This is a genomic window from Pseudidiomarina sp. WS423, assembly GCF_050750165.1.
Classification (GTDB): Bacteria; Pseudomonadota; Gammaproteobacteria; order Enterobacterales; family Alteromonadaceae; genus Pseudidiomarina; species Pseudidiomarina fusca.
This window is the reverse complement of sequence record NZ_JBOJLN010000003.1, coordinates 1-115,343: the sequence shown is the minus strand read 5'-3', so window position 1 is coordinate 115,343 and position 115,343 is coordinate 1. Positions and strand designations below refer to the sequence as shown.

The 115,343-nt window shown below is 50.1% G+C and carries 103 protein-coding genes, 1 other RNA gene, 2 pseudogenes and 1 riboswitch (1 of these 107 running past the window's edge); of the genes and pseudogenes, 37 read left to right on the top strand and 69 right to left on the bottom strand.

What is annotated here, in order from left to right; genetic code table 11:
• Positions 1-617, bottom strand: partial view of a malate dehydrogenase gene (gene mdh / locus ACQ661_RS04805; protein ID WP_153826392.1) — the 5' portion only. It extends 316 nt beyond the left edge of the window; 617 of the gene's 933 nt are visible here — the first part of the coding sequence; its start codon is at positions 615-617; the stop codon falls past the left edge of the window.
• Between the two features lie 179 nt (positions 618-796).
• Here mdh and argR point away from each other — a divergent pair, with 179 nt between their 5' ends.
• A complete protein-coding gene (argR, locus tag ACQ661_RS04800; protein ID WP_110076704.1) occupies positions 797-1,264 on the top strand; it encodes a transcriptional regulator ArgR in 468 nt (155 codons plus the stop codon).
• Here argR and ACQ661_RS04795 read toward each other — a convergent pair.
• A complete protein-coding gene (locus ACQ661_RS04795) occupies positions 1,261-2,184 on the bottom strand; it encodes a Dyp-type peroxidase (protein ID WP_431667770.1) in 924 nt (307 codons plus the stop codon). The two genes, argR and ACQ661_RS04795, sit on opposite strands and share 4 nt — an antisense overlap.
• Before the next feature lie 166 nt (positions 2,185-2,350).
• Between ACQ661_RS04795 and ACQ661_RS04790 the strand changes: the two genes are divergently transcribed.
• Positions 2,351-4,156 carry a DUF885 domain-containing protein gene (locus ACQ661_RS04790; RefSeq protein ID WP_431667768.1) on the top strand — a complete coding sequence of 602 codons (1,806 nt, stop codon included), beginning with the start codon at positions 2,351-2,353 and terminating at the stop codon, positions 4,154-4,156.
• Here the strand turns inward: ACQ661_RS04790 and ACQ661_RS04785 are convergent.
• The 6 genes from ACQ661_RS04785 to ACQ661_RS04760 are packed head-to-tail and all read right to left on the bottom strand — an operon-like array spanning position 4,153 to position 9,373.
• Positions 4,153-5,484 (bottom strand): S41 family peptidase, encoded by a 1,332-nt coding sequence (locus ACQ661_RS04785; RefSeq protein WP_431667767.1) that lies wholly within the window; start codon positions 5,482-5,484, stop codon positions 4,153-4,155. The genes ACQ661_RS04790 and ACQ661_RS04785 overlap by 4 nt on opposite strands.
• Positions 5,468-6,403: a hypothetical protein gene (locus tag ACQ661_RS04780; protein WP_431667766.1), complete on the bottom strand. Its 936-nt coding sequence runs from the start codon at positions 6,401-6,403 to the stop codon at positions 5,468-5,470. Before ACQ661_RS04780 ends, ACQ661_RS04785 begins: the two co-directional genes overlap by 17 nt.
• 1 nt (position 6,404) lies before the next feature.
• Positions 6,405-6,881, bottom strand: a complete 477-nt coding sequence (locus tag ACQ661_RS04775; protein WP_153826397.1) for a hypothetical protein — start codon at positions 6,879-6,881, stop codon at positions 6,405-6,407.
• A 50-nt stretch (positions 6,882-6,931) separates the two neighbouring features.
• Positions 6,932-8,197 carry a hypothetical protein gene (locus tag ACQ661_RS04770; RefSeq protein ID WP_431667765.1) on the bottom strand — a complete coding sequence of 422 codons (1,266 nt, stop codon included), beginning with the start codon at positions 8,195-8,197 and terminating at the stop codon, positions 6,932-6,934.
• Positions 8,154-8,789, bottom strand: coding sequence for a hypothetical protein (locus tag ACQ661_RS04765; RefSeq protein WP_431667763.1), 636 nt, complete (start codon positions 8,787-8,789; stop codon positions 8,154-8,156). The genes ACQ661_RS04770 and ACQ661_RS04765 overlap by 44 nt, the downstream gene beginning before the upstream one ends.
• A gap of 50 nt (positions 8,790-8,839) precedes the next feature.
• Entirely contained in the window at positions 8,840-9,373 is a 534-nt protein-coding gene (locus ACQ661_RS04760; protein WP_431667761.1) for a hypothetical protein, read from the bottom strand.
• A 358-nt stretch (positions 9,374-9,731) separates the two neighbouring features.
• On the opposite strand from ACQ661_RS04760, the gene acnB reads away from it, so the two are divergent.
• Positions 9,732-12,320: a bifunctional aconitate hydratase 2/2-methylisocitrate dehydratase gene (acnB, locus tag ACQ661_RS04755; RefSeq protein ID WP_431667760.1), complete on the top strand. Its 2,589-nt coding sequence runs from the start codon at positions 9,732-9,734 to the stop codon at positions 12,318-12,320.
• Positions 12,321-12,447: 127 nt separating this feature from the next.
• A complete protein-coding gene (locus tag ACQ661_RS04750) occupies positions 12,448-13,584 on the top strand; it encodes an energy transducer TonB (protein WP_431667759.1) in 1,137 nt (378 codons plus the stop codon).
• On the opposite strand, the gene ACQ661_RS04745 is transcribed toward ACQ661_RS04750, so the two are convergent.
• On the bottom strand, positions 13,568-14,530 hold the full coding sequence (locus tag ACQ661_RS04745; RefSeq protein WP_431667758.1) for a LysR family transcriptional regulator: 963 nt from the start codon (positions 14,528-14,530) through the stop codon (positions 13,568-13,570). The genes ACQ661_RS04750 and ACQ661_RS04745 overlap by 17 nt on opposite strands.
• Positions 14,531-14,658: 128 nt before the next feature.
• Between ACQ661_RS04745 and ACQ661_RS04740 the strand changes: the two genes are divergently transcribed.
• Genes ACQ661_RS04740 through ACQ661_RS04730 form a run of 3 tightly spaced genes read left to right on the top strand, consistent with a single transcriptional unit; the run spans position 14,659 to position 19,600 of the window.
• The gene (locus ACQ661_RS04740) at positions 14,659-15,756 is read left to right on the top strand and encodes an efflux RND transporter periplasmic adaptor subunit (RefSeq protein ID WP_431667757.1); all 1,098 of its coding nucleotides are present in this window, start codon (positions 14,659-14,661) and stop codon (positions 15,754-15,756) included.
• Complete coding sequence (locus ACQ661_RS04735; protein WP_431667756.1) at positions 15,756-18,851, top strand: efflux RND transporter permease subunit; 3,096 nt, start codon at positions 15,756-15,758, stop codon at positions 18,849-18,851. The genes ACQ661_RS04740 and ACQ661_RS04735 overlap by 1 nt, the downstream gene beginning before the upstream one ends.
• Positions 18,848-19,600, top strand: a complete 753-nt coding sequence (locus ACQ661_RS04730) for a 3',5'-cyclic-nucleotide phosphodiesterase (protein WP_431667755.1) — start codon at positions 18,848-18,850, stop codon at positions 19,598-19,600. Before ACQ661_RS04735 ends, ACQ661_RS04730 begins: the two co-directional genes overlap by 4 nt.
• A gap of 32 nt (positions 19,601-19,632) precedes the next feature.
• Here the strand turns inward: ACQ661_RS04730 and ACQ661_RS04725 are convergent, their stop codons facing one another.
• Together ACQ661_RS04725 and ACQ661_RS04720 are read right to left on the bottom strand one after the other, a co-directional pair.
• Positions 19,633-20,286, bottom strand: coding sequence for a hypothetical protein (locus ACQ661_RS04725; RefSeq protein WP_431667754.1), 654 nt, complete (start codon positions 20,284-20,286; stop codon positions 19,633-19,635).
• A 233-nt stretch (positions 20,287-20,519) separates the two neighbouring features.
• On the bottom strand, positions 20,520-21,221 hold the full coding sequence (locus ACQ661_RS04720) for an efflux RND transporter permease subunit (RefSeq protein WP_431667753.1): 702 nt from the start codon (positions 21,219-21,221) through the stop codon (positions 20,520-20,522).
• A 116-nt stretch (positions 21,222-21,337) separates the two neighbouring features.
• Between ACQ661_RS04720 and ACQ661_RS04715 the strand changes: the two genes are divergently transcribed.
• Positions 21,338-22,108, top strand: a complete 771-nt coding sequence (locus tag ACQ661_RS04715) for a hypothetical protein (protein ID WP_431667752.1) — start codon at positions 21,338-21,340, stop codon at positions 22,106-22,108.
• A gap of 70 nt (positions 22,109-22,178) precedes the next feature.
• On the opposite strand, the gene ACQ661_RS04710 is transcribed toward ACQ661_RS04715, so the two are convergent.
• The 7 genes from ACQ661_RS04710 to ampD form a co-directional block, all read right to left on the bottom strand.
• Positions 22,179-24,236 (bottom strand): M13 family metallopeptidase, encoded by a 2,058-nt coding sequence (locus ACQ661_RS04710; protein ID WP_431667750.1) that lies wholly within the window; start codon positions 24,234-24,236, stop codon positions 22,179-22,181.
• A gap of 198 nt (positions 24,237-24,434) precedes the next feature.
• Positions 24,435-25,862 (bottom strand): dihydrolipoyl dehydrogenase, encoded by a 1,428-nt coding sequence (lpdA, locus tag ACQ661_RS04705; protein WP_431667749.1) that lies wholly within the window; start codon positions 25,860-25,862, stop codon positions 24,435-24,437.
• A 73-nt stretch (positions 25,863-25,935) separates the two neighbouring features.
• Positions 25,936-27,675: a dihydrolipoyllysine-residue acetyltransferase gene (gene aceF, locus ACQ661_RS04700; protein ID WP_431667748.1), complete on the bottom strand. Its 1,740-nt coding sequence runs from the start codon at positions 27,673-27,675 to the stop codon at positions 25,936-25,938.
• 21 nt (positions 27,676-27,696) lie between these two features.
• Complete coding sequence (aceE, locus tag ACQ661_RS04695) at positions 27,697-30,366, bottom strand: pyruvate dehydrogenase (acetyl-transferring), homodimeric type (protein ID WP_431667747.1); 2,670 nt, start codon at positions 30,364-30,366, stop codon at positions 27,697-27,699.
• 9 nt (positions 30,367-30,375) lie between these two features.
• Positions 30,376-31,131 carry a pyruvate dehydrogenase complex transcriptional repressor PdhR gene (gene pdhR, locus ACQ661_RS04690; RefSeq protein WP_431667746.1) on the bottom strand — a complete coding sequence of 252 codons (756 nt, stop codon included), beginning with the start codon at positions 31,129-31,131 and terminating at the stop codon, positions 30,376-30,378.
• Positions 31,132-31,216: 85 nt separating this feature from the next.
• Entirely contained in the window at positions 31,217-31,999 is a 783-nt protein-coding gene (gene ampE / locus ACQ661_RS04685; protein WP_431667744.1) for a regulatory signaling modulator protein AmpE, read from the bottom strand.
• Between the two features lie 74 nt (positions 32,000-32,073).
• Complete coding sequence (gene ampD / locus ACQ661_RS04680; protein ID WP_219968244.1) at positions 32,074-32,625, bottom strand: 1,6-anhydro-N-acetylmuramyl-L-alanine amidase AmpD; 552 nt, start codon at positions 32,623-32,625, stop codon at positions 32,074-32,076.
• A gap of 176 nt (positions 32,626-32,801) precedes the next feature.
• Between ampD and nadC the strand changes: the two genes are divergently transcribed.
• From nadC to zapD, 7 genes and pseudogenes are all read left to right on the top strand, one after another.
• Positions 32,802-33,668, top strand: a complete 867-nt coding sequence (gene nadC / locus ACQ661_RS04675; protein WP_431667743.1) for a carboxylating nicotinate-nucleotide diphosphorylase — start codon at positions 32,802-32,804, stop codon at positions 33,666-33,668.
• 87 nt (positions 33,669-33,755) lie between these two features.
• A riboswitch (cyclic di-GMP riboswitch) is annotated at positions 33,756-33,867 on the top strand.
• A gap of 192 nt (positions 33,868-34,059) precedes the next feature.
• Positions 34,060-34,488: pseudogene (locus ACQ661_RS04670) on the top strand (pilin); the annotation flags it as partial.
• Between the two features lie 198 nt (positions 34,489-34,686).
• On the top strand, positions 34,687-36,384 hold the full coding sequence (gene pilB / locus ACQ661_RS04665; protein ID WP_431667742.1) for a type IV-A pilus assembly ATPase PilB: 1,698 nt from the start codon (positions 34,687-34,689) through the stop codon (positions 36,382-36,384).
• A 50-nt stretch (positions 36,385-36,434) separates the two neighbouring features.
• Complete coding sequence (locus ACQ661_RS04660; protein WP_431667741.1) at positions 36,435-37,661, top strand: type II secretion system F family protein; 1,227 nt, start codon at positions 36,435-36,437, stop codon at positions 37,659-37,661.
• Complete coding sequence (locus tag ACQ661_RS04655) at positions 37,662-38,546, top strand: prepilin peptidase (protein WP_431667740.1); 885 nt, start codon at positions 37,662-37,664, stop codon at positions 38,544-38,546.
• Entirely contained in the window at positions 38,547-39,170 is a 624-nt protein-coding gene (coaE, locus tag ACQ661_RS04650) for a dephospho-CoA kinase (RefSeq protein WP_431667739.1), read from the top strand.
• 31 nt (positions 39,171-39,201) lie between these two features.
• Positions 39,202-39,966 carry a cell division protein ZapD gene (gene zapD / locus ACQ661_RS04645; RefSeq protein ID WP_162014526.1) on the top strand — a complete coding sequence of 255 codons (765 nt, stop codon included), beginning with the start codon at positions 39,202-39,204 and terminating at the stop codon, positions 39,964-39,966.
• 49 nt (positions 39,967-40,015) lie between these two features.
• Here the strand turns inward: zapD and mutT are convergent, their stop codons facing one another.
• Genes mutT through ACQ661_RS04630 form a run of 3 tightly spaced genes read right to left on the bottom strand, consistent with a single transcriptional unit; the run spans position 40,016 to position 44,065 of the window.
• Positions 40,016-40,414, bottom strand: coding sequence for an 8-oxo-dGTP diphosphatase MutT (gene mutT / locus ACQ661_RS04640; protein ID WP_153826422.1), 399 nt, complete (start codon positions 40,412-40,414; stop codon positions 40,016-40,018).
• Positions 40,401-43,097, bottom strand: coding sequence for a preprotein translocase subunit SecA (gene secA, locus ACQ661_RS04635; RefSeq protein ID WP_110075944.1), 2,697 nt, complete (start codon positions 43,095-43,097; stop codon positions 40,401-40,403). The genes mutT and secA overlap by 14 nt, the downstream gene beginning before the upstream one ends.
• A gap of 35 nt (positions 43,098-43,132) precedes the next feature.
• A complete protein-coding gene (locus tag ACQ661_RS04630; RefSeq protein WP_431667738.1) occupies positions 43,133-44,065 on the bottom strand; it encodes a M23 family metallopeptidase in 933 nt (310 codons plus the stop codon).
• A gap of 29 nt (positions 44,066-44,094) precedes the next feature.
• Between ACQ661_RS04630 and ACQ661_RS04625 the strand changes: the two genes are divergently transcribed.
• A complete protein-coding gene (locus ACQ661_RS04625; protein ID WP_431667737.1) occupies positions 44,095-44,628 on the top strand; it encodes a DciA family protein in 534 nt (177 codons plus the stop codon).
• A 108-nt stretch (positions 44,629-44,736) separates the two neighbouring features.
• Here ACQ661_RS04625 and lpxC read toward each other — a convergent pair whose 3' ends face one another.
• From lpxC to mraZ, 16 genes are all read right to left on the bottom strand, one after another.
• Positions 44,737-45,651 carry a UDP-3-O-acyl-N-acetylglucosamine deacetylase gene (gene lpxC, locus ACQ661_RS04620; protein WP_313932885.1) on the bottom strand — a complete coding sequence of 305 codons (915 nt, stop codon included), beginning with the start codon at positions 45,649-45,651 and terminating at the stop codon, positions 44,737-44,739.
• Between the two features lie 88 nt (positions 45,652-45,739).
• Entirely contained in the window at positions 45,740-46,960 is a 1,221-nt protein-coding gene (gene ftsZ / locus ACQ661_RS04615; protein ID WP_110075948.1) for a cell division protein FtsZ, read from the bottom strand.
• A 64-nt stretch (positions 46,961-47,024) separates the two neighbouring features.
• Complete coding sequence (ftsA, locus tag ACQ661_RS04610) at positions 47,025-48,257, bottom strand: cell division protein FtsA (RefSeq protein WP_110075949.1); 1,233 nt, start codon at positions 48,255-48,257, stop codon at positions 47,025-47,027.
• 6 nt (positions 48,258-48,263) lie between these two features.
• On the bottom strand, positions 48,264-49,010 hold the full coding sequence (locus ACQ661_RS04605) for a cell division protein FtsQ/DivIB (protein ID WP_257119922.1): 747 nt from the start codon (positions 49,008-49,010) through the stop codon (positions 48,264-48,266).
• Position 49,011: 1 nt separating this feature from the next.
• Positions 49,012-49,926 carry a D-alanine--D-alanine ligase gene (locus tag ACQ661_RS04600; RefSeq protein WP_162014528.1) on the bottom strand — a complete coding sequence of 305 codons (915 nt, stop codon included), beginning with the start codon at positions 49,924-49,926 and terminating at the stop codon, positions 49,012-49,014.
• 4 nt (positions 49,927-49,930) lie between these two features.
• A complete protein-coding gene (gene murC, locus ACQ661_RS04595; protein WP_431667735.1) occupies positions 49,931-51,436 on the bottom strand; it encodes a UDP-N-acetylmuramate--L-alanine ligase in 1,506 nt (501 codons plus the stop codon).
• Complete coding sequence (gene murG, locus ACQ661_RS04590; protein WP_431667734.1) at positions 51,433-52,542, bottom strand: undecaprenyldiphospho-muramoylpentapeptide beta-N-acetylglucosaminyltransferase; 1,110 nt, start codon at positions 52,540-52,542, stop codon at positions 51,433-51,435. Before murG ends, murC begins: the two co-directional genes overlap by 4 nt.
• On the bottom strand, positions 52,539-53,801 hold the full coding sequence (ftsW, locus tag ACQ661_RS04585; RefSeq protein WP_313932879.1) for a cell division protein FtsW: 1,263 nt from the start codon (positions 53,799-53,801) through the stop codon (positions 52,539-52,541). The genes murG and ftsW overlap by 4 nt, the downstream gene beginning before the upstream one ends.
• Positions 53,794-55,179 carry a UDP-N-acetylmuramoyl-L-alanine--D-glutamate ligase gene (gene murD / locus ACQ661_RS04580; RefSeq protein WP_431667733.1) on the bottom strand — a complete coding sequence of 462 codons (1,386 nt, stop codon included), beginning with the start codon at positions 55,177-55,179 and terminating at the stop codon, positions 53,794-53,796. Before murD ends, ftsW begins: the two co-directional genes overlap by 8 nt.
• A gap of 65 nt (positions 55,180-55,244) precedes the next feature.
• On the bottom strand, positions 55,245-56,327 hold the full coding sequence (mraY, locus tag ACQ661_RS04575) for a phospho-N-acetylmuramoyl-pentapeptide-transferase (protein WP_110075954.1): 1,083 nt from the start codon (positions 56,325-56,327) through the stop codon (positions 55,245-55,247).
• The gene (locus ACQ661_RS04570; RefSeq protein ID WP_153826429.1) at positions 56,321-57,784 is read right to left on the bottom strand and encodes a UDP-N-acetylmuramoyl-tripeptide--D-alanyl-D-alanine ligase; all 1,464 of its coding nucleotides are present in this window, start codon (positions 57,782-57,784) and stop codon (positions 56,321-56,323) included. The genes mraY and ACQ661_RS04570 overlap by 7 nt, the downstream gene beginning before the upstream one ends.
• Entirely contained in the window at positions 57,781-59,250 is a 1,470-nt protein-coding gene (murE, locus tag ACQ661_RS04565; RefSeq protein ID WP_313932876.1) for a UDP-N-acetylmuramoyl-L-alanyl-D-glutamate--2,6-diaminopimelate ligase, read from the bottom strand. The genes ACQ661_RS04570 and murE overlap by 4 nt, the downstream gene beginning before the upstream one ends.
• Entirely contained in the window at positions 59,250-61,019 is a 1,770-nt protein-coding gene (locus ACQ661_RS04560; RefSeq protein ID WP_431667732.1) for a peptidoglycan D,D-transpeptidase FtsI family protein, read from the bottom strand. Before ACQ661_RS04560 ends, murE begins: the two co-directional genes overlap by 1 nt.
• A complete protein-coding gene (gene ftsL / locus ACQ661_RS04555) occupies positions 61,010-61,327 on the bottom strand; it encodes a cell division protein FtsL (protein WP_110075958.1) in 318 nt (105 codons plus the stop codon). The genes ACQ661_RS04560 and ftsL overlap by 10 nt, the downstream gene beginning before the upstream one ends.
• Positions 61,317-62,267, bottom strand: a complete 951-nt coding sequence (gene rsmH / locus ACQ661_RS04550; protein WP_313932874.1) for a 16S rRNA (cytosine(1402)-N(4))-methyltransferase RsmH — start codon at positions 62,265-62,267, stop codon at positions 61,317-61,319. The genes ftsL and rsmH overlap by 11 nt, the downstream gene beginning before the upstream one ends.
• Positions 62,267-62,725, bottom strand: a complete 459-nt coding sequence (mraZ, locus tag ACQ661_RS04545; protein WP_110075960.1) for a division/cell wall cluster transcriptional repressor MraZ — start codon at positions 62,723-62,725, stop codon at positions 62,267-62,269. The genes rsmH and mraZ overlap by 1 nt, the downstream gene beginning before the upstream one ends.
• A gap of 193 nt (positions 62,726-62,918) precedes the next feature.
• On the opposite strand from mraZ, the pseudogene ACQ661_RS04540 reads away from it, so the two are divergent.
• A pseudogene (locus ACQ661_RS04540) lies at positions 62,919-65,081 on the top strand (putative bifunctional diguanylate cyclase/phosphodiesterase); the annotation flags it as partial.
• Positions 65,082-65,182: 101 nt separating this feature from the next.
• Here the strand turns inward: ACQ661_RS04540 and rnpB are convergent.
• Both rnpB and rsmI read right to left on the bottom strand, forming a co-directional pair.
• Positions 65,183-65,544, bottom strand: an RNA gene (rnpB, locus tag ACQ661_RS04535) — RNase P RNA component class A.
• Positions 65,545-65,555: 11 nt separating this feature from the next.
• Positions 65,556-66,404: a 16S rRNA (cytidine(1402)-2'-O)-methyltransferase gene (gene rsmI / locus ACQ661_RS04530; RefSeq protein ID WP_431667731.1), complete on the bottom strand. Its 849-nt coding sequence runs from the start codon at positions 66,402-66,404 to the stop codon at positions 65,556-65,558.
• A gap of 117 nt (positions 66,405-66,521) precedes the next feature.
• Between rsmI and ACQ661_RS04525 the strand changes: the two genes are divergently transcribed.
• From ACQ661_RS04525 to dolP, 4 genes are read left to right on the top strand one after another with little or no spacing between them, the layout of a single operon-like run.
• A complete protein-coding gene (locus ACQ661_RS04525) occupies positions 66,522-68,411 on the top strand; it encodes a penicillin-binding protein activator (protein WP_431667730.1) in 1,890 nt (629 codons plus the stop codon).
• Between the two features lie 26 nt (positions 68,412-68,437).
• The gene (locus tag ACQ661_RS04520; protein ID WP_153826435.1) at positions 68,438-68,788 is read left to right on the top strand and encodes a YraN family protein; all 351 of its coding nucleotides are present in this window, start codon (positions 68,438-68,440) and stop codon (positions 68,786-68,788) included.
• Positions 68,789-68,797: 9 nt separating this feature from the next.
• Positions 68,798-69,379: an SIS domain-containing protein gene (locus ACQ661_RS04515; RefSeq protein ID WP_228759495.1), complete on the top strand. Its 582-nt coding sequence runs from the start codon at positions 68,798-68,800 to the stop codon at positions 69,377-69,379.
• A complete protein-coding gene (gene dolP, locus ACQ661_RS04510) occupies positions 69,376-69,939 on the top strand; it encodes a division/outer membrane stress-associated lipid-binding lipoprotein (RefSeq protein WP_110075965.1) in 564 nt (187 codons plus the stop codon). Before ACQ661_RS04515 ends, dolP begins: the two co-directional genes overlap by 4 nt.
• Positions 69,940-70,052: 113 nt before the next feature.
• On the opposite strand, the gene ACQ661_RS04505 is transcribed toward dolP, so the two are convergent.
• From ACQ661_RS04505 to zapE, 9 genes are all read right to left on the bottom strand, one after another.
• A complete protein-coding gene (locus ACQ661_RS04505; RefSeq protein WP_153826436.1) occupies positions 70,053-70,550 on the bottom strand; it encodes a ClpXP protease specificity-enhancing factor in 498 nt (165 codons plus the stop codon).
• A gap of 11 nt (positions 70,551-70,561) precedes the next feature.
• Positions 70,562-71,191: a stringent starvation protein SspA gene (gene sspA / locus ACQ661_RS04500; protein WP_153826437.1), complete on the bottom strand. Its 630-nt coding sequence runs from the start codon at positions 71,189-71,191 to the stop codon at positions 70,562-70,564.
• A gap of 17 nt (positions 71,192-71,208) precedes the next feature.
• Entirely contained in the window at positions 71,209-71,955 is a 747-nt protein-coding gene (locus tag ACQ661_RS04495) for a cytochrome c1 (protein ID WP_431667728.1), read from the bottom strand.
• Positions 71,955-73,217 (bottom strand): cytochrome b, encoded by a 1,263-nt coding sequence (locus ACQ661_RS04490; RefSeq protein WP_153826439.1) that lies wholly within the window; start codon positions 73,215-73,217, stop codon positions 71,955-71,957. The genes ACQ661_RS04495 and ACQ661_RS04490 overlap by 1 nt, the downstream gene beginning before the upstream one ends.
• Complete coding sequence (gene petA / locus ACQ661_RS04485) at positions 73,217-73,807, bottom strand: ubiquinol-cytochrome c reductase iron-sulfur subunit (protein WP_110075969.1); 591 nt, start codon at positions 73,805-73,807, stop codon at positions 73,217-73,219. Before petA ends, ACQ661_RS04490 begins: the two co-directional genes overlap by 1 nt.
• Positions 73,808-74,019: 212 nt before the next feature.
• On the bottom strand, positions 74,020-74,412 hold the full coding sequence (gene rpsI, locus ACQ661_RS04480) for a 30S ribosomal protein S9 (protein ID WP_110075970.1): 393 nt from the start codon (positions 74,410-74,412) through the stop codon (positions 74,020-74,022).
• A 17-nt stretch (positions 74,413-74,429) separates the two neighbouring features.
• Positions 74,430-74,858, bottom strand: coding sequence for a 50S ribosomal protein L13 (rplM, locus tag ACQ661_RS04475; RefSeq protein ID WP_110075971.1), 429 nt, complete (start codon positions 74,856-74,858; stop codon positions 74,430-74,432).
• A gap of 200 nt (positions 74,859-75,058) precedes the next feature.
• Positions 75,059-76,618, bottom strand: a complete 1,560-nt coding sequence (locus ACQ661_RS04470) for a Na/Pi cotransporter family protein (protein ID WP_431667726.1) — start codon at positions 76,616-76,618, stop codon at positions 75,059-75,061.
• Positions 76,615-77,727: a cell division protein ZapE gene (zapE, locus tag ACQ661_RS04465; protein ID WP_162014532.1), complete on the bottom strand. Its 1,113-nt coding sequence runs from the start codon at positions 77,725-77,727 to the stop codon at positions 76,615-76,617. The genes ACQ661_RS04470 and zapE overlap by 4 nt, the downstream gene beginning before the upstream one ends.
• A 92-nt stretch (positions 77,728-77,819) precedes the next feature.
• Here zapE and ACQ661_RS04460 point away from each other — a divergent pair, with 92 nt between their 5' ends.
• From ACQ661_RS04460 to ACQ661_RS04450, 3 genes are all read left to right on the top strand, one after another.
• Positions 77,820-78,281: a YhcB family protein gene (locus ACQ661_RS04460; protein WP_153826443.1), complete on the top strand. Its 462-nt coding sequence runs from the start codon at positions 77,820-77,822 to the stop codon at positions 78,279-78,281.
• Positions 78,282-78,521: 240 nt separating this feature from the next.
• On the top strand, positions 78,522-79,877 hold the full coding sequence (locus ACQ661_RS04455) for a DegQ family serine endoprotease (protein WP_431667725.1): 1,356 nt from the start codon (positions 78,522-78,524) through the stop codon (positions 79,875-79,877).
• A 129-nt stretch (positions 79,878-80,006) separates the two neighbouring features.
• Positions 80,007-81,059, top strand: coding sequence for a trypsin-like peptidase domain-containing protein (locus tag ACQ661_RS04450; protein ID WP_431667724.1), 1,053 nt, complete (start codon positions 80,007-80,009; stop codon positions 81,057-81,059).
• A gap of 75 nt (positions 81,060-81,134) precedes the next feature.
• Here ACQ661_RS04450 and murA read toward each other — a convergent pair whose 3' ends face one another.
• The 7 genes from murA to ACQ661_RS04415 are packed head-to-tail and all read right to left on the bottom strand — an operon-like array spanning position 81,135 to position 85,837.
• Positions 81,135-82,391, bottom strand: a complete 1,257-nt coding sequence (gene murA, locus ACQ661_RS04445) for a UDP-N-acetylglucosamine 1-carboxyvinyltransferase (RefSeq protein ID WP_110075975.1) — start codon at positions 82,389-82,391, stop codon at positions 81,135-81,137.
• A 12-nt stretch (positions 82,392-82,403) separates the two neighbouring features.
• Positions 82,404-82,661 carry a BolA family protein gene (locus ACQ661_RS04440; protein WP_416380901.1) on the bottom strand — a complete coding sequence of 86 codons (258 nt, stop codon included), beginning with the start codon at positions 82,659-82,661 and terminating at the stop codon, positions 82,404-82,406.
• Positions 82,662-82,668: 7 nt separating this feature from the next.
• Positions 82,669-83,034, bottom strand: a complete 366-nt coding sequence (locus tag ACQ661_RS04435; protein WP_313932867.1) for an STAS domain-containing protein — start codon at positions 83,032-83,034, stop codon at positions 82,669-82,671.
• Positions 83,035-83,082: 48 nt separating this feature from the next.
• Complete coding sequence (locus tag ACQ661_RS04430; RefSeq protein ID WP_153826448.1) at positions 83,083-83,748, bottom strand: MlaC/ttg2D family ABC transporter substrate-binding protein; 666 nt, start codon at positions 83,746-83,748, stop codon at positions 83,083-83,085.
• A 10-nt stretch (positions 83,749-83,758) separates the two neighbouring features.
• A complete protein-coding gene (gene mlaD, locus ACQ661_RS04425; RefSeq protein ID WP_110075979.1) occupies positions 83,759-84,226 on the bottom strand; it encodes an outer membrane lipid asymmetry maintenance protein MlaD in 468 nt (155 codons plus the stop codon).
• Between the two features lie 5 nt (positions 84,227-84,231).
• Positions 84,232-85,008, bottom strand: a complete 777-nt coding sequence (gene mlaE, locus ACQ661_RS04420; protein ID WP_110075980.1) for a lipid asymmetry maintenance ABC transporter permease subunit MlaE — start codon at positions 85,006-85,008, stop codon at positions 84,232-84,234.
• On the bottom strand, positions 84,998-85,837 hold the full coding sequence (locus ACQ661_RS04415; RefSeq protein ID WP_153826449.1) for an ATP-binding cassette domain-containing protein: 840 nt from the start codon (positions 85,835-85,837) through the stop codon (positions 84,998-85,000). Before ACQ661_RS04415 ends, mlaE begins: the two co-directional genes overlap by 11 nt.
• A gap of 205 nt (positions 85,838-86,042) precedes the next feature.
• On the opposite strand from ACQ661_RS04415, the gene ACQ661_RS04410 reads away from it, so the two are divergent.
• The 11 genes from ACQ661_RS04410 to mgtE are packed head-to-tail and all read left to right on the top strand — an operon-like array spanning position 86,043 to position 94,160.
• The gene (locus tag ACQ661_RS04410; RefSeq protein ID WP_110075982.1) at positions 86,043-87,038 is read left to right on the top strand and encodes a KpsF/GutQ family sugar-phosphate isomerase; all 996 of its coding nucleotides are present in this window, start codon (positions 86,043-86,045) and stop codon (positions 87,036-87,038) included.
• Entirely contained in the window at positions 87,038-87,613 is a 576-nt protein-coding gene (gene kdsC, locus ACQ661_RS04405) for a 3-deoxy-manno-octulosonate-8-phosphatase KdsC (RefSeq protein ID WP_418055311.1), read from the top strand. The genes ACQ661_RS04410 and kdsC overlap by 1 nt, the downstream gene beginning before the upstream one ends.
• Entirely contained in the window at positions 87,610-88,185 is a 576-nt protein-coding gene (gene lptC / locus ACQ661_RS04400) for an LPS export ABC transporter periplasmic protein LptC (protein ID WP_153826450.1), read from the top strand. The genes kdsC and lptC overlap by 4 nt, the downstream gene beginning before the upstream one ends.
• Entirely contained in the window at positions 88,142-88,684 is a 543-nt protein-coding gene (gene lptA, locus ACQ661_RS04395; RefSeq protein WP_153826451.1) for a lipopolysaccharide transport periplasmic protein LptA, read from the top strand. Before lptC ends, lptA begins: the two co-directional genes overlap by 44 nt.
• A complete protein-coding gene (gene lptB / locus ACQ661_RS04390) occupies positions 88,681-89,406 on the top strand; it encodes an LPS export ABC transporter ATP-binding protein (RefSeq protein WP_153826452.1) in 726 nt (241 codons plus the stop codon). The genes lptA and lptB overlap by 4 nt, the downstream gene beginning before the upstream one ends.
• Before the next feature lie 8 nt (positions 89,407-89,414).
• The gene (locus tag ACQ661_RS04385) at positions 89,415-90,794 is read left to right on the top strand and encodes an RNA polymerase factor sigma-54 (protein WP_431667852.1); all 1,380 of its coding nucleotides are present in this window, start codon (positions 89,415-89,417) and stop codon (positions 90,792-90,794) included.
• Between the two features lie 27 nt (positions 90,795-90,821).
• Entirely contained in the window at positions 90,822-91,109 is a 288-nt protein-coding gene (gene hpf / locus ACQ661_RS04380; RefSeq protein WP_110075986.1) for a ribosome hibernation promoting factor, read from the top strand.
• Positions 91,110-91,112: 3 nt separating this feature from the next.
• On the top strand, positions 91,113-91,559 hold the full coding sequence (gene ptsN / locus ACQ661_RS04375; RefSeq protein ID WP_110075987.1) for a PTS IIA-like nitrogen regulatory protein PtsN: 447 nt from the start codon (positions 91,113-91,115) through the stop codon (positions 91,557-91,559).
• A 29-nt stretch (positions 91,560-91,588) separates the two neighbouring features.
• Entirely contained in the window at positions 91,589-92,455 is an 867-nt protein-coding gene (rapZ, locus tag ACQ661_RS04370) for an RNase adapter RapZ (protein ID WP_110076029.1), read from the top strand.
• Positions 92,456-92,482: 27 nt separating this feature from the next.
• Positions 92,483-92,761 carry an HPr family phosphocarrier protein gene (locus tag ACQ661_RS04365; protein WP_153826455.1) on the top strand — a complete coding sequence of 93 codons (279 nt, stop codon included), beginning with the start codon at positions 92,483-92,485 and terminating at the stop codon, positions 92,759-92,761.
• A gap of 37 nt (positions 92,762-92,798) precedes the next feature.
• Complete coding sequence (mgtE, locus tag ACQ661_RS04360) at positions 92,799-94,160, top strand: magnesium transporter (protein WP_110075989.1); 1,362 nt, start codon at positions 92,799-92,801, stop codon at positions 94,158-94,160.
• Positions 94,161-94,166: 6 nt separating this feature from the next.
• On the opposite strand, the gene pmbA is transcribed toward mgtE, so the two are convergent.
• Positions 94,167-95,513 (bottom strand): metalloprotease PmbA, encoded by a 1,347-nt coding sequence (gene pmbA / locus ACQ661_RS04355; RefSeq protein WP_418055309.1) that lies wholly within the window; start codon positions 95,511-95,513, stop codon positions 94,167-94,169.
• Positions 95,514-95,642: 129 nt separating this feature from the next.
• Here pmbA and yjgA point away from each other — a divergent pair, with 129 nt between their 5' ends.
• Positions 95,643-96,161: a ribosome biogenesis factor YjgA gene (yjgA, locus tag ACQ661_RS04350; RefSeq protein WP_153826457.1), complete on the top strand. Its 519-nt coding sequence runs from the start codon at positions 95,643-95,645 to the stop codon at positions 96,159-96,161.
• On the opposite strand, the gene tldD is transcribed toward yjgA, so the two are convergent.
• From tldD to ACQ661_RS04285, 13 genes are all read right to left on the bottom strand, one after another.
• Positions 96,158-97,624, bottom strand: a complete 1,467-nt coding sequence (tldD, locus tag ACQ661_RS04345) for a metalloprotease TldD (protein WP_153826458.1) — start codon at positions 97,622-97,624, stop codon at positions 96,158-96,160. The two genes, yjgA and tldD, sit on opposite strands and share 4 nt — an antisense overlap.
• Positions 97,611-98,465: a carbon-nitrogen hydrolase family protein gene (locus ACQ661_RS04340; RefSeq protein WP_110076030.1), complete on the bottom strand. Its 855-nt coding sequence runs from the start codon at positions 98,463-98,465 to the stop codon at positions 97,611-97,613. Before ACQ661_RS04340 ends, tldD begins: the two co-directional genes overlap by 14 nt.
• Positions 98,368-102,423 (bottom strand): YhdP family protein, encoded by a 4,056-nt coding sequence (locus tag ACQ661_RS04335; RefSeq protein WP_313932865.1) that lies wholly within the window; start codon positions 102,421-102,423, stop codon positions 98,368-98,370. Before ACQ661_RS04335 ends, ACQ661_RS04340 begins: the two co-directional genes overlap by 98 nt.
• A 4-nt stretch (positions 102,424-102,427) precedes the next feature.
• Entirely contained in the window at positions 102,428-103,894 is a 1,467-nt protein-coding gene (gene rng / locus ACQ661_RS04330) for a ribonuclease G (protein WP_313932864.1), read from the bottom strand.
• Between the two features lie 11 nt (positions 103,895-103,905).
• A complete protein-coding gene (locus ACQ661_RS04325) occupies positions 103,906-104,631 on the bottom strand; it encodes a Maf family protein (protein WP_313932863.1) in 726 nt (241 codons plus the stop codon).
• Positions 104,618-105,100, bottom strand: coding sequence for a rod shape-determining protein MreD (gene mreD, locus ACQ661_RS04320; RefSeq protein ID WP_313932862.1), 483 nt, complete (start codon positions 105,098-105,100; stop codon positions 104,618-104,620). The genes ACQ661_RS04325 and mreD overlap by 14 nt, the downstream gene beginning before the upstream one ends.
• Positions 105,090-105,971, bottom strand: coding sequence for a rod shape-determining protein MreC (mreC, locus tag ACQ661_RS04315; protein ID WP_313932861.1), 882 nt, complete (start codon positions 105,969-105,971; stop codon positions 105,090-105,092). Before mreC ends, mreD begins: the two co-directional genes overlap by 11 nt.
• An 8-nt stretch (positions 105,972-105,979) precedes the next feature.
• On the bottom strand, positions 105,980-107,023 hold the full coding sequence (locus ACQ661_RS04310) for a rod shape-determining protein (RefSeq protein WP_110075997.1): 1,044 nt from the start codon (positions 107,021-107,023) through the stop codon (positions 105,980-105,982).
• Positions 107,024-107,152: 129 nt separating this feature from the next.
• Positions 107,153-112,297 carry a DUF6701 domain-containing protein gene (locus ACQ661_RS04305; protein ID WP_431667723.1) on the bottom strand — a complete coding sequence of 1,715 codons (5,145 nt, stop codon included), beginning with the start codon at positions 112,295-112,297 and terminating at the stop codon, positions 107,153-107,155.
• Positions 112,284-112,754 carry a pilus assembly PilX family protein gene (locus ACQ661_RS04300; RefSeq protein WP_431667722.1) on the bottom strand — a complete coding sequence of 157 codons (471 nt, stop codon included), beginning with the start codon at positions 112,752-112,754 and terminating at the stop codon, positions 112,284-112,286. Before ACQ661_RS04300 ends, ACQ661_RS04305 begins: the two co-directional genes overlap by 14 nt.
• Entirely contained in the window at positions 112,744-113,559 is an 816-nt protein-coding gene (locus tag ACQ661_RS04295) for a prepilin-type N-terminal cleavage/methylation domain-containing protein (RefSeq protein WP_431667721.1), read from the bottom strand. The genes ACQ661_RS04300 and ACQ661_RS04295 overlap by 11 nt, the downstream gene beginning before the upstream one ends.
• Entirely contained in the window at positions 113,559-114,092 is a 534-nt protein-coding gene (locus ACQ661_RS04290; RefSeq protein ID WP_431667720.1) for a type IV pilus modification PilV family protein, read from the bottom strand. The genes ACQ661_RS04295 and ACQ661_RS04290 overlap by 1 nt, the downstream gene beginning before the upstream one ends.
• Complete coding sequence (locus ACQ661_RS04285) at positions 114,092-114,598, bottom strand: pilus assembly FimT family protein (protein ID WP_431667719.1); 507 nt, start codon at positions 114,596-114,598, stop codon at positions 114,092-114,094. Before ACQ661_RS04285 ends, ACQ661_RS04290 begins: the two co-directional genes overlap by 1 nt.
• Positions 114,599-114,887: 289 nt before the next feature.
• Between ACQ661_RS04285 and ACQ661_RS04280 the strand changes: the two genes are divergently transcribed.
• On the top strand, positions 114,888-115,343 hold a 456-nt coding region (locus tag ACQ661_RS04280), incomplete at its 3' end, for a transposase domain-containing protein (RefSeq protein ID WP_431667717.1).

Sequence of the window (115,343 nt, the reverse complement as noted above, 5' to 3'; positions counted from 1 at the left end):
TGAATACGCTTAGTTAGCGCTTCAATTTGCTCGTCGGTAAAGCTTAGGCCTGTTTGTGACAACAATGGCAGGATGGTGGTGCCGCTGTGGCCACCAATCACAGGAACTGTGACTTCAGCTGGGTTTTTACCGTGAATTTCAGCCACAAACGTTTCTGCACGAATCACGTCTAAGGTAGTCACACCAAACAATTTGTTTTTGTTGTAAACGCCTTTTTTCTCTAACACTTTTTTAGCGATAGCAACAGTAGTATTCACTGGGTTGGTGATAATGCCGATGCAAGCCGTTGGGCAGTTGTCCGCAATAGCTTCGATCAGATTAGCAACGATACCAGCGTTGATGTTGAACAGGTCAGAACGGTCCATACCTGGCTTACGTGGTACACCAGCTGGGATTAATACGATGTCGCTGCCCACTAACGCAGAAGCTAGGTCGTCTTTGCCGTAACCTTTTACGCTAACCGCCGTTGGGATGTGGCTGAGATCGACAGCAACACCAGGAACAACTGGCGCTACATCGTATAAAGCCAACTCTGTACCAACTGGTAATTGGGTTTTCAAAAGTAATGATAGTGCTTGACCGATACCACCGGCTGCACCTAAAACTGCAACTTTCATCTCAGACTCCATCCATTTATGTGGGGAAATTTAGGCCAAAAACTCTACTCTCTTTTAGCGAAAAATACAACGGGCGACCGCCTGACTAGGCGCTTATCTTGTATTGCTGTACACTCAGCAGCTACTCTGTAAATCCATAATAATAACTAGCAACCAGAAAATCATAGAGAGATATACGCATGGCCGACCCTAAAGCTGCTGATTTAATTGAAGCCTTCAAAGCGCTACTCAAAGAGGAGTGTTATGGCTCGCAGGGAGAGATTGTTGAACAGCTAAAAGAGCTTGGTTTTACTAACATTAGCCAGTCTAAAGTGTCGCGTATGTTGAGCAAATACGGCGCCGTGCGCACCCGCAATGCGCGCCAAGAAATGGTCTATTGTTTACCCGCAGAATTAGGCATCCCGAGCACCCATGCGCCATTAACGCAGCTTGTTTTAGATATTCAACACAATGATGTGATGGTGATCATTCGTACCACCCCTGGCGCCGCCCAGTTGATTGCGCGGTTGTTAGATTCGGTGGGCAAGCAAGAAGGCGTGCTCGGCACCATTGCCGGCGACGATACTATTTTTATTGCCCCGGTGAAGGTTGCGCAGATTGAAGAAACCATGCGCAACGTGCAACAGTTGTTCGATAGCGTCAGTTAGAGCTGCCCTTGTTGCTGTAAGAAATCAACGGACGGGGCGAAGTAAGCGCTATTACTGATGGCCTCGAGGTAATCTAGCAGCGGGTCGTAATCACCTTGGCTATCGGCCAGATAACGTTGTTTGAGCCAGGTATGCAGGTGGCTGGGTTGGCCGGTGCAATACAAGCCTAACAAGCCCTGCTCACGCAAATTTCCCCATGGCATGTTTTGCCGCAGCAGCTCTAACGGTTGCTCGTTGGCATCCAGTAACCGCGCGGCGCGACTGTGGCTGACTTGGCTTAGCAAGGCTTCACTGATGCGCTCGCCGGTGACTTTTTTGCGCCCCATCACATGCTCTTGCATATCGGTGCTGAGCTGTTCCCAGCGGCGCAAATCGTGCCGAAATTTCTGCAAATAAATGTAGCTACCGGCGGCAAACACAGGATCGTCCTGCACCAGGGCCACTTGCCGACGACGCAGCCCTCGTGGGTTATCAGGCGCTTCAATAAAGCCCAATAAATCACGGCCATCCATAAATCTGAAGGTGGTGATCTGCTCAACGAGCTCGACGTCATGACCGAGCCATTCAAGTAAGGTGCGAGCTGCTTGAAAGTTAACATCGAACCGATCTGAACGAATGTTGAGTAATAAATCAAAAGACTCCCGCGGCGCTTGTCGGTCGCCATCGCTCACCTCAGGAAAGCCAGTTAATTGTAACGGCCGCACATGACTGTAAAGAATATCCCAATAATCACTCCCGATGGCCACCATGCCATTGAGCATGGCTTCAGAGAAACGTGCATCTAGGCCTTCGAGCAACATGGGAATCCGCGCCAGCTTACGCCGCACGGTATCCACCTCATCAGTCATCACGTTCAACAGTAACGTGATGCCGTGCAAATTAGGTTCTGCGTATACGCCTGATTGTGCTTGTGCCGTCATGGTCGCTTACCTACCTGGTAAATTCCTCGAAAAAAAACGCGTATCGGTCGATTAATGTTTGCAATTATCCGTTGGCCCCGCACAATGTTATGTTTGGTTAGTCTATTCTGCCAAGCTTTGTAGCAAAAAAGTAGTGTAGCAAAATAAATGTCTTTTTGGAGAACCTATGCGTACCCCTTCGTCTTACTTATCAACGGCTTTAGTTGCTGCCTTAGCGGTAACCCTTTCAGGCTGTGCTAGTAGTGGTGCTGATACTGCTAGCGCTGATGCGCCAGCCGCCACTGCGGTTACCCGCGCGGCTAGTGCTGATCAAGCTTTTAGCGAGCTCGCTGATAGCATTTATCAGGCTTATTTGAACCAAGGCCGCGGAGTAGAATTAACGGATATGAGCCCAGTGGCGGTAACCGCACGCGCTGAGCAACAACGGCAATGGTTACAACAGTTGCAGCAAGTACCGGTAGCTGAGCTATCGCGCCAGCAGCAAATTAACCACCGAATGCTGGTTTATCGGCTCCAAAATGCCGTTGATAGCTACGATTACAACGACCATTACCAACCGCTCAATGCCGAGGGTGGCTTTCATAGCAATCTTAGTTTTATGGTCAGTAACACCGCCTTTCGCAGCGCCCAAGATTATCAAGATTACTTAACTCGGCTGCAATCTATTCCGCGTTATTTAGAGCAACAAACTGCATGGTTACAACGCGGGCTGGCGGCGGGCTACAGTCAACCACAAGCGGCTATGAAAGGCTTTGAAGAAAGTATCAGCGCCTACATTGTGCAAGACCCCAGCGAGAGCGTGTTCTTTGCCCCTTTCACCGAAGCCAAACCAACGTTTGTTACCGACCAGCAGTGGCAACAATTTGGCGCTCGCGCGCAAGACATTATTGACGACGAGGTGGTGCCTGCCTATCAGCAATTGTTTAATTACATGGTGATGGAATATTTACCCAATAGTCGCACTAGCATTGGTGCGAGTGAGTTGCCAAACGGCGCTGACTATTACCAAAATCGCATCAAGCATTACACCACCTTAGATTTGACTCCTGCTGAGATCCATCAAATGGGCCTAGCTGAAGTCAAACGTATCCGTAACGAGATGGCGTTAGTGATTGAAAAAACTGGCTTTGAAGGCAGTTTTGCAGAGTTCACTGATTATTTGCGCAGCGATCCGAAGTTTTATCCGCAAAGTGCCGAGGAGCTGCTGCAATACGCGTCCTATATTGCTAAGAAAATGGATGGTGAGCTTCCTAAGTTCTTTAAATTACTGCCGCGCCAGCCCTATGGCATCGCCCCGGTGCCGGCCGAGATTGCGCCTAAGTACACCACCGGCCGCTATGCTGGTACCGGCCGTGATGACCGTGCCAGCTTTTATTGGGTCAATACCTATGCGCTGGATCGCCGCCCGCTGTATCAGATGGAGGCGTTAACCTTGCACGAGGCGGTGCCTGGGCATCACTTGCAGGGAGCGCTAGCGCGTGAAATGGAAGACTTACCGGCTTACCGTCGCCACACGTACATTTCTGCTTTTGGCGAAGGTTGGGGCTTGTATGCCGAGTGGCTAGGTAAAGAAGCTGGATTTTATCAAGACCCTTACAGTGACTTTGGCCGGCTCAGTTACGAAATGTGGCGTGCCGCTCGATTGGTGGTAGATACAGGCATGCACGCCATGGGCTGGAGCCGTGACCAAGCGATGGAGTTTATGGCTTCGAATACGGCACTGAGTATGCACAACGTGCAAACAGAAATCGATCGATACATTACCTGGCCTGGGCAAGCTTTGTCGTACAAACTAGGTGAGATGCTGATCCGTAAGCTACGCATTGAAGCCGAAGATGCCCTAGGTGCTCGTTTTGATATTCGCGAGTTTCACCATCAGGTGCTGAAAAACGGCAGTGTGCCGCTCGATGTCTTGGAACAAGAAGTGCGGGCCTGGATTGATGCTAGCGTGCAAGCGCAAGCCAACAGCTAACGCACCGGAAATACCCAAGTCGCCGGCAATTCCTGATCGGGAACTAAGCCGGCGCCTTCGGGTAACGCCTGACCATGACCGTCAAGCAGGGTGGCTGGGGCGTACATAGAGACCCCGATGATCCAACCATTGGGTAAGCTTTTCACAATGGTTGGCGAGAAGGCCCCGCGAGTGGTTTGGCCATGCAAGCTAAAGCCGCGTAAACGCAGCGCTTGGGCTAGGTGTTCAGCGGCACTGGCGGTTATTTCACTCACTAACACCCGCCCCCCTTGATACAGACGACTCAAATCGGGACGCCGTTGCTCGGTTAGCTGATGTTGATTGATACTCGCAAAAGGTAAGGGTTGCGCTTGCAAACTCAAGGCTAGTTGGCTGGCCAGTAGCAGGCTGCCGCCTTCGTTGAAACGCAAATCTATGAGTAAGCTGGGGGGCTTGCCAAGGCTCTGACTGGCCTTTTTGAGATCGCTGGCGAGCTTATCTAACGCGCGTTGTAAGCAGCGCTGACCAGCCTCGCTATAACTCACTTCAACCTGCTGCAGGCCTTGTTGTACGCTGGTAAAACCATGCAGCCGTTGCACGCCCAGATAATATTCGCCAGAGCTCAGCAGACCCCACCACAAGGCTTGTTCGCAACCGTTATAGAGCGCACTTTGTTGCAACTCCTGCAGCCATTGCTGGCGGGATAATTCGCGTTGCGCCTCGCCTACGCTAAATGGGTTAACGCGATAATAAGCTCCAAGCTCGCGCGCCAGCACAAAGGCGTGGCGATCATCGCTATCTACCAAGACTTCGCGCACCAGTTGATACAAAGCGACGGACTTATCCGTATCGGTAAGGTTATGTTGAACATCCAGCCGTTGCGCCTGATAGCGCCAGCGCAATAATTCCGTTTGGCTTAGGCCATGCTGAAACTGCGTAAGTACCTCGGCTAAGGTATCGATGACGGCGCTGGCGGAGGCCTCGGGTGGTTGCCGACAAGGAGCGGGTAACAAGGGCTCACGGGTAAAAAATACCGGTATGCCATCAGATAAACGGCGTAACACCAAAGTGTTGCGGCCCGCCCCCACCCACTCGTGCTGGCCAGGGTTGTAAGCACTAGAAAACACCCGTGGTAGTAAGCCGGCATCGGCACTCCAGCATTGGCTGGGCGTATATTGATAACGCGTTAACAGGCCGTCGTTGGCTTCAAGGTAGCTGTGGTATTGGGCTGACCAATACACCCCATCGGCAATCTCTAACTGTTGTGGGGCTAAACTCGCCGTGCAACCACTGAGCGCCAGCAACAGCGCGCCCAACGCTAGTCTGCAGCGTTCAGAGATACCTGTCATACAATAACTGCAACGTTGCCTCTGCTGCTCGTTCACCTTGTTCTGCCCAAATTTCTAGCGGTTGCTCGATCACTTGATAACCGCCGCGGCTTGCGCTCACACCGGCCACTTGGCGCTCACGCTCTAAATTGTAGCCACCGGCTCGGCCTCGATAGGACTGCGCTGCCTGTGGAATCTTAATACGCTCGTCCGCCAACAAGGTGGCATCTGTCATGGAGGTCATGCTGATATGGTAACCAATCGGCTCGTAGTTCAACGTTTGCTCGCGGTAGGGCAAGACTTCTATCAACAGCTTAGTATGTTTACGCAGCATGTCCATTTCTAGGCGCTGCTGGTCATCCTGCGGATTACGCTCGGTACTAGAGCGGATTTCGGCGTCTAGTAGCCGCATGGCCACCGCCCGATTTACCAAACGCACCCCGTATTTAAGCAAGGTGCCTTGATAGCCGCGTTGATACTCTTGCCATTGTGCCGACGTGAGCATAGGGTCGCGATAATCACCTTGGCCACGTCGCTGCTCTACCCCAATCTGGATATCTTGCGAGCTGGGTGTAAAGGTGCCTTCGGTACCTGTAGCTTGGCTATTGATACTTACCCGCCGTTGCATCTGCCAATCCGACACCATGGCACTGAAGGGCTCTCCCACTAACATGATCAGTTGCGGGCGTCCGGCTGCTTCATAGGCCGTGTGAAAGGTCGCCTCATCTACCCTGATTAAGGGCTTAGGAGCTGCTCGTTCGGCGCGAGCCCGGTCAAAATAAGGCTCTTTAAGCATAGGTTGGGCGGGGGCATCTTGTTGCTTTAGTGGAGTACTGGCTACGGGCCAGGTCGCCAGGCCTAGCCCCAAGGCCGCCAACAGCAACTTGGTGGGCCCTAAAAACTTACCAGTAACACTCGAACGATCAGCATACCTGTTCATGTTAGCGTCCTTCGCGTAGCTCAACTAAAAAGTAGGCGGCACGGTCGTTCAGTGAGGTTTCTTTATAGATAGCCGTGCCATTGGCTGGTACATACACCCGCCGCCACATGGTTTCATCCATCAAAGGCGCTTGGTTGGCATCAAAAAACAACGCCTTGCCTTCAATTTGTAAGTCGTAGTCGGTACGGTTACGAATCATGGTCCAGACTTCTAATTGCCCAGTTGCGCTGTTACTGATGCCGCTGCGGTCAAGAGTTACTTTTACCGTATCTTGTACCCGCTCACCGAAGATGGTTTTAGTGATATCCGTGCGGTTAAGCTGGTGATCAATAAACACGATGGTGTTCAATTCATTGGTGGTGGTGCGCTGCACTGGGTGCGCGCCTTGGTAGCCGTTTTGGGTGTTACTGCCGCAGCCTGCTGCCAGCAAGGTGACCGCTGCAATAGCTACTAACTTGGTGCCTAAATGACTGTTCATTGTTGTTATCCTTTTGCTGCCGATGCCATCATCTTGTTTAGAATGCTGACTCAGCGCGCGCGTGAGCTATGCCAAATCAGATGATTGCCACGCTGATCTTGATAATGCCGAAACACCCCGGACGGGAGTGAAACCGGCTGTCCGTCTAAATCTGCATAAGTTGCCTGCCAATCACTAATATCAGTGGGCGAGCCGGAAAAGGTGCTGACATGAATGGCATCCGGCAAACTAGCCCAGTAACGCGTGTCTGCGCGCGGTTTAACATTGGTCGATAACGCCATGCTAGCCACCCCAATCAAGGCCAAAGTATTACCCACCTGCCCGCTACTACCGCCAACTGCCGGTGACCAGACTCGTGCTGCTACCCCTAACTTAGCTAAATCCGCACCAATATCCGCGGTGGTATTGGCAAAACTAGCTTTGCCTTCAATAATCGCATCTACTGGCCTACCGCCACGTGAGGTGGCTTGCCAGTAAACACTCTCAATAGGAGCCAACTGTTGCGTTTGGCCCGCCATGGTTAGGGTGACTTGTTTCTCGGTGAAATTTTTACCCGGGCGAAACACCAGCTCGTAATGGCCCATACCGTCGGCTAACTTACGTGGCGCAAAGCCCGTTTCAGCTAACACAAGCACATTATCGTTGGCATCCGGAATGACGATATCTGGCCGCAATTGCTGTAACTCAGCGTACGCCTCAGCGGCTAAGCCGGGGCTGCCCATTTTTTGCGCCGACCAGCCGGCCAGCAACAGTAGCACCGCAAAATCTGCACGATTCTGTTCTTCTTCGGCAAAGGCATCTTGCAACAGCCCGCTGATAAAACTGGCGCGGGCATTGTCGTACTCACCGTCAGCTAGGTAAATCAGGCCACGATAGTAGTAAGCCATAGCACGTTCGTAGGGCTCACCTTTGAAGTCTTTGCGGCCTTCTTCGTGCCACAGGCTGCGCGCTTGAAGTGCGGCTTGGTTATCTGCATACACAGTTTCAATCACCGCTAACGCAGCATCAAAGTTCTCGCGGGCAAGATCGAGATCGCCCCGATAAAAAGCAGCGGTACCTATCTCCATGCGGTTGAGCACTTCGTTACGCTTACCCTCGGCAAATAACTTTTGATATTGTGCTTGGGCATAGCTGGGTTGCTCTGCCACCCTGCTTTGCTCTTGCTGATTAAGCTGCAAGGGTTGGTAAGTAGCTGGCCCCGTGGCTCCACAGGCGGCTACCGCTAAACTGACAACGGCCAGCCCCGCCAGCCGCACCGTCTGCTTTGCCGTATTAGCGGTAGATGATGTCATCTTGCGCGGTTTTCTGGAATTCATACATGCCGCTCCACACATAAGTGCCAAGTTCTAGGTCGATTAACTCAAAGGTAATTTGATGGTAACGCGAGCGCTCTTGGCTGCGGGTATCCATCGCATCAAGGGACATGATTCGTCCCACTAAGCGAAAATCTGCGCCAGCAGTAGCTTGGGTGCTACGAATGGTACCGCCATCCACCACGCCCATCCGCTTCAGTTCACGCTCTTTCTCAACCATATCGGCGAATTCCCGGCCGACGAAGGTGAGTCGACCATTGGCGGCACGATTCAGGTTGATGCGTAAGCGGTCGGTGAGCATGTTTTTGTTGATGCGCGACGAGCTCTCGTTGGTAAAATATTCGCTGTCGATAATGATGCGGGGGGCGATCTCGCGATTCACCAATTGCGGGTTGCTGAGCATATCGCGCATCATTTGGTCGGTGACCGCCATGATGTCTTGAGACTCAACGCCAACCCCTTGGATTTTTCCCGGTGACCGCGCATCTTCATAGACGGTGGCGCGGCCGGCGCTGTTATCAATCTTGGTAGCACCGCAACCGGTAAGCAAGAGCCCACCGATAAGCGTGATGCCGGTTAATGCGAACTGTCTCATGGTAACGTCCTCATTGCAGCTTGTTTAATAGGGTGATGGGTAGGATTAAGTTAGTAACCGACACCCGCCCCAGCTGAGGCGTTATACAGGTACTGCATGTAGTTGGTTTTCATTTCTGGATAAATCGACATCACTGAATTAAGAGCATCTTGATAGTGCGGATGAGAGGAGTGATTCACATACATCCAAACCGCCAGATCTTGCAGCGAGTTAAACGAGATATCTGAGCTACCACGAATCACTTCTTCGCCACCGGCCATCTCGAGCGCCACTTCGCGGCCAATACTTTCACCCACAGCCTGACCGAGCATGCCACCAAAGAAAGGAATATTTTCAGCTAGCTTTTGGCCTGCATAGGCTCCGGCCATACCACCGATAGAACTACCCATTTCGGCATTTCGGGCGTTATTAACCCACTCGGCTAGCACCCCGTCTGAGGTGTAAGGGCTCATGTAACTGCCACTGTTATCTTGAATTGGGGTTGGTGATCTCAATTGATTAGGTTGGGCCAATTGCGGCCCCATAGCACAGGCGGTCAGTAACAAGGATAGGCATAGGGCAAATAGTAATTTAATGTTGTTCATAACAGCTCTCCCTTGAGCTCAAAGTTTTGTCTAATCGTTATGATTTAATAGGAGATTTAATTGAAACAGCCGTAAAACCTAGGATTAATCATAACTTTTGTTATTGGCGCTGCTTGATTTACAGGCAACAAAGTAAAGATTATGCAAAGTTCCTATTTTATCAAGGCGACAGCTATCACAAATGTTTAACCGCTTGTTTTGATATCAATTTTAATTATTAGTTATGCCTTACTTGTTTAGTATTCATCATGTTTATCGCAAAAATATGCGGGAAAACACTTATGCCAATTCAAATATGTAACAAAAGCCCGTATAATTCGTGGCACTTTATTAACCGCAACAGCAAAAGGGGTACCCAGTGCTGCAAGAATATCGTAAGCATGTCGAAGAGCGGGCCGCAGAAGGCATTCCGCCAAAGCCACTGACAGCAGAGCAAGTTGCTGATTTAGTAGAATTATTAAAAAACCCACCGGCGGGCGAAGAAGACTTCCTAGTCGAGCTAGTGTCTGAGCGTGTACCGCCAGGCGTAGACGAAGCTGCTTATGTTAAAGCCGGCTTTTTATCAGCCATCGTTAAAGGCGAAACCAGTAGCCCGATCGTTAGCAGAGAAGCAGCTGTTGCTTTGTTAGGTAACATGCACGGTGGTTATAACATCGTGACCCTAGTAGAGCTGCTAGACGACGCTGAATTAGGCGAGTTAGCCGCAGAAGAATTGAAGCATACCCTACTGATGTTCGATGCCTTCCACGATGTGGAAGAGAAAATGAAAAAGGGTAACCAGCTAGCCAAGCAAGTGATTGAATCATGGGCTGACGCTGAATGGTTTACCAGCCGTGATGAATTGCCTGAAGCGATCAAAACTACCGTCTTTAAAGTCACTGGCGAAACTAACACCGACGACTTGTCACCAGCGCCAGACGCTTGGTCTCGTCCAGATATCCCATTACATGCCAAAGCCATGTACAAAATGCCACGCGAAGGCATTACCGATGCGGCTAAGCAAATTGAAGAACTGAAGCAAAAAGGCCACCCAGTCGCGTTTGTAGGTGACGTGGTTGGTACAGGTTCATCACGTAAATCAGCCACCAACTCAGTGTTGTGGTTTATTGGTGAAGACATGCCTGGTACGCCCAACAAGCGTGCTGGTGGTATCTGTATTGGTAGCAAAGTAGCGCCAATCTTCTTCAACACCATGAAAGACGCCGGTGCGTTAGTGTTTGAAGCAGACGTCGAAAAAATGAACATGGGTGATGTGATTACCATCTACCCTTATGCTGGCAAAATTGAAAACGAAGCTGGCGAAGTGATTGCTGAGTACGACTATGCCTCGCGCGTGATTTTAGACGAAGTACGTGCTGGCGGTCGGATTAACCTGATCATCGGTCGTGGTTTAACTGAAAAAGCTCGCGAAGCTCTAGGTTTAGGTACGTCTGAGCTCTTCTTGAAGCCAGAGCAGCCAGCAGATACAGGTAAAGGCTACACCTTAGCGCAGAAAATGGTCGGTAAGGCTTGTGGTATGGCTGGCGTCCGTCCGGGTACTTATTGCGAGCCGAAAATGACCACCGTGGGCTCACAAGACACCACCGGCCCAATGACACGTGACGAGCTGAAAGACTTAGCTTGTTTAGGCTTTACTGCTGATTTGACCATGCAGTCATTCTGCCATACCGCGGCTTATCCAAAACCGGTTGATATTGAAACCCAGCATACTCTGCCTGATTTCATCATGAACCGTGGCGGCGTAAGCTTGCGTCCAGGTGACGGTATCATCCACAGCTGGTTAAACCGCATGTTGTTACCTGATACCGTAGGTACTGGTGGCGACTCACACACCCGTTTTCCGCTAGGTATTTCATTCCCAGCAGGTTCAGGCTTGGTTGCTTTCGCAGCTGCTACCGGCGTCATGCCACTAGATATGCCTGAATCAGTATTGGTGCGCTTTAAAGGCGAGATGCAGCCTGGTATCACCTTACGTGATTTGGTTCATGCTATTCCTGCCTTTGCTATCAAAGAAGGTTTGTTGACCGTAGAAAAACGCGGCAAGAAAAACATCTTCTCTGGCCGCATCTTAGAAATCGAAGGCCTTGATCACTTAACCGTTGAGCAAGCCTTTGAATTATCTGATGCGTCAGCTGAGCGTTCAGCTGCGGGTTGTACCATCAACTTGTCAGAAGAGTCGGTCGCTGAGTACTTGCGTTCTAACATCACCATGTTGCGTTGGATGATCAACGAAGGCTACGGCGATGCCCGTACCCTTGAGCGTCGTGCACGTAAGATGGAAGAGTGGATTGCTAATCCACAGCTGATGCGTGCTGATGCTGACGCTGAATACACCGCAGTTATCGAGATCGATTTAGCTGACATTAAAGAGCCGATTGTTTGTTGTCCAAACGACCCAGACGACGCTAAGTTCTTAAGCGAAGTTGCTGGCGATAAAGTAGACGAAGTGTTTATTGGTTCTTGTATGACCAACATTGGTCACTTCCGTGCAGCTGGTAAGTTGTTAGAGAAAAACACCGAAGAGCTCAACACGCGTCTGTGGATTGCGCCGCCAACCAAAATGGACGAAGCGCAACTACGTGAAGAAGGTTACTACAACATCTACGCAAACAATGGCGTGCGCACTGAAATGCCAGGCTGTTCATTGTGTATGGGTAACCAAGCACGAGTTGAGCCAGGTGCAACGGTATTATCTACCTCTACACGTAACTTCCCGAACCGTTTAGGCGACGGCGCTAACGTGTACTTAACTTCAGCTGAATTAGCTGCCGTGGGTGCGATTTTAGGTAAATTACCAACGCCTGCAGAGTACATGGAGTACGCTAAAGATATTAACTCAATGGCTGGCGAAGTTTATAAGTACTTAAACTTTGATCAAATGGATGCCTTCCGTGCGGCTGAAGCTGCGGCGAAAGCAAACATCATTCCGACCATTAACCTAGGTTAATGTAAGTAAAAAAAAGAGCTGGCCCCAGGTCAGCTCTTTTTTATTGCGCGATCTGTAAATCATTTGCCTTCGCTATTCTTGTTTGTTATTTTTTAAAAAAATATAACAATAACGACAAGGAATTCTCATGCATCTCATGGTTCGCAATTTGCTATTAAGCGCAGGGTTACTTGGTGCTCCACTCATGGCCCCGCAAGCGTTAGCTGAGACTGCAGCCGAGACAGCCGAGACCAGCGCAGCAAATGCCTTTGAACAGGCCTATGCCGCCTTACAGCAAGCCCACCAGCAACAACTCCCGAGCCACGAGCTAAGAAACTATGCGCAAACCGCCTACCAAGCGGCCAGCGCTTATTTTGGTGACGAGCACATCAATACTGCGAAAATGAAGCTGTCCTTCCTGAATGTGTTAACTCCTAGCCAGCACAGCAGCGGTGATTTTGCTGACCTTGCTACCAGCGTGCTCGATACCTACGAAAGCGAATACGGCGCCGACGCCGATGAACTGATCCCGGCGCTGATGATGGTGTTACGAACGCAACCCGTGCGCGCTCATTTACGCAAAAATCGTGCCCTATTTGAACGCTTAATCGAAGCGGCAGAACGCTCTCCTAGCCTTAGCGTTGAACAACAACTACGACTCAAAATTGACGCCGCCACCTTATTGTTGGCACAAGGCAACCCAGCTAGTCGAGCCCTGCTTGATTTTCCTGAACAAGCGCAGCAACAGCTTGGCGCAAGCCATGACTTAACTTTGTTGGCAGAGTTTTCGGCCGCTCGTTATTTAGAAGTGAACCAACAAACCCGAAGCGCAACTGACTACTTTGAGAAAATCAGCCAACACCCATTTACTGAGCAAGCCTCAGAGACCCAACTGAGTATCAAGTACATGAGCCATGCGCGTTTGGTTGCTACGTATGAAGGCATTGGTGAAAGCGATAAAGCCACCAAGCATTGTTTAGCCATTGCCGCTATGGGCCGCGGTATTGGTGACGAAGAAGAACCCACCCCAATTTATCGAGTGAACCCGGAGTTTCCGCCGAGTATGGCGCGTGACGGCCATAGTGGTTCAACGGTCTTGATGTTTGATATTAATAAGCTAGGCATGGTGGAAAATATTCGAGTCGAAGAAGCCAGCCATAAAGCTTGGGCTCGGGCCGCCACCAAAGCCTTGCAGCAGTGGCGCTATGCACCACGGTATGTGAATGGGGCCAGTGTCGATACCGCCAATCGCAAAGTTGTCTTTGACTTTAATATTCGCCGCTAGTATCACTACTAGTATCACCACGAGCACCAGAAAAATACTGCCAAATCAGCCGTTCAGCTGGGCCTGCTAAGCGCTCCGCTGAACGAACCAGGTGCACCTCTAGGTTCACCTGATTAATAAAACCCGGAATATCAATCGGCCGCAACATCTGTTGTGCGATGGCATCACCGACCAGATCGCCGGGGATGATCCCCCACCCCATCCCAGCTAGCAATAGCTCGCGCTGGGTGATGGAGTCATTCACTCTAATCCGTTGCTGACCGGGCATCCGTAAAATAATATCAAGATCAATACCAACATCTTGATTTTGCGGGATCAACATGGGCAAATCCAGCAAGTCTTGGCGTGATACTTTTATCGCATTTTTTTTTGCTGCAGGATGGGTTGCCGCCGAGTCAACTAAACCGGCTTGCTGCAACAGCGCCGGCGCTACCACAATCAATAATTCAAACGGTCGCACCCTTACCGTCTCAAAATCGCCGTACTGACGAAACACAGGTAGCCAAGGGCACAGCGCCAATTCAGCTTCGCCATCACGAATTTTCCGTAACGAGCGCAACTGGGAATCACCACTTAACAATAACTCCGTTGCCGGAAAGGTCTGCTGTAATTGCTGCAGCGCAGGAAACAACACCGCCGGTGCACAGGTGTAGTCATAAGAAATCCGCAGCTGCGGTTCAGCCCCGGTGCGTAATTGCTGGGTGAGTGATTGCAGTCTTTGATTTTGCCGAATCACCTCACTGGCCTGGCGCAGAAACTGTTGGCCACGCTGTGTCAGCGCTAAGCGATAACCACTACGGTCAAATAATTTAAAACCAGCTTCCTGCTCAAGGTTTTTTAGTGCCATACTGACCGCAGCTTGGGTGCGATGCATGCGTTCAGCAACGGCTTGCACCGAACCGACTTCAGCCAAATGAATGAGCATTTCTAGTTGGTTCAGCTTCATCGTTAACCCTATAAGTTTTTCTTAATATGTTTTTAATTTTTATTCAGTACTACTTTAGCTTTGCTTTGGCTAAAATAACAGCCTAAGTTTTATCAAACGCTTGGAACATTCCACGCTGAGGTTACTCTATGAACTATCCAGCTCGTCTAGTTACTTGGTCTTTGTTCGCGGTTGCTGTTCTCAGCACCAGCGCATGTTCTCCAGCTCCAGAAGCAGCTGCGCCAACGGCTGTCGCCCAACCGGTGAAGTTAATGACGGTAAGCTACGGTCAGGGAGAACGGATTCGTCGCTTCCCAGCTGTGGTTGAAGCTGCGCAAGTGGCGCAACTGGCATTTCGAGTTGCGGGTGAAATTACCGAGTTCCCGGTCAAAGCTGGTCATGATGTGAGTCAGGGGCAGTTAATTGCCAAGCTAGACCCAACTGACTACCAATTGGTGCTCGACCAAGCACAAGCAAGGTTTGAGTTAGCTCAAGCACAATTTACTCGTACTGAGAATTTGGTGGCGCAAGGGGTGATTTCGCCACAGCAGTTTGATGAGGTTAAATCGAACCTCGAGGTGGCCCGCGCTAATCTAGAAACGGCTAAGGCAAATGTGCGTTACACCGAATTACGCGCCCCTTTTGCCGGTACCGTGGCCCATGTTTTTGTTGAGCGTTACGAAACCGTGCAACCCCAGCAAGCTATTGCCACCATTCAGCTCAGTAATGCCGTAGACGTGAGTATTCGGGTGCCTGAGAGTTTATTTGCACGTGTGCAACGACAGGCGGATTATCAACCGGATGTGATCTTTGCAGCAGCCCCAGAGCGTCGCTTTAAAGCCACCTTAAAAGAATGGGACGCCACTGCAGACCCGGCTACCAACACCTATAAAGTGGTGTTCACCTTACCGGTACCGACCGACTTAAACGTACTTCCGGGCATGTCTGCCGCCCTTGAAGTAGACGCGAGCGCCATTGCTCAACAAGCGGCAGCGGCCATTATTGTGCCTAGTTCAGCGGTGTTTTCACCGGCCACCCAGGCTGCCAGCAGCGGTCATGCCGTATGGGTCTATCAGCCCGAGGCCGGCGTGGTGGAGCTGCGTTCGATTACCATAGGTGCGGTAACCAATCACGGCGTTGAGGTGACCGCAGGCCTAGTCGATGGTGAGCACATTGTCGTTGCTGGAGTGCATGCATTAACAGACCAGCAGCAGGTACGGCCATGGACTAAAGAGCGAGGTCTGTAATGAATATCGCTCGTTACAGTATGAAGCGCACCACCACCAGTTGGATGGTGCTGTTCATTCTCTTACTTGGCGGGATTATTGCGCTGCTTAATATTGGCCGCTTAGAAGATCCTGAGTTTACGCTGAAGCAAGCCATGGTCATTACCCAATACCCTGGCGCAACGGCGCAACAAGTTGAAGAAGAAGTCACCTACAAGCTGGAAAATGCCATCCAGCAACTGGCCAATATTGACCACGTTACCTCGGTCTCTAAACCTGGGCTTAGCCAAATCACCGTAGAAATGCAAAGTACCTTGCGCAAACATCAGATGCCGCAGGTGTGGGATGAGTTACGACGCAAGATTAACGATGCCCAGCCTCAACTTCCGCCCGGCAGTGGGGTGCCCATGGTGAAAGATGACTTTGCGGATGTGTACGGCATGACATTTGCGATTTCCGGCCCCGGCTACAGCTATCAAGACATTGCTGATTACACCGATTTTTTACGCCGCGAACTGGTGCTAGTGAAAGGCATAGGTAAGGTGATGGTAGCCGGCAAACAGAACGAGCAAGTGATTGTCGAAGTGTCGCGCGAAAAGCTTGCTAACTTTGGTATTGCTCCACAGCAGTTGGTGAATCTACTGCAAACGCAAAATGCGGTTAGCGATGCCGGCCGCGTGCAAATTGGTGAGGAGCGCATTCGTTTGCAAACCAGTGGCGAATTTCAAGATGTTGCCGCACTGGCCGATTTGATGATCAGCAACCCGGGCGCAGAAGAGCGGATTTTATTACGCGATGTGGCCACTGTAACTCGCGAATACCAAGAAATCCCAACCCATATGGTGCGTTACAACGGGCAAGAATCTTTGTGGCTAGCACTGTCTTTTGCTCCTGGCGTGAACGTGGTGGAAGTAGGTGAACGCGTTACTGCTAAATTGGCTGAGTTAGAATACGCCCAACCGGTCGGCATGCAGATCAGCAACATCTACGATCAACCCAGTGAAGTGGATAAATCCGTCACCAACTTTCTTATCAACCTAGCCGAAGCCGTGGTGATTGTAGTGGTAGCCTTGTTGGTGACCATGGGGCTGAGATCTGGCGTGTTGATTGGTAGTGTGCTGCTAGTGACCGTGCTCGGTAGTTTTATCTTCATGTATTTAATGGATATTCAGCTGCAACGGGTCTCTCTTGGCGCCTTGATTATTGCCTTAGGCATGTTAGTTGATAACGCCATAGTCGTGGCCGAAGGTATGCTGGTTGGGGTGCGACGTGGTTTGTCGCGGATTCAAGCCGCCAGCGACGTGGTGCAACAAAATTTATGGCCACTGCTGGGGGCGACAGCGATTGCCATCATTGCCTTTGCGCCGATTGGGCTATCTAAAGATGCCAGCGGTGAATACGCCAACTCGTTGTTCTGGGTGCTGTTTATATCGCTGCTATTGAGTTGGTTTACTGCCATCACTCTCACACCGTTCTTGGGTAATATTCTGTTTCGCAAAGATGCTCGCGCGCGAAGTGCCATCGAGCAGCCCGAGGATGATGACCATGTTTATCAACACTGGGTATTTCTAGGCTACCGCAAGCTTTTGCTGGGCTTTTTAAGTTGGCGAAAAACCACGGTAGCCGTGATGTTGGCGCTGTTGGTGCTGGCTGGCTATGGTTTTACTAGCGTAAAACAGTCTTTCTTTCCGCCCAGTACCACGCCGATGGCCTTTATTGATTTATGGTACCCGCAAGGAACCGATATTCGCTCGACCTCCCAGCAGGTGAAACAGCTTGAACATTACTTGCAACAAGAGTACTTGCAACAAACAGAAGCAGGCCAAGAGGCTGCTGGCTTAGATTTTGTTGCCACCACCATAGGCCAAGGCGCTCCTAGGTTTACCCTCACCTATATGGTCGAAAAATCCTACGAAAGCTATGCCCAGTTGATTCTGCGTGGTACCGATACTCAGCATTTGCAACGGGTACTCGAGCAATTTGAAGGCTACCTGCAACAGCAGCAGCCCGATGTTGAGTTTAAGATCAAGCCCATTGAAATGGGCCCCTCCCAAACAGCGAAGCTCGAAGCGCGCTTCAGCGGCCCTGACCCGTTGGTGCTGCGTCAACTTGCAGACCAGGCTCGGCAGATTATGGCAGCCGATGCCGGAGTCCATAATCTGCGCGATAACTGGCGCCAACGCACCAAAGTGCTCGAAGTAGACTTTAATGAAGCCGCAGCGCGGCGGTTAGGCATTACCAAACAAGACGTTGATGATGTGCTTAAACGTAATTTCACCGGGCAAACGGTGGGAGTCTATCGCGATGGTACCGAGTTACTGCCGATTTTGGTTCGAGCGCCAGCACCGGAACGTAGCGATCTAGACAACTGGTATGAGTTGCAAGTTTATAGCTCGGCGTTGCAACAGCATATTCCGCTGGGTCAGGTGGTGCATGGCATTCAGCTTGCCGCCGAAGATTACCTGATTGTGCGACGCGACCGGAAAAGAACCATCACAGTGATGGCTGATCATGATATTTTCTCTGACGAAACGCCCGCAATGGTGTTAGCCCGAGTGCGCCCAGATATTGAAGCCATTCCCTTGCCGCTCGGCTATGAGTTAAGCTGGGGTGGTGAGTTTGAGGCATCACAAAAAGCCACTGGCGCAGTGTTTCAAGCCTTGCCATTGGCGTTTCTGGTGATGTTCATTATTACTGTGTTGCTGTTTAGCTCCATCCGTCAAGCTGGGGTGCTATGGACCACAGTCCCCTTGAGCCTGATTGGGGTTACTCTGGGGCTATGGCTCACTGATCAGCCCTTTGGTTTTATGGCGTTATTAGGCTTTTTGAGTTTATCGGGCATGTTAGTTAAAAATGGCGTGGTCTTATTGGAACAAGTGCGCGTAGAATTAAGTGCTGGTAAAGCAGCCATAACAGCACTGGTGGACGCCTCCGTGAGTAGGGTGCGCCCCGTCTCTATGACAGCCGCCACCACGATTGTGGGGATGATTCCGCTGCTGTTTGATGACTTCTTTGTGAGCATGGCAGTGGTGATCATGTTTGGCTTGGGCTTTGCAACCTTACTTACCTTGGTTGTGGTGCCGGTGATGTATGCGTTGGTGATGCGAGTAAAATGAATATAGCAGTGTTAGGAGCAAGTGGTGGCCTCGGTGGCATGACCGGCAGTACCTGTGTGCAAGTTTCAGAACGTATTCTGATTGATGTAGGTACTGGTGTCAGCCAATTGTTGTTAAAGCAGATGCAGCAAGTGCGGCATATTTTTCTAACTCACAGCCACAGCGATCATATCGCTTGTTTACCTATGCTGTTAGGTAACTTATTTAATGTTGCTGATGCTGGTGAACCTGTCACTGTCTATGGCTCGGCCGATACTATCGCGGCTATCCAAGCGCATGTGTTTAATTGGGTCATCTGGCCCGATATGCAAGAACTACCCAGCAAAGCAGCACCGCTGTTGCGCTTACAAACCATCACTGCAGGCCAATCCATTGCTATTGATGGTATTAGCCTCACCCCTTTTGCCACCTATCATACGGTGCCAACCTTCGGTTATTCTATTTGCAAAGAGCAGCAGCATACGGTGTATGTGGCCGATACTGGCTATGCCAGCAGTCTGGTTGAACAGATTAATCAGCTGGGAGTGATTGACGATATTATTTTGGAGTGTAGCTTTCCTAATGAGTTGGCAGCAGTGGCCAAGCAAAGCTGTCATTTGACCCCACAGCTTTGTTTGCAACTCTTAGCTGAGTTGGCGCAGCCGCCAAAACGGGTGTGGATCAATCATTTAAAACCAGATGTGGCGGATGAAGTACATAAACAATTGCGGCAGCAGCACCCACCACAGGGCTGGCAGGTGCTGCTATAACTTACCGCTCAACAATGCGTGTTCAAGCTAGGTTAGTAGGTGCTTACTTTAACGTTTGAATCACCCACACCTAGGTTGATAGAGACTACCGCGGTACCCGCACCACGACCTTTGCTGCTGGCGGTCATCAAGAAGCGGTTGTTCTCGACTTCCGCTACGCCCTTTACCTGGCTGTCGCCGATGCCAATATCGCTGGTGATGATGGCTAGGTCGCCGCGTAACTCAAGGTCCACTTCGCCTACGCCCACATCCAGATTGATATCGGTCGTCCACATCTCACCACCGATGGTGCCTACCCCCAAATCTGCATCTACGGACGCAATCTTGGGCAGCTGAATCACCCAATCAAGCTTAACGTTATCTTGCTCTGGTACGCTTAGCACCAAACGGTCACCGTCTTGTTTTGCAGTTAATTGAACCGCCTCAAGGTCACCGTCGTTCCACATTTTGTCGCTATCAGCTTTGGCTGTTAGGGTAACTGACAGGGTGTCGCCAGTGGTCGCAACAAATTTAATTTCTCCAACACCAGAATCCAAGCTGAGCTTAGTGCTGCTGGTGACTTGATATTCGGCACTCATGGTTTTTTGCTGTTCAGTAGTAGCAGCTGCTTGAAAGGGCATGCTGGCTAACGTTACCAAGGCGATTAATCCAGTCGCAAAGTTCCATACAACCTGTTGCTTTTTCATTGTTTTATTCCCTTTATCCATGTTGGTTATGAGACCGGTTGCAGCGGCTAAATTATGCTGCAACCTTTGGTCTGATTTTTTAATCACTTGCTAAGACTTAAGCAAATGCTGTGCCAACTTTGATAAATCCCTATAAAACAACAAGTTAAGTCGCAACCCTTAGAGATAAGGAATGGTTACTTAAGCTATTTCACTAGTTTTTAGTAAAATTTATACTAACGAAGCGGCGATTTTCACCACCGCTTTAAGTACAACCAATACACTGCTGGTATCACCAACAAACTCAGCAATGGCGCTACAATCATGCCGCCTATCATAGGCGCAGCGATACGCTGCATCACTTCGCTACCGGTACCTTCACTCAGCATAATCGGCAACAACCCAGCGATAATAGTGAGCACCGTCATGGCTTTAGGCCGCACCCGCTGCACGGCGCCCTGCATAATTGCCTGCTGCAGCTCAGCCAAGCTGGGCTTGCTGTTAGCACGGCGAGCTTCAGCTAGGGCCTGATTTAAATACAGCATCATCACGACCCCAAACTCTGCTGCCACCCCGGCCAAAGCAATCATACCCACTCCTACTGCGGTAGATAAATTAAAGCCTAGCGCCCAGACCAACCAAAGACTACCACTGAGTGCCAAAGGTAGCGTGACCATGATCAGTAAGGCTTGTTTGAACGACTTAAAAGTGACGTACAGCAGCATAAAAATAATCACCAAGGTGATTGGCACCACCGTCTTCAGCTTATTTTGTACCCGTTGCATGGATTCATACTGACCCGACCAACTGACGCTGTAGCGTGGCGGCAACTGATAGCTAGCCACCAAAGGTTGGGCGGCCGCTAACACATCACTGACGGCGGTATTAGCATCCACATCAATAAAAAGCCAGCCGTAGGTAAGAGCTAGATTCAACGATTGCAGCAGGTCAGTCATGCTATTTCACCTTGACACCCCCCCCTCTGCTGCTTAAATTAAACTTCAACTTAACATTTTTTAACCAGTTGTACTTTTGACGCCCATTATTTCATCGATACAAAGGATGACTCATCATGACATTGCCCGTTAAATCATTAGTGCTCATGGCTATGCTGTCGTTACTAGGCGCTAGTTCTGTGAATGCCAAATCTGTCGGTAATAAAGAACAGCCAAGACCCGATCCAGGAGCAGAAGTCATCTATCTTGTCGCATCTACCATAGGGCTCTCATTAGATGAACTTAACCGTTCTTTTAATGTGATCGTAGGTTTTCAATCCGGTAAATTTACCCTGCCAGAACTAGATTCACTTGCTGATGATGAGCTGCTGCTCATGATTGATAGGTCTGCAGAACCCTTCGCCAGTCTCGACAACCAACAACTCATGCTGGTGGCGCAACGCTACCTGATTGAAACCGAGCTGTTGGCTGCTCGCGCTGATGTTGACGTTGACAAGTTTCGTCAGTTCTATCGTACCTTTGATAGAACCATTACGCTGGCGCTGCGCGTCAATAAGTATGTTTCAGTAAAGCAGCGTAGCAGTCTCTCCCCTGATGCGTCACTCACTTATATGGATGTGGATACCTTTGATGGCCCTATCATAGATTGCGACCGTTCTTGCCGGGCGGTGCAAGAGCAAGTTTGGGAAAACATGTTTGGGCAACTTACTATCATGGGCGACATGCAGAGCTGGGAGAAGCAGCATGGCTCACAGCCATTAGGAACTGTTGCCCGTATTGTTGATCATGAATCAGGCAAGTTTATTGAAGTAAGAAATCAGTCTAGTTCGCTGGCGTGGGTATCGATCATTGGTGGAAGTGACTGCGGCGCTGCTGCTTGTATTTAACGTATTGATAAAAAAGCTGAAACAGCGGTAAGACTGTTTCAGCTTGGGTTAAACCATTTGAGACTAAGGCTTACCAGATTTTTACGCGTTGCTCTGGTGGCAAGTACAGGTCATCACCTGGTTGCACATCAAAGGCTTCATAAAAGGCTGGTACGTTTACCACAGTACCATTCACACGGTAATCAGCGGTCGAGTGTGGACCACGCACTACTTGGTTACGCACAAACTCATCACGCATTTTGGTTTTCCATACTTGCGCCCAGCCTAAGAACACGCGCTGCTCACCGGTGTAGCCGTCCATCACTGGAGCTTCTTCTCCAGCTAAGGCATTTTTATAAGCACGGTAAGCAATGGTTAAACCGGCTAAGTCACCGATGTTTTCACCTAAGGTGAGTTTACCTTGCAAGAAGGCACCCGGAATAACTTCGTATTGGTCTGTTTGTGCCGCTAACATGTTGGCACGTTCTTCAAACGCTGCGCGGTCTGCTTCAGTCCACCAGCTGCTTAAGTTACCATCGCCATCGTATTTAGAGCCTTGGTCGTCAAAACCATGACCTAGTTCGTGACCAATAACAGCACCAATACCACCGTAGTTCACTGCATCTTCAGCATTCATATCAAAGAATGGCGGTTGCAAGATACCAGCTGGGAACACGATTTCGTTACGCACTGGGCTGTAGTATGCATTGACGGTTTGTGGCGTCATGCCCCACTCTTCTTCTTTAACCGGCGCGCCGATTTTAGCTAACTCTTCGTTGTACTCAAACAACGCCGAACGCTTGTAGTTACCTACCAAGTCATTGTCTGCAATGGTTAATTCAGAATAGTCACGCCACTCGCTTGGATAGCCGATGTAAGGCGTAAACTTGTTCAGTTTTTCCAATGCTTTAGCTTTAGTGTCGGCACTCATCCACTCAAGATCTTGAATAGATTCACCGTAGGCCGTAATCAAGTTAGCTACCAGTTCTTCCATGCGCGCCTTGGCTGCCGGTGGGAAGTATTCAGCGACATATAATTGGCCCAAGACTTCACCTAACACGCCATTGGTAGCGTTAACGCCGCGTTTCCAGCGTGGTTCTTGCGCTGGAGTACCATTAAGCACGGTACCGTAAAAGGCAAAACGACGATCGTTAATTTCTTCAGTTAAGGCACCAGCATAACGCTCAACGGTTTTGATGGTTAAATAATGCTGCCAAGTTGTCACATCAACATCGGCGAACATGTCACCAAAAGCTTCAAAATAACTAGGTTGACGAACAATCACATCAGCCGCTTTTGCGACGCCGGTGGCAGCAGCGTAAGCATCAAAATCAAAGCTACCTAGGGCCTCAGCTAATTCTGCTTTGGTCATTTTGTTGTAGGTTTTATCCGCGTTACGGCTTTCAATACGAGTCCACTGGGCTTCTGCTAGTTTGGTTTCTAACGCCAAAATAGCTTCAGCGGCGGCACTGGCTTCAGCATAATCGACTAACCCTAAGATATCAGCGAGGTAAGTTTGATACTGCTGACGGATCTCAACGTACTTCTCGTCATCGCTCAAGTAATACTCACGATCGGGTAAACCTAAACCTGATTGTGACATGTAAATAGCGTTAACTTCAGGGTCTTTAGCATCTGGATAGACATAAAAACCAAACGGTGAGCTCACCCCATATTTAGCTAGCTCGGCCATCCGTGCGACCACATCCGCATGAGTTTTAACCTCGGCATTAGCTTGTAAATCTGCGGCAATCGGGTTGTAACCAAGGCTATTTAGAGTTTCAACGTCCATAAAGCTGTTGAAGAAATCACCAATTTTTTGCGCATTGGTGCCAGCTTCGGCGCTACTAGCGGCGGCTTCTTCAATAATGCCACGCAGGCGTTCTTGGTTTTGTTCTGCTAAATCTAAGAAGCTACCGATGCGTGATTTATCTTCTGGCATGTCGGTGTTCTTATGCCAAGTACCGTTCACAAACATGAATAAATCATCTTGTGGACGAACACTGGTATCAAAGTTTTCTAACACTAAGCCAGAGGTCAGTTGTTGTTGTGGCTGTTGTTGTTCTTGCTGTTGCGGTTGCTGGGGCGAACACGCTGCCACCCCTAGGGCTAAGGCTACGCTTAGCGCTAACGTGCTTACTTTATTCATAAAATCCTCGTTGCTGGATAGTGTTGCTAAGTTATCCTTGCTACCTTAAGCCAAGGTGCGGCGTGGTACAACAAAAATCCCGACAACTACCCGCATACATCGGCTTATTTGTCGCAAAAACCGGTCGTACAAAAGGCAAAAAAAATCCGCAGCTGCTGAGCAACTGCGGATTCTTGGCTGCGGCATAAAGCCTACTGCTTATTTTTTCTTGGCTTTTTTGTTTGGCAGGTCAGTAATAGAGCCTTCAAACACTTCAGCTGCTAAGCCCACAGACTCATGCAAGGTTGGGTGCGCATGAATAGTTAGCGCGATATCTTCTGCATCACAGCCCATCTCGATGGCTAAACAGATTTCGCCTAACAACTCACCGGCATTAGAACCAACGATAGCACCACCTATAATACGGTTGTTTTTATCAAACAACAGCTTGGTGAAACCGTCTGTAGCACCTTGTGCGATAGCACGACCTGAAGCGGCCCACGGGAATACTGCTGCTTCGTATTCGATGCCTTGCTCTTTCGCTTCTTTTTCAGTTAAACCAGCCCATGCAACTTCAGGATCCGTGTACGCAATAGAAGGAATCACTTTCGGATCAAAGTAATGTTTCTTGCCGGCAATCACTTCTGCTGCAACATGACCTTCGTGCACAGCTTTGTGCGCTAACATGGGCTGACCAACGATATCGCCGATAGCGAAAATATTACTTACGTTAGTGCGTAACTGCTTGTCTACTTCAATAAAGCCACGGTCAGTTACCTGCACGCCAGCATGTTCTGCGCCAACTTTCTTACCGTTAGGAGCACGACCTACAGCGACTAACACAGCATCGTATTTCACTGGTTTTTCAGGGGCTTTGTCGCCTTCGAACGTTACGTGAATACCATCTTTCTTGGCTTCAACTTTCGCTGCTTTGGTGTTCAACATGATGTTATCGAACTTCTTCGCAATCGATTTAGTGAAGGCTTTAATGATGTCTTTGTCCGCTGGCGGAATTAACTGCTCAGTCATTTCCACAACGTCAACTTTGGCACCTAAGGCACTGTATACACAGCCCATTTCTAAACCGATAATACCGCCACCTAAGACCAACATACGCTCTGGTACAAAACGTAATTCTAAGGCTGCAGTTGAGTCCCAAATGCGCTCATCTTCGTGTGGCACAAACGGTAACTTGATCGACTGTGAACCCGCAGCAATGATTGCATGCTCAAAGTTAATGGTGGTTTCTTTGCCATCAGCATCTTTTACTTTCAGTTGCTTATCGCTCGCGAACTCACCGACACCATTGACCACGGTAACTTTACGCATTTTGGACATTTGTCCAAGGCCACCGGTTAATTGACCGATAACTTTTTCTTTGTGCGCACGAATTTTGTCTAAATCAATTTTCGGAGCACCAAACTCAACGCCTTCGGCTCCCATGTGCTTGGCATCTTCAATGTGCTTAGCAATGTGTAACAAGGCTTTAGAAGGAATACAGCCCACGTTCAAACATACCCCACCTAAGGTGTTGTAACGTTCAACAATCACTGTGTCTAAACCTAAATCGGCAGCACGGAATGCTGCTGAATAACCACCTGGGCCGCCACCTAGAACGACGACTTGGGTCTTCACTTCTTTGCTCATAAGAACCTCTTTGAATTCGGCTGTGTTCGGTCTGTGGGGCTGATTATAACAGCCCCACCACAAATTGTTTAATTTATAAGACTAATTTACGAATATCCGACAAGACATTGCTCAGGTACACACTAAAGCGTGCGGCCACGGCGCCGTCAATCACGCGATGGTCGTAGCTTAAGCTTAATGGCAACATTAATCGTGGCTCGAACTCTTTGCCGTTCCACTTAGGTTTCATGTCGCTCTTAGATACCCCTAAGATAGCGACATCAGGCGCATTCACAATCGGCGTGAAGGCGGTTCCACCAATGCCACCTAGGCTAGAAATTGAGAAACATCCGCCTTGCATGTCTTGGGCCTTAAGCTTGCCATCTCGTGCTTTAGCACTGATTTCTAACAGCTCATCCGAAAGCTCGTAAATGCCTTTTTTGTCGACATCACGAATCACAGGAACCACCAAGCCGTTCGGGGTATCGACGGCAATACCAATGTGCACGTATTTTTTCATGATCAAGTGTTCGCCATCGTCTGCTAACGATGAGTTGAACACTGGGTATTCGCGCAGAGCTTTCGCAACTGCCTTCATGATAAACACCAGCGGGGTAATTTTTACGCCGTCTTTCTTCTTCGCCTGCAGTTCATTTTCTTGCTTACGGAAAGCCTCTAACTCAGTAATGTCAGCTTCGTCAAACTGGGTTACATGTGGAATCGTTACCCAATTACGGTGCAGGTTTGGCCCAGAAATTTTCTGGATGCGGGTGAGTGGCACCTGCTCTACTTCGCCAAACTTACTGAAGTCTACTTTAGGTGGTGCAATTACTTGCAACCCACCGGCACCTTGGGCTACGCCGCTAGAGGCAGTGGCCTTAGGCCGTGACAATTCGTATTTCACATACTCTTGCACGTCTTCTTTGAGAATACGGCTCTTACGCCCAGAACCTTTCACTTGAGTCAGGTTCACCCCAAACTCGTGTGCTAAGCGACGCACCGCTGGTGACGCATAGGCTAGGCCTTCGGCTTTACCTTTTTTGTCTAACGGATGGTCAGGCACCGGTGGTTTACGTTCGCTAGTGCTGCTATCTGCTGCGGTGGCGGCGTCGTCTTCTGCGGCATCTGAACTCGCTGCTGGCGGTGCTTGCTCGGCTTGGCTAGCAGCTGGTGCCGCTGAGCTTGCGCTTGCTTCGCGTACTTGCAAACGCACCACCAACGAGCCTTCTTTCACCTTGTCGCCGACTTTCACTTCCACAGATTCAACCACGCCAGCTTGTGGGCTAGGAACATCCATGGTGGCTTTGTCGGTTTCTAGGGTGATCAGACCGTCTTCTGCGGCAATTTCATCGCCAGCGCTTACCAGCACTTCAATCACATCTACTTCACCAGATTCGCCAATATCAGGCACCATCACGTCGATGGTTTTGGTGGCACCGCTGCCTGCCTGCTGCTCTTCTGGACTGGCTTCTGAGCTGTCGTCAGAGCTGTTGTCAGTACTGTCTTTAGCGCTTGCTGCCTCTTGCTCCTCACCCTTGGCAGCTGGCTGATCTGCATCAGCGCTAGCATCTTTGTCAGCATCCGCGCCAGCTTCCGCTGCTGCTTCAAACATTGCCAACAAATCGCCTTCTTTGATTTTGTCGCCAACCTTCACTTTCAGTTCAGCCACAACCCCAGCAAAAGGCGCTGGAATATCCATCGATGCTTTATCGCTTTCAACTGTAATCAACGAGTCTTCCGCTTCTACCTGGTCGCCTTTAGCCACCAGGATCTCGATAACTTCAACTTCATCACCGCCCACGTCTGGGGCTTTTACTTCTTTCAAGTCTGCCATAATAGCCTCCGCTCCCGTTGCTTACGCGTACAGTGGGTTGATTTTGTTGGTATCGATGTTGAAGTCCTTGATGGCTTGCTCCACCACTTTCACCTCAATATCACCCGCTTTGGCTAACTCGGTTAATGCTGCCACCACAATGTACTGTGCGTTCACTTCAAAGTGACGACGCAGATTTTCACGGCTGTCTGAGCGGCCGTAACCGTCTGTGCCTAACACGCGATAAGCAGTAGGAACCCACGCACGGATCTGATCAGCATACTGCTTCATGTAATCCGTTGCGGCGATGGTCGGGCCTTTAGCATCCGCTAACACCTGAGTCACGTAGGCTTGTTTGGCCTTGCCGCCCAAGTTCAGCATATTGTAACGCTCGACATCGTAACCGTTACGCGCCAGCTCGTTGAACGAGGTTGCGCTGTAGACCTTGGCATTCACCCCAAAATCAGCGGCTAAGATGCGGCCAGCCTCACGTACTTGCTGCAAGATGGTACCAGAGCCTAGTAATTGCACTTCAGCTTTGGCGCCTTTGGCTTGATGACTCTCTAGCTCGTACATCCCTTTGATAATGCCTTCTTCAACACCTTCTGGCATTTCTGGCTGCACGTAGTTTTCGTTCATCACGGTGAGGTAATAGAACACGTTTTCTTGCTCACCGTACATGCGACGTAAACCGTCTTGAACAATCACTGCCACTTCGTAACCGAAGGTAGGATCATAAGTGACACAGTTAGGCACTGTGTTAAACAAGATATGGCTGCTGCCGTCTTGGTGTTGTAGACCTTCGCCGTTGAGGGTGGTTCGACCGGCGGTACCGCCGACTAAGAAGCCACGCGCTTGGCTGTCACCAGCGGCCCAGACCAAATCACCCACCCGTTGGAAACCGAACATCGAGTAATAGATGTAGAACGGAATCATCGGCTCGTTATTGGTTGAGTAGCTGGTTGCTGCTGCTACCCACGACGCCATCGCACCAAGCTCGTTGATGCCTTCTTGTAATACTTGGCCTTGTTTATCTTCACGATAATAAGCTACTTGGTCAGCATCTTGCGGCTCGTATTTCTGCCCTTGGCTGGAATAAATACCCACCTGACGGAACAAGCCTTCCATACCAAAAGTACGGGCTTCGTCTGGAATAATAGGTACGATCCGTTTACCAATTTTCTTGTCTTTGAGTAACGCCGTGAGAACCCGCACAAACGCCATGGTGCTTGAAATTTCACGCTCACCAGAACCTTTAGTGACCGCCTCAAAGGCCTTCAACGATGGAATTTCTAACTCAACATCGGTGTTTGGACGGCGCACTGGCATAAAGCCACCCAGTGATTCGCGACGCTCGCGCATGTACTTCATTTCTGCGCTGTCTTCTGGGAACTTGTAGAATGGAATATCTTCAAGCTCGCTATCTTTGATTGGAATGTTGAAGCGATCACGGAAGTGCTTGATCGCATCCATGTCCATTTTCTTCACCTGGTGGGCAATATTTTTACCTTCACCAGCAGCACCCATACCATAACCCTTCACGGTTTTGGCTAAGATCACCTGTGGCCGACCTTTGGTGTTTACGGCCTTATGATAGGCTGCGTAAACTTTCATCGGGTCGTGACCACCCCGGTTTAAGCGCCAGATATCTTCATCTGTTAGGTTAGCGACCATGGCTTTGGTTTCTTCGGTTTTACCAAAGAAGTGTTCACGCGTGTATGCGCCGCCCTTAGCTTTGTAGTTCTGGTACTCGCCATCCACGCTATCTTGCATGATTTGCGCTAATTTACCTTCGGTATCGCGATACAGCAGCGGATCCCAGTAACGACCCCAAATCACTTTAATCACTTCCCAGCCGGCGCCGCGGAAAGTACCCTCGAGTTCTTGGATGATCTTGCCGTTACCACGTACCGGACCATCTAAGCGCTGCAAGTTACAGTTCACAATAAAGGTGAGGTTGTCTAAGCCTTCACGAGTAGCTAGGCCAATGGCACCCAAGCTTTCTGGCTCATCCACCTCGCCATCACCTAAGAAGCAGTACACGCGCTGGTTTGAGCAGTCTTTAATGCCACGGTCCGTGAGGTATTTTAGGTAACGTGCTTGGTAAATCGCCTGCATCGGGCCTAAGCCCATGGACACGGTAGGGAACTGCCAAAAATCAGGCATTAAGTTCGGGTGTGGGTACGACGGGATACCCTTGCCGTCTACTTCTTGACGGAAGTTATTCAGTTGCTCTTCGCTGATACGGCCTTCTAAAAAGGCACGTGCATAAATCCCTGGCGAGGCGTGACCTTGAATAAACAAATAGTCGCCACCGTCTTGATCTGTCGGTGCTTTGAAGAAGTGGTTAAAGCCCACATCGTACAACATGGCTGATGAGGCGAAACTTGAAATGTGACCACCTAGTTCCAGCTCTTTCTTCGAGCCACGCAGAACCATAGCTAAGGCGTTCCAACGAATCGCCGCACGAATACGATGTTCAATGGTGCGGTCGCCAGGCATGGTCGGCTCTTGGCTAGCCGGAATCGTATTCAAGTATGCAGTGGTGGCATTGAATGGCAAATAGGCACCGCTGCGACGTGCCTTTTCAATCAATGACTCCAATAAAAAGTGACCGCGCTCAGCGCCGTCTTGCTCTAACACGACCTCAAGAGCGTCTAGCCACTCTCTGGTTTCTTGCGGGTCGATGTCATCTTTCAAATGGTCAGTCATACTTTATCCTTACCCTTGCTGAGTTCGGCGTAGCGACCGTTGAATGCGTGATTGTTCACGATTCGAGGTAAGCAACGCATGTTCAATATAGGCCAACAACTGATGGCAATGTTCACGTGCCTGTTCTGGTTCGCCAGCCACAATAGCAGCAACAATGTGCTGCCGATGTTCATGTAATTGCTGAACCACACCCGGTTTGTGGGCGAGATCTTGCAAGTTTTGTAAAATATTTCGCTGCAACAATGGCTGCATACTGCGTACTAGGTGCAATAAGATCACATTGTGCGATGCTTCAGCGATTCTGAAGTTAAATTCACCTAGTGCTTGCGCCTGAGTTGCCAACTGCATGCCTGGCTCGCGCTGCAAATTCGCAAACGCCTCCTGGATAGCTTCTAAATCCGCAGGGGTACCGCGCATAGCTGCATAGTACGAGCAAATTCCTTCAAGCGCATGACGGAACTCAAGTAAATCAAATTGTGATTCTGGATGCTTGGTGAGTAGATCAAGTAAGGGTTCGGCCACGCGTTGTTGCATGTTATCGCACACATAGGTGCCACCGCCTTGACGGCGCTCAATTAAGCCGCGCGCCTCTAGCTTTTGGATGGCCTCGCGTAGACTTGGCCGCGATACCGAAAACTTGGCCGCCAAATCACGTTCCGATGGCAGCCGCGCACCAGCTTCTAGCGTGCCATCGACGATCATGGCTTCAATTCTTTCCATGATCACATCTGACAGTTTGGTTTGTTGTATGCGCTGAAACGCCATAATTCATTCCCGCAATATTGCCAGTGGTATTACCAATAGACCAATATTGTAAGCCTTCGGCTGACAAAAGCCAAATAGAAAAAGCTTACAGCCAGCCGGCAATCGTCAATAGTGCTATCAATACTATGTACAACAAGAAGTTACGCTTAACTAGCGCGACAGTGGTCTGAGCAGTTAACTGCTCTGCTGCTTCTGCTATTTTGGTTAAGGCTATGAAGTTATTCTGCGGCTTATTGCCGATGGCGCTTAACCAAACCGCCGCGGCTTGGCGGAAATTACCCACCAGCAGCATGCCTAACCCCATCGCTCGCGTTGGCAACCAGTCCATAATTTGCTGCAACGTCTGCCAACCCTCGCTGCGCTCATGCCGCATGTCGCGCAAGGTCGCGTAGAGCAAGGCTCCCATCACCCCAAACAGGACAAAATACAGCATCACCGCAAAATAATGGCGAAGATGAATCCACAATAGTAAATGCTCAACGGGCGCGGCTTGTTGACGCCCACTGGCCTGGCGTAAACGCCGCAACTGGTAAGCCTGCTCGGCTGCATCCTCTTCCTCTTGAGCGATAACATAAGCTTTATAGGCGGCTCGCGCTTGCGGCGCTTGAATCGCCACTAATAGGCCTAAGCTGCTGATTAAAAAACTAAGCAAAAGGCTATTAAAAATGGCCAGCAAAAATCCCACCAACAGCGCTGGAATTAACGCCCAGAACACCTGCCCTAAATTATTTTGGCGCCATTGCTGCAACTGGGTATTGTTGAATTGCGCATGCTGCCAGCGCAGCACCAACCGCCGCCAATGTAGATTGCGGGTCACCTCAAGGGTGCGTTCTAAACTATAGGCTAACAAAATGGCCAGTAACGACATGGGGTTCCTTTTAACCTCTCACCTGTTTGTTGCAATGAACTGTTGCGGTTAACTGTAACAGTGAAGCATACCTGTTAGCGCACTAAGTGCTGGTCTAACAACTGCCGAAAATAAGCCCAATCAAACGCCGGCCCCGGATCGGTTTTACGCACCGGAGCAATATGCTGATGCCCAACAATGCGTTGTGCTGTTAACGCTGGGTAATACTGCACTAATTGCGCGGCAACCTCGGCCAACACCTGATATTGTTGTTCAGTGTAGGGGGTGTGGTCGGTTCCCTCAAGTTCAATGCCAATACTAAAATCATTGCAGCGCTTACGCCCACAGTAATGCGAACGCCCAGCATGCCATGCGCGGCGGTGAAAAGGAACGTATTGGAGTAACTCGCCATCGCGCCGAATCAAGCAATGAGCCGATACTCTTAACCCTGCCAATGGGGCAAAGTCGGCATGTGCCTGGGGATTAAGCTTACCCATGAATAGGTCATCAATGAACGGACCACCAAATTGCCCAGCCGGTAAACTGATACCATGCACCACCAACAAGCTGATATCCGTGGCATCCGGGCGTTCATCAGCATGCGGCGAGTGGCGCTGCTTGCTGTGCGCCAGCCAACCTTCTGTCATCATCAACAAAATTCCTGCGTTCGCTAATTAGGTTGCTCAAAGTATAATAGCCGCATTAATTAAGCAAAAGCTTCTAGCTAATCCGATATGTGCCTTGTTAGAACCTGGCCGCAGTCCTACAATAGGCGCACTTGATTGATCAACCTATATCGCCACACGGAACAGAGAGATACCCAATGGATACACGAGTTGACCCGCAGTTACTGGCTAACGACCGTGCCGACATGGTGCAACGCGCCTTACATGAAGATTTAAACGGCCTTGATGCCAATTTAGACATCACCGCCCAACTTATTCCAGCTAGCGAAAGTGCGCGCGCTACCCTGATCACTCGCGAGCCAGCGGTGATTTGTGGCGTGGCCTGGGTTAACGAGGTGTTTGCTCAGTTAGGCGGACAAGTGACTATCCAATGGCACGTGCGCGATGGTGACCAGGTTGCCGCCGATACCCTGCTGTGCGAATTAACTGGCCCAGCCCAAGTGATCCTTACCGGCGAACGTACCGCACTGAATTTCTTGCAAACCCTCTCGGGCGTTGCCACCACCACCGCCGCTTACGTGCGTTATTTAGCTGGCAGTAACACCAAATTATTGGATACTCGGAAAACCATTCCGGGCCTCAGAACAGCGCTAAAATATGCCGTGGTTTGTGGCGGCGGTCATAATCACCGCGTAGGCCTCTACGATGCCTACTTGATTAAAGAGAACCACATCATGGCCTGCGGCGGCATCGAACAAGCCATCACCACAGCACGCCAGCTCAACCCGGGTAAACCTGTGGAGGTGGAAGTTGAAAACCTTGAGGAGTACCAAGCAGCGCTCCACGCCGGTGCCGATATCATCATGTTAGATAACTTTTCAATACAAGATATCAACACCGCAGTCAGGCAACGATCAGGGGCAACGCAACTTGAAGTATCGGGCAATATTACCGCCGAACGTCTTACCGAACTTGCAAGTACCGGAGTTGATTTCATTTCTTCTGGCGCTTTAACAAAACATATACAAGCCATCGATCTTTCGATGAGATTTCAACGCTTTTAGCTATTGACGAAATTCATTGATCTGCTATGTTTGAAAAGCAATGCGCAATCATGAAGTGGTCTAGTGCCACTTTATGAGAGCCAGGCAAGCTTTAAAAGGCAAAACCATTGCAAGGTGGTGACGCAAAACCTCCGGTCCTTTTTAAACTATACTCGTGGGTAGCAAACCACTAGATAGTAGGGATAGCGGGGCTGCAAGCTAGGGTCTGGTGAATAAAGTGGCAGTTCGATGCACTCAAGCCGATGCCAGTTAACCACGGTCTTTCGGCTAATGCAGATAGCTTTGTTGTGGTCCGCAAGGATCACTTGATGTGCTACTGTGCTATCGAGTGCCACCTGACTACAACAATAATTACATTCTAATAAGTACAGAAAACTTTCGGGAGATTTTCATGAAAGCGCAATTACAACGTGGTTTTACATTAATCGAATTGATGATCGTAGTAGCGATTATCGGTATTTTGGCTGCCGTTGCTATTCCTATGTATAGCGACTACACGCAGCGGGCTAAGGCGAGCACGGGGCTAGCTGCATTGGCTTCATGGAAAACAGCTGTGGCATCTTGTTACCAAAGAAATGGTAGCCTTTCTCCTTGTAGCGAGGGCACCAACGGTATTCCAGACAATATCACCGATGTTGCCGACCAAGCTACTGCGGCTCCAATCGCTGGCTTAAGGGGCGTTCAGGTAGTTAATAATGCTGGCGCTTCTGGTGACGGTCCTTATTATGTACAAGCTCTGCTGGACGCAAACGATGCTGAGGATGGTGACTTAATCAAAATTCGTTTGACTCCAAATAACAGCGCAAGTCAAGGTTTAATGTCTTGGGCTATTACCTGCTCTGACTATGGCACAGATGGTGCTGATTCACGGGTTGATGGTTGTACTGCTGCACTAACTGCAGCGCCTACTACACCTCCAGAAGGTGAATAAAACCTAGCTAAAAAGTTGTGACAGCCTGCGGTGTATGTGCCGCAGGCTGATTCTTGAAGTTCAATTTCCGCTCCGTTAGGAAGACTCATGCTGCACCACTCCTTAGCGGCTCTGTTGCTGCGTGACAAGCTGATACCAGAAGATAAGCTAACGCGTTGCAGTGAGTATGCGTGGGAGAACAAGCTGTCGTTTACGGCGTGCTTGATAGAGCAGAAACTCCTGTCTGCAAGTGCTCTGGCCAATTTTTGCTATCTAGAAAGCAATGCTCCATGGCTAGACCTTGATGCCTTTGATCCTGACTTTATTCCCCAGAAATTTATCAATGAACGTTTGATTCGCAAAAACCATGCGGTGCCTTTGTATCAGCGTGGCAATGTGCTCTATATCGCCGTGTCGGACCCTACTCGAATTGAGACGTTAGATGAGTTTCAGTTTCGTACGCGGTTGCAAACCGAGGCGGTATTGGTTGAGGAGAACAAGCTCCAGCGTTTAATTGATAAGTTGCTTGAGAACGAGCATTCGGCCCTTGGCGTCACCGAGCAAGATGAGCAAGAGCTGCGCGACATTGATGCCGCTGATGAGCGCCAGGATGATTCGGGCGCTGTCTCTGCTGATGTCAAAAACGATGCTCCGATTGTCATCTACATCAATAAGATGTTGCTAGATGCGATTAAGCGTGGTGCCTCGGATTTGCACTTTGAGCCTTATGAAACCGAGTATCGGGTGCGCTTTCGAATCGATGGCGTGCTGCATGAGATTGCGCGCCCTCCGGTGGCTTTAGCGGGGCGTATCGCGGCACGCTTAAAAGTCATGGCCCAGCTCAATATCGCTGAGCGGCGCTTGCCCCAAGATGGTCGGATTAAGCTGCGCTTATCCAAACATAAGTCCATTGATTTTCGGGTAAGTAGCTTGCCTACCCTGTATGGCGAAAAAATTGTACTGCGGATACTTGATGCCGCCGCCGCCATGATTGGGATTGAATCTCTGGGCTACGAACCAGACCAAAAAGCCTTGTACGAAGAAGCGCTCAGTAAACCGCAAGGGATGATTTTGGTAACCGGCCCCACCGGCTCAGGTAAAACCGTAAGTTTGTACACCGGCTTAAATATTCTCAATACGCCCGAACGCAATATTTCTACCGCCGAAGACCCCGTCGAAATCAACTTAAACGGTATTAATCAGGTTCATATTAACGCCAAAGCGGGCTTAAACTTTGCCGATGCGTTGCGATCCTTCTTACGCCAAGACCCAGACGTGGTGATGGTGGGTGAGATCCGTGACTTAGAAACCGCGGAAATAGCGATTAAAGCAGCACAAACTGGGCACTTAGTTTTGTCCACGTTACATACCAACTCAGCGGCAGAAACCCTGACCCGTTTGATGAACATGGGCGTGCCCTCTTACAACATTGCCGGCTCGGTCACCCTGATTATTGCGCAGCGGCTAGCACGACGCCTGTGTAACTCCTGCAAAGCGGAAGAGCACTTACCCCAAGATGAATTATTACGACAGGGCTTTAAAGCTGAGCAGTTAGCTGATTTGACCATCTATAAAGCCGTGGGCTGCGAGCATTGCACCGGCGGTTACAAAGGTCGGACCGGGGTGTATGAAGTGATGCCCATTACTCCGGCTATTCAAGATTTGATCATGGAAGGCGGTTCGTCTTTAGATATCGCCAAAACCGCGCGTGATGATGGCATTCATTCGCTGCGCGAGTCGGGCTTACTCAAAGTAGCTAAAGGCATTATTAGTTTAGCCGAAGCAAATCGCGTCACTAACTTCTAGGCGCTGGCGTCGGCAGCACCATACTAACGTTAACAGCAAAAGGTACGGGGATGGCAAGCACAACAAAAGCCATGAAAGATATCACCGAGTTTGAATGGACCGGGATTAACCGTCGCGGCAAGCGCATTAAAGGCGTGATGCGTGCTGATAATGACCGTATGGTGCGGGCCAACTTGCGTAGCCAAGGGGTCACCCCCAGAACCATCAAGAAAAAGCGTAAGCCGCTATTTGGCGGTAAAAACATTACCGGCGCCGACGTGGCGATTTTTACTCGACAAATCGCAACCATGTTAGGTGCGCAAGTTCCCCTATTGCAATCCTTAGAGATGGTGGCAAAAGGCTCAGAGAACCCCAAAATTCGTGAGTTGATGCAAGATCTCGCCAACCAAACCGCGGCTGGGGCACCGTTTGCGAGTTCGCTGCGCCAGCATCCACGGGTGTTTGATGATCTTTATTGTGATCTGGTTGAGTCAGGCGAACAGTCAGGTAACCTCGAGAATATTTTTGACCGCATCGCAACTTACCGCGAAAAATCCGAAGCACTCAAGGCTAAAATCAAGAAAGCCTTGGTGTATCCCGCCTCGGTGATTGTAGTGGCCTTGGTGGTTACCGTGATCTTGCTGGTCTATGTAGTGCCACAATTTGAAGCCGTATTTAAAGACTTTGGGGCAGAGCTGCCCGCCATGACCCAGTTTGTAGTCACTTTAAGCGAAATTGTACAAGCCTATTTTTTGTATGTGGCAGCCGCTATTTTTGTCGGTGCTTGGCTGTTTAAGCGCGCCTACAACAACAGTTTGGCGCTACGCGACCGAGTAGATTTGCTGTCACTCAAAATCCCCGTCATCAAAGACATTCTAAATAAAGCTGCGGTGGCTCGATTTGCTCAAACTCTGTCGACCACCTTTGCCGCTGGGGTGCCCTTGATCAGTGCCCTCGACTCTGCCGCTGGAGCCTCAGGTAATGCCCTCTACCGCGATGCTATTTTGCGGATCCGCGATGAGGTGACCTCAGGCATGCAGATGAACACGGCCATGCAAGCTCAAGATGTGTTTCCTACGTTAGCGGTGCAAATGGTGTTTATCGGCGAAGAAGCGGGTAAGTTAGACGATATGTTAAGCAAAGTTGCCTCAATTTATGAGCGCGAAGTCGACGACCTGGTAGATAATCTTACGGCCTTATTAGAGCCGATGATCATGGTGGTTATTGGTGGTTTGGTGGGTGGCTTGATTGTGGCCATGTATCTGCCGATCTTTAGTTTAGGTAAGGTGGTTGGATAAATGGCAGAGTTTCCTGCAGAGTCAGTCTGGTTAACCCTCACAGCCCTGGTGTTTGGTTTAGTGATTGGTAGTTTTTTGAATGTGGTGATTGGCCGCTTTCCACTGATGCTGCAGCGCCAATGGCGACAAGAATGCGCAGCCTTGCAGGCTAGCTCAGCGGAGGCTGCTGCCACGCCAACCAAAGCCGAGCCTTTCAACCTCGCCTACCCGCCCTCACGCTGCCCTAAATGCAATCACAAGATAGCTTGGTATGACAATATCCCGGTGGTCAGTTGGTTGTTGCTGAAAGCCAAGTGCCGCAAGTGCCGTACCGGCATTTCTGCTCGCTACCCGCTAATCGAATTACTAACCGGCGTGGTGTTTGCTCTGTTGGCTTGGTACGGCGGTATCACAATTCCTAGCTTGGTCTACATGGGGTTAGCCTGTTTGCTGATTTGCATGTTCTTTATTGATGCGGACGAAATGATTCTACCCGATCAAATGACCTACCTGATGCTGTGGAGCGGCCTGTTATTCACTTTGTACCATGGCCATATTCCGCTAGCAGATGCCGTGATAGGTGCTGCCGCGGGTTATTTAAGCCTGTGGAGTGTGTATTGGGCGTTTAAGTTGCTAACCGGTAAGGAAGGTATGGGCTATGGTGATTTCAAGCTCCTGGCGGCGTTTGGCGCTTGGGCTGGCTATCAAATGTTGCCGGTGATTGTTATCGCCGCTGCTGCCAGCGGTGCCGTGCTTGGCATCATCTATCAGCAAATCAATAAGCAGCGCCAAGGCCAGCCGATTCCGTTCGGGCCCTTTCTCATTTGTGGTGGCGTGATCGCCATGCTTTGGGGTGAACAAATCCTGCATGGCTATTGGCAATGGTTAATGGGCGGGGGTTATTAGATGTTAGTGGTAGGAGTAACCGGCGGGATTGGCAGCGGTAAAACCACGGTGACCGATCTGTTTGCCGCACAGGGTATTGAGATTGTGGATGCCGATGTGATTGCCCGCAGTATCTTTGATCCAACCTCAGCAACGGGGCAACAGGCCCTCGCCGCAGTTGCCGCAAAGTTTGGCTCACAAGCGCTATTGGCTGACGGAGAGCTGGATCGCGCATGGTTGCGGCAGCACATTTTTGCCCACCCAGAGGCCAAGCAGTGGCTGAATGAACTGACCCATCCACTGATTCGGCAACAGATCCTTCAGCAATTAGCACAGGCCTCGTCACCCTATGTGATGCTGTCAGCCCCCCTGTTGGTCGAAAATCGCTTAACCCAATTATGTGATCGGGTGCTGGTTGTAGATGTTGATGAGCATCATCAGCGCCAACGCACCTTAATTCGTGACCAAGTAGATGCTAGCCAAGTGGACGCCATCATGGCCGCGCAGGCCAGCCGTACGGAACGACTCGCAGCCGCCGATAACGTAATTGATAACAATGGTGAACCGGCCGCTTTAACCAAACAAGTAGAGCGCTTACATGAGCTTTACCTGCGCTTAGCACTTGCTAAGGCAGACAACAATTGAAACTTACTCATAAGCCGCTATGATAGAAGCCATGCATAATAACGATAACCAGCCCATGATCGCTTATGAATACCCGTTACTAGAGCGGGTGAGAACTTATTTGCGCCTTGAACATATCTTGGCCGCATTACAACCGCACACGCCAGTAACGCAACAGAACTATACCCGTTACTTCAGTGCGCTATTTGCTATTTTGGATATTTGCGAGCGCAGCGATGTGCGCACCGATGTGCAAAAGGATTTAGATAAACGCCGCGCCCAATTACAGGTCTGGTCGCAGCATCCCGAAGTGAATCATGACCAATTGCAGCAAACCATGCAGCGCGTGCATGGTGCTTTAAGTGCGATTCAGCCGCTCAACCGGGTCGGCAGTGCGCTTAAACAAGACCGCTTGCTAAGTGTTATCCGCCAGCGCTTTGCGATGCCGGGTGGCACCTGTAACTTTGATGTGCCACAACTGCACTACTGGCTGCATTTACCCCAAGCCACCCGCGATCAAGATACTGCTGCGTGGTGGGCTGAGTTAGAAGTGTTAATGCGCGGTTTGGCGCTAGAGCTAGAACTGTTGCGCGGGCAAGCGCGGTTTAATACGGTAGTTGCCAGTAATGGGCTCCTGCAAGAGAGCACCGAACCCTTGAGCTTACTACGCATCAAAGTTGCCCCTGAGGTTGCTGCCTATCCGGTCATTTCTGGCCATAAACAGCGGTTTAGTATCAGATTTATGCGCTATGAGCCGGTTAATGGCAGAGCCTCGGTCGACCATGATGTGGCGTTTGATTTGGCCTTGTGCCCTTAAGTTCTCGCTTAAGTGCCTGCATGAAAGCCGGCCGTGCTGATCGGCGAGCTTAGCGCCGTTGCAAGATCTCAATAATCGGCTGATTGGCCGGCGGAAACGGATAAGCATCCAATTCGTAGACCGGCACCCAGCGCCATTGCTGCCCTTCTTGCTGGCTTACCGAACCACTAAATGCAGTCACCATCCACACATCCAGTAGTACTTGCTTGTCACTGTAATCGTGGGTGATCACCGTTAGTGGACAGGCTTGCTGCACAGTTAGATTACACTCTTCTTGCAACTCACGACAAAGCGCCTCATAGACGCTCTCGTTTGCCTCTACCTTGCCTCCAGGAAACTCCCATTTACCTCCTTGATGTAAATGTGGGTGGCGACAGCTGATAAAGATATGGCCGTTGTCATCTTCAATAACGCCAACGGCCACATGAACGCGATTAGAGCTTGCCATGGCACTGTTTAAATTTCTTACCAGAGCCACATGGGCATGGATCGTTACGACCAACCGGAGCTGGGCCGGCTGGTGCGCTAGGCTGGTCGGCGCCACTGGTACTGGCACTTTCGTGTTGATACTCTTGGCGCTGAGCAGCAGCCGCAGCAGCACGTTTCGCCTCTACCGCCTCGACGTCTTCTTCGGCTCGTACCCGTACTTTGCTCAAAATAGTAATGACTTCAAGCTTTAACGATTCCAGCATGTCTGAGAACAACTCAAAGGCTTCACGCTTGTATTCTTGCTTCGGATTCTTCTGCGCATAACTGCGCAAATGAATGCCTTGGCGCAAATGGTCCATCGAGGCCAAGTGTTCTTTCCAATGGGTATCTAGGCTCTGCAGCATGATGGTTTTTTCAAACTGGCGCAGTACTTCAGGGCCAACCATCTGCTCTTTTTGCTCATACGCTTGCTCGAGTTCCGTTAGGATGCGCTCGCGCAGCTTCTCTTCGTGTAAACGCTCATCTTCGTCTAACCACTGCTGAATTGGCAACGGCAGGGCGAAATCTGCACGTAAACGCTCTTCTAAACCGGCAATATCCCACATTTCATGCAGTGACTGCGGTGCAATATATTCACTGATAACGCTGTCCATCACATCGGCACGAATCACTTTTATGGTGTCAGAAATATCACCTTCATCAAGTAGTTCGTTGCGCTGCTCGTACACCACTTTACGTTGGTCGTTAGCTACGTCATCGTACTCTAATAGCTGTTTACGCATATCAAAGTTACGGCCTTCAACTTTACGTTGTGCGTTTTCAATGGCTCGGCTAACCCACGGATGCTCTATGGCTTCTCCGCGTTTCATGCCCAAACGCTTCATCATGCCAGCCATACGGTCTGAGGCAAAAATCCGCATCAAGCTATCTTCTAGCGATAAATAGAAGCGCGATGAACCGGCATCACCTTGACGCCCTGCACGACCACGCAGCTGATTATCGATACGACGTGATTCATGACGCTCGGTACCAATAATATGCAAACCACCTGCAGCTAACACGGCATCGTGGCGTTGCTGCCAAGCCGCTTTCACTTGCTCGATTTGCTCTGGGGTTGGCTCTTTCAAGGCTTCAATTTCAGCTTGTAAATTACCACCTAAGACGATGTCGGTACCACGCCCAGCCATGTTGGTAGCTATGGTGACTGCACCTGGTAAACCGGCTTGGGCTACGATATCAGCCTCACGTTCGTGGAATTTGGCGTTCAGCACGTTGTGTGGGATTTTCTTTTTCTTCAGTAGCCGTGATAGTAGTTCGGAAGTTTCAATCGAAATAGTACCCACCAGCACAGGACGCTGGGCTTTGCGGCACTCTTCAATGTCGTTCACAATAGCTTCGTATTTTTCTTCAGCGGTAATAAAAATCAAGTCTGCACGATCGTCACGAACCATCGGCCGGTTGGTTGGGATCACCACAGTTTCTAGGCCATAGATACTTTGAAACTCAAAGGCTTCGGTATCGGCGGTACCTGTCATACCCGCTAACTTGTTGTAGAGACGGAAGTAGTTCTGGAAGGTGATCGAGGCCAAGGTTTGGTTCTCGTTCTGAATACGCACCCCTTCTTTCGCTTCAATTGCTTGGTGTAAGCCTTCAGACCAGCGCCGGCCTTCCATCGTACGACCGGTATGCTCATCAACAATCACGATTTGGTCGTCTTTGACGATGTAATCGACATCTTTTTGGAACAAGTGATTGGCGCGCAATGCGGCGTTCACGTGATGGAGCAAGGTGATATTGGCAGCGTTGTAGAGCGAGTCGTCCTCAGCCAGCATGCCGCGTTCTTTCAAGATCTGCTCAACGTGTTCTTGGCCATGTTCAGTTAAGTGCAACTGCTTAGATTTTTCATCGATGGTGAAATCGCCTTCACCACGCTCTTCTTCGGTATCTTCTTTCTCTTGACGTACCAACATAGGTACCAGCTCGTTCATGCGCGTGTACATGTCTGAACTGTCTTCAGCGGCACCCGAGATGATCAATGGGGTACGGGCTTCATCGATCAAAATCGAGTCAACTTCGTCGACGATGGCGTAGTTGAGCTCGCGTTGTACGCGGTCTTCTGGACGAAACGCCATGTTGTCACGCAGGTAATCAAAGCCAAACTCGTTGTTGGTACCGTAGGTGATGTCAGCGGCGTAAGCGAGGCGCTTGTCGTGCTGCTGCATACCGGGGATGTTAAAGGCTACCGTCATGCCCAAAAATTCAAACAGCGGGCGGTTGGTTTCCGCATCACGACGAGCCAAGTAATCGTTGACCGTAACTATGTGAACACCTTTACCTGCCAAGGCATTCAAGTAAGCGGATAAAGTCGCCGTTAAGGTTTTACCTTCACCGGTACGCATTTCTGCAATACGGTTGTTGTTTAAGATCATGCCGCCTATTAGCTGCACATCAAAGTGGCGCATCTTAAACACTCGCTTGGATGCTTCACGGACCGTGGCAAAAGCTTCTACGAGCAAATTATCCAGCGTTTCGCCAGCAGCAATGCGTTGTTTGAATTCAGCCGTTTTTTGTTTGAGTTCTTCATCGCTGAGGGCTTCGAATTCTGGCTCTATGGCGTTAATTTTTTGAACGTTCTTTTGTAAACCTTTCAGAATACGATCGTTGCGGCTACCAAAAACCTTACGGAATAAACTACCTAACATGAGAATGCGTGTTCCTGTGGTGAAAACCGCTGGGCCTATTCGGCCGAGCGGTATACGTATTTATAGGGGTCGATTTGCTTATTATTGCGCAGCACTTCGTAATGAACATGGGGCCCCGTAGAGCGCCCGGTGCTGCCAATTAAGGCTATGCGCTGGCCGCGGGTGACCACGTCACCTTCTTTAACCAGCAATTCTTTACTGTGGCCGTAACGCGTTTTGAGGCCACCCCCATGATCAATTTCAATTAACTTACCATAGCCAGAGCGGTTCCCTGCCCAGGTTACTACCCCAGCACCGGTGGCAAAAACGCCTGCGCCTTCTTCTAAACTGGCGAAGTCGAGGCCTTTATGCATGGCTGGATTACCGTTAAAAGGATCTTTACGAACCCCGTACTGCGACGACAGCCAACCTTTCTCGATAGGGCGCCCAGCAATATAGCTCTCTGCTGAGATATGGTGACTCATCATCACAGACTCAAGTAGCGCCAATTGTTTTTGTTTGTTGGAAAGCTCACCCATCATGGCTTCGATGCGTTCAATCACATCGCGCGCGTCTACGGCTGGTGCTTCGGTAATAGCTACTTCAGGGCCACCCATAATCAACAGGGGCGGCTCATTGAAGTCAAATTCGCCATTATCCAATTCAGCAACCGATGCTAACCGCTGGCCTAAAGCGTCAAGCCGACGCAGCTGCGATTGCATCTCACCCAAATAGATGGTCATGGCTGTTAATTTTTTCTCGGTATCAGCTTTTAGCGCTTGCACAGCTTGCTCTTGCGCAGCTAAAGCCAATTGCTCTTTGCTGATATTCTGCCGTGCTTGATCGAGATCGAGACTTCCTGCTTGCCACGGCTTAGTTACCGCCAGCACGCCTAATGCGGCCAACCCAGCTAACGACAGCATGCGCCGCCGACTAAGTTTGATACCGAATTTAACTTTGGAGCCTCGATAGAAGACTGTTAAACTCATGCAATCTCTCGTTGCTAATGAATGATTTTATGGCCCGTACCCGCCCACGCAATTTACAACAGCTCATAGATGGTAAGCAGCTACGGCGTTTTACTGACTTTACCGAGCAATACCAACTCTGGCAACAGCTTTTAAACGATTGTTTGATATCGTTACAGCTGGCGCCTCTTAGTGCTTATTGTAAGGTGCTATCAGTGCGAGCCAACACCTTGGTTATTGAAGCTGCCTCAGGCACTATTGCCAGCCGGCTAAAACTTCAACAAGGGCGCATTATAACGCATTTTGCCGCTAATTCTACGACTGCAGTTAACCAGCTAGAAGTGCAGGTGCGTCCCGTGAGCCAAACGCCGGCGATGAGACAGGCTGATAACCACAACCCAACGCCTGCAGCGCCAGTGCCACAGCAACCGACAACAGCACCCGCTGGCAGCGGCTCTGCGCCCAGCAAAAGCTCGGCAGCCAGCCAATTACGCCAACAAGCACAGCTTTGTCCAGAGCCCCTGCGTTCGCAGTTATTGGCCTTAGCGGATAAGTACGAGGCTGACGCGGCCAACGAGAGTTAGCTGGCCTGAATTGGCTCATCTGAGTTCCCCCAACAAAAAAGGCCCTGCAGTGGTACTGTCAGAGCCTTTCGTTATTTATTGCGCTTACTGCTCGTGCTGATTGCTTGCTTAGGCCAAAATCGGATTGGCAAACGCAATAGGTGCTTCAGCAACGTCATCATCGAAGGTGACAAATTCCCACGCTTCTTGATTTTGTAGCACCGCCCGTAACAGCTGATTATTGAGCGCATGGCCCGATTTGAACGCACGCAAGTTGCCCAAAATAGCATACCCGCCCATGTATAAATCGCCCACGGCATCAAGCACCTTGTGCTTCACGAACTCGTCGTCGTAACGCAAGCCATCGCTGTTTAAAATACGGAACTCATCTAACACCACGGCGTTATCAAAGCTGCCGCCGAGGGCTAAGTTGTTAGCACGCAAAAACTCAATATCTTTCATAAAGCCGAAGGTGCGAGCTCGGCTAATTTCTTTGATGAAATTGTTGCTATTGAAGTCAATGCTCACCATTTGCTTGGTGTCAGCAATAGCCGGATGGTCAAAGTCGATGGCAAAATCAATGCGGAAGCCATCATGGGGTAGTAGTTCCGCCCACTTGTCATCTTCTTCAACCCGAACCGGCTGCTTGATCTTGATAAACTTTTTGGCTGCGCCCTGCTCTTCAATTCCTGCGCTCTGTAGCAGGTAAATAAATGGGTGTGAGCTACCATCCATGATCGGAATTTCATGGCTATCGACTTCGATGATCAAGTTATCGATGCCCATCGCAGCGATCGCAGCGAGCAAATGCTCAACCGTTGATACACGCACGTTGTCATCATTGATTAAACAGGTACACATACGCGTATCCCGCACTAACTCAGCGTTAGCAGGAATATCAACAGCTGGGTTCAAATCTACCCGCCGAAACACCAAGCCAGTATTAACTGGCGCTGGACGCAGCGATAAATGAACCTTGTTACCCTTATGCAAACCCACACCTGTGGTTGCAATAGGTTGCTTTATGGTACGTTGTTTAATCATCTATTCTCTCTTCTCATCTAGTCATTGGACCAGCAAAAGGCGCAATAGTTTATCAAAACACCGCTAACATCACAATATTGTGTGATTATTAGTCGACCTGACGACGTAAAAACGCTGGAATATCTAAATAATCCATATCGTTACGTTGCGAGCCTTGTGGCTTAGCTGCAGGCTTAGTTGCTTGCGGCTCTACCAGCTCTTGCTCTTCTTCGTCGAGTTCTTGGTCAAACTTTGGTGCTGTCGCACCGCCATAACCCGCAGTGCGGTTAGGCGTGGTTCGAGAACCGTAAGTAGGACGCTCTTCGGTTTTCGGCTTAGTTACAATCGAGATATCTGGCTTACGCTCACCGCCAATCCCCGTTGCAACTACAGTCACCCGCAACTCATCAGACATATCCATGTCGATTACAGTTCCGACAATCACTGTGGCGTTTTCAGAGACAAAGCCCTTCACGATATTACCCACAGTTTCAAACTCTTCCATGCTCAGATCCATGCCGGCGGTGATGTTCAACAACACGCCACGTGCACCTGACAGGTCGATGTCTTCCAATAACGGACTGTTAATGGCCATTTCTGCGGCTTCAGACGCACGGTCTTCACCACTTGCGATACCGGTACCCATCATAGCGGTACCCATTTCGCGCATCACTGTACGTACGTCAGCAAAGTCCACATTGATCAAACCGTCGCGGGTAATCAAATCAGAGATGCCTTGTACCGCACCTAACAAGACGTTATTGGCTTCTGCAAAAGCGGCCAGCAACGACGTTGATTTACCTAATACTTTCAACAGCTTTTCGTTAGGAATGGTGATGAGCGAGTCAACATGACGGGCTAATTGTGCAATCCCTTCGTTCGCTGCAGCCATCCGTCGATTACCCTCAAACGGAAACGGCTTGGTCACCACGGCAACGGTCAAAATGCCCAGCTCTTTCGCAACTTCTGCGACTACTGGCGCTGCACCCGTACCGGTACCACCGCCCATACCTGCGGCAATAAATACCATGTCGGCGCCTTCGAGCTTAGCGCGAATTTCTTCACGCGCTTCTTCGGCTGCCTGACGGCCAATTTCTGGGTTGGCCCCGGCACCTAGACCTTTGGTAATTTCAGCACCTAACTGAATGGTACCGTAGGTATTATTATTGCGTAATGCTTGCGCATCTGTATTGGCAATTAAAAACTCAACACCCTCAATCGAGTTTTGAATCATGTGTTTAACGGCGTTACCACCGCCACCACCAACGCCAATGACTTTAATCACTGCGTCAGTATCAAAGTTGTCGACTACTTCGAATACATCTGACATGTTTGTTCTCCTGTTACCTGCTTATTGTACTACCCCATAAACTTCATTGAAAACATTGTTTTGATTAAAACTCGCCTTTTAACCAACTTACTAGGCGCTTACCAATGCCAATGACATTGGTGCTACTCTTTTCTTGTTGTTGACGCTGCATATCGGCAGCACCATAGCGCAATAATCCTACCGCTGTTGCATAGGTAGGATCTTGCACGTAATCACTTAATCCTTGCATCCCTAACGGCTCGCCTAAGCGTACCGGCATTTGGAAAATTTCTTCGGCAAATTCGATGGCGCCTTCCATGCGGCCGCAGCCTCCAGTTAAGACAATGCCAGCGGCAATCTGTTCATCTAGCCCGCTTTTGGTGATTTCGTCACGAATCAACTCAAACAGTTCTTGATAGCGTGGCTCCACCACCTCGGCCAAGATATGCCGCTCCATGCTACGCGCTGGACGCCCACCCACTGACGGTACTTCAATGTGCTCGTCTTTGTTCACCATCTGGCGCAGCGCACACGCGTATTTGGTTTTGATTTCTTCGGCGTGATTCAGCGGGGTGCGGAAGATCTTGGCAATATCGCTGGTCACTTGATTACCTGCAGCAGGGATGACCGCCGTGTGACGCAAGACGCCACCGGTATAGATACAGATATCTATGGTGCCCGCGCCCATATCCACTAGCGCTACGCCTAGATCTTTTTCGTCTTCGGTAAGCACTGAGGTACTTGAGGCTAGCGCTGAAAACACCAAGCAATCGACGCTTAAACTACAGCGTTCAACTGCCTTCACGATGTTCTTGGCCATGTCGTTGGCACAGGTAATGATATGCACCCGTGCTTCCATACGTACCCCTGACATGCCAATAGGGCTTTTGATGCTCTCTTGTGAATCGATGATAAATTCTTGCGGTAACACGTGCAGAATGCGGCGCTCTTGCGCTATAGGCACAGATTTAGCCGCATGAATCACCGCATCGACGTCGTCTTGGGTTACTTCGGCTTCGTTAATCGGCACCATGCCCGATTCATTCTGACAGGCGATATGGCGCCCCGAAATATTCAGATATACCGAGGCCACGCGACAGTCCGCCATCAACTCAGCTTCTTCGATGGCTCGCTGCACCGACTGCACCACCAGATTAAGGTCGTTCACGCCCCCTTTATCCATGCCTCGGGCAGCGGCTGCACCAACGCCAATCACACTGATTTCGCCGTCTGGCATCACTTCGCCAATCAGCGTCACCACTTTGCTGGTGCCGATATCTAACCCTACAACCATGTTCCGCTCTGCTGCTTTCGACATGTTATGTCACTCTCTTTCTTGTTTCTCTGTTGGTTGTTTCCAGCCTACGGCCACACCTGTGTCGTAGCGCAAATCTACATATGCTATTGGGGTTGCCCGTTGGCGCACAATCTGCGGAAATAAATCAATAAACCGCTGCACTCGTTCAACGATGGCTTCACGCCCCAGCCGGAGGGTAATACCCGCCAGCAAATCTACTTCTACCGAAAACCTTTCACTGAGCCGTAAGGCTGTTACTTGGTGACCATTAATCTTCAATAATTCATGCACTTGCTGATAATATTCAAGAGTCTCTAAAACAGCGTTCTCGGGCCCCTCAAAGTAAGGCAACAGCACTTCAATGCGGCTTACATCAGCCTCAAATACCCTGCCTTTGGTACTCACTAAGGCATTCGGGCGCTGCTTTGCATTCCAATACCCCAAGGGTTGCCGCTCGACAATAAACACTTGCAACACATCCGGCCATTCTTTGCGCACCGACGCCTGTTCTACCCACGGCATCTGCTCTAAGCGCTGCCGAATCTCGTTCACATCGGCGGAGAAAAAACTCCCCAGCGGTTCGCCCGTTAATAGGGCGCGCACATCGCTACGCTCCAAATACACCAACTCACCCTGCACCACCAGCTTGTTAATAGGTACTTGGTTGGCATCCATGGCCAGATAGTACAACCAAATAGCGCCAGCTAGGGTGGCCATGACTACGCTGGTAAAAAAGCTCAAGCCTAGCCAAAACTGCCAGCGGATTGCCGCCACCTTACACCTCGCTGTGTTGCAAAATGCTCAGCACCAGTTGCTCAAAACTCAGGCCCGTTGCTTTCGCTGCCATCGGCACCAAACTCTTGGTGGTCATGCCGGGCACCATGTTGGCCTCAAGTAGCTTGTAGTGACCTTGTGCGTCGCACATCACATCAATACGGCCCCAACCGCGCCCGCCAACGGCCTGAAACGCACTGTAAGCCAATTGGCCGAGAGCACGCTCTTCTAATTCGCATAACCCCGCGGGACAATGGTACTGGGTATCCGTAGCTTGGTACTTAGCCGCATAATCATAAAATTCGTGGGTGGTCTGGAGCCGAATCGCCGGCAACGCCGTATCACCCAAAATAGCTACGGTGTACTCTGGCCCAGCCAACCAAGCTTCTACCAAGGCTTCGTCATCGTACTGATGAGCTTGGGCTAAGGCGTTCGTGAGCTCTGCCACTGAACTAGCAGAACCCATGCCAATGCTTGACCCTTCTTGGGCTGGTTTCACCATCACTTTGCCGCCCAACTCTTCCAATAACCCGGCGACGTCGACAGCCTGCTCACGACGTACCACGGCGCTTGCTGCTACTGGTAGTCCCGCACCTTGCCAGACGCGCTTGGTGCGTACTTTATCCATGGCTAGGGCGCAGCCCAACACCCCGCTGCCAGTGTAGGGGATATTTAGATACTGCAGTGCACCTTGCACCGCACCATCTTCACCGCCACGCCCATGCAGCGCGATAAAAGCGCGCTGAAAGCCTTGGCTGACCAGTTCGGTGAGCGGCTGCTCAGCCGGATCGAAACCGTGCGCATCCACTCCTTGACTCTGCAACGCGGCTAACACGGCGGCTCCAGAACGCAACGACACCTCGCGCTCGGCTGAATGTCCACCCATTAATACCGCAACTTTACCAAACTGTTTCACCGTTTTAGGCTCCTTTATCCTGTGACTGCTGCTCAGTAGCTGCCCGCTGACGTAACGCGGCCGGCTGTAGTTGCGTCGCAGCCAAATCACGAGCAATAGCGCCGATATTACCGGCACCTTGAGCTAGCATTAAATCGCCCGGCTGCAAAATATCGGCCAACACTTGATAGAGTTGAGTTCGATCGCCAACATAAATAGGTTCCATCTGCCCACGCGTCCGTAAGGCTCGTGCTAAGGCTTTGCTATCGGCGCCGTTGATGGCAGCCTCGCCAGCGCTATAAACGTCCAGTAATAGCAACACATCCACTTGCCCTAACACCTGTACAAAATCATCAAACAAATCCCGAGTACGAGAATAGCGATGGGGCTGAAACGCCATCACAATGCGCCGCTCAGGCCAACCGGCGCGGGCCGCCGCAATGGTGACGGCAACTTCAGATGGGTGGTGGCCGTAATCATCCACCAGCAACACATCGCCTGCGCTTTCTGCCACCTCGAACTGGCCCAAATGCTGGAAGCGGCGGCCAATGCCGCCAAACTTGTTTAACGCGCTCACAATCGCACTGTCGGCAACCCCTTCATCGGTGGCCACGGCAATGGCTGCCAACGCATTCAAGGCGTTGTGCTGGCCTGGTAGATTCAGCCGAATCTGCAACGGCTGACGGCCGGCACGATGTACAGTAAATTCGGTTTGCCCGCCCTGCTGGCGATAATCGCTACCGCGCACATCAGCATCCTGGCTAAAGCCATAGGTAATCATATGGCGGCCTATTCTTGGCAGTAACTCACGTACCACAGGGTCGTCCACGCACATCACCGCGAGACCATAGAACGGCAGGTTGTGCAAAAATTCCACATAGGTATCCAACAGCTTATTAAAATCACCGCCATAGGTATCCATGTGGTCGGCTTCGATGTTGGTTACGACCGAGACCATCGGCTGCAAATGCAAGAACGAGGCATCAGATTCGTCGGCTTCAGCAATTAAGTATTTACTGGTGCCCAGTCGGGCATTGGTGCCAGCGCTGTTAAGCAAACCGCCAATAACAAAGGTTGGATCTAGCTCGGCCTCGGCAAATATACTGGCAATTAAGCTGGTTGTGGTGGTTTTACCGTGGGTGCCAGCAATCGCGACTCCATGGCGAAACCGCATCAGCTCGGCGAGCATCTCGGCCCGTCGCACCTGTGGAATAAACTGCTGTTGCGCTGCCACTAACTCGGGGTTGCTCGCTGCTATGGCAGATGACACCACAATCACATCAGCGCCTTGCACATGTTCGGCGGCATGCCCCAAAAATACTTGCGCACCAAAGTGACGCAAGCGCTGGGTTACCGCATTTTCTGCTAAATCTGAGCCGGTGATCTGATAGCCTTGATGCAATAGCACTTCGGCAATACCGCCCATACCCGCGCCACCGATACCAACAAAGTGGATGCGTTTGACCCGCCGCATGGCCGGCACCTTCACGTGTGCGGACGGGATGCTGTTAGCAGTTACTTGCTCTGTCATAACCTATTGCCTGCTGTTAATTGTTCTGGATTGGCCCAGCGTTCACACTGATTCACAACCGCTTCGGTTGCATCTACGCGGGCTAAGCTAGCTGCCTGTTGGCGCATCTGCTGACGCACCTCCGGTTGGCTAAGCAACTCTTCTAACAGAGCCACTAGCGGACTAACTTGCTGTAATTGGGGTTGCGGTAGCAACCTTGCTGCGCCTATGCTCACCAACTCATTGGCGTTCGCCGTTTGATGATCATCAACGGCATGGGGCAAGGGCACAAAAATCGCGGGTGTTGCTAGTACCGCAAGTTCAGCCACGGTCAAAGCGCCAGCACGACAAATCACCACCGTCGCCTGTTGGTAGGCGCTGTGCATATCTTCAATGAATTCTTGTACTTGCACCTCGGCTAGCGGCAGCGCCTGATAGGCCTGCTGCACCGCCGCCGTTTGCTGCGCGCCGCACTGATGCTGTACCTGCAGTTGCTGCAATAGCGCTACTGGTAACTGCGCTAGCGCTGCCGGCACACTTTGGTTCAGCGCTTGAGCGCCCAGACTGCCGCCCACGATCAGTAATCGCAACGGTTGTTCGGTTGGGTTGGCACTTGCGTGGGGCTGCGCCCACTGGGCCCGCAATGGGTTGCCAGTAACCTCGGCCCCCGGAAGTTGCTGTTTCGCAGCAGCAAAGCCCACCATCACATGTTGTGCCATCCGCGCCAGTAATTTGTTGGTGAGTCCGGCCACCGCATTCTGTTCATGCACCAGTAAAGGAATACCCAAACTGCGTGCAGCCACACCGGCTGGCCCACACACGTACCCACCAAAGGTAAGTAACAACTGGCTTTGATGCTTGCGCAACAGTTTGCGACTTTGCCGTACCGCCTTAAACAAGCGCCATGGCGTCATCAGTTTGCGTAGCAAGCCATGCCCGCGCATGCCTTGCATATCAATTTGCTCTAGGGTGAACCCAGCCGCAGGAACAACTTTGGCCTCAAGCCGCTGTTCCGTGGTGCCCAACCACACCACTTGCCAGCCGTAACTACGCAGCTTTTCTGCAACAGCGAGGGCCGGAAACACGTGACCACCGGTACCGGCAGCAGCAATCATCACTTTGTTCATGCTTGGCCTCCTAGTTTAGTGTTAACTCGCCGTGGTGCCACTTTGATTTGGCTGACCCGATATTCGTAATCAATTCGCATCAACAAGCCCAGCGCTACGCAGCTGATCAATAGACTGGTACCACCGTAACTGACCAAAGGTAAGGTTAAGCCCTTGGTGGGCAACAGACCGGCCGCCGCACCAATGTTAACCATCGCCTGAAAGGCAAACCAGATACCGATGCCGTAAGCGACAAAACCGCCAAACTGCTGATTCACTTGTAATGCGGCGCGACCTAGCTGCAACGCGCGTAACACCAGCGCAAAGGCCAACACCAAAATCACCAGAATACCGATAAAGCCAAGCTCTTCGCCGACCACGGCCATAATAAAATCGGTATGGGCCTCGGGCAGGTATTGTAACTTTTGAATGCTATTGCCCAAGCCTTGGCCAAACCAGTCACCACGGCCAAAGGCCATCAGGGATTGAGTTAACTGATAGCCGCTACCAAAGGGGTCCTGCCACGGATCTAAAAAGCTCACGATGCGCCGCATTCGATACGGCGTTTGAATGATCAGCAAGGTGATCACCACGGCAAAGGTGATCAAGATGGCGAAGAACTGCCACAACCTAGCGCCAGCTAAAAATAGCATGCCCACCACAATCGCAGTCATCACTACCAAGGAACCAAAGTCTGGCTGCATCAGCAACAAGCCTGCAAACAACGCCAGCACGATCAATGGCTTAATAAAACCACGTAAGTTTTCTTGCACCTGGTCCACACGTCGGGTCAGGTAACTTGCGATATAGAGCACAAAAAATAGCTTGGCGATTTCAGCTACCTGCAGGGTTAGCGGACCGATTTTAATCCAGCGTTTGGCGCCATTTACTTCGTGCCCAATCACGCTAACCAACACCAGCAGGGCCATGGCCAACAACAACAGTAAGCCACTGCCGTTATACCACCAGCGCACCGGCACTTGCACACAGATCACCAATAAGGCCAAGCCTAACAGCACGTAAATGGCGTGGCGCGTAACAAAATGAAACGGATTACCAGTAAGCCGTTCGCCAACCGGAAACGACGCTGAGCTCACCATCACTAAGCCGATGGCGATGAGGCAGAACGCCAGCCATAACAGCACTCGGTCGTACAATACCGTCGGCTGTGGCAACCACCATTGCCAGGCTCGTTGCGCCCATTGCCGCCATACCGCTTCAGCGCGGTCGGGCATGGGTAGCTCGAGTTGTTGTTCAGTGCGTGCTGGAGTGTCAGCCATAATAGGCCTCCACGGCGGCACGGAACATATCACCGCGTTGCTGATAATTGTTGAACATATCTAAACTGGCACATGCAGGCGATAACAGCACCATGCTGCCAGGCGTTGCCAAAGAGGCAGCCACGGCCACCGCTTGGGTTAAATCTTTGACCCGCTCCGCATGGTCTACTTGTTGCGCGATGCGCTCGGCATCTTTGCCTAGCACGATTAGGTGATCTACTTGCGCTAAAGCAGGTTTAAAGGCACTAAAATCGGCGCCTTTACCATCGCCGCCAGCAATCAAAATCAACTTGCCACTAACGCTAGCGCGCAGGCCCTGAATAGCCGCCTCGGCAGCCCCAATGTTAGTGGCTTTAGAATCATTCACCCAGCGCACACCCTGCTGGTCAGCTACCAGTTCACAGCGATGGGCGAGGCCACGGAACTGCTTCACCGTCGCTAACGCTGCCGTTGGTTTTACCCCAACCAGCTCGGCCAAGGCCAAAGCCGCTTGCACATTCAGCAAATTATGAATGCCGCTTAAGGCCAATTCATGGGCTGCCACTAACGGTTTGCCTTGATACGCCAGCCACAAGCCATCCGCTTGGCGCAGCAAACCAAACTGCGCATGGGTTAGATCGCCAATGCCATCGGCTAAGCCCGTATCGGCCCCAAAAGTACGCTGACGACTAGGCGGGATATACACGGGCGCCGTAAGTTCTTGCTCACGGTTCCATACCGCTACGTCTGCATTTAAGTAGATGCGTTGTTTAGCATGGGAGTAGTCGTGTAGGCTGTGGTACCTATCCATATGGTCGTCGCTGACATTGAGGATGGTAGCGCCGCGTAACGGCAACTGTTGCATCAACTCTAACTGAAAGCTGGACAGCTCTAGCACATAAATGTTGGCTGGTTGTGCCAGCAAATCCAATACCGGAATACCAATATTACCGCCCATGGCGACGGCCATGCCTTGCTCCGCCAAAATATCATGCAGCAACTGGGTAACGGTCGATTTTCCATTAGAGCCAGTAATGCCTAACATTACCGGGGCAGCGTCTGGTGCGGCAGCCCAATGCAGCGCCAACAAATCCATGTCACCGATGATTGGAATGGCTGCATCTGCGGCTAATTGCAGTACCGGCATACGCAAATCAATACCGGGGCTGACAATCAGTAAATCCATACCCAAGATATGTTCCACCTGCAGCGGCCCAGTATGTAATTCTAAAGGAGCTGGCGTGGGCGGTAACTGGGCCACGCCGGGTGGTTGCTCGCGAGTATCGAACAGCACCGGTTGAACGCCCTGACTTAGCAAGTAACGCACCACCGACAGCCCGGTTTGGCCGAGGCCAACCACTGCGATGTTTTGATACTTATCTAAACTTGCTAAGTGCATGAATATTTCCTAAGTTGTGCGTAATAACTGCTGCTGGCTAGTGGCTCTAAGCCCCCTAAGCCCCATTAGCGGAGCTTTAAGGTCGCCAAGCCAATCAACACAAAAACCAACGATAAAATCCAAAAACGAACAATCACCCGCGGCTCTGGCCAACCTTTGAGCTCATAGTGATGATGAATAGGTGCCATCCGGAATACCCGCTTACCACGCAGCTTGTAGCTACCTACCTGCAACATCACAGAGACGGTTTCCATCACAAACACCCCACCCATGATAAGCAGCACCAACTCTTGGCGTACTAACACGGCAATGACGCCCAAGGCAGCACCTAACGCCAGCGAGCCCACGTCACCCATAAACACCATGGCGGGATAAGTGTTAAACCATAAGAAGCCAAGCCCGGCACCAAAAATGGCGGTACAGACAATCAGTAACTCGCCCGACAGTGGCAAGAAAGGAATATTCAAATAAGCTGCAAAGTTGGCGTTACCTGAGGCGTAAGCGAAAATCCCCAGTGCCCCAGCCACCATAATGGTAGGCACAATAGCAAGACCATCAAGACCATCGGTAAGGTTAACCGCATTGCTCGTACCGACTATCACAAAGTACGCCAACAACACGTACAGCAACCCTAATTGCGGCATGACATCTTTAAAGAAAGGCACCAACAGTTGGGTTTCAGCACCCAATGTAGCATGGGCATAAAGCACCACAGCCGCGACTGTAGCGATGAGCGATTGCCAAAAATACTTCCATTTAGCCGGCAGCCCACGTGAGTTTTTCTGCACCACTTTGCGGTAGTCATCAACAAAGCCAACCAAGCCAAAGCCTAGCACCACCCCCAACACCACTTGCACGTAGCGATTACTGAGGTCTGCCCACAATAACGTTGAAACCACAATAGAGGCGATAATCAGCACCCCGCCCATGGTTGGGGTACCGGTTTTACTCAAATGTGATTGCGGACCATCATCACGTACCGCTTGCCCTACTTGCAGCCGCTGCAACGCGCGAATCAGCGCCGGCCCCATCCACAACGAGATCAGTAACGCGGTAAGCACGCTCAAAATGGCGCGCATGGTTAAATACGAGAACACGTTAAAGAAGGTCGCGTATTGGGTTAGGTATTCAGCAAGCCACACTAGCATGCAGATGATTCCTCTTGATTATCGCTTGAGCTCGGCGCCAGCTGAGTTTGTAGCGCTTGGATAACTTTCTCCATGCGCGCACTGCGCGAGCCTTTAACTAAAATGGTTAGGGGCTGAGTCTGCTCTGCCGCAATCACCTCAAGTAAGGCGTTAATAACCTCGTTATGAGTGGAAAAATGACGACCACCACGGCCATTGAACAGGCTACTGGCACTTTGACTAAGCACGCCCACAGTGAACAATTTGTCGATTCCTGCCGTAATTGCGTAGGCCCCAATTTCTTCATGGTACTGGCGTGCTTGTTGACCAAGCTCACCCATATCGCCTAACACCATCACCCGTTGGCCCGGGTACACGGCGAGCATATCTAACGCAGCTTTGACTGAGCCCACATTGGCGTTGTAACTGTCATCAATCAGTTGCAACTGTGGGTTCACCGGGATGACTTGCAGGCGCCCGGCAACCGCTTGCTGTTGCCCTAAGGCGGCTTGCACATCAGCCAGCGCACAACCTACCTCAAGCGCGGCCCGGATGGCTACCAGTGCATTGTCAACGTTATGTAAACCTGGCAAGTTCAGCTGAATACGAGCACTCGCTTGGCCTAACTGGCGACAAGTCAGGGTAAAAGCAGCACAACCACGGCTATCTAACTCGATGTCCGTAGCTACCACATCGGGGCCCTGTTGGGCAGTGGCGTGCTCCGCACGGCCAAAGGTTTCGTGCCGACGGTCGGCCAATTGTTGCGCCCAGCCCTCGGCAAATTCAGAATGATACGGCGTAAGCGCTAAGCCATCTGCAGCTAAACCGCGAAAGATCTCAGATTTAGCCACGTAGACACCATGAATACCGCCAAAACCTTCCACATGGGCCGGTGCTACGTTATTGATGATGGCTACATCAGGTTGGGTTAAGCCAACGGTGTAGGCAATTTCGCCCTGATGATTCGCACCTAGTTCGATCACCGCAAATTGGTGCTCTGGTTCTAATCGCAACAGCGTTAGTGGCGCCCCGATGTCGTTGTTGAAATTGCCCGCGGTAGCTAGCACTTTGCCACGTTGTGCCAAGATCGCTGCTAGCATCTCTTTGACGGTGGTTTTGCCACTGCTGCCGGTAATAGCGATGGTTTTGGGTGCGACTGCGGCTTTGACCGCGGCCCCCAATTGGCCGAGCGCATAGCGTGTATCGCTGACGACAATTTGCGGCACCGGCAAGGGTTGGCCATCAGAGCTTTGCAACGGATGGTCTACCAGCACGGCTACTGCGCCAGCGGCGATGGCTTGCTCCACCAGCTGGTGGGCATCAAAATTGGGGCCCTTCAAGGCAATAAATAAGCTCCCCGGCGCTAAGGTACGGGTGTCTGTACTTACTTGATCTAGTTCTAAGTGGCCGTTGCTGGTATCACCTACCAGCTCGCCCGCTACCGCAGCCTTGAGCCAAGCTAGATTCACTCGAATCATGCCAACACCTCCGCCACCCAAGCGCGTTCGTTGTATGGCAAATATTCACGGCCAATGATTTGATAATCCTCATGACCTTTACCAGCCACCAGAATCACGTCATCGGCACCGGCTTGGGCAATGGTTGTTGCCACCGCTTCAGCTCGGCCCATCAATACCTGCACCCGCTGTTGGCGCGGCATGCCAGCTAAAATATCTTGTACAATTTGGGCGGGGTCTTCGGTGCGTGGATTATCATCGGTCACCACCACGCGGTCGGCAAGTTCAGCAGCAACGGCACCCATTTGTGGGCGCTTACCGCGGTCGCGATCACCACCACAGCCAAACACACACCACAGCTGTCCCCGACAGTGACGGCGCAAGGCTGTCAGCACTTGCTGTAACGCATCTGGAGTATGAGCGTAATCGACAATCACCAAGGGCTTACCTTGGCTACCACCAAAGACTTCCATCCGGCCCGGCACCGCGTGTAAGCCAGCACATGCCTTAGCGATGGCGCTGAGGTCATGGCCGAGGCTAGCCACCGCGGCCATGGCTGCTAGTAGGTTGTAAACATTAAAATGGCCTAGTAACGGGGATTGCACCGGTAGACTGACGACCTCGGTCGTGCCAGGTAACCGTGCTTGTACAGTAAAATCGGTGCCAGCCTGAGCATAACCAATCTGGGTTGCCCATAGACTGCGTTCAGCGCTTTGAGGATTTAAACTGAAGCGCCAGCTATCTTGGCGATCAGGCAACCATGCCGCCACCGCGGCATCATCAGCATTTAATACCGCATGGCGGGTATCTAGTTCGGTAAATAAGCGCCGCTTAGCTCCAGCGTAATTGCTCATGGTGCCATGATAATCAAGATGATCGCGACTGATATTGGTGGCTACGCCTACCGCAAACTGAATCGCCTCAACGCGACATTGCACCAAAGCATGAGAGGATACTTCCATCGCCACCGCTTGCGCACCTTCAGCTTGCAACACCCGCAACCGTTGCTGTACCGCAATCGCATCGGGGGTGGTGTGCGTTTCTGGCAACAGTTTGCCACTAAAGCCACTGCCGGTGGTACCAATCACCCCACAGCGTACACCCAGCGCATCTAGCAGCTGCGCCACTAAGTAGGTGACCGAGGTTTTACCATTGGTTCCGGTCACCCCGACCACTTGCAGGTGCTGAGCAGGCTCGCCAAAAAAGCGCGCTGCGATAAAAGAGAGTTGATTTTTTAAGCCGGGCACTTCAATCACCCAGGCGCGCCCACGCGGTTGCATCCCTACCGACTCAGACTCGGTAAGCACGACCACGGCGCCGGCCTCAATAGCAGCATCGATATAATCACGCCCATCAACTTGATAACCCGGCACCGCAACAAAGGCATCGCCACTGGCTACTTGTCGCGAGTCTAGCTTTAACCCGCCAATCTGCAAGGCTGGCAAGGGCAATGGATAATTTGGCAATAAGCTGACTAACTCAATCATTAGTTACTCCTTGCTCGCAAGAATTCAGGCACGTCCACCCACCCAGCGGCCTTTAATTGGGTATCTTGTAAATGATCTGGGGTGATGTTCAGCATCCGTAACGCATCGCCAACAATCTCCGCAAACACGGGGGCAGATACTTGGCTACCGTAATACTCATCTCCACTAGGTTCGTTAATAGTCACGACGACGGCTAAGCGTGGATTGCTGACCGGCGCGACCCCAGCAAACAGCGTCACGTATTCATCGCCATAACCGCCCGCCACGGCTTTCCGAGTAGTCCCGGTTTTACCGGCCACGCGATAGCCTCTCACCCGAGCACGTTCACCAGAACCGTTGGCTACCACACTTTCAAGCATGGCTAACACCGTATCAGCGGTTTCTTTACTGATCACTTGTTCGCCTACGGGCGTACCTTCGCGTCGCTGAATGGTGAGCGGATAGCGCACGCCGCCATTACCGATAATGGCGTACATTTGTGCCAGCTGTAGGGTGGTCACAGTTAAACCATAGCCGTAGGACAAGGTTGCCACTTCAAAATCCGACCAACGCTGGCGGCCTTGCAATACCCCAAAGCTCTCGCCCAACATAGCGACCCCAGTATCGTTACCAAACCCAACCGCGGCATAAGTATCAAGCATGTTGTCGATACCTGTTTGCAGAGCAATTTTGGCGGTACCTACGTTGCTTGAGGTTTCTAAAATTTCAGTAATGGTTAACGGCCCACGATTTTTCGGGTCGCTTACACGGCGGCCACCAATGCGCAACCAGCCGGGGCTGGTGTCAATCACTTGATTAGGTTTAATCACCCCATGTTCGAGTGCCGCAATCACTGCTAAGGGCTTCACCGTTGAGCCTGGTTCGTAGGCATCGGTGATAGCACGGTTACGCAACCGGTGTGGTTGCGCATCGGCACGGTTATTGGGGTTGTAGGACGGGCTGTTGACCATAGCGAGTACTTCGCCGGTTGTTATATCCAGAATCACCGCAGATCCCGAAGTGGCTTGGTGATAGCGCACGGCCTTTTTAACTTCGGCGTAAGCCAATGCTTGTAAGCGTTGGTCAATACTTAGGGTGAGTTGCTGGGGTTGTTGCGCAGCGGTAACGCTAATTTCTTCAACAACCCGTCCTGCTGCATCCTTGCGATACAAACGTTCACCAGGCACGCCGGTAAGCACCTGATTGTAAATAGCCTCTAAGCCTTCAATGCCCAGCCCATCGATGTCCGTAAAGCCAACCACATGGGCGGCGATTTCGCCAGCGGGATAAAAGCGCCGTGATTCAGTTTTAAGATAAACTCCGGGGATGCCTAACTGTCTGACAAACTCAGCTACGCCGGGCGTAACTTTGCGCTCTAAGTAGACAAAACGGCGGTTCGGATCAGCGACCTTAGCCATCAAACTATCAGCATCGGTACGAAAAACTTCGGCTAACGCTAACCAACGCTCGCGGTTATCTAGGCCATGTCCCTCGTGCACGCGTTGGGGGTCTGCCCACACGGTTTGCACCGGCACGCTCACGGCTAGTTCGCGGCCATTGCGATCCATGATTGAACCCCTTTGCACCGTGGTGGTATCAGCCCGCAATGAGCGCCGATCGCCTTCAAAAATTAACCGTTCAGGTTCTACCACCTGAATGTAAGCGGCGCGCGCCACCAAACTGCCAAACACCAGTACCACAACCAATAAGGCAAAGTAAAAGCGCCCCGAGCTTAAATGGGGTTGCGCTTTTTTCAGTACACGCCGATTGCCTTTCGAGGTTAATGCCATGGTACTAGCACCTCCTCATCTGCTTGTGGACGCACCATTTCTAGCTGTTGCACGGCAATTCGCTCCACCCGACTGTGCTCAGTTAGGGTGTTTTGTTCAATCTGTAAATGGCGCCATTCAATATCTATTTGATCACGCTCAGAGAGCAGTTGGTCGCGCTCGGTAACCAGTAAACGATGGCCGTGGGCGACATAAATTACTGCTAATGCGCTAGCTACAAGCGCTAAAAACAGCAACACCAGCAACAAGTGCTGGCGCAAATCATCCACAATAACCATCGATAAAGCTGGTACCCGGCTAGCTTTCATAATCTAACCTCGCGGCAATACGAAGCACTGAACTCCGTGCTCTGGGGTTGGCTTTGATTTCTGCGGCCGAAGGCTTGATGGCTTTACCTACCAAGCGTAAGGTTTGGCCGCGATCAAAATCGGCATCCCGAATAGGTAGGTTGGCAGGAATCGCTTTGCCTTGAGCTTGGGCCCGCATAAACCGCTTCACCAACCGGTCTTCTAAACTATGAAAACTGATCACAGCCAAGCGACCATCAACTTTTAAGCCACCTACAGCCGCAGTAAGCGCTTGCTCAATTTCGTCGAGTTCGCCGTTAATATGAATTCGTATGCCCTGGAAACTGCGTGTTGCCGGGTGCTTATGTTTGTCTTTAAAAGGAACCGCGGCGGCGATTAACTCAGCCAGCTCGCGCGTGGTGGTTAAGGGCTGCTGCTCGCGTTGTTTCACGATCGCTTGGGCAATGCGCCAGGCAAATCGTTCTTCGCCATATTCGCGCAGCACAAAAGCGATCTCATCGGCACTAGCCGCTGCCAAAAATTCAGCTGCGGTGATGCCTTGGGTGGTATCCATGCGCATATCTAATGGCCCTTCGCGCATAAAGCTAAAGCCACGTTCAGCGTCATCTAATTGTGGGGAAGACACGCCTAAATCGAATAAAATACCGTCGAGCTGCCCACGCAATTGCTGCGCATCTAGCACCTCGCTAAGCTGTGAGAATGGGGTGTGGATAATGGTAAAGCGCGGATCTTGTTGTAACGCAGCCGCAGCGGCAATCGCAGTGGGGTCGCGATCGAGGGCGAAGAGCCGGCCGTTACTGTTTAATTGAGCCAGAATTGCACGCGAATGCCCACCTCGCCCGAAGGTGGCATCTAAATAGGTTCCGTCTGGTTTGATGGCAAGAGCATCGAGAGACTCTTGTAACAACACCGAGACGTGTTGTGCAGCTTCTGTTGTCATTATAATGAGAAGTCTTGTAGTCGATCGTTCAGAATGATGTCGTCTTGTTGCTCGGCTTGCATATCTGCCGCTATTTGCTCTTGCCACGCAGCCTCAGACCAAAGTTCAAACTTATTGAGCTGACCAATAATCATGATCTTTTTACTCAGATCCGCATGTTGACGCAGGGTTGGTGCAATCAAAATACGGCCGTTTTTATCCATTTGGCAATCTTCGGCATGGCCCAGCAATAGCCGCTGGAGACGACGCTCGGCGGGGTTCATGTTAGATAGAGTCGTAAGCTTCTGTTCAATCAACTGCCACTGTGGCAACGGATACAACAACAAACAGGGTTGCTTTATATCGATGGTGCAAACCATTTGCCCGTCGCAATCCAACAGCAGGCTCTTGCGATACTTTGCTGGTATCGCCAGTCGGCCTTTGTCATCTAGACTGAGTGCTGCTGCGCCACGAAACATGATAAATGATCCACTTTTTCCCACAAATCCCCACAATGTGACAGTCTAGGTGCCGATCTTTCTACCTGTCAAGGGAAATTACAGAGTTTTAACCCCTGCGCCAGGGGTTGACGCTTGGCAGTTTGCATAGCATCATGCAAAAATCCTATATAGTTCAGCGCATAACAATTAGAATATGCTGGCTTAAATCCTTATGAAGCAGATAGACCTTGTGAATTACCCAGATCGGCTCAGTGTGCAGTCTGAGCGTTGGCGATTATTGCGGTATTTGGTAGTGGTGCTCTTTATTGCATCCGCTCTGCTTTATGCTGTCTATTTGGTGGTTGATAGCGAGCGCCAGCAACAACTTGAAGTAGAAAAGCGCCGCGCCGCTGAACATTTAAGTAGTATGCGCGGGCAAATCGAACAACGCCTACAAGCCAATATCCTCGCACTACGCGCCTTACGCCCCGAAATCCTCTGGCAAGACACGCCAGACCGGGTGCGAGTACAGCGCATCATGGATGAGTTTTTAGGATCCGACCTAGATATCATGCATCTCGCCTTGGCGCCGGACTTAACCGTACGCTTTATTTATCCCGTTGAAGGTAACCAAAGTCTGCTCGGTTTTAATTATCGCCTCGCCACCGAGCAATACAGCGGTATTTTGCGCGCTATCGCAGCTAAAGATATGGTGGTATCAGGGCCGTTACAGCTGGTGCAAGGACAATCGGCGCTGCTGGCACGTATGCCTATTTTTCATGACGACCGCCGCTTATGGGGCGTTGCTACGTTAGCTATTGATCACAATCACCTGCTTGAACAAGTAGAGTTCTATCGGCATCCTAACTACGAATTTGCCCTGCGCCATCTCAATCTGGCTAGCTTAGACCAAGATGTCGCGCAAGAACCAGCGTTTGCCGGCAATAACGATGTCTTTACCAACGATCCTATTCTTACTGAAGTACAGTTTCCGCGCGGGCGCTGGCAGTTAGCGGCGTTTCCACGAGATGGCAGTTGGGTTGCTACCAATGTCGATTTTTGGCTGCACTGGGCGATTGGGATTGGCTTAACCGCCGTGATTTTGATGGCCTTTTTAATGTTGGTGTTCACCCAGCATCGATTACGCGGCGCCATTACTACCATTGCCTATCAAGCCAGGTACGATGGCTTAACCGATTTACCAAATCGTAATTTCTTTCAAGAACAGCTAGGCGCAGCAGTTCGCTCAGCACTGCGCCATGAACAGAAATTTGCGCTATTGGTGCTAGATTTAGACCATCTGCGTGAAATCAATGACGTGCTCGGGCATGACGTAGGTAACGCCCTACTACAACGAGTGGCAGAGCGGATTCGTACCAGTATTCGTGAAGACGATTTATTGGCGCGTATTGGTGGCGATGAATTTGCGATTGTACTGCGAGACTTAAACGACCCCAGCGAAGCTGAAATTCGTGCCACAGCTATCATGAATGATTTGCTGCACACCTTGGATATTGAGCATAACCACATCAATATGACCACCAGCACCGGTATCGCTATGTTCCCGCACGATGGCCAAGAAGTGCAGCAGCTGATTAAACATGCTGAACTCGCCATGTATGCGGCCAAGCAAGCGGGCGCCATGAGTGTGCACTTTTTTGATGAACAACTACGGCAAAGTACCGAACGCGATATTAATCTGCATCACCAAATCATCAAAGGCATCGAAGCAGAACAGTTTGAGGTGCATTATCAGCCGGTGATTGAAACCGAAACCGGCTTGTTGACCCGCTGTGAAGCTTTGATTCGTTGGACCCATCCGGAACGCGGCGCCATATCACCGGCTGAGTTTATTCCAATTGCCGAAAAGACCGGTGCCATCATTGGTCTTGGTGCGTTTGTGCTGAGCCAAGTACTCCGCGACTGGAAGAAAATGCATGCCGCCGGTTTAGATTTGTCTATTGCACTGAACCGCTCGCCGCGTGAATTTAACGACCGCCAAGCGGCTAGCCATTGGCTCAACATGATTGCCGCAGCGGATGTGCCTACCAACCGGCTGATGTTTGAGATCACTGAATCTATGTTGATGCGCAACAAAGAGCGACAGTTTGCCAACTTGCGGAAGTTACGTGATGCCGGCGTAAGCTTGGCCATCGACGACTTCGGCACCGGTTATTCCAGCTTAAACTATTTGCGTTCGTACCCGATTGATGTGATTAAAATCGACCGTAGTTTCTTGCATAGCGTGCCCGAACAAAGCCAACAGACGGCCTTAGTAGAGGTGTTGATAAGAATTGCGCACACCTTGAATATGAAGGTGGTTGCTGAAGGGGTTGAAACGGCTGAGCAAGTGGGCTTTTTACAACGCCAGCGCTGCCATTTACAGCAAGGCTTTTTCTATGGTCGCGCGATGCCGCTCAACCAGTTCATTACCTTTACCCAGAATTTTAACCGCGACGTGCTTAACCGCAATGCTGAAACCAGCGCGGAGAATGAGGTGGGAGCCAGCCGATAAGCCGGGTTCTGTCGAGGACAATCATTCGTCTAGCCACTGAGTCACCTCAGCGTTCAAGCAGTCTACCCGGGTTCAACGCGGGCCGCGCCAATGAACCCCTATTTGACCTTGCTCCGGGTGGAGTTTACCGTGCCACGAACTGTTACCAGCCGCGCGGTGCGCTCTTACCGCACCCTTTCACCCTTACCTGATCCTGCCTTAGCAGGCCATCGGCGGTTTGCTCTCTGTTGCACTAGTCGTCGGCTTGCGCCGCCCAGGCGTTACCTGGCACCCTGCCCTATGGAGCCCGGACTTTCCTCCCCCTGTATGTAAACACACAGGCAGCGATTGTCTGGCTGACTCCCGGCGGGCATTCTACTGGTTATCTTGCTCGAGCGCCAGCTGATACAAATTGTTTTTGCGCGCCCCATGAATTTCTGCGGCTAAGGCGGCGGCTTTCTTCAGCGGTAGGTGCTCTCGCAACAGGGCTAGCGTACGCAGCGCTTGCGGCGTAACATCGTCCTCAGCGACAGCGGCTGCACCGGCCAAGACTAACACCATCTCACCGCGCTGTTGGTTACTATCAGCCAGTACTTGCGCCTGCACCTCTGCAATACTGCCGTGCAAGTAGGTCTCGAAGGTTTTGGTGAGCTCGCGGCCCAACACCAACTGACGTTCACTGCCAAATTCGCTGATAAAATCCGCCAAACAATCGACAATTCGGTGCGGTGACTCGTAGAACACCAAGGTGCGAGTGTCGCTTAGGAGCCCTTGCAAACGCTTTCGGCGTTGCTGTGGCTTGGCTGGTAAAAAACCTTCAAACGCAAATCGATCTGTGGGCAGTCCCGCCGCTGACAGGGCAGTCACAAAAGCACAGGCACCGGGTAGCGCCACTATCTTGATACCGGCAGCGCGACATTGTTGCACTAGGACATAGCCAGGATCACTAATTAACGGGGTTCCGGCATCGCTGATCAAGGCAATCGACTGGCCTTGTAATAGCCGTTCTACCACCTGTTCCGCTCGTTGGCGTTCGTTATGCTCATGCAAGGCAAACAACTCATTGCGAATCCCTAAGTGCTGCAATAATTGCCCACTATGACGGGTATCTTCGGCGGCAATGGCGTCTACTGCACGCAAGGTTTGCACACTGCGCTCAGTGATATCGGCTAAATTACCAATAGGTGTTGGTACTATGTATAAACAGCCGTTACTGTCACTCATGTAAACCCCTTGTAAATTACTCTTAGCGTAGGCGAAGGATGGATGTTGTAAGTTGTACCAGCAAGCCCCTCGGTTTATAGTAGAGGCCATTTAAGATATCAGCTAAAGGACGCTATTGTGCCAAAGAAGTTACTCCTGTGCATGGTTATTATTGGCTTAACTGCCTGTGCCAGTGGTCCATCACCTAGCACCAGCGATAGCACTGTGCCTATCTCATCGACTCCTGTGCTGCAGGATATTCCGTCGGCAGCCAATCGCAGCGCGGCAGAGTGGTTAGAACGCGCTGCTGCCAGTAGCGGTAGCGAGCGCTCCGATGCCCTGTTACAGGCGGCGTTGCAATTGCAAAAAGACGATGCTTGGCAAGCTAGTGCCGCAGTTATTGCTCAGCTACAACGGTATCAGTCAGAGTTATCCCTTAGCGCGCCACAACAACGCTTCCTAACCTTGTTAGAAGCTCGTTTTGCTGCCCATCAACAACGCTGGCCTTACGTTGATGCGTTACTGAAGCCCCTACTACAGCCACGGCAAACAACCGACTATAGGATGCAAACCTTAGAGCTGGCATTAACGAGCGCCATTGCCCAGCGCCGCTGGGTGATTGCCGCCGAGTTACAATTACAATTATTAGAGCAGCCGCAATACCAAGCCAGTGCCGGACAGATCTGGGCAGTGCTGCAACATTTACCTGAACCCGCCGCGATTCAGCCACCAGCTGGTGGTTTTCGTAATAAAGTCACGGCCGGTTGGTTACGCTTAGTGCAGCATATTCACGCCAGTGCCATCGATGTCAATGACACTAGTGATGAGACCGGTAGCCAAGTCTCTTTGTTGACCCATTTACAGCAATGGCAAGCAGAGTTTGCTGATCACCCAGCTACGGCGGTTGCGAACGAATTAATGAGCGATTATCAGGCGGGTCTGCAACGGGCGAACTTGGGCCAGCAACAAGCTATAGTGCTGTTGCCGTTAAGCGGGCAATATCGTAGCCAAGGGCAAGCGGTACGCGATGGGATCGTGAAAGCCTTAGCCGCGCAGCCGCAGCTGTCGGCGCGCTTTATTGATAGCAATGGCTTTGATTTTTCTACTTTACCGGGGCTGTTAGAAACCAGCCAAACCGACCTCATTATTGGGCCCCTGTTAAAAGACAAAGTGGCAGAAATGAGTAAGCTAGAGCTGCCTAAACAGCTACGCTGGCTTACCCTGAACGAACTTGAACAAGGCCTGGATAACCGTTTGCCAGGACAAAGCTTTTTTGCCTTAGATACAGAAACAGAAGTGCGCCAAGCAGCCGCACATATTGCCGCCCAAGGCTTTAAGCAGCCGTTGGTGTTGGCGCCGGCCACAAATCGCGGCGAGCAACTGGCGAATGAATTCGCTCAAGCTTGGCTGGAGGCTCAGCCTGACCAAGTAGAGGCCGGCCAAGGTCGCTACACCAACACGGAAGAAATGAAAACAGCGGTACAAGACCAATTAGGCGTCACCACCAGTGAAGCGCGCATTTGGCAAGTGAAAATTGCCGCAGGTAAAATCATCGTCGATAGCCAATACCGCAGCCGCGCCGATATTGATGCCATCTACTTGGTGGGTGGGATTGAACAAACGCGCTTGTTAAAGCCCTTTATTGATGTGAATATTTCGCCCTTTATGCAGGCGATTCCTGTGTATGCTAACTCTTCTAGCCACACCTTAAATAACGATTTGAGTGAAAACGACCTCAACGGCGTGCATTTTACCGACGCGGAATGGTTGATTCCTGGGCATGCCCAGCAACAACAGCTACAGCAGCTGCTCAGCCAACGTTCTGATTGGGGCTATAGTCACGCTCGTCTTGCGGCGTTTGGCCACGATGCGGTGCTATTGGCGCAGCAATTAAGCCTATTACAACGAGTACCTGGACTATCTCTTACTGGTTTAACCGGACGCTTGCATATCGACCAAGGTCGCGTACAACGTGATTTGGCTTGGGCCAGCTACCAAGGCCATGAGGTGATTGCCGATAACGACTAACAGCGCTTTGGCGCTAAGGACAAGGAATGTCAAAACAACAAGATGGCGGTTTAGGGGAGGCTCTGGCGCTTGAATATTTGGAGGGTCAAGGCTTACACTTGGTCACCAAGAATTTTCGTTGTGAGATGGGCGAAATTGACCTCATTTTAAAAGAGGGCAAGACTTTTGTGTTCGTAGAAGTTAAAGTTCGCGCAGACGAAACTTTTGCTTCTGTATTGGAACAAATAAAGCCCCAGCAATGTCAACGAATACGACGCTGCGCGCAGTTTTTTTTAATCACCGAAGGGTTAAACGAACATTATACGTCGATGCGTTTTGATGTGGTTGCACTAGTAAGCGATTACAACTCAATGCAATGGCTACCCGATGCTTTTTAAGAGGCTTACATGGATCCCATGCAAGAGCAGATAAAAACCTTATTTACCGAAGGTATTCAGACCCAAATAGCGGCCGCGGATCAGTTGCAAGAGCCGTTGCAGCGCGCTGCTGAATTGCTGGTGGCCACCTTGCTTAGCGGCCAGAAAATCTATTGCTGCGGTGAGGGCATGGCCCATGCCACCTCACGGCATTTTGCCCACATTATGCTCACCGGCTTGAGTTTTGAGCGGCCGCCGTTTCCTGTTACCAGCCTGCATGCAGATTTTGGTGCCAATGATCATCAAGCGGTATTTGCACAGCAATTACAAGCTGTCGGCCAAGCCAATGATGTGGTGCTGGTGCTTAGTGCGGGCGCACGCGCACCGCGCACCGCTCGAGCGCTAGAAGCAGCCCTCGGACGTAACATGCTGATTGTAGCTATTACGCAAGAGGGCGATCATGACATTGCTGGGTTATTAGGCCCCGACGACGTGGAAATTAGAATACCCACGACGAATATCGCTCGGGCGAGTGAACACCTATTACAAACCGTAAATATGCTTTGCAGTTTAGTTGAACATCAAATTTTTCCACAGGAGATGGATGAATGAAGCGCTATCAAGCACTCTTAGCAGCTGCCACCTGCAGTATCATGTTGAGCGGTTGTGCCGCAGCCTTAGTTGGCGCCACCGCGGTAGGTATTTCAGCCGCTACGGATAGTCGTAGCTTAGGTACGCAGTTGGACGATCAAACCATCGAACTGCGAGTGATTCGTAAGCTCAAAGGTGATAGCCGTTTGGATGACACGCGCATTCAGGTAGTGGCGTTTAATCGTTCGGTGCTGTTGTTAGGCCAAGTCAGCGATAGCTCTTTGTATGATTTAGTCAATCACTTAGTGCGCAACACCGAGGGTGTTAGCAAGGTCCATAATGAATTACGTATTGCGCCTGTTATCGATGTGGCACAAATCAGTAAAGACACTTGGATCACCAGTAAAATTAAGGCCCAGTTAGTTGCTGATGAGAACGTGAAAGCAGTGCACATTAAGGTGATCACAGAGAATAATGAAGTGGCGTTGATGGGTTTAGTTAGCCCAGAACAAGCTCGCCAAGCCATTGATATTGCCCGCAACGTTAGCGGTGTTACGCAGGTCATTGACGCTTTTCAATAAGCGGTTAACGGCGTTGTGGCGTTCGGATAAATAAAAAGGCGACACCAAGGTCGCCTTTTTTGTCTTTGTCTGATGGGCTAGTTAACGCCGCTTACTTGCCGCTTACTTGCCGCTTATTTAATTACGCGAAGATGAGAACGTTTGGCCGCCTTATTTTTCGCGTTAGCATCGGCGTTAGAGTCAGCCTTACCACTACTAGCAGAATCTTCACTAGAAGCTAGGCTAATGGCGTCACCCTCAACATCATCATCCCCAGCTTGCTCTTCTGCTGCGAGTTCTGCAGCAATCCAAGCCTCGTAGGCAGGCTCCGCTTCAAACATGGTACCGGCACCATTCTCGCGGGCGTATAAGGCCACTACGGCGGCCATGGGCACCACTACATGATGAGGTTTACCAGAGAAGCGCGCATGAAAGCTAATTTGCTCATTCGAGATAGCAAACTGGCCAACAGCAGTAGGCGTGATGTTCAGAATGATCTGGCCATCTTCAACAAACTCCCACGGTAATTGGCAATGGGGCACCGTTGCCGCGACCACCAAGTGGGGGGTGAGTTGATTATCCAGTAGCCAATCGTAAATCGCCCGTACTAGGTACGGGCGACGAGGGGTCATAACCGGCTCACTCACCGGCCTAACTCACGTTCACTGTCAGTCAGTGATTCTTGGAAAGAGTCGCGTTCAAAAACCCGTACCATATAGGCTTTTACCGCTTTCGCACCGGTACCTTCAAGTTCGATGCCATAGCTAGGCAAACGCCATAACAGCGGAGCTAGGTAGCAATCAACTAAGCTGAACTCTTCGCTCATAAAGAACGGCGTATCAGCAAAGATAGGGGCTAACGCTAAAATACCTTCACGCAATTCTTGGCGCGCCGCGTCCGCATTCTTGCCACCAGCAAGAATGGTATCAGCGAGCGCATACCAATCACGATCAATACGGTACATCATCAAGCGGCTGGTACCACGGGCTACCGGGTACACTGGCATCAATGGCGGATGCGGAAAACGCTCATCTAGATACTCCATGATGATGTGGGCGTTATACAACACCAACTCACGGTCTAGTAAAGTCGGTAACGCATCAGCGTATGGGTTTAGCTGAATTAAGTCTTCCGGACGATTGTCTGGATCGACATAAATTATCTCTACGCCCACTCCTTTTTCCGCTAATACGATTCGGGCTTGATGACTACGTAAGTCATTTTGGCCCGAGAATAAGGTCATTACCGACCGTTTGTTTGCCGCAACCGACATATTACTCTCCATCAAACTTACTTCACGTCTCTGAAGAATTCGCGCTTAAGTAGCACTGCGAATACTAAGAAGACCAATAAGAAACCGAAGACATACCAACCGATTTTGCGTTGTTGCAACATCATCGGCTCGCCGGTGTAGACCAAAAAGTTAGTCAGGTCTAGCATGGCTTGGTCGTACTCAGCTTCTGTTAGCATGCCGCTGCCATCAGTTTTGATGCCAACGTACACATTTTTCATTTCACCGTCGATAAGCTTAGCTTCGGTAGTTTTGCGTGGCACACCTTGCAACTCTTGCAACACGTGCGGCATACCTACGTTAGGGAAGACGGTATTGTTTACGCCAAACGGACGGGTCTCATCTACGTAGAACGAACGTAGATAGGTATAAATCCAGTCAGCGCCACGTACCCGTGCAACCAAAGTTAAATCAGGTGCTGCAGTACCAAACCAGTTACCAGCATCTTCAGTGGCCATCGCGTTGGTGATTAAATCACCTACTTTCTCGCCAGTGAATTGCAAGTTCTCAATACCCAAGTCTTCAGGGATCTCAAGATCTTTGAAGGTGCGGTTATAACGCTGGTATTGCATTGAGTGACAACCCAAGCAGTAGTTCATGAACAATTGTGCGCCGCGTTGCATGGACGCTTTGTCATGCATGTCTACTTCTGCTTTATCGAGGGGTACTGTCGGGCCAGCCGCTAAAGTTGCGACCGACCACAGTGATGCTGCTACCAGCAGAGTATTTTTAAGAAGCTGTTTCATCACTTAGTAATCCTCTCTGGAACTGGTTTTGTGTTTTCGTTTTTGCTGTAGAAGAACAGCAGTACGAAGAACGCAAAATACAAGAAAGTGAACACTCGAGCAAAGAAGGTATAAACCTCAGTTGCCGGCTTCAAGCCTAAGTAACCCAGTGCAATAAAGCTGATTGCAAATACCGTTAGGTTAAATTTGTGGAAGCCACTACGGTAGCGCACTGAACGCACTTTACCGCGGTCTAACCATGGCAATACAAACAAGGCTACGATTGCACCGAACATCAAGATAACACCTAATAACTTATCTGGTACCGCACGCAAAATCGCATAGAACGGCGTGAAATACCAAACGGGTGCAATGTGCGCTGGTGTTTTCAGTGGGTTCGCAGCTTCAAAGTTCGGTGGCTCTAGGAATAGGCCGCCCATGGCTGGAGCAAAGAAAATCACGTAGCAGAAGAAGAACAAGAAGATAGCTACACCCACCAAATCTTTCACGATGTAATACGGGAAGAATGGGAAAGCATCAACAATGTCGTACTTCTTGGTGAAGCGCTCATGGAACTGGAACTTCGGCTTCTCAGACTCAGGTACAGACCCTTTTGGCTTCTTAATCGAAATACCTTCTGGGTTGTTCGAGCCAACTTCGTGTAAGGCGATAATGTGTAAGAACACCAAAATCACTAACACTAATGGCAGCGCGATCACGTGTAAGGCAAAGAAGCGGTTTAGGGTAGCGCCGGAGATAACATAGTCACCCCGAATCCATAGGGTTAAATCATCGCCAACAAACGGAATAGCACCGAACAGCGAGATGATAACCTGAGCACCCCAGTAAGACATTTGACCCCATGGTAACAGGTAGCCCATAAAGGCTTCTGCCATTAACACCAAGAAGATCAGCATACCGAACACCCATAGTAATTCACGAGGTTTCTGGTAAGAGCCGTACATCATGCCGCGGAACATGTGCAAATACACCACCACGAAGAAGGCGGAAGCACCCGTTGAGTGCATGTAACGTAGCAACCAACCGTATTCAATGTCACGCATGATGAATTCAACAGAAGCAAACGCGCCTTCTGCAGAAGGAACATAATTCATGGTTAACCATACCCCGGTAAGGATTTGGTTAACTAACACCAACGTTGCTAGCACCCCGAAGATGTACCAGAAGTTGAAGTTTTTCGGAGCTGGATATTGCGCTAAGTGGATATTCCACGTTTTGGTCATCGGAATGCGTTCGTCAAACCAGGCGATGAGTTTGTTCATTAGGCTTGCTCCCCGTCTTCACCCACCAAGATGGTTGTGTCATTGATGTAGTAATGAGGTGGAACCACTAGGTTGTATGGTGCTGGAACACCTTGGAACACGCGGCCAGCAATATCAAAGGTTGAACCGTGACATGGGCAGAAGAAACCTGATTTAGCTTCTTCAATGTAGTCACTGAAGCCAACATCTAAGAATTGCGGTGAGCAACCTAAGTGGGTACAAATACCAACGGCCACAAAGAATTCTTCTTTGCGTGAGCGATGCAAGTTCTTGGCATACTCTGGCTGTTGTGGTTCATCAGAATTTGGGTCACGTAAACGGTCGTTAACCGCTTCTAACGATGCCAACATTTCAGGGGTACGACGTACCACCCAAACTGGCTGGCCTCGCCATTCAACACGAATCAATTGACCCGGCTCGGCTTTTCCAATGTTCACTTCCACTGGGGCACCCGCGTTTTTGGCTTTCTCACTTGGGTTCCATGATGCAATGAAAGGAACGGCAACGCCAACCGCACCAGCAGCCCCGACAACAGATGTCGCGACAGTTAGGAAACGACGGCGGCCTTTATCTACAGGCGCATTGCTCATCCACTTACTCTCCGTTTGGACGCTTCACGAAACTTAGCCGTGAAGTCAGTAATTAGCTACTGCTTAGGTTCCCATTAAGACGAATGATGCTCGTTTTAAGGGAATCGGCAAAAAATGCCTTCAGATGATAAAGAAATACCCTGATTTTTACAAGGACAAAGACAAAAAACCCGGCACAAAGGCCGGGTTTTTGACGTACTCGAGATTTCGAATTAACGCTTCGAGAACTGAGGACGTTTACGTGCTTTGTGCAAGCCGACTTTCTTACGTTCAACTTGACGTGCGTCACGAGTAACGTAACCTGCACGACGTAAGTCACCACGTAGGGTTTCGTCGTATTGCATAAGTGCGCGAGTGATACCGTGACGCACTGCGCCAGCTTGACCACTTGAACCACCACCTTTAACAGTGATGTATAAGTCGAATTTTTCAACCATGTCTACTAACTCAAGCGGTTGACGAACAACCATACGAGCAGTTTCACGACCAAAGTATTCTTCTAAAGTGCGGTTGTTGATGCTGATGTTGCCGCTGCCTGGACGCAAGAAAACACGTGCAGTAGAGCTTTTGCGACGACCAGTACCGTAGTATTGATTCTGTGCCATGTTGTTAATGCTCCGTCTTAAATTTCAAGTTGTTTAGGCTGCTGAGCAATATGGTTATGCTCTGCACCTGCGTATACTTTCAGTTTACGGAACATGGCACGACCCAATGGACCACGAGGTAACATACCTTTCACCGCTTTCTGAATTACCATTTCTGGCTTCTTAGCAATCAACTTCTCGAAGTTGATTTCTTTGATACCACCTGGGTAACCCGTGTGTGAATAATACATTTTGTTCTGTGCCTTACGGCCAGTAACAGCCACTTTCTCAGCGTTTACGATGATGATGTAATCACCAGTGTCTACGTGAGGAGTGTATTCAGGCTTGTGCTTACCACGTAAGCGACGAGCTACTTCAGTAGCCAAACGACCTAAGGTTTTACCTTCGGCGTCAATAACATACCAGTCACGTTGTACAGTTTCTGGTTTTGCAACAAATGTACTCATTGGAAACTTACTCTTTTTTTAAGGTTCACGACAGTAGTTCCGGGCTTCCCCGCGAACCACAACAACCGTTGTGGTTAATTGCCACATAGCGGTTAGTTGTACCTGTAACGTGGGCTGCGCGGATTATAGGGAAAAGGGGTTAAAAGATCAACAACCCAGTGTAGATGTTTTTTACCTTGCCTAACACCGGCCAAGTTAAGCTAGCTACCCACCTGCAACGCCTTTACTAATTCAGCACTACGCTCCCATTTGCTCGCCAACTGCACCAACTGGGCGCCGCGCGTGGGCGCTAATTGATCCGCAGCAATTTGCTGTAACCACTGCTGGCGTTGCTGTTGCCGACTCTGTTGGATCTGTTGCACACCTTGTTGCCATTCAGCGTCGCTGCGAGTGGCCATATCCGCACCATTCAAAAAGGCCAACAGCTGTGCTCGCCACTGGTGGTTCAAGCTGGCATCCAGCAGTTCTGGTGATGCGGCCTTAAACGCCTCAACCAACTGTCGTAAATCCACTAAACGCCCATGGTTACTGTGCAACTGGGCTAACGCCAAAGCTTCTGCTCCAGTAAGGTTTTGTTCACCAAGTTTACTGATGTAGCGGTATATGTGTTCCAGTAACTCCCCGGTCGCTATATCTTCGACATGACTGACATCGTCTTCGCTATCGCGTAAAAACGTGCGCAGACGCATGATGTATTGGCGCAACACCCGCTGCTGCTCTTGTTGCGCGGCAGCAATCCCCATAGCCGGAACCTGTAGCACCGTTTTATCCAAAAAGCGCGGCTGACCCGAACGTATCGGTGGTAATTTGTACCAGCTCTCTACCCGGCTAAACAGACGATTATCGATTAACCGCATCAAGCCTAAGCCAAGCACGTTAAATAAAGTATGAAAAACGGCTAGGCCCGCACTGATGTTGGCGACGTCGTTGCCGCCAGATAGCCAAGCTGACACCCACCACAGTGGTACTAGCAGCAACAATGCCACAGCACCAGTGAGGGCATTCATCACCACGTGCACAGCCGCTAAACGTTTGGCGTGGGCCGTAGCGCCAATAGCCGCCAACAGCGCTGTTACCGTGGTGCCAATATTCGCCCCAATCACCACTGCGGCACCAGCTAACGGACTGAAAACACCGGTAGCAGAGGCGGTAAGTACGATGGCTAAAGCCGCTGACGAGGATTGCACTAAAGCGGTCAAAATAACCCCTGCAAGCACGGCTAATAGCACCCCACCAACACCACTAACCTCAAGTTGCGCAACGGGCAACAAAGGTACTAATTGGGTGAAAGCTTCGCGTAAGGTATCGAGGCCCACAAACAATACCCCAAACCCTGCTACCGCTGTCCCTATGTGGGCGGCAATGGAGTTTTGTTTGACTAAGCGGGTTAACATCCCTAAGCCGATCAAAGGCCAAGCAATCACTGCAATATTCAGCTTCAAGCCAATCAAGGCCACAATCCATGCGGTCATGGTGGTGCCGACGTTACTACCAAACACCACCCAAGCAGCCTGCCGTAACTTCAACATGCCCGCGTTAGTAAAACCTAACAACGCCACCACTACCGCACTGGACGACTGCACAATAGCGGTCACGGTGAAGCCAGAAATAGCAGCCCTTAAGCGGGTTTGGGTGGTGCGCTCTAAAAAGCTCTGGAGGTGGCTACCAGCGGCGGCTCGCAAGCCGTCGGTCAGCATTTGCATGCCCAACAGCAAGAGCCCTAAGCCACCCAAGGCAATGGCGAGGTCGGCAAAACTCATGGTTTGTGCGCCATCGCTAAATATTCATGGCTTTGCATTTCTTGTAAGCGGCTAACACAGCGGCGGTACTCAAACGTTAATTTGCCTTCGCTATAGAGTTGCTCCAACGGCACCGCCGCCGAGATAATAAGCTTGACGCGGCGTTCGTAAAATTCATCGACCAAAGCCAAGAAGCGGCGGGCGGCATCATCGTTATGGCCTCCTAGTTGGGGCACATCACTGATCAGCACCGCATGATAAAGCTGAGCAATTTCAATGTAATCATTTTGCGAACGCGGGCCGCCACAAATGGCATTAAAATCAAACAGCACCACATCGTCACATTCCATCCGTACCACGATGTCGCGTTGATTAATGGCAATCGCATGCAAATTTTGTTCGGCCCGGTTACAGTGATCAGGCGCTAGTTCAGTAAAATATTGCTGAAGTTTTGCATCAGCGCTGGAGTCTGCTGGGGTTAAGTAAATTTCCGCGCGAGTTAAAGTACGCAAGCGGTAGTCGATACCGCTATCCACATTGATGACCTCGCAGTGCTCTTTGATTAAGGCTATTGCGGGTAGAAAACGCTGTCGCTGTAAACCATTACGATAAAGTTCATCGGGCACTATGTTGGACGTTGCCACCAGCACCACGTCGCGCTTGAAGAGCTCTTGCATGAGTGTCCCCAAAATCATGGCATCGGTGATGTCTTGCACAAAAAACTCATCAAAACACAGCACTCGGGCCTCGGCGGCCAGCTTGTCAGCAATAATCGGCAGCGGATCGCTACGGCCTTTGAGTTGCTTTAACTCGTCATGCACGCGATGCATAAAACGATGAAAATGCACCCGCATTTTTTGCTCAAATGGCAAGGTATCAAAGAAGGTATCCACCAAGTAGGTTTTACCACGACCCACGCCGCCCCAGAAATAGATGCCTTGCGGGGCCGCTTGAGTGCCACCAAGCAGGCCTTTAAGGCGCCCAAGTATACCCTTGGATTGCTGCTGTTGATGAACTACGACCAGTTGTTCATACAACCGCTGCAATGCTTCTACAGCCTTGCGCTGCGCCGCATCTGGGGTGAAATTACCGGAAGCCAAATCAGCCTCATATTTACTCATTGGGGTGATGTTTTGCGTTGTCACTACCACTTTGACCCTGATCTAGATTATGCTATGGGTTATCAGTTTATCACGTGATACGTGTTTTATAAGGAGTTTTTATGAGCTGGATTATTGGCATTTTGTTAGTCGCAGTAGGTGCCATCATTGGCTTTTTTGTGGCGCGTTATTGGCTGAGCAATCATTCTGACGAGGCCGAACTCACTGAGCAAGTGACCCAGACTAAACAGCAACTAGCTGATTATCGTCAAGAAGTTGCCGATCATCTTGCCACTGCTCAAGCCTTGGTGGGGCAACTAGAAGAGACTCAAGCCAAACTCAAAAGCTACTTGCATCACAGTGCTGACTTGCTTCAGCGCGAACAATTGCAGCCCAGCTTGCCATTTTTTTCAGAAGATACCGTGCGTCAGTTACGCATGGCCAACCAGAGTAAGCAGGAAAAGCGCCGCAGTGATGACCGACCAGCGGCAGACATGCCGCGTGATTACAGCGATTCTCATTCAGGTTTATTTTCTGGTAAAGCTGCTACGAGCAAGTCTACGGCCAAAGAGAGCACCGACTAATTCTAGGTACCGTCATTCCTCTCCCAAAGTAGCCGGCAAATTTGTTGCCGGTTACATCTTGAAACACCTGCCAGCTGAACTTATTTCTGTTTAGCGAGTCATTATCTTCGTTATCAGTAGCTATTTTGCTACAACTTTACCATTTGTTGTTATGTGGAAATCACAACCGGCACAACGTAATCGCTGACGCGCTCGCTCTAGGTTAGTCATTATGTTTGGGTCAACATAGGAGTACAGTGAATGAAGACAAAATTTTTGGCGGTAGTGGCGTCCGTAGCGCTAGCAAGCTCAGTTGCTATAGCTCCAGCTACAGCTAGCATCCCATTTTTTGGGAAAAGTGATGAAACCCCTACCCTAGCGCCGATGCTGGAAGAAGTCACCCCAGCGGTGGTGAATATCTCAGTAAAAGGTAAACGTGAAGTGCGGCAGCGGGTGCCTGACATGTTTCGGTTTTTCTTTGGCCCCAATGGCCCACGTGAACAAGTTCAAGAACGGCCATTTCAAGGCTTAGGTTCGGGCGTGATTATCGATGCCGAAGCCGGTTACGTCGTCACCAATAATCACGTGATTGACGGTGCCAGCGAAATTTTAGTCACCCTTAAAGACGGGCGACAATTTGATGCAAAAGTGATTGGCACTGATGATCGTTCAGACATTGCCCTGCTAAAAATTGAAGATGGCGAAGACCTGACGGATATAAAAATTGGTACCTCATCTGATTTGCGTGTAGGTGACTTTGTAGTGGCTATCGGTAACCCCTTCGGGCTTGGCCAAACAGTAACCTCAGGCATTGTTAGTGCGTTAGACCGTAGCGGCTTAGGCATTGAAGAAGTAGAAAACTTTATTCAAACCGATGCAGCTATTAACAGCGGTAACTCAGGTGGTGCCTTGGTGACGCTAAAAGGCGAGCTGATTGGCATCAACACTGCAATTCTAGGCCCTAACGGCGGCAATATCGGCATAGGTTTTGCGATTCCGTCAGATATGATGAAGAACTTAGTGGCACAGCTGATTGAATTTGGTGAGGTGCGCCGTGGTGTGCTGGGTGTGCGTGGCAACGACTTAACTCATGACATCGCCAAAGCATTGAAATTAGATGCCAACCAAGGTGCCTTTATTGGTGAAGTCATTGCCGACAGCGCTGCGGCCAAAGCTGGCTTAAAATCTGGTGACGTAATTATCGCCGTGAATGGCGATACCATTCGCACCTTTGCTGATTTAATTGCTCGCGTGGGTACCATCGGCGCTGGCAAGGAAATGAAGATTACGGTATTGCGCGATGGCAAAAAACGTGACTTTAAAGTGACCTTAGTGGCTGATGATACTGCGGTCGTCGCAGCCACCTTGCACCCGGCCCTGGCTGGTGTCGAGCTGGCAGCAAACGATAATGGTGGGGTGGTAATCACCAGCATTGAGGAAGGTTCTGTGGCGGCTCGCTATGGCTTGCGCAAAGATGACGTGATCATGGCCGTTAACCGCACCCCGGTAAGCTCAATCAGTGAGTTACGCCAAGCCTTTAATGACGCTGGGCCAGTGGTTGCCTTGAACTTACGACGCGGTAATACCGAGCTCTATTTGGTGTTGCGCGGCGGCTAAGTCGGATCATTAACTGCACCAAGCAAGTGCAAAAGAAGGCAGCCAGTGCTGCCTTCTTTGCTAATAGGTGTTATTCTTTTAGCTCACTTAACAATAATAACTAGACTCATAGAAAGGCAAACTTCAATCATGACGCTTCGTACAGGGCTCTTCTTTATTGCTCGTTCGGTTATTCTCGGACTTATTGTCGCTGCCCTAGTGATTGTAGCGCTGCCACTACTGCAAAATCCTGCCACCACGCCTTTACAACTGGATAATTCACCGGCTAGCTATGCGACAGCCGTGCGCCGAGCCGCACCTGCGGTGGTGAATATTTACAGCGTGGGTGAAGTGCAGGGCTCGTTTTATTCACGCCGGCCGAGCACGGTCTTTCGATTAGGATCTGGCGTAATTATGGATGACCAAGGTCACATTCTTACTGCCGCTCACGTGGTTGCTAATGTCAGTGAAATTGATGTCGCCCTGCAGGATGGTCGCCAATACAGTGGCCAGGTGATTGGCTTGGATAAAATCAGCGATTTGGCGGTGATTCAGATCCAAGCCGATAACTTACCTGTGATTCCGCAAAATAATCAGTTGCGCACGCAAGTGGGCGATGTGGTGTTGGCTATCGGTAACCCTCTTAATCTCGGGCAGACCATCACGCAGGGGATTGTCAGTGCGAGTGGCGGTCGAATGGGAGTGATTCATAGCCATGCGGATCTCATTCAAATGGATGCAGTGATCAACGAAGGTGCTTCTGGGGGCGCTTTGGTGAATAGCCAAGGCTACTTAGTGGGCATCAATAATGCGCGTTTTCGTGATGCTCGCGGCCAAGGCATTGATGGTATTTATTTTGCTATCCCCTACCCACTTGCCAAAGACATCATGGATACCTTGATTCTCGAGGGTGAAGTGGTACGCGGTTATTTCGGCGTGCAGGTGGGCGGTAACGCCCATTCAGATCCATACAAACAATCGGGTATTTATGTCACCGGGGTGGACCCTAACAGTCCTGCGGATCAAGCCGGCTTGCAAGCCGACGATTTTATTATTGAGATTGATGGTAACCCCATGTCATCGGCTGCAGAAGGCTTAGCATTAGTTGCCAAGACCCGCCCAGGTACTGTGGTTGAGGTTCGCTATTTACGAGCCAATCAAGAATTTACCACACAGGTGACTATCACCCGCTTAGCGGATTAAGCCGTATAAAAAAGCCACAGCTGTTGCTGTGGCTTCTTCGTTGCAGTCATGGATTCTAGTGTCTTGACTCTAGTATTAAGCAATCCGCTGAATATTAGCGCCTAACCCCTGCAGTTTCTTTTCAATGGCTTCATAACCGCGATCAATGTGGTAAATACGCTCCACCACCGTCTCACCTTTGGCTACTAAACCCGCAATCACCAACGAGGCTGAGGCGCGTAAATCCGTACACATCACCTGCGCACCAGTCAGCTCTGCAACCCCTTTAGAAATCGCAGTGTTACCTTCCAGCTCAATATTGGCGCCCATGCGACGTAGTTCGGGCACGTGCATAAAGCGGTTTTCAAAAATAGTCTCGCGCACCCAACCGGTGCCATCCGCGATGGCATTCAAGGCACAAAACTGCGCCTGCATGTCGGTTGGGAAAGCTGGATGTGGTGCCGTCACAATAGTCACTGGCTGCGGCCGCGTTGGCGCTTGCAAACGAATCCAATCAGCGCCTTTGGTGATAGTCGCACCCGCTTCGGTTAGCTTTTTCAACACTGCATCCAGCATGGTTGGGTCGGTGTTCCGGCAGGTAACATCGCCACCCGTAGCTAACGCAGCTACCAAAAAGGTCCCTGTTTCAATCCGGTCTGGCTGAATGCTATAGCTGCCACCATGTAACCGCTCTACCCCATGTATGGTAATGGTATCCGTACCAGCGCCACGAATATCAGCGCCCATAGCATTTAAAAAGCGGGCGAGATCAACCACTTCGGGCTCGCGCGCCGCATTTTCAATCACAGTCACGCCGTCAGCTAAGGTCGCCGCTGCCATCAAGTTTTCAGTACCAGTCACACTCACCATATCCATCAATAAGGTCGCACCGCGTAACCGACCATCGACCTTGGCATGGATGTAACCGTTTTCCACGGTAATGGTGGCGCCCATCTGGCGTAGCCCTTCAATGTGCAAGTTAACCGGGCGAGCACCTATCGCACAGCCTCCTGGCAACGACACTTGGGCTTCGCCAAACTTACTGAGCAGCGGCCCCAAAACCAAAATAGAAGCACGCATGGTTTTCACCAAGTCGTAACTAGCTACGTGATGATGTAGACCTTGTGGCTGAATTTCGTAGCTGTTAGGCCCCAATGCAGTGTTGGTAACGCCCAGTTCAGCTAATAATTTCAAGCTCGTGCGGACATCCTGTAAGGCTGGCACATTAGTTAAGGTAACGGGCTCTGACGGTAAGATAGCCGCCATTAAGATGGGGAGCGCCGCATTTTTGGCGCCCGAGATGACCACCTCACCCTGCAGCGAGGTGCCGCCTTGAATCACTAGTTTTTGCATTGCTGAGTCCTATTAGCTCAGCATCGCGAGTTTCTTCTCACGCTGCCATTCAGTTGGGGTATAAGTTTTGATAGAGACCGCGTGTAACTCACCGCTAGCGATAATCGCTTTTAATGGCGCATAAACCACTTGCTGTTTTTTCACCCGTGATAGCTCAGCAAATAGCTCACCAACCACGGTAATGTTGGCATGGCCGCCGTCTAATTTAACCAACACTTCGTCTACAGATAGGGCATCGGTGATCAAGGTTTGAATCGATTCAGTTGTAATCATAGTCTCAACGTTTTTTGGCAATAGATGAATGGCTTACTTTCACTTTGGTTGGGGTTGTCGTTGGCCCGGCAAAGGGCACATCTAGCACTTCAGCAACACCACTAACACTAATAATAGCGCGTAGCTGGGGGCTGGCTCCAACAATACTGAGCTCGCGCTGTTGTAAGCCAACCTGCTTTTTGGCATTCACCAGCATCGCAACCCCAGCGGTATCTACCTTAGTTACCTCGGTTACATTCAACACCACATGGTCACGCGCATTCAGCCATTGTTGGCGTTCTTGCCACACCGGCGGTACCGTGTCGCGGGTTAACTCGCCGCTAAATTGCACTGCGTTGTGTGCATCAATGGTCCACTGACAGTTACTCATGAGGGTGCTCCTTCGGTACTTACTCGCGGCCTTGGCCATGCCTACTGGTTATTCGGCATTCTCTTGGTCGTTAGCGGTAATCGGCTGCTGCGCTTTGTCGCGCAATAAACTAATGGTTCCGTCAATGCCGCGGCTACGAATCACACCACCAATTTCAGTTTGCTTACTATTTAACAAGCTCACGCCTTCTACTACGAGGTCAAAGGCTTGCCAGATATCTTGGTTGTTATCAAAGCGCATTTTAAAATCCATGCGCACTGGTGGACGGCCTTGCTCAATCAAGCGAGTATTCACCACAACCATGCGGCTACCCGCATCAAAGCGACCCGCATCACCAAACTGAATGGTATGTTTGGTTTCGTCATATTGAGTAAAGGCACGCGCATAAGTGGCAATCAAATACTCACGAAACACGCTATAAAACTCTCGCCGTTGCTCTTCAGTGGTTTCGGTTAGGTTACGGCCTAGCACCCGCTTCGCAGCATAAACATAATCTACGTACGGCATCATTTCTTCACGGATAACCACGCGAACATAGTCAATATCTGCATCAATTTTGCTGCGATCTTGCTCAATACGCTCGAGCGTTTTGTTGGCTACTTTCTCTAATAACACGTAAGGGTTATCTTCGCGAATCAGCTCATCGGCTGCCGCCGGAGCGATAGCAACAGCTGCCATCAAAGAAAACCAAATACTTGCGATTAATTGCTTCATGCTTTACTCCTTAATCATTACCCTGACTAAACAGGAACTGCCCGATCAAGTCTTCCAATACCAAGGCCGACTTAGTGTCGTAAATGCGATCACCGTCTTCTAACATTTGTACGGTGTCATCGATAAAGCCTGGATTAAGACCAATATACTGCTCGCCTAATAATCCAGAAGTTAAGATTGAGACCGATGTGGTGTCAGAAAATTCATTGTATTGTTTGCTAATCACCATTTCGACCAGAGGCTCGTAGTAATCACCATCAAGGGTGATCTTGCTCACTCGGCCTACAACCACACCACCTACTTTAACTGGCGAGCGCTCTTTTAAACCGCCGATATTATCAAACTTGGCATACAAGCGATAAGTTTCACCCGCAGTGGCAACATTGGTATTAGCTGCCTGTAAGCCTAGAAACAACAACGCCAACACACCGATAATGACAAACAAACCAACTGCTAACTGAGTATTTCTCGATTCCATAGTGATCATCCAAACATCAAAGCGGTTAAAACAAAATCTAGCCCAAGTACGGCTAACGAGGCAGTGACCACAGTCGAAGTGGTGGCCTTACTAATACCTACCGAGGTGGGCGTGCAGTTAAAGCCTTTGTGCAGCGCTATCCAAGTAACTACAAAAGCAAACACCACGCTTTTGATGATGCCATTCATAATATCATGGCCCCATTCAACGTTAGCTTGCATCACCGACCAAAAAGCGCCGTCGTCGACGCCTAACCAGCGCACGCCAACCAAGTAGCCGCCATAAATACCCACGGCAGAAAACACCGCAGCTAGAATTGGCATACTGTATAAGCCGGCCCAAAAACGTGGGGCAATCACGCGGCGCAGCGGATCTACGGCCATCATTTCTAAACTGGATAATTGCTCAGTGGCTTTCATTAAGCCAATTTCTGCGGTTAGTGCCGAGCCAGCCCGCCCTGCAAACAGCAAAGCAGTGACTACCGGCCCTAATTCACGCAACAAGGATAGCGCTACCATGGGCCCCAACGACTGTTCGGCGCCAAAATCCACCAAAATGGTATAGCCTTGCAAGCCCAGCACCATGCCGATAAAGAGTCCGCTGACCACAATAATAATCAGCGACATCACTCCAACCGAGTACATTTGCTGCATCAGCAACGGCCAAGATTTGCGTAACTGCGGTTTGCCAACCAAGGCTCGGGTGAGCATGATTAACGCCGCCCCTGCGCCAGCAATACTATTGAGGGTAGCTTGGCCGAGGGCAGCAACTTTATTTAGCATCGCCAGCTCCTAATAATTCGTCGGCCAAGGTCGGTGCACGGTAATGGAAAGGCACCGGACCATCAGCTTCGCCGTGTAAAAATTGATGCACCAAGGCATTATCTGAATTTAATAATTGTTCTGGCGTACCGTGCCCAACCACTTGTTTGTCGGCAATGATGTACACGTAATCGGCAATCGTAAGAACTTCTTCAACATCGTGGGTGACGATGATGCTCGTCAACCCGAGCGACTCGTTCAACTCTTTGATCAGCTTGATTATCACGCCCATCGAAATAGGATCTTGGCCGGCAAAGGGCTCATCATACATGATCAGCTCTGGGTCTAACGCTATTGAACGCGCCAAGGCAGCCCGCCGCGACATACCGCCAGACAACTCCGCTGGCATCAAATGCCGAGCGCCACGCAAACCTACCGCCTCTAATTTTAGCAGCACAATGGTTTCAATCAGTTCCTCTGACAGCCGGCTATGTTCACGTAGCGGAAAGGCAATGTTGTCGTACACTGTCATGTCGCTGAACAAGGCACCGCTTTGAAACAACATGCTCATGCGTTTGCGTAATTGATACAATTCGCTGCGCTTGAGGCTAGGAATGTTTTGCCCGGCAAAGCGAATCTGCCCCTGTTGCGGGCGTAGTTGGCCACCAATTAGGCGCAACAAGGTTGTTTTGCCAATGCCGCTAGGACCCATCACCGCAGTAATCTTACCGCGCGGGATGGCCATCGACAGGCCTTCGTATAAATTGTGAGTACTGTGATTGTAGTGAAAATAGATGTCATCTATCTCAACCAAGTGCTCGGGATTACCCTCGAGAGTAGTGGTTAGCATGCGAAGATAGTCTCCTTTACGTGACCGCCTAGTTTACCCGATTTCGTCAAGAATCCCCACCAAAAAGCTGTAAAATTTGTGACAAATCGTTATCAGTGGTCACATTACGTCTGCAAAGAAGAAAACGATCGGGTATTATTGCGTTATTACATTGTCATCATTAACTTGTCATCTACTTTGGCTGCACTAGCATATGAGGCCCAACATGACCGAACACAACCCGACCACGACCAGCAAACAGACGTTTGCCGCGCTTGGCCAACGAGTCATTGATATCGAAACCGACGCGGTGCGTGGATTAAGCCGTTTTCTTGATGAGAATTTTGCTACTGCTTGCGAGTTACTGTTGGCATGCCAAGGCCGGGCGATTGTGATTGGTATGGGTAAATCGGGCCACATTGGCGGTAAAATTGCCGCAACCTTAGCCTCCACCGGTACTCCCGCCTTTTTTGTGCACCCTGGCGAAGCTAGCCACGGTGACCTCGGCATGATTACCGAGCAGGATGTGGTGATCGCCATTTCTAACTCCGGTGAAACAGCTGAAGTGCTTAGCATTGCGCCATTAATTAAACGGCGCGGCGTCAAGCTCATTTCCATGACAGGTAATCCACGCTCAACCCTAGCCGAGCTCTCTGACGTGCATGTGTGCATCGCAGTTGAACAAGAGGCCTGCCCGTTAGGTTTGGCGCCAACCTCCTCCACTACTGCCACCTTAGTGATGGGCGATGCGTTGGCGGTAGCGCTGCTGCATGCGCGCGGCTTTACTGCCGATGATTTTGCCATGTCGCATCCTGGTGGCAGCTTGGGCCGACGGTTGTTACTGCACATCCATGATGTGATGCACGCGGGTGAGCGCACCCCGCTGGTCAATCAGCATGTAACTATCAGCGCCGCCTTGTTAGAAATGTCACGCAAAGGTCTGGGCATGACAGGTATCACTGACGACCAAGGCCGCTTAGTGGGTATTTTTACCGATGGTGATTTGCGCCGTATTTTAGATCAGCGGATTGATTTGCATACCACCGCGATTGCCCAAGTGATGACGCCAAACCCCATTACCATAAAGCCCGATGTGCTTGCTGCACAGGGATTAAAATTAATGGAAGACCGAAAAATCAACGGGCTATTTGTGGTGGATGAGCAGGGCTTTGCCCAAGGCGCCTTGAACATGCACGATCTGTTAAAAGCAGGAGTCCTCTAATGAGTTTTGGTCACGCAACCCCAGCCATGATTAGTACTTGGTACGGTGATATCGAAAGCCTGCTGATGGATAAATTCGCCCAAATCAAACTGGTCATTTTTGATGTGGATGGCGTGTTTTCAGACGGCCGTATCTATTTAGGCAACCAAGGTGAAGAGCTTAAAGCTTTTCATACCCGCGATGGGTTTGGGGTGAAAGCACTTCTTAACGCCGGCATCAAGGTGGCGGTTATCACCGGACGCCGTTCAGCACTGGTGGAAAACCGCATGCGCGCGCTAGGCGTCAGCGATATTTATCAGGGCCAAGAAGATAAGCTCAGCGCCTACCAGCAGTTGGCGGAGAAATATCAGTTAACGGATCAGGCCATCGCCTGCATGGGTGATGACATACCTGACCTCGCGATGCTGCAGCAGTGTGCAGTGGCCGTAGCGCCTCACGATGCCCATCCCTTTGTGCAGCAACACGCGGTTTATGTGACCTCGCAGCGCGGCGGCTTTGGTGCCGTACGTGAGCTGAGTGATCTGATTTTACTTAGCCAAGGACAATTGCAACTGCACGGTGGAGTCAGTTTATGACCCGTAATCTTGTGGTGATTATCGCCATTATCTTTGCCACCCTAGCGCTGTTGGTGTGGCGTCCTTTTGGAGATCAAGACCTCACCGATGAACCTGCTGGCTATCGCGAGATCAAGCCTGATTTTACCGCCCAGGGCCTGATTGTGCGGGTTTACAGTGAGGATGGTACCTTAGCGCATCGGATTGCTGCAGAAAAAATGACCCATTACAGCCCGATCGGCTTGACCGAGTTAGATCAGCCGACCTACATTGTGCACACTCGTGATGGTGGTCCGGTGTGGCAGGTGGCAGCCGAGGCTGGCTCTTTTTATGGCGACAAAAGCTTGGTGTTAGAACGTAATATTTTAATGCGTAGCTTAACCGCCGAAGATTTTTTAGAACGGGTTGAAACCAGCTACCTAACCATTGATACTTTGGCCGAAACCATGACGACTGAGCAAGCGGTGGTGATGTACGGTCGTGATTTTACTATTCGAGGCGAAGGCATGCATGCTAACTTACGCGCTCAAACTCTGGAACTAACGAAACATGTTGAAACCATTTATACCGGCCGCCACACTAATTCTCAGTAGTCTTGTGCTAACTGCTGCATTATTCTCTAACGCAGCACTTAGCCAAGGCAAAGATGACTTTAATCAGCCCATTCGCATCAATGCTGAGCGCGATTGGGTTGATATTGCTAATAAAATTGTGGTGTTTGAACGTAGCGTCATCATCGAGCAAGGTAGTTTAAAAATCACCGCTGACAAGTTATCAGTAGAGCGTGAAGGTGAGGCCGAAGATGCTGTGTTTATCGCTGAAGGGGCGCCGGCGGTTTATACCCAACAATTGGAAGACGGTAGTGTTATCACCGCCAAGGCCAACCAAATCATTTATGACCAAGCGCAACAGTTACTGACGTTGCGGGGGAATGTTGAAGTTGCGCAAGGAAACAGCGTCAGTCGTGGTGGAGAGATGGTTTATAACTTTGCTACACAGCAAATGACCACGCGTGGTGACAAAGATACCGACCGCGTAACCACCATCTACATGCCGAAACAACAAGACGATAAAAACAACGAGCAACCATGAGCCGATTAGTAGCTGAACATTTAGCCAAATCTTATAAAAAACGCCAAGTTGTTAAAGACGTTAGTTTGACTGTTGAAGCAGGCCAAGTGATTGGCTTGCTGGGCCCTAATGGCGCCGGTAAAACCACGACTTTCTATATGATTGTTGGCTTAGTGAATAACGACAAAGGCCTGATTAAATTAGACGACCGTGATATCTCGTTATTACCTATGCATGAACGCGCTCGCCTTGGGATTGGCTATTTACCCCAAGAATCCTCCATCTTTCGTAAGCTGACGGTGCGCGATAATATTTTGGCGATACTCGAAACCCGCAAAGAACTATCTGCGGCCCAGCGTGAAGATAAACTTGATAGCTTGCTGGAAGAGTTTCATATCAGCCATATCGCCAACAGTCTGGGTATGAGCTTGTCTGGGGGGGAACGACGCCGGGTTGAGATTGCTCGGGCGTTGGCGGCTGAGCCTAAGTTTATCCTGTTGGATGAACCCTTTGCTGGGGTTGACCCGATTTCCGTGCTGGACATCAAGAAGATTATCGAACACCTACGCAAACGTGGTATCGGGGTACTCATTACCGACCACAACGTGCGCGAAACCCTAAGCGTCTGTGAACATGCTTATATTGTTAGCCATGGCGAGCTTATCGCGCAAGGCGATGCCCAAACCATTCTTAATAATCAGCATGTGAAAGACGTGTATTTGGGCGACCAGTTTACGCTGTAGCTATCATGATGAAACAAGGCCTGCAGTTCAAATTTAGTCAACAGCTGAGCATGACCCCACAGCTGCAACAGGCCATCAAACTGTTGCAACTTTCAAGCTTAGAACTGCAGCAAGAAGTGCAACAAGCGCTGGATGAGAACCCCTTGCTTGAGGTGGCCGACCAAAGCGCTGAAGGCGAAACCGATTTAGCTGCTGCCGAGGAGAGCTGGGAACCAAGCTATTCGGCTTCTTTAGGCAGTTCTGGCACAGCTTACGATGGCGAAGACACCCTCTATCAGGGCAGCACCAGTGAGAGTTTGCAAGAGCACTTGTTATGGCAAATGCGACTATCACATTTTTCTCCCCTTGATGAAGCTATTGCCATGCTGTTGATTGATAGCATTGATGAGCGCGGCTACTTAACGGCTGAATTAGAAGAACTGTTGCCAGCGATTCGACAGCAACACCCCGAGCTCATCCAAGTGGACTTAGCCGAAGTCGCCGTGGTGCTCAAACGAATTCAACATTTTGATCCGATTGGCGTTGGCGCTCGCAATGTCCGCGAATGTTTATTAATTCAGCTACGGCATCTTCCTAACGATATTCCCTACCTGAACTTAGCTCTGCAAGCCGTTGACAAGCATTTGCAGTTGCTCGCCCAGCGCGATTATCGCAATCTGGCGCGGCGGTTACGTATTCAAGAAGCCGATTTATGCCAAGTACTAGCGCTGATTCAGCAGCTACAACCGCACCCAGGGGACGGTTTTGGCGCAGGTGATGACGACTATGTGATTCCTGATGTGCTGGTGCGCAAAAAAAATGATCGCTGGACCGTTGAGCTAAATTCGCAAAGTTTGCCTAAACTAAAGGTGAACGAAGATTATGCGGCGCTGCTGCAAAGTGGTTCGCAATCTGAAGAACAACAGTATATTCGGCAGCATACGCAAGCTGCGAAGTGGTTTATTAAAAGCATTGAAAGCCGTAACGATACCTTACTGAAAGTAGCTGCAACCATAGTGCAACGTCAGCAAGGTTTCTTTGAATATGGCCCTGAGGCGATGAAACCTATGGTTCTTGCTGACGTTGCTAACGCAGTAGAGATGCATGAATCAACTATTTCAAGAATAACCACACAAAAGTATATGCATACACCTAAAGGTGTGTTTGAATTGAAGTACTTCTTCTCTAGCCAATTGGCAACGGATAATGGAGAAGATGCTTCTTCTACCGCGATTAGAGCGGTATTGAAAAAGCTAGTTGCTGCGGAGAACCCCAAGAAGCCTCTCAGTGATAGTAAATTAACTGAACTCATGGCCGAACAGGGTATCCAAGTAGCTAGACGGACAATTGCGAAGTATCGTGAGGCCATGAATATTCCGCCCTCGAGCCAACGCAAACGTCTTATCTGAATCTTGGACAAACAGAAGGAAGATGTTATGCAAATTAATCTGACCGGTCATCATATCGAAATTACTGACGCTCTGCGTGACTATGTCGATACCAAGTTTTCTAAGCTGGAACGTCATTTTGACCACATAAATAACGTCCATGTCATTTTAAATGTTGAAAAGTTAACGCAAAAAGCGGAAGCTACGCTGCATTTGAATGGCGGCGAAATTTTCGCTGATTCAGAGCACACCGATATGTATGCGGCTATTGACGGGCTGATTGATAAACTCGATCGGCAGGTTATTAAACATAAAGAAAAGATGAAACGCCACTAAATCATGGATTTATCCACTCTGTTAAGCCCCGACTGCGCTCGCTGCGCAGTCGCGGGAACAAGCAAAAAGAAAGTGCTTGAAATCATCGGCCAACTGGCCGCTTCGCGTCTCTCGGGTACCACCGGTTTTGACGTCTTCGAAAGTCTTCTCAATCGCGAACGATTAGGTAGTACCGGCATCGGGCTGGGGGTTGCTATTCCCCATGGTCGCTTGGCCTCGGCAACTAAGCCGGTGGCTATTTTGCTGACCCTAGAAGAGCCCATCGATTTTGATGCGATTGATAACCAGCCGGTGGATATTGTATTCGCGTTACTGGTGCCAGAAGACTCGCATGAACAGCATTTACAAACCTTAGCAGCCGTGGCCCAGCGTCTGAACGACAAAACCTGCACCCGCGCTTTACGCGATGCCAGCTCAGACCAAGAACTTTATGAACTGTTTGTAAAATGACCGATAGCAGCCTTAATCCCGCAGATAAAATGCAATTGATCATAGTTACCGGCCGCTCCGGCTCCGGTAAAACGATTGCGCTGCGCGTGTTAGAAGATCTTGGTTACTATTGTGTCGACAACCTCCCGATCACCTTGCTTCCTACGTTAGTGCATGCGGTTATTGAGCAGTACAATAAGGTGGCGGTGAGTGTTGATGTACGTAATATGCCGATTGAAGCCAGTGAGTTAACCGACTCATTGGAGTTTCTGCCTGACCAAATTAAACCTGAAATTCTCTACATTGATTCATCTGAGGCCGTGTTGCTGCGCCGCTTTGCGGAAACCCGCCGCTTACATCCCCTGTCTAAGAATGAGCTGCCGCTAAGTGATGCTCTCCAAGCTGAATTAGCTTTGCTTGAGCCGTTGGCGGAACGAGCAACTTGGCGCATTGATAGTAGCGATTTAAGCGTGCACCAGCTGAGCGAACAAGTGGCCGAGCGCGCCCTGGGTAAGTCAGCGTCACGATTGATTGTGGTTTTCCAATCTTTTGGTTACAAGTATGGTTTACCTAGTGATCTGGACTACGCATTTGATGCCCGAATCCTGCCTAATCCGCATTGGGAGCCCTCGTTAAAGGCCTTGCTCGGTACAGATCCAGCCGTCCAACACTTTTTTCAGCAACAGCCGTTAATGACCAAGTTTATTCATCAGGTAGAAAACTTCTTAGCCACTTGGTTACCCTACTTTCAACGCAGTAACCGTAGCTATCTCACCATTGGCATCGGTTGTACCGGTGGCCAACATCGCTCGGTCTACATTGCCGAGCAGCTAGCAGAACGCTTTCAGGGACAACCTTTCAAGGTGCAAGTGAAACACCGCGAGGCCCCTCGTCACCGTCCTATCAGCCCGCTTTAGCTTTTTAATAGCTAGGAGTTACCCTTTATGCCGACTTGTGTGCGCAAATCAGTCACTATCCGTAACAAACTCGGCTTACACGCACGCGCCGCCACCAAGCTAGCTAAACTCACGCAACAATTTGCCGCCAAGGTGTACATTGTGCAAGAGCAGCAGCAAGTAGATGCCTCCAGTGTGATGTGTTTATTGTTGTTAGCCAGTGGGCAAGGACGGCAAATTGATATCTTAGCTGAAGGTGATGATGCCGAGGCCGCTGTCGCTGCCGTTGCCGAGTTAATCGAATCGCGCTTTGATGAAGAGCAATGATGCGGTAAACTTCTGACATTCACAGGAGTTTTGCAGCATGCTAGTAGAAATCGCCGATAAAGAATTTGCCGAACAGCGCTTACAAGAGGTCACTGAATCTCTTACGCGTGGCATGTACGTGCAAGCTCGGCGCCAGTTGCACAACCTGCCTGCTTGGGATGTTGCCCTGTTACTTGAATCCTCCCCACCTAAAGCACGGGCCATCATTTGGCAATTGGTTGACGCCGACGAGCACGGCGACATCCTTGAAGAATTATCTGAAGAAGTGCAAAAATCCATCATTCGGCAGATGGCGCCAGAGAAATTGGCCGCCGCCACCGAAGGCATGGATACCGATGACCTCGCCTACGTATTACGTGGCCTACCCGAACAGGTCTATCAAGAAGTATTAAAATCGATGGACGAGCAAGATCGCCATCGTGCCGAGCAAGCTCTGTCATACGCCGAAGAAACCGCCGGTAGTATGATGAATACGGATACCATCACCTTACGCCCAGACGTTACCATTGATGTGGTATTACGTTATTTGCGGTTGAAAGGCGAGCTACCTGAGGCTACCGATAAACTGTACGTGGTAAGCCGCGAAGACAAATTTATTGGTGAAATCGGCATTACCCGCTTACTTACCGTTGATCCTAGCCGTTTAGTGAGCGATGTCATGGACCAAGAGGTACAAGGCATTCCGGCAGATATGGACGAAACTGAAGTAGCCAAACTGTTTGAGCGGCAAGATTGGATCTCGGCCCCGGTCATTGACGAAGACAATCGCTTACTCGGTCGTATTACTATCGATGACGTGGTCGACATCATCCGTGAAGATGCCCAGCACTCGATGTTGAGCATGGCTGGTTTAGATGATGACGAGGATACCTTTGCTCCGGTTTGGACCAGTGCTAAGCGCCGCTCGGTATGGTTAGGTGTCAACCTGATCACAGCGCTGCTGGCGGCCATGGTCAGTTCCTTGTTTGAAGATATTTTAGCGCAAATGGCCATCCTCGCTATCCTTAACACCATTGTGCCAAGTATGGGCGGGATTGCCGGTTCACAAACCCTGACCTTGGTCATTCGAGGGATGGCGCTGGGTCATATAGGTGCCAGTAACCAACGTTGGTTGATTGGTAAGGAACTTGCGATTGGCGCTCTTAACGGGGTGATTTGGGCGTTACTGATTGCGGCCGTGGTGGCGATCTGGAAGCAAGACCTTCTGATTGGCGCCATCATCGCCTTTGCGATGATGGCTAACTTACTCGCGGCTGGCTTGGCCGGGGTGACTGTGCCCTTGATCTTGAAGAAGTTTGATATCGACCCTGCACTAGCCGGCGGGGTGATTCTTACCACCGTCACCGACGTGGTCGGTATTTTTGCTTTCTTAGGCACAGCGACGCTACTACTGAGCTAACGCCGGCTACATGCCGGCGATGCGCATCTGTTCTAGCAACACAGAACCGGTACGAACACCATGGCGAAGGTCAATATCATTGCCGATAGCCACAATGTTAGCCAACATGTCTTTTAGGTTGCCGGCAATGGTAATTTCTTCTACGGGGTACTGAATTTCGCCATGTTCGACCCAGAACCCTGCCGCACCGCGAGAATAGTCACCATTGACAATATTGACCCCTTGGCCCATTAACTCGGTAACCAACAGCCCAGTGCCCATCTGCTTACATAAAGCTGCTAAATCTTGCTCACCATGCTGCACTTGCCAGGTGTGGATACCACCGGCGTGTCCGGTAGGCTGCATGCCTAATTTGCGCGCTGAATAGCTAGTCAGTAAGTAAGTTTCCAAGACGCCGTTGGCAACAATATCGCGCTCCACCGTTGCTAACCCTTCATGGTCAAACGGGCTACTAGCTAACGCGCCGCGTAAATGCGGTTGTTCGGTTATGGTTAACCAGTTAGGCAATACTTGTTTACCTAAATGGTCGGCTAAGAAGCTCGATTTGCGATACAAGCTACCGCCACTAATAGCTGCAACGAAGTGGCCAAACAACGAGTTCGCAACATCAGCTCGGAAGATGACTGGCACCTTCGCGGTTGCTATTTTGCGACCGTCTAAGCGCGCGATAGTAGCGTTCACCGCATCTTCTGCCACTTGTTCTGGAGTCCACAAGCCGTCACGATGGCGTGCCACACTGTAGGCGTAATCGCGCTGCATCTGCTCGCCGCTTTGGGCAATTAAACTGCAGCTTAAGCTATGCCGTGATTGTAGGTAACCGGCTAAAAAGCCGTGGCTATTGCCATAAACACGATAGCCGACGTGGCTGCTGTAACCTGCACCGTCAGAGTTAACAATCCGTTTATCCAGTTGTAAGGCATGCTGCTCGCAGCGTAATGCCTGCTCTAAGGCAAATTCAGCACTTTGGTCGGCGGGGTGGCACAAGTCTAAATCAGGGATAGCGGTTGCCATCAGTTCAGCTGGAGCTAAGCCCGCGTAGGGGTCGGGCGAGGTAAACTGGGCGATGCTATTGGCTTTTTCTACCGCCGCACGAATGGCTGCGGCAGTTAAATCGGTAGTAGATGCTGAACCCTTTTGCTGGCCCCGAAACAAGGTAATACCTAGGGCGCCGTCTTGATTAAATTCTACCGTCTCAACTTCGCCAAGGCGGGTGCCGACATTAATTCCGCGGCTACGGCTTAACGCGCATTCGACCGCACTGGCACCAAGCTCTTTAGCATATGCCAGTGCCTGCGCTACCGACTGCTCAACTTCTTGCATCTCATTACTTAATTGTTTTACATCTGGGATCAAACTAACTCTCCTCTTGCCCTTCGGCGCATCGCTCCGCAGCGGTTTAGCATGCGGGCGCTTAATTTTCTGGTACACTATCGGTTATTCACTTGAACATAAACACCTACGGTCATGCACAAGGACCCTTTCATGAATCATGATGGTAATTCAAACCACGCTGATGACGATTTTTTAATTAGTAAATCGCAGCTCAAGCGTGATGCCGAAGCCCAACAAGAGCTCGGCTTAAAACTGGTTAATTTGTCTGACGGTAAACTTGCCAAGATCCCCCTTGATGAGGATCTTTTTGATGCCATTAAATTAGCCCAACGCATTCGTAATACACGCGAAGGTTACCGCCGCCAGCTACAACTGATTGGCAAAATGATGCGCAATCGTGATACGGCTGCGATTGAACGCGGCCTGGCTGAACTCGAGCAATCACACGACGAACAAAACGCGTTATTTCATCAATTAGAAAAATACCGCGACCACATTTTAGCTGACGGCGATGCCGCTATTCAGCAGTTTTTAGCCGCTTATCCGCACGCTGATCGGCAGAAATTACGGCAATTTTATCGCCAAGCTAGCAAACAGCAGCAACAAGGCAAAGCCCCTGCTGCCGCGCGCGAGCTGTTCAAATATTTACGTGAGGTGGCCACCGTTTAATCGGTGCCACCCACAGTTAACGCATCCAGTTTCAAGGTAGGCTGACCTACTCCAACGGGCACGCTTTGTCCGTCTTTGCCACACACCCCAACGCCATTATCTAAGGCTAGGTCGTTACCTACCATAGACACCATGCGCATGGCCTCTGGGCCATTACCGATAAGGGTTGCGCCCTTAATAGGTGCGGTAATTTTGCCATCCTCAATCAAATAGGCTTCTGACGCTGAGAACACAAATTTACCTGAGGTGATATCTACTTGGCCGCCAGCAAACTGCGGTGCATAAATCCCTTTTTTGACACTGGCAATGATATCAGCCGGGTCGCTTTCACCACCGAGCATGTAGGTATTGGTCATGCGCGGCATAGGTAAATGAGCATAGCTTTCACGGCGTCCGTTACCGGTTGGCGCAACACCCATCAAGCGGGCGTTCATTTTGTCTTGCATATACCCCTGCAAGCGGCCTTTTTCAATCAACACATTGTAGCCTGCTGGCGTACCTTCATCATCGATAGCTAACGAGCCACGGCGGTGATCTATGGTACCGTCATCGACAATAGTGCACAGCTCAGAGGCGACTAATTCGCCCATCTTGCCGGCGTAAGCCGAGGCGCCTTTACGATTAAAGTCACCTTCGAGGCCATGGCCGACCGCTTCGTGCAGCAACACGCCTGGCCAGCCGGCGCCTAAAACCACCGGGAAGGTTCCTGCCGGCGCAGGACGCGCTTCTAGATTCACCAGTGCTTGGCGCACCGCCTCGTCGGCAAAGGTCTGCCAGCGCGGCTTAGCGCCCGCCAGCGTCTCACTAAAATAGTCATAACCAACCCGCGCTCCACCGCCCGCACTGCCGCGTTCACGGCGGCCATCATGTTCCACCAGCACGGTACAGTTAACCCGACAAAGCGGCCGAATATCCGCTGCGAATGTGCCATCGGTGGCGGCAATCAAGACTTCATCGTAACTCCCGCTGATGCTGGCAATCACTTCTACGACGCGGCTATCTAGGCTACGCGCATAAACATCCAGCTCACGTAACAGCTCAATTTTCGCAGTTTCGTTTAGGGTTTCCAGCGGGTTTAATGGTGCGTAGCGTTGCACATAAGGGCTGGCAGTTAGCACTTTTAGTTGCCCTTGTTCGCCCGCGGCGCTAATCCCACGAGCGGCACTGCTAGCTTGCTGTAAGGCCAGTGGCGAAATATCATCGGCGTAGGCAAATCCGGTTTTGTCACCCTGCACGGCCCGCACACCAAGACCTGTTTCAATATGAAAACTGCCTTCTTTGACAATGCCATCTTCAAGCACCCAAGATTCGTTCACACTGCTTTGCAGGTAAATATCGGCAAAATCAATGGTGCCGGTATACAAGCGTTGCAGAGCTTGCTGCAACTGTTCGCTATCCAGCTGATGCTGAGTTAATAAATTATCGTAAACCCGTGAAAATTCAGGTTGGTTAGGTAACTGCATGAAGACCCTTCTTGGTTTCAGAAAAATGCGTCGCAACCGGAATGTCGCGCCGAATTTTAGTAAGTTCATTAATATCCACCAGCGCGCTGGCATAGCTTACGCTAGTGGCGTCAGATTCTGCTAAGATGCGGCCCCAGCCATCACAAACCAAGGCGTGACCGTATGTTTCACGGCCATTAGCGTGTACCCCAGCTTGGGCTGCCGCAACTAAAAAACATTGTTGCTCGATGGCGCGGGCCCGCGTTAGCACGTGCCAATGGGCTGCGCCTGTCACTTGGGTGAAGGCCGATGGCAGCAACAAGATGTCGGCACCTTGCTCTCGTAGCGCCCGAAAGAGTTCAGGAAAGCGCACATCGTAACACACCGCCAAGCCTAATACGCCAAACTCGGTGGTCACTGTTACCACCTCGCTGCCCGCCTGAGTCCATGCGGATTCGCGGTAGCTGCGGGTGTTATCGGCGACATCGACATCAAACAAATGCATTTTGTTGTAGCGAGCCACACACTCCCCTTGGGGATTAAAGACTAAGCTAGCGGCGCTAAATTTAGCAGCCTTGGCATCATCTACAATAGGTACGGTACCGGCCACTAACCAGATCTGATGTTGGCGTGCCAAATCAGCTAATTGCTGCTGCAACGGTGCTTGGTCAGTTGCAGGCTTGGCAGCTTGATTATCAGAGAGCAGCGGTAGCTCGGCTAACTCGCGCTGGGCTTTGTCGCCGGCGCCGAAACATAAGCAGGCCTCAGGCAGCACCACCAGTTGCGGCCGATGGCTGGGCAGTTGAGCTAGTAGCTGCTGAATTTGTTGCAGGTTTTGTTGTGGCTGTGGCTGACTGTTCAGTTGCAGCGCCGTCAGTTGTACCCGTCGCGGCGCTGGGCTGGCTTGGTTGTTGGCTTGGTTGTTCGCCTGATTGTTCATTAAGCACCTCCTGCGGAATTGGGGCATCGCGGCTGCTCCGCGCAACCTCAGTGATCTCAGGTTGATCGATGGTACCGCTGATTTTATATTCTAAGCGACTAATCACCTTAGCATCGTGCAGCATACGGTCAATCACCAAGGCGGCTAAACCCGAGGGTGGGTTAATCATCCATGCCAAAATCACCGGCAAACTTGAGGTTACTTTAGGCACAAACTGCAGATTATAGTCGAGTTGGCTGTTCACCAAGTTACTGCTACCGCGCACTTCCATATCACCGGCGGCGCCTTCTAGGCGGGTATTATCCGTATTGACCACACCTTGATTAATGCTAAAGTCGCCGGCAAAGCTGGTGTAAAACAGGCCGTTGGCAAACACATCACGAAAATCAAAACGCAGCTTACGCAAAATACTGTCTAAACTAAGTAGCGAGAAGAGCCGCGCGCCGCGATCACTGACTTCGTTAAGATAGCCTTGACTTAATTGCCAGTTCACTTCGCCATTAAGGGTATCGCTGTTGTATTGATAGGGAGCACCTTGCCAGCCTAAGTCAAAAATAAAAGTAGCTCCGCTATCTTTGACCATGCTAGTAATTTCGTATTCCTGTAAAAACCGACCAAAATCATCAGAATCGAGGCGCCCGGTAAAACGGGTTTCAGCTGGTTTATCAGCTGCTGCCAAGCGCCAAAAGCCACTCACCGCGAGCGTATGGTTATTTTGGTCAGAGCGAAACTCCTGTACCGTTAGCTGTTCTGGTTGGGCATCAATCGCAATCGCTACTCGACCTAAATCATAAGGCCCATAACGACAGCGCTCACAGCTGAACTTAATATTGGGAACACTGTTAAAGTTCGCAGGTGCTGATAATTGAGCTAGGCGCTGATCTAAGTCTGCAGCGACTGCGTTAGCGACCACCTCGTCGCTATCAGTATCACTCTCTGTTTTAGCGGCTGGTGCGAGGGCTGCAGGCAAAGCGAGTTCCAAGTAATCGGCATCAATCTGTAACAAGGATTGCGGGCCGCTTTGGACCAGACCAAGATCAGCCGAAGTTTGATCAGCGGTCAGTCGGCCGCGCCATTCGCCATTTTCCGGCCAAGCGACAAAAGCAACCTCGGTAAACTGATGTTCCAACAAGGTTAAATCAGGCGTTACCAACTGAATTAAATCAGGTTTAAGCACACTCACTAGCTCACTGTCACCGGTGCCCGCAGGGAGCTTCTCAGCTAACGCTGTCCAAGCTGCTAACCAACTATCCACCTTAATCGCAGGGGCATTAACATCAATAGTGAAGGTTGGATTAACGCGCACCACGTTAGGGTTAGGGGCCTGACTAAAGTCTTTGCCAAGGCGCATGTAACCGTTGCGCAACTCTGAGCCATCGCCATTCAGCTGTACTTCAGCTAACCAACTGTCATCCAACTCGGCATTAATCAATAGACTTTCGCTACTGCCGGATACCTGCAACTGTAAATCGCTGGCCTGTCCGCTAGGCTTCTTAAGCGGTGCAGGTAAATCAAGTTGTACTTGGCTTAAGTCTGCGCTTTGATTCCAACTGAATGAATAACCGCCGTCTTTAGGTAAACTCAAGTTAAAATCAGCCTGCCAAGCACTGGTACCCATGGCCAGTGGCGCGAACTTATCTAAAGCCCAGTCTCCTTGCGCCTTAACCTGGACAAAATAATCGTCGCTGCGAGACTGACCGCGTAAATCAATTTGATTTGGAAAGCCCTGCCAGGTCAAGCTCAGATCCTCAGCACTGATCTCGTCATTACGATAAGACACAGTGCCATTCACCTGTTCAAACTGTTGTTGCAGGCTAGCTACATACAACTGATTATCGGTTAGAGTGGCAGCTCCCTCGGCAATCACCTGCTGGCCTTCACCAAAAGGAATGGTGAGCTGTAGCGTGCCCTGCATGGCTCCCGTTAGTTGCAACTGGGTAAAGGTAGCCCCTAGAGAATCTGCCAGTGGGCTATCTTCAAACACCGGCTGTAAGTACTTACTATCGCCTTGAATGCTAGCACTTATATCGAGCTGTAAAGGCTTGCCAATAATGTTGGCTATCACCGTATCTACTCGTGGTAACTGAATATCGCCTAGCAAACCTTGTTCAGCGACTATGTGCATGCGCTCATTATGGAATTCCACCACCGCTTCAGCATCATAGACCGGACGCCAATCAGGCTGAAATTGATAGATTAAATCGCTCACTCGGGCGCGAGCCTGAAACACCCCACGCTGATTGATGTAAGGGAAGTCCGCAATAGTGCCACGCCACACCATCGCCAAATCTTGCGCTTGAGCGGCTTGAATGGCGACACTTAAGTAGTCGTGTAGATCATCCCCCATCACCAGCGGCAAATGATTCCGCAGGGTTTCCGCGCTAATGGGGGTGGTATCCAAACTTTCGGCATGGGCATTCACCATCACCGAGTCGGCGGTAGGATGAATCAGTGCCGCCACCGCCAACTGCATGCCTGGCAAGCCCAAATAGCTGTTGGGATAGACCTCAACTTGCCAGTCTGCTTGGCCCCAATCAACGCGGCCATGCATATCGAGAGCGGTTATCGGCCAGGGCCGGTCTGGATGCAAAGCAGCACTTTGAATGACCATGTCTTGCCCGTGTAAATGCCAACTTACTTGTTGGCCGGTGCCATGTAATTCCAATTCAGCATTCTGTAGGCCAGGAATACCTGCAGCTTCTTGCCATGCCAACTGTTGGCCGCGTACATACCAACGCGCCGCTTGGTTAATGTCATGGTCGAAAACGATATCAAGTTCACCGCCAACCTCACGACGACTCATCTCATCGCTCAGTTCAACGCCGCGCGACCCTAACAGGTTGGCCAATTGCAGGAGCGGCGCAAGGGGCATGTTACTGGCGCTTAAACGAGTTCGCGCTGGGGTCTGTTGCCAACTGAAGGTAGGGAGCAGCCACTGCCGTTGATTGTGAGTAATGGTCATAGGGGTACTATTCACTAACCAACCATCAGCTTCTGGTTGTAGTTGCAACTGCCCGCTCGGGATCCGCAAATGATGTTGCTGTTCGCCTACCCGCCACGCCAATTGGTGTTCGCCTAATTCTAATAGACCTTGGGTAAAGCTATTCTGGGCGAAGTTAAGCCACATGGTGAAATTAAACTCAGCTTGCTGAATTTGGGTATCGACAATCTGCTGTTGTAACCAAGGGGTAATGTCTACCTGGTTCGCCGCCACATAAAACTGCCCGGATAACGCCTGTGGATCGTTGCCATGTACATCAATGATTAAATCTAAACTCTGCTCGGATACTCCAGTAAAACTAAGTTCGCCCACCCCCTGGTGGCGCGCGCCGCGGTTCATCCAGCTTAACCGCTGTACTTGAATCGAGCGCTTCACCCCGACTAAGTTCACCAATTCAATCACGCTATCAGACACTTCGACATGATCAAGTTGGGTCAGTAAAAAGCTAAGTAGGGTATCCGGAACATCCAAACTAGCAGCGTTATCTTGTTGGGTATCACGCAGGTCATATTGCAACCGCAGGCCGCTAAAGTTCACCTGCTCAAATTGCAGCGACGCCGAAGTGACGCTTTGCCAAAAATTAAATTGCACGCGAGCTTCGTCAACACTCACTTGTGAGTTGAGGTTGGTGGCGGTTTGTAGGCGCACATCATGCAACACCAACTCAGGCCCTGCGCTACTCCAATCGGCACTTAAAGTGCCCACATCTGCTTGCACTTGATACTGGGCAGCTAAGAGTTGCTCAACTTGTTTGGTCACGTCAGGAATTTGCGGTAACAGATAGCGCAAGCCAGTTAGCAGCATCGCAAAAAGCACCAGCGCCGAAGCTAGTGAATAAAGCAGGGTCCGAAATAACCAGCGTGCGGTAAATCTCAACATGGGGCTACATCATCACCACGTCAAACTGCTCTTGGTTGTACATAGGCTCGGTTAAAACCTTAACCTGTTTGCCAATAAACACCTCAAGTTCAGCCAAAGCATGGCTCTCTTCGTTCAGCAGCATGTCGGACACTGCTGCCGAGGCATACACCACGAAATGATCGGCCGCATACGCACGGTTCACCCGCACAATTTCTCGCATCACTTCATAACAGACGGTTTCAACCGTCTTCATTGAGCCACGTCCACTACACACTGGGCATTCGGTGCAGAGCACGTGCTCCAAGCTTTCGCGGGTGCGCTTGCGTGTCATCTCCACCAAGCCTAAGGTGGTGAAGCCGTTAATCGAAGTTTTGGCGCGATCTTTAGCAAGAGCTTGCTCAAGGCTGTGCAATACCCGTCGTCTATGATCTGCGTTTTGCATATCGATAAAATCAATAATGATGATACCGCCTAAGTTACGCAGCCGCAGTTGCCGAGCGATTGCCTGAGTCGCCTCGATGTTGGTATTAAAAATGGTTTCTTCGAGATTGCGATGCCCAACAAAACCACCGGTATTGATATCTATGGTGGTCATAGCTTCCGTTTGGTCAATAATGATAGAGCCACCGCTCTTCAGCTCAACTTTACGCTCGAGTGCGCGTTGCACTTCATTTTCAACATCAAACAAGTCAAAAATAGGACGCTCGCCGCTGTAGTACTCAAGGGCATTGCTGAGCTCAGGAATAAACTCTTGGACAAACTCGCGCAGTACATCGTAAGTAATGCGTGAATCAACCCGAATACGTTCAATTTCATCGCCAACAAAATCACGTAAAATACGGCAAGATAAATTCAAATCTTCGTACACTATACCAATTTTCCGCATGCCTTTGCGGCGCTTTTGAATGGTGTCCCAGAGCCGCCGCAAAAATTTCGCGTCGCGCTGTAAATCGTCATTGGCTGCGCCCTCGGCGGCGGTACGTACAATAAAGCCACCGTCTTCATCGCAATAAGGCTGGGCGGCGGCTTTTAAACGGTTCCGTTCGGCTTCATCTTCAATCCGCTGTGAAATACCAACATGCGGCGATTGTGGCATCAACACCATGTAGCGTGAAGGAATAGTGATGTCGGTGGTTAAGCGCGCGCCTTTCGTACCAAGTGGGTCTTTGACCACTTGCACCAGAATTTGCTGCCCTGGGCGCACTAATTGAGCGATATCTGCGGTGGTGACATTGTTCCGCGATAGCTCTTCTTGATCAATGTGGGTCACGATATCGGACGCATGCAAGAACGCCGCTTTATCTAAGCCAATATCAATGAAAGCGGCCTGCATCCCTGGCAGTACTCGCGATACTTTACCCACATAAATATTACCCACTAAACCACGCTTGGCTTGGCGCTCAATGTGGATTTCTTGCAAAATACCGTTTTCGATCAGCGCCACGCGAGTTTCGGTGGGGGTGACGTTCATTAAAATTTCTGCACTCATGCGTGTTACTCCTACTGCTGACCGCCTGCTTGCTGCGTCTCAACACGCGTTAATAATTCTGCTGTTTCATATAACGGCAGCCCCACCACGGCAAAATAGCTGCCTTGCAAGTGGGTGACGAAGCGCCCTGCTAAGCCTTGAATACCATAACCACCGGCTTTATCTTGCGGTTCACCGCTGGCCCAATAAGCTGCGATCTCACCCTCACTTAAGGGTTTAAAACTCACCTCGGTGGCGACCATGGTAGCCATAGTCACGTCCGTTGTCGGCTCTAGTGGTGCACTCTGAGTCACCGCTACGGCAGTTAAAACCGTATGAGTGGTGTCACTTAGCAACTGCATCATGCGTTGAAAATCGGCAAAATCACGCGGCTTTTCTAACACCTGTTCGTGCGCTTGTGCATAACCAACTACAACCACAGTATCAGAACCTAGCACCAAGCTGTTGGTCGTGGTGTTCGCCGTTGCCTTGGTGCGCCACAAGGTTGCACCGGCTTCGGCTTTACTGATGGCGAGACGCTGTACATAGGCCGCTGCAGATTCACTTGGCGTGCGCTGTTCGGGAACCTGTGGTAACACCACCTGAAACGGCCTCCCCAACAGCTGCAATAACTCAGCGCGCCGCGGCGACCCCGACGCCAACACCAACGGCCTCGCGGCGGGCGTATTAGATACCAAGTTACTGGATACCAGGTTATTGGATACCAAGTTACTGAATACCACGTTATTGGATACCATAGTGCCGCCGATATTTGCGTAGAATCAGATACACCCATGGCCAAGCTATGGCCGACGAAATCACCGGATATAAATAAGACACATGAAACACCGCATCGTTCAGCCAATGCTCTAACTGATACACCAACACCCGCTTGATAAAAATAAGCACCGCAACCACCAAGGCCTGTTGCGTTAGCGAGTAATTTCGAAAGCGCTGAAAATGACGAATCGGCGCATAGGCCATGACCAATAAGGCGCTAGCATAGATTCCAAAGATAGACCCCATCAGGATATCCGTCATCAGCCCGAGAATCAGAACGGTTCCCATCCCTACGCGGTGGGGCAGTGCCATCAACCAATAAATGATCACCAAACTTAACCAATCTGGGCGCCAAGCCTCTAAAAACAGCGGCATCGGCATCACCATCAGTACTAGCCCGATAATATAAGTAATAAACAGCGGTAATAATCCGGCTTTAATCCACATGATCGTTTCCTGCCGTCTCTTCTTCGGTATCGTAAACCGGTTGCTCGGTAGCATCCGCTGGCCATAACAAGAGCAAGGTGCGCACCCTATCAAGTTGGGCATAAGGACGTGCTAACACGCGGGCATATTGTAAGCGCTCGTTGCGGTCGATGGAGATGATCTCAGCTACCGGATAACCTTCCGGATAGATGCCACCCAACCCCGATGACACCAATTTATCGCCTACCTCTAAATCCGTGCTGTGGGGGATAAACTGCAATTCTAACTGCTGCAAATCACCCGTGCCTTTAGCTAAAACGCGGATATCATTACGCTCGGCCCGTAACGAAATAGCATGGCTTTGGTCGGCGATCAGTAACACCCGCGCCGTACCACGACCAACGCTCATCACTTGCCCCACCACGCCGCGATTATCCAATACCGGCTGGCCCTCATACACGCCATTGGCAAGGCCTTTGTTGATCACCAACTGATGCGAAAATGGGTCCGTTGCTACTGCAACCACTTCAGCGGCCATCCGACGACTAGCTTCACGTACATCCGAACCTAGCAATTGGCGTAACCGATCGTTCTCGTTTTCTAGAAAGTTCAGTCGCTGCACTGCCATCTGCAGTTCTTCCAGCTCTTGCTTTAACAGTTTATTTTCATTGCGTAGCATGGTGCGTGTGGTGGCGAGATAGACAATTCTGTCCATCACCTGCTCAGGCAGTACGGCGAGGTATTGAACCGGGGCAATCAGGGTGCTCATAAACGAACGCACCGGCTGCATCGTATTGAGCCGGTGGTCTAAGAACATCAAAGTGAGAGCGCAGCTGAGTGCAAGCACCAGCCGCGTGAGTAGTGTTGGGCCTCGTTCAAATAGCGACTTCATGCGGCCGCTTACTCATAACTGAACAGGTCACCGCCGTGCATATCGATCATCTCTAACGCTTTACCACCACCGCGCGCCACACAAGTTAATGGATCGTCCGCGACAATCACCGGAATCCCGGTTTCTTCCATTAACAGGCGATCAAGGTCACGCAGTAACGCGCCACCGCCGGTAAGCACCATGCCGCGCTCAGAAATATCTGACGCTAGCTCTGGTGGCGATTGCTCTAACGCAACCATCACGGCACTAACAATACCCATCAAAGGCTCTTGTAAGGCTTCAAGAATTTCGTTGCTATTCAGCGTAAATGAGCGAGGTACACCTTCCGCTAGATTACGGCCACGAACTTCGATTTCACGCACTTCGTCACCAGGAAATGCCGAACCAATTTCGTGTTTGATCCGCTCCGCCGTAGCTTCGCCAATCAAAGAGCCGAAGTTACGGCGAATATAATTAACGATGGCTTCGTCAAATTTGTCACCGCCAATGCGTACCGACGACGAATACACCACACCATTTAAAGAGATAATAGCGACTTCAGTGGTACCGCCACCAATATCAACCACCATCGAACCAGTTGGCTCCGAGACCGGTAAGCCAGCGCCAATCGCCGCCGCCATAGGTTCATCAATTAAATGCACTTCACGGGCGCCAGCACCTAACGCTGATTCGCGAATCGCTCGGCGCTCTACTTGAGTGGAGCCACAAGGCACACACACCAACACCCGCGGGCTAGGACGGAAATAATGGCTGTCGTGTACTTTCTTAATGAAGTGCTGCAGCATCTTTTCAGTAACAAAAAAGTCAGCGATAACACCGTCTTTCATAGGGCGAATGGCTTTAATGTTCCCTGGCGTACGGCCCAACATTTGTTTTGCTGCAGTACCTACTGCCGCCACACTCTTGGGTCCACCCGAGCGCTCTTGGCGAATCGCTACAACTGATGGCTCATTCAGTACGATGCCTTCGTCTTTAACGTAAATTAATGTGTTTGCTGTTCCCAAATCGATCGAGAGATCGTTTGAGAAAATTCCACGGAGTTTTTTAAACATCGACAGGCCAATCCCTACTTATTAGTCTCTTGCTTTACGAGCCGACAAGAACAGCTGCTAGTTAAACCGTTACACTCTACCAATGCGCGATAGCCATAACAAGAACAAGGCAAATATCTTACCACGATTTTACCAACCAAGTTCACGTTGATAAATAATTCTATCATTGCCTCGAAATTGCCCAAAGCCAGCTGTTCCTCGAGGATTCAGATAATTAACTCCGTCCGAGTCCTCCCAATTAAACTGTAACCATGGTGGCGCTTGATATTCGAACTCAAACTCTCCCACGTTGTCGGGTGCTAAGTTAGTTGAAGGTTGCCAGAACATCGCGTTTGGCGCCAACATACCACTACCTAGGGTTGAGCTTATGCCTCCGGGCACAGAACCTAGCCCTTCCGGATCATCTGTAACGCTCAAACTGACCGGGAACACTGACGTGCAATTGTCATCGCTATTTGCAATAAAGTTGGAACCATTCCAGTACTCGGCATAAAGGTTAACAGGTAAGTTAGCATCCTCAGGACCGAACGTATTCTCAACAACAAGTCGACCATAACGCACATCAAGAGTTCCATTAAGTTGAACTGCATTGCAACTTACGCCCGAACATCCTGATTGAGTTTCGTCAAAGTCAGTGCCAATCAACCCTCGGCTATCGATCTCCGTGTTGACACGTATGCCAGCTTCTAAAATATGGAACGGCCCGTCTACTGTGCCAACTCGTGCAAACTGGAGAGCTGATGAAGTGAGTACATATACACCATCGTTCCATACCCCGTCATTAGTAATTGAGCTGAAACGACTACCTAATCCGTAACTCGTTCCACTTTTTGCAGCTAGTGCAAAGGTTGCGGTTCCTGCGTAATCAAGATCATTGTTGTCGTAATTTAGAACGACATTTCCGCCAGCGCCACGAGCAACTAATGTCGAATCTAGTAAAATTCCAGGATTCCCCATATACGTAAATGCAGAGCAACTATTTGATAAGGTACTTGATTGTAATTGCAAGTAACTAGGGTAAAACCGACCAATTGTAGGGCTTGGCGGTTTATTCGGAATGTCGCCAGCGCCTAAATAATCATTATCAGTTAAAGCACCTCTTATACGAATACTCCCCACTTCATTGTACGAAATTTGATTACTTACAAACCGCCCAGGGTTGCCAGCATCTGCAACAAACGGCGCCGTTGTACTCAAAGTACCTAAGTTCCCACCACTTGGATAAACCAGACTATCAAGCGCGGCGGTCACTGTTTCTGGGGATAGCTCATTGCCGAAATTAGGTGTGGCAGCGCCAAAACTATTGCGTGCCTCCAGAAACAACTGAAAATTCTCACCGGCGGCAATAAATCCGCTTCCTGAATTAGTTGTTTCAGGGTTAGTAATCGCTCCCGAGGCGGCATTCGAAACAACTAAAGTATGCGGTTTAACTACAAAATTATTTGAGTTACCGGTTAATTGAAACGCTGGATCTGGATTGCTTTGATCGATATTGATTTGACCATGCAGTCGCACTTGCCCCGCATCTGTATATGCGAGTGTTATCGGCGCATTTCCATTGCTATCAAAAACTACATTAACGGCTGCGGTGTTTGACGCATTATTCAAATTATTTGCGCCGACCGAAGTACCGTTAACCGACATGCTTTGCCCCGCAATACAACTTGTTGGATTACGGCACTCATAGCCTATTTGAACTTCTTGTGCGCCACTTAAACGTGCTTCGCAGGCTCCAGTTAGCGTATTGGTTTCAACCGCACGAATAACACCATTAAAGGATTCACCTGAAATTTGGTTAGCTATCGGACTCAATTGGTCCGTATCAGTAAATAGTAATCCCGCGTTTTTGAAGTTAATGTCGCAACTTGTCTCAACACCAGCGACAAAACATTTGGTCTCGAATCCAGGATCAGGCAGAGGGTCACTGGTTAGTACACCAACCGTTGCGATTCCGCCTGCTGTATTGCGTAAGAACTTAGTCCCGCTGCTGCTGTTGTAAGTGAGCACATTACCACCCGCATAAGTACCTTCCGTAGTACTCAATACAACTTCCGTCGGACCAGTGTAAAGGTTGTCGCAGTTCGCATCGAGGCATGCCTGCACTTCAATTGGCGTGGCAAGACATGCGATGGTTTCACCTTGGTGTGTTAATCGGAAGTGATCAATCTCTGAATTCAAGCTATCTGTATCGATGGCACAGACTTGAATATCATCAAATTCGTGAATGTTTGTCGACCCGCCCGTACTCCCTGTAAAACTAACGAGAAAATCTTCAGGAACAACAGGTTGCTGACCAGGAAATTCATCAAAAACATCAAATGGCACGATAATATATTGATACCCAGTACCGGTATCGCGTTCAACACTGATTATTGATGTATTAGGTACAGTTGAATCAATAATAATTCGATATTTGTGCTCAGGCCCAGGGCTATTGCCGGGTTGATCGACTCCCGGGCTCAGCTGTCCCGAATCTTTCAAATACGGATAATTGTTCGCTTCAGCGCCGCGCAACACCACACGGTCAGGACGTAGTTGTCCACCAAAACCGCCTTGTCTACCCTCGTTGTTTTTGGAGAAATTACCATATTCATCGAATCCAATACCGAGCCATCCACCAGCGAAGCCTGGCGTAAATGTGCCCCCCAAATTAAGTTGGGCATACCCTAATGAACCACCATAACCACCCGCTTGAGGGGGCACCGTTGCATCTGAAAAAACCAATGCAATACCGTCTGCACCAGAGCCTCCATAGGCAAACAGACTAAATTCAAGTATCACTCGGTTATTTGCTGCCGGAAACGTCTGATTCAACGTGATACGGGTTGCCTGATTAGTCACATTTTCGGTCAAGCGGACACGGCCATTAACGATAGTCGGAATAAAGCTGCCCGATGTCGCAGAAGACGTCCATGTTTGACCAAACACGGTGCCATCATCAAGCGCATCGGTATAACATTGCAATACGACATCATCACACAGTGAACGTTGATCGGTCAGTGCTTCTATTTCGGTGTCTGCAAGCGCAGAGTCAAACAGTTGAAACTGATCCAATGCACCGGAGTAATAGCTATTATTATCTGTCGGATTATATCCGATATATAAGTCATCGTTATTAGTTACTGGCGTACCCGTATTCGTCGCCGTCGTCACAATTTGCCCATTAACAAATATAGTTTGTTGAGTAGATTGTCTGCGCAAGGCGATGTGCGTCCAGCTGCCTGCTGACAAGGTATTTGCTGGTGTCTCTACGACACGCTCAATAGTCCACCACCAAACTGGAATTCGCCAACGCCACCGCAAAGCACCGTTAGATAGCAACTCGACGCGATAGTTACTTCCTTTATCAATAAGCGTAACGCTACCAGAGTTTGGAATAGTGGCTGGATTGACCCACATTGCAAAGGTATATTCACTAGTTAAGTCAAGCTCATTATTATGATCAATGCGTATCGACTGATTATTGCTGCCGTCAAACTCGGCATAGCCACAAGAACCAAAGCCGCTTCCATCGTTTGGTAGTGCTGGGGCGTCAGAACTAGAACCCGCTGTAACACCACCTAAAGCGGTTCCGTTAAAGTTGTTGCCACTGGAGTCTTCAACATCGTTTGCTAGCCCAGCCGTCCAAGGGCCATCATTAAACTGAAAATCAAGCGTAGCATTGGGAAGTGTCACAACACACGGCCGCGTGGTTACGTATAGAACGCTAATTTCTTGTTCACTTAATATAACGTCAGAAAGATACAGCTCATCCATTTGGCCATTAATACTATTACTACCGAATGACTGCCCCCCTACATTTAGTCCGCCACTAACATTTTTTAGGTCGTGATTGCCGTTAAATGAGCTGGTTGTTCTTGCGTCATAATCGCCGTCAATGATTAAAGTAAGTCGGCGGTTACTGCGTTCAAAAATAGTCGTTATGTGATGCCATTCGCCATCAAAAATATCATTGCCCTCAACACTAACATTGCGAACATCGTTATTGCCGGTACGAATTTCGAAATACAAATCTCCATTCTGGGTCAGTCGATAAACTTCAAATTTACCGTCATTTTGTGAAGTGGGTGTATTTCCATATACCACCATAGTTTGGTAGGTGTCTGAGTTATTCTGATCGGTTGCGTCGGCGCGCACCCAGAACCCCATGGTGAAATTTTGTAAGTTATTTATTGCGGTATTATTGGCAACTGAAAATCGGCTCGACCCATTAAAGTCACCGTATCTGCAGGTTCCTGGGTTACCCGGAATTGCCGGTGTGCTACGTGCTGTTTCGGCACCATTTTGCGCTGTGCCGTGACGTTCATTCCCCGACGAATCAAGCACCTCACCTGAGGTTCCGTCCCAGATTAATTCGTCCATAAACCAATGGCCAATTGCTGCAGGTAAAGTACTGCCTCCGCCTGCACCACAGGGCCCAACATTATTATTAATATTACACGTTGGCCCTTGCACCCCGCCGGCGTTATCGTTTATGTTTGCCGCGTTAACATAGCCTGTGACTTCGCCGTTACCATAAACAGTTACCGTGCCAGTGGAATTTATATTACCATTCACTTGGTTGCCACTGTTTAGTGTGACATTACCTCCAGCTTCAATATTGCCATCAACGTCACTACCACCATTTAGCGTAACCTCGCCAAAAGCAGCGAGGTCACCTTCTACAAAATTACTGCTATTGAGAACAATATTTTGTCCCGACGAGACATTACCTTCAATTTCAGCCTCGTTATTCAAAGTGATTGTTTGACCAGCAGAAACATTACCAATCACTTCATTGTCACCGTTTAATATTATCGGCCCGTTGGGTGCATTTAAATCACCTTCAACATCGGCGTTCGAATTAAGTCTTATCTCGCCATTGTTACTTGTAATGTCACCTTCAACCTCATTATTGCCATTAAAAACTACGTTCCCTTGCGCAGTGATATTTGCGTTGATATCGCTATTATTATTGGCAGTAAATTGACCAGATACTTGAATGTTCAGATCGTTCGGCGAGTCATCAACATTGACTTCGTTATTACCATTTAAGGTAAGGTTTCCATTGACGATCAAATTCAGCGAGCCGTTTACTCTTATATCATCGCCTGTGGGAAGCGTGACATTGCCATTACAAGTAATGGTGTTTCCTGAAATTGAGCAAATATTACCTACTTCGTCATTCAAATCGTCAAGTTCGTTGGGCAAATCAAACCGTTCGGCGTAAGCATTGCTTACACCGGCAAATAACAATAGCGCGAACGAAATACGAATCAATTTAGAAAGTACCATCACTTGCCTCGACTAATATTTCTCGTGAGTATGTTTCAGAGCCGACAGTACAAACACCTTCAGCACGTAGTCGAAAGTGATACCCCTGAAACGGTGGGTTCAACGCTAATTGGTCGCAATAAACATCAGCAGAACACGATGCCAATCCGGGTGCCGAAAAAGCGTAGGTTGCCAGTAGCGGTTCCGGATTACCGACGACTCGTGCGCTACACAGTGACGTATTGGCTGTATTTGAGTTTAATGGAAATAAATCGGTTAGCGTTAACTGCAGCGCTGACTGCGCAGCATGGTATGCTCTTGAGCCAGAAACCTCCGACACCACTGCGCTTGATCCACTACTCAACAAACGCACTAATGCAGCGCCTATAAGTGCCATTACCACGATAATAAATATCACTACCGCAAGCGCTGCACCTCGTTGTTTATTCGGCTTTGACCATTGTTGTTTAGGGAACATTCGGAACATGCACCTCGTGAAGTAACTTCATCGGTTCATTTTTTGAACTCGTAAAGCGAAAATCCATCTGCACTACTGCCGTTCTGCGTAATGTGGCCTCTTCAACATAAAATGGCGCTTCGCTTACGCTATTACTTAACCCAACGGCCATTGTTTCATAGGCCTCACCAGCAGCAAGCCATAGCGCTGAAGGCTGAACTGTCTGCCAACCATAGTTAGTATAGCGTCGTAATTCGGAACCTTGTACACACCAACTCACTGGTTGACTCGCAATATAATAACGACGCGCTGGGCTTTGGGTTGGGAAAAACTGTGGAGTACCTGAATAAGATATCTCAACTAATCCGGCCTGCGGGCCAGCACTCAAAATGGGATCTGCTTTAGACCGAATAGATGCGTTGTTGTATATATGATTGCGCGTAGTGGCATAAACCATCAACTTACTACCTGCGGGTATTGGTGCATTTTCAGTCGGTTGCACAGCGATAAAATCAGCACCTGCATTAAAACCAGGCGTTGGAATCTGTAAATAGCTACTACTGGCGAAAATAGGGACGTATTCAAGACACCGACTATTATCAGTAGCATTTACGCGTTGACTGCGCGGTAGCGAGTTTCGCAGCTCGCGAGTTAATCGCTCTATTGCGAAACGGCTTTGGCTTGTCAATTGGTCACGAGACACTGCGTCTGTATATATATTCGCGCCAATTCCGATGTACGAAAACACTCCCACACTCAAAACAGCTAAAATGACGATAACGATAATTAGCTCTATGAGTGTAAAACCGCGAATTCGTCTGCTCATTAGAAATTACCTCGCAGCGAACTCATCGTCACAGTGTCATTATTGGGGCTTTCAATGGTGACTGTGATGCGCTTAAGATCTTGGATTGAACCAACGCATTCGCCTTGAAGGGTGGCGTAACAGACCTCTATAACGTACGAAAACCCAATATATTCATCAGTAATATCTACACCTAAAGCTGATTCAATATTCGGCTCAGTTAAGTGCAATAAATGGTAATCGTCAACATCGTCAAAATCAGGGCGTGTTTCACCAGCTTCCGGACCTAAATTAGTCGGTGCAGTGCAGTCTGGTTGAGTAAACTCCCCACAACGCACTATGCCTCCACCGATATCACTATTTTCATCAAATCCGCGCGCCATAATTTCGTTAATTAAACTGTTGCCTAATTCAATAGCACGGGCTTGAAAGACTTGTTCAGTACTATTACGAGCTTGTGGAAAAATCAAAGTAGTTAACATCACAAGACTTATCGCTAGAGCCACAATTGCTATAACAATTTCAATTAGGGTGAACCCTTCGCGACGCATCATTAGCATGCTCCTTCGCGAATGTAACCTTGTGATTGCACACAAACACTGCGTACAGCTGAACCTTCAGTTACGTCAATTTGCAATGCCAAGCTACCACAAGCAGCATTCGCTGCCGTGCCGATACATCCCAACCCGTTAAAATAGACAGTAGAGAGACTCGGCTGTGTGCTGACAAGTACATTCGTACTTGCTTCGCTAAGGCTGATGCCTTCAAACTCAGGATTAAAATTTGCCGGCAGCGCTGCATCACCACACAGCTGCGGAATACCAAAACGATTCCCCTGAATCAATACACAGTAGTCATTGGTGGTATCTTGCATTGCGCGCTGTTGCTGCAGTCGCAGTAGCCCAACCAAGCGGTCTTGATACAGCACGGCATCAACCCCCGAACGACCAAAAAACGCTGGTCCCGCCGTCACTGCTAAAATGCCAACAAGCACTATAACAATAATCAGTTCGACCAGGGTAAAGCCGTTACTGTCTTCAAGATGAGGTTGTCTCTGCATAATAAGTTAGATTATTGTTTATTTATAAGGTTAAATATACTCTATTAATGTCTATGCGACAATCAGTTAGGTGATATAGCACTGGGGTTCTATTTGCCTTGAGTGATTCGCTAACATTGCACTGCACTAATCATTCGTTCGCTTGGCTTACTATTTATTAAATCTTAGGCAATAAAAAAGCGCCCGAAGGCTAATGCCGATCAGTTAAGAAATATTTTAGCGATCGGTTGACCGATCCTCCCAATGGATCAGAATCCGTAGTTAGTTAATTCTAGCTACGGATTTTTTTATGCAACTCACTACAGCACTCGCAATAGCCAATGGATATGCTCCAAACTCTGAAGAACTGGGTAAATTATCCGACATTCTTGATCCTGATTTAATTAATGAAGCGTTTGATAAGGCCGGTGTCGGCACTGTCAGGAAAAGACGTTTACCCTTGGATATGGTGTTGTGGAGTATTATAGGCATGGCCTTATATCGCAACACCAGCGTGTGGGACATCGTTGGACAAATGAATATCATGCTCCCTGGTCGACGGGCACTTGTAGCTCCAAGCGCTATTCCTCAAGCAAGACAACGCCTTGGTGAACATGCCGTACAATCGGTATTTGAACATACGCAAGCAATTTGGAATGAACAAGCCGAGCATCCAACATGGCATGGCTTACGACTGCTTGGCGTCGATGGTGTTGTTTGGCGAACCCCTGACTCTAATGAAAATCAGCAATCTTTCAAAAAGAGC

Coding starts and splice junctions, on each gene's coding strand:
- argR (WP_110076704.1), top strand. CDS start 797: ATGGCCGACCCTAAAGCTGCTGATTTAATTGAAGCCTTCAAAGCGCTA.
- ACQ661_RS04795 (WP_431667770.1), bottom strand. CDS start 2,184: ATGACGGCACAAGCACAATCAGGCGTATACGCAGAACCTAATTTGCAC.
- ACQ661_RS04790 (WP_431667768.1), top strand. CDS start 2,351: ATGCGTACCCCTTCGTCTTACTTATCAACGGCTTTAGTTGCTGCCTTA.
- ACQ661_RS04785 (WP_431667767.1), bottom strand. CDS start 5,484: ATGACAGGTATCTCTGAACGCTGCAGACTAGCGTTGGGCGCGCTGTTG.
- ACQ661_RS04780 (WP_431667766.1), bottom strand. CDS start 6,403: ATGAACAGGTATGCTGATCGTTCGAGTGTTACTGGTAAGTTTTTAGGG.
- ACQ661_RS04775 (WP_153826397.1), bottom strand. CDS start 6,881: ATGAACAGTCATTTAGGCACCAAGTTAGTAGCTATTGCAGCGGTCACC.
- ACQ661_RS04770 (WP_431667765.1), bottom strand. CDS start 8,197: ATGAATTCCAGAAAACCGCGCAAGATGACATCATCTACCGCTAATACG.
- ACQ661_RS04765 (WP_431667763.1), bottom strand. CDS start 8,789: ATGAGACAGTTCGCATTAACCGGCATCACGCTTATCGGTGGGCTCTTG.
- ACQ661_RS04760 (WP_431667761.1), bottom strand. CDS start 9,373: ATGAACAACATTAAATTACTATTTGCCCTATGCCTATCCTTGTTACTG.
- ACQ661_RS04750 (WP_431667759.1), top strand. CDS start 12,448: ATGCATCTCATGGTTCGCAATTTGCTATTAAGCGCAGGGTTACTTGGT.
- ACQ661_RS04745 (WP_431667758.1), bottom strand. CDS start 14,530: ATGAAGCTGAACCAACTAGAAATGCTCATTCATTTGGCTGAAGTCGGT.
- ACQ661_RS04740 (WP_431667757.1), top strand. CDS start 14,659: ATGAACTATCCAGCTCGTCTAGTTACTTGGTCTTTGTTCGCGGTTGCT.
- ACQ661_RS04735 (WP_431667756.1), top strand. CDS start 15,756: ATGAATATCGCTCGTTACAGTATGAAGCGCACCACCACCAGTTGGATG.
- ACQ661_RS04730 (WP_431667755.1), top strand. CDS start 18,848: ATGAATATAGCAGTGTTAGGAGCAAGTGGTGGCCTCGGTGGCATGACC.
- ACQ661_RS04725 (WP_431667754.1), bottom strand. CDS start 20,286: ATGAAAAAGCAACAGGTTGTATGGAACTTTGCGACTGGATTAATCGCC.
- ACQ661_RS04720 (WP_431667753.1), bottom strand. CDS start 21,221: ATGACTGACCTGCTGCAATCGTTGAATCTAGCTCTTACCTACGGCTGG.
- ACQ661_RS04715 (WP_431667752.1), top strand. CDS start 21,338: ATGACATTGCCCGTTAAATCATTAGTGCTCATGGCTATGCTGTCGTTA.
- ACQ661_RS04710 (WP_431667750.1), bottom strand. CDS start 24,236: ATGAATAAAGTAAGCACGTTAGCGCTAAGCGTAGCCTTAGCCCTAGGG.
- lpdA (WP_431667749.1), bottom strand. CDS start 25,862: ATGAGCAAAGAAGTGAAGACCCAAGTCGTCGTTCTAGGTGGCGGCCCA.
- aceF (WP_431667748.1), bottom strand. CDS start 27,675: ATGGCAGACTTGAAAGAAGTAAAAGCCCCAGACGTGGGCGGTGATGAA.
- aceE (WP_431667747.1), bottom strand. CDS start 30,366: ATGACTGACCATTTGAAAGATGACATCGACCCGCAAGAAACCAGAGAG.
- pdhR (WP_431667746.1), bottom strand. CDS start 31,131: ATGGCGTTTCAGCGCATACAACAAACCAAACTGTCAGATGTGATCATG.
- ampE (WP_431667744.1), bottom strand. CDS start 31,999: ATGTCGTTACTGGCCATTTTGTTAGCCTATAGTTTAGAACGCACCCTT.
- ampD (WP_219968244.1), bottom strand. CDS start 32,625: ATGACAGAAGGTTGGCTGGCGCACAGCAAGCAGCGCCACTCGCCGCAT.
- nadC (WP_431667743.1), top strand. CDS start 32,802: ATGGATACACGAGTTGACCCGCAGTTACTGGCTAACGACCGTGCCGAC.
- pilB (WP_431667742.1), top strand. CDS start 34,687: ATGCTGCACCACTCCTTAGCGGCTCTGTTGCTGCGTGACAAGCTGATA.
- ACQ661_RS04660 (WP_431667741.1), top strand. CDS start 36,435: ATGGCAAGCACAACAAAAGCCATGAAAGATATCACCGAGTTTGAATGG.
- ACQ661_RS04655 (WP_431667740.1), top strand. CDS start 37,662: ATGGCAGAGTTTCCTGCAGAGTCAGTCTGGTTAACCCTCACAGCCCTG.
- coaE (WP_431667739.1), top strand. CDS start 38,547: ATGTTAGTGGTAGGAGTAACCGGCGGGATTGGCAGCGGTAAAACCACG.
- zapD (WP_162014526.1), top strand. CDS start 39,202: ATGCATAATAACGATAACCAGCCCATGATCGCTTATGAATACCCGTTA.
- mutT (WP_153826422.1), bottom strand. CDS start 40,414: ATGGCAAGCTCTAATCGCGTTCATGTGGCCGTTGGCGTTATTGAAGAT.
- secA (WP_110075944.1), bottom strand. CDS start 43,097: ATGTTAGGTAGTTTATTCCGTAAGGTTTTTGGTAGCCGCAACGATCGT.
- ACQ661_RS04630 (WP_431667738.1), bottom strand. CDS start 44,065: ATGAGTTTAACAGTCTTCTATCGAGGCTCCAAAGTTAAATTCGGTATC.
- ACQ661_RS04625 (WP_431667737.1), top strand. CDS start 44,095: ATGGCCCGTACCCGCCCACGCAATTTACAACAGCTCATAGATGGTAAG.
- lpxC (WP_313932885.1), bottom strand. CDS start 45,651: ATGATTAAACAACGTACCATAAAGCAACCTATTGCAACCACAGGTGTG.
- ftsZ (WP_110075948.1), bottom strand. CDS start 46,960: ATGTCAGATGTATTCGAAGTAGTCGACAACTTTGATACTGACGCAGTG.
- ftsA (WP_110075949.1), bottom strand. CDS start 48,257: ATGTCGAAAGCAGCAGAGCGGAACATGGTTGTAGGGTTAGATATCGGC.
- murC (WP_431667735.1), bottom strand. CDS start 51,436: ATGACAGAGCAAGTAACTGCTAACAGCATCCCGTCCGCACACGTGAAG.
- murG (WP_431667734.1), bottom strand. CDS start 52,542: ATGAACAAAGTGATGATTGCTGCTGCCGGTACCGGTGGTCACGTGTTT.
- ftsW (WP_313932879.1), bottom strand. CDS start 53,801: ATGGCTGACACTCCAGCACGCACTGAACAACAACTCGAGCTACCCATG.
- murD (WP_431667733.1), bottom strand. CDS start 55,179: ATGCACTTAGCAAGTTTAGATAAGTATCAAAACATCGCAGTGGTTGGC.
- mraY (WP_110075954.1), bottom strand. CDS start 56,327: ATGCTAGTGTGGCTTGCTGAATACCTAACCCAATACGCGACCTTCTTT.
- ACQ661_RS04570 (WP_153826429.1), bottom strand. CDS start 57,784: ATGATTCGAGTGAATCTAGCTTGGCTCAAGGCTGCGGTAGCGGGCGAG.
- murE (WP_313932876.1), bottom strand. CDS start 59,250: ATGATTGAGTTAGTCAGCTTATTGCCAAATTATCCATTGCCCTTGCCA.
- ACQ661_RS04560 (WP_431667732.1), bottom strand. CDS start 61,019: ATGGCATTAACCTCGAAAGGCAATCGGCGTGTACTGAAAAAAGCGCAA.
- ftsL (WP_110075958.1), bottom strand. CDS start 61,327: ATGAAAGCTAGCCGGGTACCAGCTTTATCGATGGTTATTGTGGATGAT.
- rsmH (WP_313932874.1), bottom strand. CDS start 62,267: ATGACAACAGAAGCTGCACAACACGTCTCGGTGTTGTTACAAGAGTCT.
- mraZ (WP_110075960.1), bottom strand. CDS start 62,725: ATGTTTCGTGGCGCAGCAGCACTCAGTCTAGATGACAAAGGCCGACTG.
- rsmI (WP_431667731.1), bottom strand. CDS start 66,404: ATGAGTGACAGTAACGGCTGTTTATACATAGTACCAACACCTATTGGT.
- ACQ661_RS04520 (WP_153826435.1), top strand. CDS start 68,438: ATGTCAAAACAACAAGATGGCGGTTTAGGGGAGGCTCTGGCGCTTGAA.
- ACQ661_RS04515 (WP_228759495.1), top strand. CDS start 68,798: ATGGATCCCATGCAAGAGCAGATAAAAACCTTATTTACCGAAGGTATT.
- dolP (WP_110075965.1), top strand. CDS start 69,376: ATGAAGCGCTATCAAGCACTCTTAGCAGCTGCCACCTGCAGTATCATG.
- ACQ661_RS04505 (WP_153826436.1), bottom strand. CDS start 70,550: ATGACCCCTCGTCGCCCGTACCTAGTACGGGCGATTTACGATTGGCTA.
- sspA (WP_153826437.1), bottom strand. CDS start 71,191: ATGTCGGTTGCGGCAAACAAACGGTCGGTAATGACCTTATTCTCGGGC.
- ACQ661_RS04495 (WP_431667728.1), bottom strand. CDS start 71,955: ATGAAACAGCTTCTTAAAAATACTCTGCTGGTAGCAGCATCACTGTGG.
- ACQ661_RS04490 (WP_153826439.1), bottom strand. CDS start 73,217: ATGAACAAACTCATCGCCTGGTTTGACGAACGCATTCCGATGACCAAA.
- petA (WP_110075969.1), bottom strand. CDS start 73,807: ATGAGCAATGCGCCTGTAGATAAAGGCCGCCGTCGTTTCCTAACTGTC.
- rpsI (WP_110075970.1), bottom strand. CDS start 74,412: ATGGCACAGAATCAATACTACGGTACTGGTCGTCGCAAAAGCTCTACT.
- rplM (WP_110075971.1), bottom strand. CDS start 74,858: ATGAGTACATTTGTTGCAAAACCAGAAACTGTACAACGTGACTGGTAT.
- ACQ661_RS04470 (WP_431667726.1), bottom strand. CDS start 76,618: ATGAGTTTTGCCGACCTCGCCATTGCCTTGGGTGGCTTAGGGCTCTTG.
- ACQ661_RS04460 (WP_153826443.1), top strand. CDS start 77,820: ATGAGCTGGATTATTGGCATTTTGTTAGTCGCAGTAGGTGCCATCATT.
- ACQ661_RS04455 (WP_431667725.1), top strand. CDS start 78,522: ATGAAGACAAAATTTTTGGCGGTAGTGGCGTCCGTAGCGCTAGCAAGC.
- ACQ661_RS04450 (WP_431667724.1), top strand. CDS start 80,007: ATGACGCTTCGTACAGGGCTCTTCTTTATTGCTCGTTCGGTTATTCTC.
- murA (WP_110075975.1), bottom strand. CDS start 82,391: ATGCAAAAACTAGTGATTCAAGGCGGCACCTCGCTGCAGGGTGAGGTG.
- ACQ661_RS04435 (WP_313932867.1), bottom strand. CDS start 83,034: ATGAGTAACTGTCAGTGGACCATTGATGCACACAACGCAGTGCAATTT.
- ACQ661_RS04430 (WP_153826448.1), bottom strand. CDS start 83,748: ATGAAGCAATTAATCGCAAGTATTTGGTTTTCTTTGATGGCAGCTGTT.
- mlaD (WP_110075979.1), bottom strand. CDS start 84,226: ATGGAATCGAGAAATACTCAGTTAGCAGTTGGTTTGTTTGTCATTATC.
- mlaE (WP_110075980.1), bottom strand. CDS start 85,008: ATGCTAAATAAAGTTGCTGCCCTCGGCCAAGCTACCCTCAATAGTATT.
- ACQ661_RS04415 (WP_153826449.1), bottom strand. CDS start 85,837: ATGCTAACCACTACTCTCGAGGGTAATCCCGAGCACTTGGTTGAGATA.
- ACQ661_RS04410 (WP_110075982.1), top strand. CDS start 86,043: ATGACCGAACACAACCCGACCACGACCAGCAAACAGACGTTTGCCGCG.
- kdsC (WP_418055311.1), top strand. CDS start 87,038: ATGAGTTTTGGTCACGCAACCCCAGCCATGATTAGTACTTGGTACGGT.
- lptC (WP_153826450.1), top strand. CDS start 87,610: ATGACCCGTAATCTTGTGGTGATTATCGCCATTATCTTTGCCACCCTA.
- lptA (WP_153826451.1), top strand. CDS start 88,142: ATGTTGAAACCATTTATACCGGCCGCCACACTAATTCTCAGTAGTCTT.
- lptB (WP_153826452.1), top strand. CDS start 88,681: ATGAGCCGATTAGTAGCTGAACATTTAGCCAAATCTTATAAAAAACGC.
- ACQ661_RS04385 (WP_431667852.1), top strand. CDS start 89,415: ATGAAACAAGGCCTGCAGTTCAAATTTAGTCAACAGCTGAGCATGACC.
- hpf (WP_110075986.1), top strand. CDS start 90,822: ATGCAAATTAATCTGACCGGTCATCATATCGAAATTACTGACGCTCTG.
- ptsN (WP_110075987.1), top strand. CDS start 91,113: ATGGATTTATCCACTCTGTTAAGCCCCGACTGCGCTCGCTGCGCAGTC.
- rapZ (WP_110076029.1), top strand. CDS start 91,589: ATGCAATTGATCATAGTTACCGGCCGCTCCGGCTCCGGTAAAACGATT.
- ACQ661_RS04365 (WP_153826455.1), top strand. CDS start 92,483: ATGCCGACTTGTGTGCGCAAATCAGTCACTATCCGTAACAAACTCGGC.
- mgtE (WP_110075989.1), top strand. CDS start 92,799: ATGCTAGTAGAAATCGCCGATAAAGAATTTGCCGAACAGCGCTTACAA.
- yjgA (WP_153826457.1), top strand. CDS start 95,643: ATGAATCATGATGGTAATTCAAACCACGCTGATGACGATTTTTTAATT.
- tldD (WP_153826458.1), bottom strand. CDS start 97,624: ATGCAGTTACCTAACCAACCTGAATTTTCACGGGTTTACGATAATTTA.
- ACQ661_RS04335 (WP_313932865.1), bottom strand. CDS start 102,423: ATGTTGAGATTTACCGCACGCTGGTTATTTCGGACCCTGCTTTATTCA.
- rng (WP_313932864.1), bottom strand. CDS start 103,894: ATGAGTGCAGAAATTTTAATGAACGTCACCCCCACCGAAACTCGCGTG.
- ACQ661_RS04325 (WP_313932863.1), bottom strand. CDS start 104,631: ATGGTATCCAATAACGTGGTATTCAGTAACTTGGTATCCAATAACCTG.
- mreD (WP_313932862.1), bottom strand. CDS start 105,100: ATGTGGATTAAAGCCGGATTATTACCGCTGTTTATTACTTATATTATC.
- mreC (WP_313932861.1), bottom strand. CDS start 105,971: ATGAAGTCGCTATTTGAACGAGGCCCAACACTACTCACGCGGCTGGTG.
- ACQ661_RS04310 (WP_110075997.1), bottom strand. CDS start 107,023: ATGTTTAAAAAACTCCGTGGAATTTTCTCAAACGATCTCTCGATCGAT.
- ACQ661_RS04305 (WP_431667723.1), bottom strand. CDS start 112,297: ATGGTACTTTCTAAATTGATTCGTATTTCGTTCGCGCTATTGTTATTT.
- ACQ661_RS04300 (WP_431667722.1), bottom strand. CDS start 112,754: ATGTTCCCTAAACAACAATGGTCAAAGCCGAATAAACAACGAGGTGCA.
- ACQ661_RS04295 (WP_431667721.1), bottom strand. CDS start 113,559: ATGAGCAGACGAATTCGCGGTTTTACACTCATAGAGCTAATTATCGTT.
- ACQ661_RS04290 (WP_431667720.1), bottom strand. CDS start 114,092: ATGATGCGTCGCGAAGGGTTCACCCTAATTGAAATTGTTATAGCAATT.
- ACQ661_RS04285 (WP_431667719.1), bottom strand. CDS start 114,598: ATGCAGAGACAACCTCATCTTGAAGACAGTAACGGCTTTACCCTGGTC.